This window comes from Sphingobium psychrophilum, from assembly GCF_012927105.1.
GTDB lineage: Bacteria > Pseudomonadota > Alphaproteobacteria > Sphingomonadales > Sphingomonadaceae > Sphingobium > Sphingobium psychrophilum.
This window is the reverse complement of record NZ_JABBFV010000002.1, coordinates 171,753-287,095: the sequence shown is the minus strand read 5'-3', so window position 1 is coordinate 287,095 and position 115,343 is coordinate 171,753. Positions and strand designations below refer to the sequence as shown.

At 64.6% G+C, this 115,343-nt stretch carries 98 protein-coding genes (2 of these 98 cut by a window edge); 37 read left to right on the top strand and 61 right to left on the bottom strand.

The features are described from left to right. Positions 1–1,463, top strand: the 3' portion of a protein-coding gene (locus tag HHL08_RS04710; RefSeq protein WP_169571314.1) for a glycoside hydrolase family 97 protein. The gene continues 592 nt to the left of window position 1, outside the view; only the last 1,463 of its 2,055 coding nucleotides appear in the window; its start codon lies off the left edge, out of view; the stop codon is at positions 1,461–1,463. 70 nt (positions 1,464–1,533) lie between these two features. On the opposite strand, the gene HHL08_RS04705 is transcribed toward HHL08_RS04710, so the two are convergent. From HHL08_RS04705 to HHL08_RS04695, 3 genes are read right to left on the bottom strand one after another with little or no spacing between them, the layout of a single operon-like run. After that, positions 1,534–2,295, bottom strand: a complete 762-nt coding sequence (locus tag HHL08_RS04705; RefSeq protein ID WP_169571313.1) for an SDR family NAD(P)-dependent oxidoreductase — start codon at positions 2,293–2,295, stop codon at positions 1,534–1,536. A 13-nt stretch (positions 2,296–2,308) separates the two neighbouring features. Beyond that, positions 2,309–3,493 carry an acetyl-CoA C-acyltransferase gene (locus HHL08_RS04700; RefSeq protein WP_169571312.1) on the bottom strand — a complete coding sequence of 395 codons (1,185 nt, stop codon included), beginning with the start codon at positions 3,491–3,493 and terminating at the stop codon, positions 2,309–2,311. A 14-nt stretch (positions 3,494–3,507) separates the two neighbouring features. Next, the gene (locus HHL08_RS04695; protein ID WP_169571311.1) at positions 3,508–4,632 is read right to left on the bottom strand and encodes an acyl-CoA dehydrogenase family protein; all 1,125 of its coding nucleotides are present in this window, start codon (positions 4,630–4,632) and stop codon (positions 3,508–3,510) included. Between the two features lie 87 nt (positions 4,633–4,719). On the opposite strand from HHL08_RS04695, the gene HHL08_RS04690 reads away from it, so the two are divergent. Next, positions 4,720–5,367: a TetR/AcrR family transcriptional regulator gene (locus tag HHL08_RS04690; protein WP_235954834.1), complete on the top strand. Its 648-nt coding sequence runs from the start codon at positions 4,720–4,722 to the stop codon at positions 5,365–5,367. 4 nt (positions 5,368–5,371) lie between these two features. Here the strand turns inward: HHL08_RS04690 and ligD are convergent, their stop codons facing one another. Together ligD and ku are read right to left on the bottom strand one after the other, a co-directional pair. Continuing rightward, positions 5,372–7,873, bottom strand: coding sequence for a DNA ligase D (gene ligD, locus HHL08_RS04685; protein WP_169571309.1), 2,502 nt, complete (start codon positions 7,871–7,873; stop codon positions 5,372–5,374). A gap of 3 nt (positions 7,874–7,876) precedes the next feature. Continuing rightward, positions 7,877–8,749: a non-homologous end joining protein Ku gene (gene ku, locus HHL08_RS04680; RefSeq protein ID WP_169571308.1), complete on the bottom strand. Its 873-nt coding sequence runs from the start codon at positions 8,747–8,749 to the stop codon at positions 7,877–7,879. A gap of 177 nt (positions 8,750–8,926) precedes the next feature. Between ku and katG the strand changes: the two genes are divergently transcribed. Continuing rightward, on the top strand, positions 8,927–11,131 hold the full coding sequence (gene katG / locus HHL08_RS04675; RefSeq protein WP_169571307.1) for a catalase/peroxidase HPI: 2,205 nt from the start codon (positions 8,927–8,929) through the stop codon (positions 11,129–11,131). A 59-nt stretch (positions 11,132–11,190) separates the two neighbouring features. Here the strand turns inward: katG and HHL08_RS04670 are convergent, their stop codons facing one another. From HHL08_RS04670 to HHL08_RS04640, 7 genes are all read right to left on the bottom strand, one after another. Continuing rightward, positions 11,191–12,798, bottom strand: a complete 1,608-nt coding sequence (locus HHL08_RS04670; protein WP_169571306.1) for a DUF5597 domain-containing protein — start codon at positions 12,796–12,798, stop codon at positions 11,191–11,193. Between the two features lie 11 nt (positions 12,799–12,809). Beyond that, positions 12,810–13,154 carry an L-rhamnose mutarotase gene (locus tag HHL08_RS04665; RefSeq protein WP_169571305.1) on the bottom strand — a complete coding sequence of 115 codons (345 nt, stop codon included), beginning with the start codon at positions 13,152–13,154 and terminating at the stop codon, positions 12,810–12,812. Next, positions 13,154–13,885, bottom strand: a complete 732-nt coding sequence (locus HHL08_RS04660) for an SDR family oxidoreductase (protein ID WP_169571304.1) — start codon at positions 13,883–13,885, stop codon at positions 13,154–13,156. The genes HHL08_RS04665 and HHL08_RS04660 overlap by 1 nt, the downstream gene beginning before the upstream one ends. Next, positions 13,882–15,084: a UxaA family hydrolase gene (locus HHL08_RS04655; RefSeq protein WP_169571303.1), complete on the bottom strand. Its 1,203-nt coding sequence runs from the start codon at positions 15,082–15,084 to the stop codon at positions 13,882–13,884. Before HHL08_RS04655 ends, HHL08_RS04660 begins: the two co-directional genes overlap by 4 nt. Further along, positions 15,081–16,340: an aldo/keto reductase gene (locus HHL08_RS04650; RefSeq protein WP_169571302.1), complete on the bottom strand. Its 1,260-nt coding sequence runs from the start codon at positions 16,338–16,340 to the stop codon at positions 15,081–15,083. The genes HHL08_RS04655 and HHL08_RS04650 overlap by 4 nt, the downstream gene beginning before the upstream one ends. Then, on the bottom strand, positions 16,337–17,560 hold the full coding sequence (gene fucP, locus HHL08_RS04645; protein WP_169571301.1) for an L-fucose:H+ symporter permease: 1,224 nt from the start codon (positions 17,558–17,560) through the stop codon (positions 16,337–16,339). The genes HHL08_RS04650 and fucP overlap by 4 nt, the downstream gene beginning before the upstream one ends. A gap of 92 nt (positions 17,561–17,652) precedes the next feature. After that, the gene (locus tag HHL08_RS04640) at positions 17,653–20,346 is read right to left on the bottom strand and encodes a TonB-dependent receptor (protein ID WP_169571300.1); all 2,694 of its coding nucleotides are present in this window, start codon (positions 20,344–20,346) and stop codon (positions 17,653–17,655) included. Positions 20,347–20,589: 243 nt separating this feature from the next. Here HHL08_RS04640 and HHL08_RS04635 point away from each other — a divergent pair, with 243 nt between their 5' ends. The 6 genes from HHL08_RS04635 to HHL08_RS04610 are packed head-to-tail and all read left to right on the top strand — an operon-like array spanning position 20,590 to position 28,626. Then, a complete protein-coding gene (locus tag HHL08_RS04635; protein WP_169571299.1) occupies positions 20,590–21,375 on the top strand; it encodes an IclR family transcriptional regulator in 786 nt (261 codons plus the stop codon). Next, the gene (locus HHL08_RS04630; protein WP_169571298.1) at positions 21,372–22,352 is read left to right on the top strand and encodes an alpha/beta hydrolase; all 981 of its coding nucleotides are present in this window, start codon (positions 21,372–21,374) and stop codon (positions 22,350–22,352) included. The genes HHL08_RS04635 and HHL08_RS04630 overlap by 4 nt, the downstream gene beginning before the upstream one ends. A gap of 49 nt (positions 22,353–22,401) precedes the next feature. Continuing rightward, on the top strand, positions 22,402–23,199 hold the full coding sequence (locus HHL08_RS04625) for an SGNH/GDSL hydrolase family protein (protein ID WP_206377715.1): 798 nt from the start codon (positions 22,402–22,404) through the stop codon (positions 23,197–23,199). Continuing rightward, entirely contained in the window at positions 23,196–24,821 is a 1,626-nt protein-coding gene (locus tag HHL08_RS04620; protein WP_169571296.1) for an alpha-L-fucosidase, read from the top strand. The genes HHL08_RS04625 and HHL08_RS04620 overlap by 4 nt, the downstream gene beginning before the upstream one ends. Positions 24,822–24,839: 18 nt before the next feature. After that, a complete protein-coding gene (locus tag HHL08_RS04615; RefSeq protein WP_169571295.1) occupies positions 24,840–27,158 on the top strand; it encodes a glycoside hydrolase family 31 protein in 2,319 nt (772 codons plus the stop codon). Positions 27,159–27,171: 13 nt separating this feature from the next. Beyond that, positions 27,172–28,626, top strand: a complete 1,455-nt coding sequence (locus tag HHL08_RS04610) for a GH1 family beta-glucosidase (protein ID WP_169571294.1) — start codon at positions 27,172–27,174, stop codon at positions 28,624–28,626. Between the two features lie 35 nt (positions 28,627–28,661). Here the strand turns inward: HHL08_RS04610 and galB are convergent, their stop codons facing one another. The 7 genes from galB to HHL08_RS04575 all read right to left on the bottom strand — a co-directional run bounded on the left by galB (position 28,662) and on the right by HHL08_RS04575 (position 38,374). After that, positions 28,662–31,313 carry a beta-galactosidase GalB gene (gene galB / locus HHL08_RS04605; protein ID WP_169571293.1) on the bottom strand — a complete coding sequence of 884 codons (2,652 nt, stop codon included), beginning with the start codon at positions 31,311–31,313 and terminating at the stop codon, positions 28,662–28,664. Positions 31,314–31,561: 248 nt separating this feature from the next. Continuing rightward, a complete protein-coding gene (locus HHL08_RS04600) occupies positions 31,562–32,551 on the bottom strand; it encodes a UDP-glucuronic acid decarboxylase family protein (protein WP_169571292.1) in 990 nt (329 codons plus the stop codon). Further along, a complete protein-coding gene (locus tag HHL08_RS04595; RefSeq protein ID WP_169571291.1) occupies positions 32,548–33,528 on the bottom strand; it encodes a glycosyltransferase family 2 protein in 981 nt (326 codons plus the stop codon). Before HHL08_RS04595 ends, HHL08_RS04600 begins: the two co-directional genes overlap by 4 nt. After that, positions 33,525–34,628, bottom strand: a complete 1,104-nt coding sequence (locus HHL08_RS04590) for a glycosyltransferase family 4 protein (protein ID WP_169571290.1) — start codon at positions 34,626–34,628, stop codon at positions 33,525–33,527. The genes HHL08_RS04595 and HHL08_RS04590 overlap by 4 nt, the downstream gene beginning before the upstream one ends. Continuing rightward, positions 34,625–36,028, bottom strand: coding sequence for an oligosaccharide flippase family protein (locus HHL08_RS04585; protein ID WP_169571289.1), 1,404 nt, complete (start codon positions 36,026–36,028; stop codon positions 34,625–34,627). The genes HHL08_RS04590 and HHL08_RS04585 overlap by 4 nt, the downstream gene beginning before the upstream one ends. Then, on the bottom strand, positions 36,025–37,524 hold the full coding sequence (locus tag HHL08_RS04580) for an O-antigen ligase family protein (RefSeq protein WP_169571288.1): 1,500 nt from the start codon (positions 37,522–37,524) through the stop codon (positions 36,025–36,027). The genes HHL08_RS04585 and HHL08_RS04580 overlap by 4 nt, the downstream gene beginning before the upstream one ends. After that, positions 37,514–38,374 carry a P-loop NTPase family protein gene (locus tag HHL08_RS04575; protein WP_169571287.1) on the bottom strand — a complete coding sequence of 287 codons (861 nt, stop codon included), beginning with the start codon at positions 38,372–38,374 and terminating at the stop codon, positions 37,514–37,516. The genes HHL08_RS04580 and HHL08_RS04575 overlap by 11 nt, the downstream gene beginning before the upstream one ends. A 368-nt stretch (positions 38,375–38,742) precedes the next feature. On the opposite strand from HHL08_RS04575, the gene HHL08_RS04570 reads away from it, so the two are divergent. From HHL08_RS04570 to HHL08_RS04525, 10 genes are read left to right on the top strand one after another with little or no spacing between them, the layout of a single operon-like run. Beyond that, complete coding sequence (locus HHL08_RS04570) at positions 38,743–40,134, top strand: undecaprenyl-phosphate glucose phosphotransferase (RefSeq protein ID WP_169571286.1); 1,392 nt, start codon at positions 38,743–38,745, stop codon at positions 40,132–40,134. Positions 40,135–40,160: 26 nt separating this feature from the next. Further along, positions 40,161–41,228 (top strand): glycoside hydrolase family protein, encoded by a 1,068-nt coding sequence (locus HHL08_RS04565; RefSeq protein ID WP_169571285.1) that lies wholly within the window; start codon positions 40,161–40,163, stop codon positions 41,226–41,228. After that, entirely contained in the window at positions 41,225–41,947 is a 723-nt protein-coding gene (locus HHL08_RS04560; protein ID WP_169571284.1) for a nucleotidyltransferase family protein, read from the top strand. The genes HHL08_RS04565 and HHL08_RS04560 overlap by 4 nt, the downstream gene beginning before the upstream one ends. Further along, positions 41,944–42,921 (top strand): NAD-dependent epimerase/dehydratase family protein, encoded by a 978-nt coding sequence (locus tag HHL08_RS04555; protein ID WP_169571283.1) that lies wholly within the window; start codon positions 41,944–41,946, stop codon positions 42,919–42,921. The genes HHL08_RS04560 and HHL08_RS04555 overlap by 4 nt, the downstream gene beginning before the upstream one ends. Before the next feature lie 10 nt (positions 42,922–42,931). Next, positions 42,932–43,858 carry a glycosyltransferase family 2 protein gene (locus tag HHL08_RS04550; protein ID WP_169571282.1) on the top strand — a complete coding sequence of 309 codons (927 nt, stop codon included), beginning with the start codon at positions 42,932–42,934 and terminating at the stop codon, positions 43,856–43,858. Beyond that, a complete protein-coding gene (locus tag HHL08_RS04545) occupies positions 43,855–44,622 on the top strand; it encodes a polysaccharide biosynthesis/export family protein (RefSeq protein ID WP_169571281.1) in 768 nt (255 codons plus the stop codon). The genes HHL08_RS04550 and HHL08_RS04545 overlap by 4 nt, the downstream gene beginning before the upstream one ends. Then, positions 44,619–46,250, top strand: a complete 1,632-nt coding sequence (locus HHL08_RS04540; RefSeq protein ID WP_169571280.1) for a GumC family protein — start codon at positions 44,619–44,621, stop codon at positions 46,248–46,250. The genes HHL08_RS04545 and HHL08_RS04540 overlap by 4 nt, the downstream gene beginning before the upstream one ends. Beyond that, a complete protein-coding gene (locus HHL08_RS04535; protein WP_169571279.1) occupies positions 46,247–47,062 on the top strand; it encodes a class I SAM-dependent methyltransferase in 816 nt (271 codons plus the stop codon). The genes HHL08_RS04540 and HHL08_RS04535 overlap by 4 nt, the downstream gene beginning before the upstream one ends. Beyond that, a complete protein-coding gene (locus HHL08_RS04530) occupies positions 47,055–48,266 on the top strand; it encodes a DUF1972 domain-containing protein (protein WP_169571278.1) in 1,212 nt (403 codons plus the stop codon). Before HHL08_RS04535 ends, HHL08_RS04530 begins: the two co-directional genes overlap by 8 nt. Continuing rightward, entirely contained in the window at positions 48,263–49,456 is a 1,194-nt protein-coding gene (locus tag HHL08_RS04525) for a glycosyltransferase family 4 protein (protein ID WP_169571277.1), read from the top strand. The genes HHL08_RS04530 and HHL08_RS04525 overlap by 4 nt, the downstream gene beginning before the upstream one ends. Here the strand turns inward: HHL08_RS04525 and fahA are convergent. The 4 genes from fahA to phhA are packed head-to-tail and all read right to left on the bottom strand — an operon-like array spanning position 49,404 to position 53,926. Continuing rightward, positions 49,404–50,693 carry a fumarylacetoacetase gene (gene fahA, locus HHL08_RS04520; RefSeq protein ID WP_169571276.1) on the bottom strand — a complete coding sequence of 430 codons (1,290 nt, stop codon included), beginning with the start codon at positions 50,691–50,693 and terminating at the stop codon, positions 49,404–49,406. The genes HHL08_RS04525 and fahA overlap by 53 nt on opposite strands. 14 nt (positions 50,694–50,707) lie before the next feature. Next, positions 50,708–52,009, bottom strand: a complete 1,302-nt coding sequence (hmgA, locus tag HHL08_RS04515) for a homogentisate 1,2-dioxygenase (protein WP_169571275.1) — start codon at positions 52,007–52,009, stop codon at positions 50,708–50,710. A 7-nt stretch (positions 52,010–52,016) separates the two neighbouring features. After that, a complete protein-coding gene (gene hppD, locus HHL08_RS04510) occupies positions 52,017–53,057 on the bottom strand; it encodes a 4-hydroxyphenylpyruvate dioxygenase (protein WP_169571274.1) in 1,041 nt (346 codons plus the stop codon). Next, positions 53,054–53,926, bottom strand: a complete 873-nt coding sequence (gene phhA / locus HHL08_RS04505; protein WP_169571273.1) for a phenylalanine 4-monooxygenase — start codon at positions 53,924–53,926, stop codon at positions 53,054–53,056. The genes hppD and phhA overlap by 4 nt, the downstream gene beginning before the upstream one ends. Positions 53,927–54,020: 94 nt before the next feature. Between phhA and HHL08_RS04500 the strand changes: the two genes are divergently transcribed. Then, positions 54,021–54,491, top strand: a complete 471-nt coding sequence (locus HHL08_RS04500) for an Lrp/AsnC family transcriptional regulator (protein WP_169571272.1) — start codon at positions 54,021–54,023, stop codon at positions 54,489–54,491. Between the two features lie 213 nt (positions 54,492–54,704). On the opposite strand, the gene HHL08_RS04495 is transcribed toward HHL08_RS04500, so the two are convergent. From HHL08_RS04495 to HHL08_RS04485, 3 genes are read right to left on the bottom strand one after another with little or no spacing between them, the layout of a single operon-like run. Next, positions 54,705–55,544, bottom strand: coding sequence for an amidohydrolase family protein (locus HHL08_RS04495; RefSeq protein WP_169571271.1), 840 nt, complete (start codon positions 55,542–55,544; stop codon positions 54,705–54,707). A 40-nt stretch (positions 55,545–55,584) separates the two neighbouring features. Continuing rightward, positions 55,585–56,400, bottom strand: a complete 816-nt coding sequence (locus tag HHL08_RS04490; protein WP_169571270.1) for a kinase — start codon at positions 56,398–56,400, stop codon at positions 55,585–55,587. Further along, positions 56,384–57,343, bottom strand: coding sequence for a 2-hydroxyacid dehydrogenase (locus tag HHL08_RS04485; RefSeq protein WP_169571269.1), 960 nt, complete (start codon positions 57,341–57,343; stop codon positions 56,384–56,386). The genes HHL08_RS04490 and HHL08_RS04485 overlap by 17 nt, the downstream gene beginning before the upstream one ends. Before the next feature lie 418 nt (positions 57,344–57,761). Here HHL08_RS04485 and HHL08_RS04480 point away from each other — a divergent pair, with 418 nt between their 5' ends. Genes HHL08_RS04480 through HHL08_RS04465 form a run of 4 tightly spaced genes read left to right on the top strand, consistent with a single transcriptional unit; the run spans position 57,762 to position 60,723 of the window. Then, on the top strand, positions 57,762–58,625 hold the full coding sequence (locus tag HHL08_RS04480; protein WP_169571268.1) for a methylenetetrahydrofolate reductase: 864 nt from the start codon (positions 57,762–57,764) through the stop codon (positions 58,623–58,625). 27 nt (positions 58,626–58,652) lie between these two features. Next, on the top strand, positions 58,653–59,510 hold the full coding sequence (gene purU / locus HHL08_RS04475) for a formyltetrahydrofolate deformylase (RefSeq protein ID WP_169571267.1): 858 nt from the start codon (positions 58,653–58,655) through the stop codon (positions 59,508–59,510). Between the two features lie 3 nt (positions 59,511–59,513). After that, positions 59,514–60,371 (top strand): bifunctional 5,10-methylenetetrahydrofolate dehydrogenase/5,10-methenyltetrahydrofolate cyclohydrolase, encoded by an 858-nt coding sequence (locus HHL08_RS04470; RefSeq protein WP_169571266.1) that lies wholly within the window; start codon positions 59,514–59,516, stop codon positions 60,369–60,371. 1 nt (position 60,372) lies between these two features. Then, on the top strand, positions 60,373–60,723 hold the full coding sequence (locus tag HHL08_RS04465) for a dihydroneopterin aldolase (RefSeq protein ID WP_169571265.1): 351 nt from the start codon (positions 60,373–60,375) through the stop codon (positions 60,721–60,723). Here HHL08_RS04465 and HHL08_RS04460 read toward each other — a convergent pair. The 5 genes from HHL08_RS04460 to HHL08_RS04440 form a co-directional block, all read right to left on the bottom strand. Further along, positions 60,720–61,556 carry an HpcH/HpaI aldolase/citrate lyase family protein gene (locus HHL08_RS04460; RefSeq protein ID WP_169571264.1) on the bottom strand — a complete coding sequence of 279 codons (837 nt, stop codon included), beginning with the start codon at positions 61,554–61,556 and terminating at the stop codon, positions 60,720–60,722. The two genes, HHL08_RS04465 and HHL08_RS04460, sit on opposite strands and share 4 nt — an antisense overlap. Further along, positions 61,553–62,005, bottom strand: a complete 453-nt coding sequence (locus tag HHL08_RS04455; protein ID WP_169571263.1) for a MaoC family dehydratase — start codon at positions 62,003–62,005, stop codon at positions 61,553–61,555. Before HHL08_RS04455 ends, HHL08_RS04460 begins: the two co-directional genes overlap by 4 nt. 140 nt (positions 62,006–62,145) lie before the next feature. Beyond that, a complete protein-coding gene (locus HHL08_RS04450; protein ID WP_169571262.1) occupies positions 62,146–64,005 on the bottom strand; it encodes an acetyl/propionyl/methylcrotonyl-CoA carboxylase subunit alpha in 1,860 nt (619 codons plus the stop codon). A 5-nt stretch (positions 64,006–64,010) separates the two neighbouring features. Continuing rightward, entirely contained in the window at positions 64,011–65,612 is a 1,602-nt protein-coding gene (locus HHL08_RS04445; RefSeq protein ID WP_169571261.1) for a carboxyl transferase domain-containing protein, read from the bottom strand. Between the two features lie 78 nt (positions 65,613–65,690). Then, entirely contained in the window at positions 65,691–66,836 is a 1,146-nt protein-coding gene (locus HHL08_RS04440; protein WP_169571260.1) for an isovaleryl-CoA dehydrogenase, read from the bottom strand. A gap of 88 nt (positions 66,837–66,924) precedes the next feature. On the opposite strand from HHL08_RS04440, the gene HHL08_RS04435 reads away from it, so the two are divergent. Next, positions 66,925–67,869, top strand: coding sequence for a LysR family transcriptional regulator (locus tag HHL08_RS04435; RefSeq protein ID WP_169571396.1), 945 nt, complete (start codon positions 66,925–66,927; stop codon positions 67,867–67,869). Between the two features lie 117 nt (positions 67,870–67,986). Here HHL08_RS04435 and HHL08_RS04430 read toward each other — a convergent pair whose 3' ends face one another. After that, positions 67,987–68,928 carry a LysR substrate-binding domain-containing protein gene (locus HHL08_RS04430; protein WP_169571259.1) on the bottom strand — a complete coding sequence of 314 codons (942 nt, stop codon included), beginning with the start codon at positions 68,926–68,928 and terminating at the stop codon, positions 67,987–67,989. A 252-nt stretch (positions 68,929–69,180) separates the two neighbouring features. Here HHL08_RS04430 and HHL08_RS04425 point away from each other — a divergent pair, with 252 nt between their 5' ends. The 4 genes from HHL08_RS04425 (at position 69,181) to HHL08_RS04410 (ending at position 75,924) form a co-directional block, all read left to right on the top strand. Beyond that, the gene (locus tag HHL08_RS04425; protein WP_169571258.1) at positions 69,181–72,375 is read left to right on the top strand and encodes an efflux RND transporter permease subunit; all 3,195 of its coding nucleotides are present in this window, start codon (positions 69,181–69,183) and stop codon (positions 72,373–72,375) included. After that, on the top strand, positions 72,365–73,558 hold the full coding sequence (locus HHL08_RS04420) for an efflux RND transporter periplasmic adaptor subunit (RefSeq protein ID WP_235954828.1): 1,194 nt from the start codon (positions 72,365–72,367) through the stop codon (positions 73,556–73,558). The genes HHL08_RS04425 and HHL08_RS04420 overlap by 11 nt, the downstream gene beginning before the upstream one ends. A 4-nt stretch (positions 73,559–73,562) precedes the next feature. After that, entirely contained in the window at positions 73,563–74,975 is a 1,413-nt protein-coding gene (locus HHL08_RS04415) for an efflux transporter outer membrane subunit (RefSeq protein WP_235954826.1), read from the top strand. Positions 74,976–75,192: 217 nt separating this feature from the next. After that, on the top strand, positions 75,193–75,924 hold the full coding sequence (locus tag HHL08_RS04410) for a MucR family transcriptional regulator (protein WP_169571257.1): 732 nt from the start codon (positions 75,193–75,195) through the stop codon (positions 75,922–75,924). A 148-nt stretch (positions 75,925–76,072) separates the two neighbouring features. Here the strand turns inward: HHL08_RS04410 and HHL08_RS04405 are convergent, their stop codons facing one another. From HHL08_RS04405 to HHL08_RS04360, 10 genes are all read right to left on the bottom strand, one after another. Beyond that, positions 76,073–77,941 carry a bifunctional sugar phosphate isomerase/epimerase/4-hydroxyphenylpyruvate dioxygenase family protein gene (locus HHL08_RS04405; RefSeq protein ID WP_328804564.1) on the bottom strand — a complete coding sequence of 623 codons (1,869 nt, stop codon included), beginning with the start codon at positions 77,939–77,941 and terminating at the stop codon, positions 76,073–76,075. A gap of 22 nt (positions 77,942–77,963) precedes the next feature. Further along, entirely contained in the window at positions 77,964–78,833 is an 870-nt protein-coding gene (locus HHL08_RS04400; RefSeq protein WP_235954817.1) for a shikimate dehydrogenase, read from the bottom strand. 61 nt (positions 78,834–78,894) lie between these two features. Beyond that, on the bottom strand, positions 78,895–81,831 hold the full coding sequence (locus tag HHL08_RS04395; protein WP_169571255.1) for a TonB-dependent receptor domain-containing protein: 2,937 nt from the start codon (positions 81,829–81,831) through the stop codon (positions 78,895–78,897). Positions 81,832–81,944: 113 nt separating this feature from the next. Next, a complete protein-coding gene (locus tag HHL08_RS04390) occupies positions 81,945–83,246 on the bottom strand; it encodes an MFS transporter (protein WP_169571254.1) in 1,302 nt (433 codons plus the stop codon). Positions 83,247–83,459: 213 nt separating this feature from the next. Continuing rightward, positions 83,460–84,572, bottom strand: a complete 1,113-nt coding sequence (locus tag HHL08_RS04385; RefSeq protein WP_169571253.1) for a hypothetical protein — start codon at positions 84,570–84,572, stop codon at positions 83,460–83,462. Further along, positions 84,569–85,096, bottom strand: a complete 528-nt coding sequence (locus HHL08_RS04380) for a DUF3237 family protein (RefSeq protein ID WP_235954813.1) — start codon at positions 85,094–85,096, stop codon at positions 84,569–84,571. Before HHL08_RS04380 ends, HHL08_RS04385 begins: the two co-directional genes overlap by 4 nt. Then, positions 85,096–86,688 carry a carboxylesterase/lipase family protein gene (locus tag HHL08_RS04375; protein ID WP_169571252.1) on the bottom strand — a complete coding sequence of 531 codons (1,593 nt, stop codon included), beginning with the start codon at positions 86,686–86,688 and terminating at the stop codon, positions 85,096–85,098. The genes HHL08_RS04380 and HHL08_RS04375 overlap by 1 nt, the downstream gene beginning before the upstream one ends. Next, entirely contained in the window at positions 86,688–87,680 is a 993-nt protein-coding gene (locus tag HHL08_RS04370; RefSeq protein ID WP_169571251.1) for an alpha/beta hydrolase, read from the bottom strand. The genes HHL08_RS04375 and HHL08_RS04370 overlap by 1 nt, the downstream gene beginning before the upstream one ends. A 248-nt stretch (positions 87,681–87,928) precedes the next feature. Beyond that, complete coding sequence (locus HHL08_RS04365; RefSeq protein WP_169571250.1) at positions 87,929–88,747, bottom strand: CmcJ/NvfI family oxidoreductase; 819 nt, start codon at positions 88,745–88,747, stop codon at positions 87,929–87,931. A gap of 1 nt (position 88,748) precedes the next feature. Further along, positions 88,749–89,510 carry a glutathione S-transferase family protein gene (locus HHL08_RS04360; RefSeq protein ID WP_169571249.1) on the bottom strand — a complete coding sequence of 254 codons (762 nt, stop codon included), beginning with the start codon at positions 89,508–89,510 and terminating at the stop codon, positions 88,749–88,751. 124 nt (positions 89,511–89,634) lie between these two features. Here HHL08_RS04360 and HHL08_RS04355 point away from each other — a divergent pair, with 124 nt between their 5' ends. Continuing rightward, entirely contained in the window at positions 89,635–90,540 is a 906-nt protein-coding gene (locus HHL08_RS04355) for a LysR family transcriptional regulator (protein ID WP_169571248.1), read from the top strand. Positions 90,541–90,568: 28 nt separating this feature from the next. Here HHL08_RS04355 and cofC read toward each other — a convergent pair whose 3' ends face one another. The 4 genes from cofC to HHL08_RS04335 all read right to left on the bottom strand — a co-directional run bounded on the left by cofC (position 90,569) and on the right by HHL08_RS04335 (position 94,129). Continuing rightward, positions 90,569–91,156, bottom strand: a complete 588-nt coding sequence (cofC, locus tag HHL08_RS04350; protein ID WP_169571247.1) for a 2-phospho-L-lactate guanylyltransferase — start codon at positions 91,154–91,156, stop codon at positions 90,569–90,571. After that, positions 91,153–92,079, bottom strand: coding sequence for a 2-phospho-L-lactate transferase (gene cofD, locus HHL08_RS04345; protein WP_169571246.1), 927 nt, complete (start codon positions 92,077–92,079; stop codon positions 91,153–91,155). The genes cofC and cofD overlap by 4 nt, the downstream gene beginning before the upstream one ends. Beyond that, entirely contained in the window at positions 92,076–92,813 is a 738-nt protein-coding gene (gene cofE / locus HHL08_RS04340) for a coenzyme F420-0:L-glutamate ligase (RefSeq protein WP_169571245.1), read from the bottom strand. The genes cofD and cofE overlap by 4 nt, the downstream gene beginning before the upstream one ends. A 95-nt stretch (positions 92,814–92,908) precedes the next feature. Further along, positions 92,909–94,129, bottom strand: a complete 1,221-nt coding sequence (locus tag HHL08_RS04335; RefSeq protein ID WP_169571244.1) for a cytochrome P450 — start codon at positions 94,127–94,129, stop codon at positions 92,909–92,911. Between the two features lie 119 nt (positions 94,130–94,248). On the opposite strand from HHL08_RS04335, the gene HHL08_RS04330 reads away from it, so the two are divergent. Beyond that, entirely contained in the window at positions 94,249–94,614 is a 366-nt protein-coding gene (locus HHL08_RS04330; protein ID WP_169571243.1) for a nuclear transport factor 2 family protein, read from the top strand. Positions 94,615–94,636: 22 nt separating this feature from the next. Here the strand turns inward: HHL08_RS04330 and HHL08_RS04325 are convergent, their stop codons facing one another. The 3 genes from HHL08_RS04325 to HHL08_RS04315 all read right to left on the bottom strand — a co-directional run bounded on the left by HHL08_RS04325 (position 94,637) and on the right by HHL08_RS04315 (position 98,922). Further along, on the bottom strand, positions 94,637–95,437 hold the full coding sequence (locus tag HHL08_RS04325) for an SDR family NAD(P)-dependent oxidoreductase (protein WP_169571242.1): 801 nt from the start codon (positions 95,435–95,437) through the stop codon (positions 94,637–94,639). A 68-nt stretch (positions 95,438–95,505) separates the two neighbouring features. Next, positions 95,506–97,896, bottom strand: coding sequence for a TonB-dependent receptor (locus HHL08_RS04320; RefSeq protein ID WP_169571241.1), 2,391 nt, complete (start codon positions 97,894–97,896; stop codon positions 95,506–95,508). 147 nt (positions 97,897–98,043) lie between these two features. Further along, complete coding sequence (locus HHL08_RS04315) at positions 98,044–98,922, bottom strand: helix-turn-helix domain-containing protein (RefSeq protein ID WP_169571240.1); 879 nt, start codon at positions 98,920–98,922, stop codon at positions 98,044–98,046. 229 nt (positions 98,923–99,151) lie between these two features. Between HHL08_RS04315 and HHL08_RS04310 the strand changes: the two genes are divergently transcribed. Beyond that, positions 99,152–100,456, top strand: coding sequence for an MFS transporter (locus HHL08_RS04310; protein WP_169571239.1), 1,305 nt, complete (start codon positions 99,152–99,154; stop codon positions 100,454–100,456). A 59-nt stretch (positions 100,457–100,515) separates the two neighbouring features. Here HHL08_RS04310 and HHL08_RS04305 read toward each other — a convergent pair whose 3' ends face one another. The 3 genes from HHL08_RS04305 to HHL08_RS04295 form a co-directional block, all read right to left on the bottom strand. Then, on the bottom strand, positions 100,516–100,911 hold the full coding sequence (locus HHL08_RS04305; RefSeq protein WP_037479741.1) for a hypothetical protein: 396 nt from the start codon (positions 100,909–100,911) through the stop codon (positions 100,516–100,518). Beyond that, a complete protein-coding gene (locus tag HHL08_RS04300) occupies positions 100,908–101,756 on the bottom strand; it encodes an NAD(P)-dependent oxidoreductase (RefSeq protein WP_169571238.1) in 849 nt (282 codons plus the stop codon). The genes HHL08_RS04305 and HHL08_RS04300 overlap by 4 nt, the downstream gene beginning before the upstream one ends. A 127-nt stretch (positions 101,757–101,883) precedes the next feature. Next, the gene (locus tag HHL08_RS04295) at positions 101,884–103,209 is read right to left on the bottom strand and encodes a spinster family MFS transporter (RefSeq protein ID WP_169571237.1); all 1,326 of its coding nucleotides are present in this window, start codon (positions 103,207–103,209) and stop codon (positions 101,884–101,886) included. Positions 103,210–103,367: 158 nt separating this feature from the next. Here HHL08_RS04295 and HHL08_RS04290 point away from each other — a divergent pair, with 158 nt between their 5' ends. Further along, a complete protein-coding gene (locus tag HHL08_RS04290) occupies positions 103,368–103,640 on the top strand; it encodes a hypothetical protein (protein ID WP_169571236.1) in 273 nt (90 codons plus the stop codon). 85 nt (positions 103,641–103,725) lie between these two features. Here HHL08_RS04290 and HHL08_RS04285 read toward each other — a convergent pair whose 3' ends face one another. The 8 genes from HHL08_RS04285 to HHL08_RS04250 all read right to left on the bottom strand — a co-directional run bounded on the left by HHL08_RS04285 (position 103,726) and on the right by HHL08_RS04250 (position 110,766). Next, complete coding sequence (locus tag HHL08_RS04285; protein WP_169571235.1) at positions 103,726–104,856, bottom strand: phosphotransferase family protein; 1,131 nt, start codon at positions 104,854–104,856, stop codon at positions 103,726–103,728. A gap of 3 nt (positions 104,857–104,859) precedes the next feature. Then, entirely contained in the window at positions 104,860–105,942 is a 1,083-nt protein-coding gene (locus HHL08_RS04280) for a TIGR03857 family LLM class F420-dependent oxidoreductase (RefSeq protein WP_169571234.1), read from the bottom strand. 60 nt (positions 105,943–106,002) lie between these two features. Next, a complete protein-coding gene (locus HHL08_RS04275) occupies positions 106,003–106,458 on the bottom strand; it encodes a nuclear transport factor 2 family protein (protein ID WP_169571233.1) in 456 nt (151 codons plus the stop codon). Between the two features lie 14 nt (positions 106,459–106,472). Next, positions 106,473–107,666, bottom strand: a complete 1,194-nt coding sequence (locus HHL08_RS04270) for a DUF1214 domain-containing protein (RefSeq protein ID WP_169571232.1) — start codon at positions 107,664–107,666, stop codon at positions 106,473–106,475. Between the two features lies 1 nt (position 107,667). Next, positions 107,668–108,438 (bottom strand): tyrosine-protein phosphatase, encoded by a 771-nt coding sequence (locus HHL08_RS04265; RefSeq protein ID WP_169571231.1) that lies wholly within the window; start codon positions 108,436–108,438, stop codon positions 107,668–107,670. Beyond that, entirely contained in the window at positions 108,435–108,953 is a 519-nt protein-coding gene (locus tag HHL08_RS04260; protein ID WP_169571230.1) for a VOC family protein, read from the bottom strand. Before HHL08_RS04260 ends, HHL08_RS04265 begins: the two co-directional genes overlap by 4 nt. Positions 108,954–109,017: 64 nt before the next feature. Then, the gene (locus HHL08_RS04255) at positions 109,018–109,803 is read right to left on the bottom strand and encodes an SDR family NAD(P)-dependent oxidoreductase (RefSeq protein ID WP_169571229.1); all 786 of its coding nucleotides are present in this window, start codon (positions 109,801–109,803) and stop codon (positions 109,018–109,020) included. Positions 109,804–109,902: 99 nt separating this feature from the next. After that, positions 109,903–110,766 carry a helix-turn-helix transcriptional regulator gene (locus HHL08_RS04250; protein WP_169571228.1) on the bottom strand — a complete coding sequence of 288 codons (864 nt, stop codon included), beginning with the start codon at positions 110,764–110,766 and terminating at the stop codon, positions 109,903–109,905. 107 nt (positions 110,767–110,873) lie between these two features. Between HHL08_RS04250 and HHL08_RS04245 the strand changes: the two genes are divergently transcribed. After that, positions 110,874–112,190 (top strand): sulfotransferase family protein, encoded by a 1,317-nt coding sequence (locus HHL08_RS04245; RefSeq protein WP_235954811.1) that lies wholly within the window; start codon positions 110,874–110,876, stop codon positions 112,188–112,190. A gap of 90 nt (positions 112,191–112,280) precedes the next feature. Continuing rightward, positions 112,281–112,598, top strand: a complete 318-nt coding sequence (locus HHL08_RS04240; RefSeq protein WP_169571227.1) for a 2Fe-2S iron-sulfur cluster-binding protein — start codon at positions 112,281–112,283, stop codon at positions 112,596–112,598. A 12-nt stretch (positions 112,599–112,610) separates the two neighbouring features. Here HHL08_RS04240 and HHL08_RS04235 read toward each other — a convergent pair whose 3' ends face one another. Further along, entirely contained in the window at positions 112,611–113,264 is a 654-nt protein-coding gene (locus HHL08_RS04235) for a TetR/AcrR family transcriptional regulator (protein ID WP_235954809.1), read from the bottom strand. A 78-nt stretch (positions 113,265–113,342) separates the two neighbouring features. Between HHL08_RS04235 and HHL08_RS04230 the strand changes: the two genes are divergently transcribed. Together HHL08_RS04230 and HHL08_RS04225 are read left to right on the top strand one after the other, a co-directional pair. Beyond that, positions 113,343–114,281, top strand: a complete 939-nt coding sequence (locus HHL08_RS04230) for a Rieske 2Fe-2S domain-containing protein (RefSeq protein ID WP_169571225.1) — start codon at positions 113,343–113,345, stop codon at positions 114,279–114,281. Between the two features lie 14 nt (positions 114,282–114,295). Continuing rightward, positions 114,296–115,343, top strand: the 5' portion of a protein-coding gene (locus tag HHL08_RS04225; protein WP_169571224.1) for an oxygenase. The gene runs 26 nt beyond the window's last position; 1,048 of the gene's 1,074 nt are visible here — the first part of the coding sequence; it begins with the start codon at positions 114,296–114,298; the stop codon falls past the right edge of the window.

Here is a 115,343-nt window from a genome sequence, read left to right as displayed (position 1 = left end):
ATACGCCCATCACCATGCGGCTGGACGACGGCACGCATCTGAGCTTCCACGAAGCCGCGCTGGTCGATTATGCGGCCTATTGGCTGAAGCGCGCGTCCGGCCAGACCTTTCGCACAACCCTCTCCCCTTCCTCGCAGGGCGCGCGGGTGATCCGCGACTTGCCGTTCAACACGCCTTGGCGCGCCATCCGCATCGCCGACAACGCCGCCGGACTGGTCGAAAATGATCTGGAATTGAACCTCAACGAACCCAACCGACTAGGCGACGTCAGCTGGTTCAAGCCCGCCAAATATATCGGCATCTGGTGGGGCATGATCCGGGGCGACTGGACGTGGGCGGAAGGGCCGAAACACGGCGCGACCACCGCGCGGACGAAGCAATATATCGATTTTGCCGCCAAACACGGCTTTCGCGGCGTGCTGGTCGAAGGATGGGACAAGGGCTGGAACGGCGACTGGTTCGGCCATGGCGACGATTTCAGCTACACCCAGTCCACGCCCGATTTCGACCTACCGGGGCTGGCCGCCTATGCCAGGAAGAAAGGCGTCCACCTGATCGGCCATCATGAAACCGGCGGCAACATCGCCAATTATGAGGCGCAGTTGGACGACGCGATGAAGCTTTATGGCGGCCTCGGCATCGATGTCGTCAAGACCGGCTATGTCGCGGACGCAGGCGGGATCATCGCGCCGGGCGATCGGCCGGGCCAGACCCGCATGGAATATCATGACGGCCAGCGCATGGCGCAACATCATCTGCGCGTGGTGGAGACGGCAGCGAAATATCATGTCGCGGTCAACGCGCACGAACCGATCAAGGATACCGGCCTGCGCCGCACCTATCCCAACTGGGTCGGACGCGAAGGCGCGCGCGGCATGGAATATAATGCCTGGGGCACATTTGCGAACGGGCCGGACCATGAACCGACGCTGGTCTATACGCGGATGCTGTCCGGCCCGATGGACTTCACGCCGGGCGTGCTGAGCCTGGAGGGAGCGAGCCATGCACCGCTGGCGTCCACGCTGGCGAAACAGCTCGGCCTCTATCTCGCCCTCTATTCGCCGATCCAGATGGCGGCGGACTTTGTCGAGACGCTGGCCAAATATCCCAGGGAACTGGATTTCATATCCAAGGTGCCGGCCGACTGGAACGAAAGCCATCTGATCGCGGGCGAAGTGGGTGACTATGCGATCTTTGCGCGCAAGGACCGCAACAGCGCGAACTGGTATGTCGGCGGCGTCAACGATGCGACCGCGCGGACGGTGACGCTGGGCTTCGATTATCTGGAGCCGGGCAAGGCCTACACCGCCACCATCTACAAGGATGGCGAAGGCGCGACCTATCTGACCGACGCGCGGCACAAGATCGCCTATGAGACGAGGACCATCAGCAAGGGCGATCGCTACGATCTGTGGCTGGCGCCGGGCGGCGGCGCGGCGATGCGGCTGGTGCCCAGCCAATAAGGAATCCGGCCTTTCAGGCCGGTCTTCCCCACCCCCGGATCGGACTGCACGCCGGTCCGGGGGCTTTTTATCAGTGCGGCGCCATGCGGATCGCGCCGTCCAGGCGGATGACTTCGCCGTTCAGCATCGGATTGCGGACGATGCTTTCCACCAACTGCGCATATTCGGATGGTTTGCCCAGGCGGCTGGGGTGCGGCACCTGCGCGCCGAGCGCGTCCTGCACATTTTGCGGGAAGGCTTCCAGCATCGGCGTCAGGAAAATGCCCGGCGCAATGGTCATGACCCGGATCTTGTGCTGGGCCAGGTCGCGGGCGATCGGCAGGGTCATGCCGACGACGCCGCCCTTGGACGCGCTATACGCCGCCTGGCCGATCTGTCCGTCATAGGCCGCGACCGACGCGGTGTTGACGATGACGCCGCGTTCGCCGTCTATCTCCCCCGCAGCGGCAAGCCAGGCGGAAAATTTGGCGATCATGTTGAAACTGCCGATCAGATTGACCGTCACCGTCTTGGCGAAGGCATCAAGCGGATGGGGAACATTCTCCTTGCCCACCGTCTTGATCGCGGGCGCGATGCCGGCGCAATTGACCAGGATGCGGGCGACGCCGTGCGCCGCTTGGGCCGCGTCCAAGCCCGCCGAAACGCTGGCGTCATCGGCGACGTTGACAGCGACATAGACACCTCCCAGCGCTTGCGCGGTCGCCCGTCCGGCCTCCTCATTCAGGTCGAAGATCGCGACCTTCGCACCCTGCTGCGCCAGCATCGTGGCCGTCGCCCTGCCCAGGCCCGATGCGCCGCCGGTAACGATCGCTGCTACGCCGTTGATGTCCATTTCCCTGTCTCCTTCAGATCAGTTCGATCGCCATGGCGGTGGCTTCGCCGCCGCCGATGCACAGGCTCGCCACGCCGCGCTTCAGGCCGCGCGTTTCGAGCGCCGCAATCAGCGTCGCCAAAATGCGCGCGCCCGATGCGCCGATCGGATGGCCGAGCGCGGTCGCGCCGCCATTGACGTTGATCTTGTCGGCCGGGATGCCCAATTCCTTCGCAGCGATCATGGCGACGACGGCAAAGGCTTCATTGACTTCGAACAGATCGACATCGGCGATCGACCAGCCGACCTTGTCCAACGCCTTGCGCATCGCCGGCACCGGCGCGGTCGCGAATTTGGAGGGCTCATGCGCATGGCCGGCAGTGGCGACGACCTTCGCCACGGGCTTGAGGCCCAGCTTCGCTGCCACGCTGGCGCGCGTCATGACCAGCGCCGCCGCGCCGTCCGATATGGAGGAGGCGTTGGCGGCGGTGATGGTTCCGTCCTTGACGAAGGCGGGCTTCAACGACGGGATCTTCTCCGGCCTGGCCTTGCCCGGCTGCTCGTCGGTGTCGACGATCGTGTCGCCGCCGCGCCCCTTCACCGTGACCGGCGTGATCTCGCGCACGAACGCCCCGCTGCCGATCGCGGCATTGGCGCGTTCGAGCGAACGAATGGCGTATGCGTCCTGATCCTCGCGCGTGAACTGATAGTCGCGCACCGCTTCTTCCGCGAACACGCCCATCGCCTTGCCGGGTTCATAGGCGTCTTCCAGGCCGTCCATCATCATCGTGTCGATCACGCGGTCATGGCCGATGCGCGCGCCGGACCGATGCTTGGGCAGGGCATAGGGCGCGTTGCTCATGCTTTCCATGCCACCCGCGATCACGATGTCCGCTGCACCACTGGCGAGCGCCTCATGCGCCATGATCGCGGCCTGCATGCCGGAGCCGCACATCTTGTTGACGGTCGTAGCCTCCGTATTGAGGCCAAGCCCTGCGCCCAGCGCTGCTTGTCGCGCCGGCGCCTGGCCCAGGCCAGCGGGCAGGACGCAGCCCATATAGATGCGGTCGATCGCATCGGCCGCCACGCCTGCCCGCTCGACCGCGGCCTTGACCGCTGCGGCACCCAGATCGGTGGCCTTGACCGAGGACAATGCGCCCTGGAACCCGCCCATGGGGGTGCGGGCATAGCCTGCGATGACAATGGGATCGTCCTGCATCTTATGACTCCTGCTTAAAGGCTGCGCGCGATGACCATGCGCTGAATGTCCGACGTACCTTCATAAATTTGGCACACGCGCACATCGCGATAGATTTTGGCGACGCCATATTCTTCCAGATAGCCATAGCCGCCCAGCGTCTGGAGCGCGCCGGACACGATCGCCTCGGCCGCTTCGGACGCGAACAATTTGGCCATGGAGGCTTCGGCGAGGCAGGGCAGGCCAGCATCCTTGATCCGTGCGGCGTGCAGGACGAGTTGCCGCGCGGCCTCTAGTCGGGTGGCGAGGTCGGCGAGGCGAAAGCCCACCGCCTGATGCTCCATGATGGCTTTCCCGAAGCTCTTGCGATCCTTGGCATAGGCGACTGCGATGTCGAGCGCGGCCTGCGCCATGCCGACACATTGGGCGGCGATGCCGATGCGGCCAGTTTCCAGATTGGCGAGCGCGATGCGGTAACCCTGCCCTGGCTGACCGATCAGCAGGTCATCCTCCACGAACATGTCGTCGAAACGCAAGGCGCAGGTGTCGGACGCGCCTTGCCCCATCTTATGCTCGACCTTGTCCACGCCATAGCCGGGCCGGTCGGTCGGCACGATGAAGACGGACAGACCCTTCTTGCCCGCATCAGGATCAGTGACGGCGACGATCATGGTAAGGTCGGCGATCTTGCCCGATGTGATGAACTGCTTTGACCCGGTGATACGCCAGCCGCCATCGACCTTGATGGCGCGGGTGCGGACCGCCGAAGCGTCGGACCCCGCATCAGCTTCGGTCAGGGCGAAAGCGCCGATGGTGCGCCCGCCGATCAGGTCGGGCAGGAAGCGCGCCTTCTGCGCGTCGCTGCCATCCTTGAGCAGGCCGGACACGAGGATCGAGTTCTGGATAGAGACGATGGTCGAGAGCGCGCCGTCGGCTGCCGCGATCTCCATCAGCGCCAAGGCATAGGAAACGGCGTCGGCTTCCGCGCCGCCAAAGGCTTCGGGCGCGGTCATGCCCCATAGGCCAAGGCCCGCCATGTCGTGGAACAGTTCGGGCGGATAGCCGCCTTGCGCTTCGAACCGAGCGCTGTGCGGGCGGATCGTTTCCTGCGCGAAATCGCGCACGGTGTCGCGGATGGCGGCCTGAATCTCGGTCAGCATAAACTCACTCGTATTTTATTTACCCATGGGTATATTGATTATCTGAGGGTTTCTTGTCAATGCTCCAGATGCTCAAAGGAGATGTTCTTGCCCAAATCCGCCGTCCCTGTTTCTGCCACCGCCCTGCCCTCCCCCTTCCGTAACAAGGCGGAGCGGGAACAGGACCGGGCGGACAAGCGCGCAGCCGTACTGTTGGCCGCAGTGCGGATGTTCAATGCGCGCGGCTATCATGCCGCCTCGCTGGACGATGTCGCCGCCAGCCTGGGCGTCAGCAAGCCGACCATTTATCATTATCTGGGCAATAAGGAGCAGGTGCTGGTCGAATGCGTCAATCGCGGCCTGTCGATGCTGCGCGACGCCGCGGATGCGGCGGCGCGCGCGCCCGGCAGCGGCCATGACCGGCTGCGCGCTTTCCTGCTGCGCTATGCCTGCATCAACATGGACGATTTCGGCCGTTGCGTGATCCGCACCAATGAGGAGCTGTTGTCGATGGACAGCGCCATCCAGTTCCGCGCGCGCAAGCGGGAGATTGACGATGCGGTGCGCGGGATGATCGCGGAGGGGATCGCAGACGGATCGATTGCGCCGGTGGATATCCGCTTTGCCTCCTTCGCACTGGCGGGGGCGCTCAACTGGCCGGCGCGCTGGCATGATCCCGATGGGCCGATGAGTCCGGCAGAGGTCGCGGAAAAGCTGGTCGATATCGCGCTGGGTGGCCTTACGCCGCGGGGTTGACGGGTCAAATATCAGGCAACGCTTGCGCGGCGAAGCCCCAGCCTTTCAGACTTGTGGCACGATCGAGCAGCGTTTCCGTGTCGCCGATCGAGAAGGGATGCGCGTCCTTGATGCCGTCGAGTTCGTCCCAGTCGATCGGGATCGCCACCGGTGCCCCGGCGCGGGCGCGCGCCGAATAGGGCAGGACGGCGGTGCTGCCGCGCTGGTTGCGCAGCCAGTCGATGAAGATCTTGTCCTTGCGCTTGGCCTTGCTCATGGTCGCGACGAAGCGGTCGGGCTCGGCTGCGCTCAGCGCCTGGGCGAAGCGGGACGCGAAATCCTTGTGCGTCTCCCAGTCATGGCCCGGCGTCAGCGGCACGACGACATGCACGCCCTTCCCGCCCGACAGCATGGCGAAGGAGACGAGGCCGATATCGGACAACCGCGCGCGAATGTCCTGCGCCGCCGCTTTCACCCGGTCGAAATCCATGCCTTCGTCGGGATCGAGGTCGAATATCATGCGGTCGGGCCGTTCCACCGCGTCCGTGCGGCTGGCCCAGCCATGAAATTCGATCGTGCCCATCTGGACGCAGGCGAGCAATCCCTCGGCATCCTCGACATAGATATAATCCTCGCTGCCGCCGTCTTTCTCACGGATCGGCACTTGGCGCACCGCCTTGCCGAAGGCGCCGCTGTCATGCTTTTGGAAGAAGCATTTTTTCGCCCGGCCCTGTGGGCAGCGGACCAGGCTGATCGGGCGGCGGGCGGCGAAGGGTAGCATGAGGGGCGCGATCGCGGCATAATAGTCGGCCAGTTCGCCCTTGGTCTGGTCGCTTTCGGGGAAGATGACGCGGTCACGGTTGGTGATCGTCACGGTTGGGGCAGACTTGGGCGTGGGGGCAGGTTTTTCGGGCGCGACCGCCTTCGCCGGTTTATCAGCGCGCTGGCCCAGAAAGCTGGCGTGGCGCACCCGCCCGTCGGCGGTAAATTCGGCGAAGGCGATTTCGGCGACCAGCTTGGGTTTCAGCCAGGTCGCGCCGCGCGCTTCGGTCCGGGGTACTTCAAGCGGTGCCTTATCCGTTTCGAGCGGGGTCATCGCCTTGGCGAGCCTATCCATCATTTCCGCGTCGAAGCCGGTGCCGACCTTGCCCTTATAGACCAGCGCCTTGCCCTCATGCTGGGCGAGCAGCAGCGACGCGAAGGGGCGACCGCGCGCGGCACTCGCGCTGCGGCCGATGATAATAAACTCCTGTCGGCGCGTGCACTTGACCTTGACCCAGTTGCGCGTGCGGTCGCCGCGATAGGGGGCGTCGATCCGCTTCGAAATGATCCCCTCCTGCCCCGCGTCGCACAGCGAGCGGAAGAGCGCTTCGCCCGCGCCGATGACATGGTCAGCGACCTGAACCGGCGGAGTTGCGGCTTTCAGCAGGGCTTCCAGCCGCTCCTTCCGCTCGATCTGCGGCATCGCCTTCATATCCTGACCCTCCAGCGACAGCAGGTCGAAGGCGAAGAATTGAAAGGGCGTGTCGTCCCGCTGCGCGCCATGGCCACGCTTGAGGACCGATTGGAGCGCAGAGAAACTGGGATTGCCGTCCGCGCCGAAAGCGACGATCTCTCCGTCGATCAAGGCGGGCGGCAAGTCTAGTGCCGCGATCGCCGCGGCGAGCGGCTGGAACTTGTCCGTCCAGTCCAGCCCGCTGCGGGTGAAGATGCGCACCTGATCGCCCGCCACCGCGGCGAGCGCGCGATAGCCGTCGAACTTAATCTCGTGCAGCCAGTCATTACCCACTGGCACATCGTCCACCAGCGTCGCGAGTTGGGGCTTAGCGAAGGCAGGCGGCTTGGTCCCAACCTTGCACGGCTTGGCCGCGACCTTTTCATTATGATCGCGCGCCGCCTGCATCTTGCCGGCGAAGGCCTTGCCCTTCACCCCGGCGAGCGACTGGGCACCCGCCTTGTCCGCCGCGATTTCCGCCATCGAAAGCCCGGTCAGCACGCTGGTCAGCGCCCGTTCGACCAACTGGTCGCCTTCGCCCGCGTCGGCGTCCTCGATCTTGCGTAGCAGCCAGTTCTCGCGCTTTTCCTTTGGCCGCCCTTTCATGCGGACCAGCAGCCATTCGCCCTTCATCCGTTCGCCATCCAGGGTGAAGTGCAAATGGCCTTTTTCCAGATCCTTGGCGCTCTTGCCTTCCACCGGCTGCCAAGTGCCGCGATCCCACAGCATCACCGTGCCGCCGCCATATTCGCCTTCGGGTATCAATCCCTCGAAATCGCCATAGCTCAACGGATGATCCTCGGTCCGCACCGCAAGGCGCTTGTCGGCCGGGTCGATGCTCGGCCCCCTGGTCACGGCCCAGCTTTTCAGAACGCCGCCGATTTCGAGCCGGAAATCCCAGTGCAGCCGGGTCGCATCATGTTTTTGGACTACGAAGCGGTTGCCGTCCGTTCTTGCCACTTCGCCTTTCGGTTCGCGGGTGCGGGCGAAGTCGCGCTTCTGATTATAGGCGGCGAGCAGATCGCGGGCCATGGATCAGGCGCTTTTGCGCTTGGCTGGCGTGCGGGGCTTAGTCGCGGCCGCCTTGGCCGGCGCTTTTTTCGCCGGCGTCGCCTTGCCGCCATCCCCGACCGATTTCTTGAGCGCGGCCATCAGGTCGATGACGTTGCCGCTCTTGGCGGTGGCAGGCTCCTCGACATCCTCGATGATCCGCTTGCCCTTGGCCTTTTTCTTTTTCTCGATCAGCCGCTGGAGCGCATCGACATAGCGATCGTGAAATTCCTCCGGCTTGAAGGGCGCGGTCTTCTTTTCGATGATAGTGGTGGCAAGGTCTAGCAGATCGGCGTCGGCCTTGTCGTCGGGCAGGTTACGGAAATAGGTCTGCGCGCGCGTTACCTCGTCGGCATAGCGCAATATTTCCAGTACCAGCCCGCGACCGCAAGGCTTCAAGGATACGAGCTGTTCGCGGCCGCGCACCGACAATTGGCCAAGGCCCACCTTCTTCGTCTGGCGCAGCGCGTCGCGCAACACGGCATAGGCTTCCTCCGCCAGGTCGTCTGCCGGAACCACGAAATAGGGCTTTTCATAATAGAGGACGTCGATCGCATCGGATTCGACGAACTGGACCAGCTCCAACGTCTTGCGGCTCTCGATCTTTACCGCCTCGATTTCTTCCTCCTCCAACAGCACGTAATTGCCTTTGGAAATTTCAAAGCCCTTGAGGATTTCGTCGCGGTCCACCGGGCCGACGCCCTGCACGACCTTTTCATAGCTGATTGGCTTGCCGGTCGGCTCATGGATCTGGCGAAAGGATATTGCTGCGCCGGAGCGGGTGGCCGGATAGATTTCCACCGGGATAGATACAAGGGCCAGCCGAATTTGCCCCTGCCAATATGCGCGTGCTGCCATGTGACCACCTCCGCTCGCATCAGCGCCCGACCGACCCGGAAGTTCCTTACGATCATGAAACGTCATCACCCTGCCTTCCACTCATATTATCGATCAGACAAAGCGATATTCCCGGCTTTGTTCGGCTGGGCTATGCTCCTACAAAATGCAGCAGGGACTTGAAGCAGGAGAGAAGACATGGATGCCAAAACCTCTGATCCGCTGGGATGCCCGATGAAGGAGCCCGCGGCGCGGCGCACCTTGCTCGGCCGCACCAACCGCGACTGGTGGCCCAACCAGCTGTCGCTTGAAATCCTCCAGCAGAATGGCCTGTCGGGCGATCCGATGGGCGAAGATTTCGATTATGCCGCGGCGTTCCAATCGCTCGATTATGATGCGGTCAAGGCGGACCTGACGGCGCTCATGACCGACAGCCAGCCCTGGTGGCCGGCCGATTACGGCCATTATGGGCCCTTCTTCATCCGCATGGCCTGGCACAGCGCGGGCACCTATCGCACAGGCGACGGGCGCGGCGGCGCGTCTTCCGGGTCGCAGCGCTTCGCCCCGCTCAATAGCTGGCCGGACAATGGCAATCTGGACAAGGCGCGTCGGTTGCTGTGGCCGATCAAACAGAAATATGGCCAGAAGCTGAGTTGGGCCGACCTGATGATCCTGGCCGGCAATGTCGCGATCGAGTCGATGGGCGGACCCGTCTTCGGCTTCGGCGGCGGCCGCGCCGACGTGTTCGAACCGGAAAAGGACATCTACTGGGGCACCGAGGAACAATGGGTCGGCCAGGACGGCAATGAAACCCGCATTCAGCCGGACAAGGAAATGGCGCTGGAAAGCCCGCTGGCTGCGATCCAGATGGGCCTGATCTACGTCAATCCCGAAGGTCCGGGCGGCAATCCCGACGCGCTCCAGTCGGGCCGCGACATTCGCGAAACCTTCGCGCGGATGGGCATGAATGATGAGGAAACCGCGGCGCTGACGGCTGGCGGCCATACGTTCGGCAAGGCGCATGGCGCGGGCGACGCATCGCTGGTCGGCGCGGAACCCGAAGGGGCGGACATCGCGCAGCAGGGACTGGGCTGGCAGAGCGGTCATGAAAGCGGCATGGGCGACCATACTATCACCAGCGGGATCGAGGGCGCGTGGACGCCGACGCCGATCACGTGGGACATGACCTATTTCGACATGCTGCTGGACCATGACTATGAACTGGTGCGCAGTCCTGCGGGTGCGAAACAGTGGCAGCCGGTCGGCAACCCGGAGGAGACGCTGGCCCCCAAGGCGCATACGCCCGGCGTCAAGGTGCCGACGATGATGACCACCGCCGACATGGCGATGAAGTTTGACCCGGCCTATCGCGCGGTGATGGAGCGGTTCCGTGCCGATCCCGCCTATTTCGCCGACGCCTTCGCCCGCGCCTGGTTCAAGCTGTGTCATCGCGACATGGGGCCAAAGGTGCGCTACCTTGGCCCCGAAGTCCCGGCCGAAGACCTGATCTGGCAAGATCCGATCCCCGCCGCGACCGGACCGGCGCTAGGCGAGGCGGATGTCGCCGCGCTCAAGCAGAAGATCGCCGCGTCGGGCCTGTCGGTGCAGGATATGGTCAAGACCGCGTGGGCATCTGCCGTCACCTATCGCCGGTCGGACCATCGCGGCGGGGCGAATGGTGCTCGCATCCGCCTGGCCCCGCAAAAGGACTGGGACGTCAACGAACCGGCGCAGCTGGCGCGAGTGCTGGCGGTCTATGAAGGCATCGCCAGCGAGAGCGGCGCGTCGATCGCCGACCTGATCGTGCTGGGCGGCAGTGTGGGCATCGAACAGGCGGCGAAGGCGGCGGGCCATGACCTGACCGTCCCCTTCACGCCGGGCCGTACCGATGCGAGCGCCGAGCAGACCGATGCCGACGGTTTCGACGTGCTTGAGCCAAAGGCCGATGGTTTCCGCAACTATCTCCAGACGCGCTACAATGTGCCGACGGAGGAGCTGCTGGTCGACCGGGCGCAGCTGCTGGGCCTGTCCGCGCCGGAAATGACTGTGCTGGTCGGCGGGCTGCGGGTGCTGGGCGCCAATCATGGCGGCTCGAAGCATGGCGTCCTGACGAACCGGGTCGGGCAGTTGACCAACGACTATTTCGTCAATCTGCTCGACATGGGCACCGCCTGGAAACAGGTGGACGACACGAGCGACGAGACGTTCGTCGGCACCGACCGCGCCAGCCATGCGGAGAAGTGGACGGCGACGCGCACCGACCTGGCCTTCGGCGCTAATTCGCAGCTACGCGCGCTGGCGGAAGTCTATGCGTCGTCCGACGCGGGCAGCAAGTTCGTAAAGGACTTCGTGGCCGCCTGGACGAAGGTGATGAATGCCGACCGGTTTGATCTGAAGGCTTGATTAAGACAGGGAGTTAGACAGTTCGCAGCGCTTCTACGGCGCTGCGAACTGTTAAGGCGTTACCGATAGCGGCCCATCGTCACCTTGATCCACACCGGCTGGTCAATCAGGTTCAGGCCATAATCGGTCTGGTCGCCGTTCCAGATGCGGTCCATGATCCAGACGTCCTTGTCGAAATGGCCCTCCTCCACCTTGACGATCATGCCGCCCGGCGCGCTGCCCTGACTGGCGGCGAAGTTCAGGCGGACATGGTCGCCGGTGAAGAGAAATTCGTTGGCCGAAACTTGCGCGACCACCGCGCCGCCGGTCGGTTCGGTCGCCCAGGCCGGCAGGTCGGCCTTGGGGAACCAGTTGCGCTGGCCGAATTGCCATTGACCAAAGCTGGCGGTGATTGTCCAGTCGCCCATGGTCGTGCTGACGGGCGCGCCGTCGTCGGGCTTGGCTGCGCCCCAGACCGGATGATCGAAGGCGATTTTGGCCCAGGGCGCGGAGGCTAAGGCTCGATATTTCTGCGCGAAAGCATCCAGCGTGGCGTCGTCCAGGCGCTTGGCCCCCAATGGATAGTTGTAATAGCCAGTATCATCCATGCCGAACGGCGCGAAGCCGATCGCGCCGCGTCCCAGCGCCGCCCAGAAATAGCGGGCATATTCGGCGGCATTGCCGATTTCCGGCACCATCAGCGCGTTGTCGGGCCGCGTGTAGAGATCGAGATGCTTGAAGACGTTGCGGCTGGCCCGGTCGTAAATATCGGGTGCGGCGAAATCGATCGAGGGGGCCGCCGCCTTCCAGATGTCGATGACGTCGCCCTGCGGCCCGCCGCTCGATAACGCCTGCGGATCGGGCTTGCCGAACGGGTCACCGAGCGCCGCGTTCACATACATGGGCAGCGGCTTGATCGCCTTGCCGGCGCTGGCCAGAGCCTCGATATAGCGGGCGGTGTGCCAGGTGTTGAAGGCGCGGTCGGCCGTGTCGCCGAAAACGGTCGTCCAGGTGCCGCCGGGCTTTTGCAGCGCCTTCGTCAGGGTCGCCGGCACCGGGCCGTCGAACAGCTTCTGCGCGGCGGGGCTGTAGTCGCGGGGGTTTTTATAGCTGCCGACTTCATTTTCCGGCTGCACCAGAATGACCGTATTCTGGGCGTCATGGTCGCGAATATAGGTCATCAGCGCCAGATAGGCGCGCTTGTCCGCCGCCAGCGTCGCCGCGCCATGGGGCGAGAGTACGCCATGATCCTGCCCGTCCTTCGTCTTCATCCGCGGGAAACGGCGATTGTCGAGCTTCACCCAGTCGGGCGTATAGGACAGGCCGGTATTCTTCCAGGCGCCGAACCATAGCAGGACGATGCGCTTGTCATGCTTGCGCGCCTCATCGAGCAAAGTCTGGACAAAGCTGAAGTCGAACTTCCCCTCCTGTGGCTCCAGTTGCTCCCAGGCGATCGGCGCTTCGACCGTGTTCGCGCCGATCCGGTCCAGCACCGGCCAGACCTTTGCCAGCGGTGCGGCATAATTGCTGCTGTTATTGACCTGCCCGCCCAATATCAGGAAAGGCGCGCCATCGACAATCAGTGCGTGGCGGCCCGCTTTGGTTGCGATATGGGGCGTGTCGCCCTGCGCAAGAGCAGGGGTGGCGAGCAGCAGGGACGCGGCGATCAGGGTCCGGGTGAGGGTCATCAAGGTGCCTTTCAGGGCTGTTCATCAAGAGAGAAGATGCGGGCCGCCTGCATCCATTTGGCGTCGGGCTTGGCCCAGGGCAGCGGGCGCTGGACAGCATCCATCTGCGCTTCCCAGGCCTGCACCGCCGGGTCGGCGTCGTCGGCCGCCGCCTTGGTCGCGGGATCGTAACCGGGGCCGGTGTCCATCACCATGACCAGCCTGTTGCCGCTGCGGTAGATGTCCATGGCGGTAACATCGGCCGCGCGGATGCTGGCGGCGATTGCGGGCGGCAGCGCGCCGGATGCGTGCCACGCCTCATAGTGCGCGATGGCCGCCGCGTCGTCGGCCAGGTCGATCAGCAGGACGTGCCGCATCAATTGACCCAGCCGCCGTCGATCACATGGACCGCGCCGCTGGTGAAGGACGCTTCGTCGCTGGCGAGGTACAGCACCAGCGCGGCAATCTCCTCCGCCCGGCCAAGCCGGCCCATCGGCTGGCGCGCGGCGAAGGCCGCCTGTGCCGCCGCATAATCGCCAGTGTCATGGAGGCGCTGTTGCAGCGAGGGCGTGTCGATCGTGCCGGGGCAGATGCAGTTGCAGCGCACGCCCTGTTCGACGAAATCGGCGGCGACCGCCTTGGTCAGGCCGATGACGCCCGCCTTGCTCGCGCCATAGGCGAAGCGATTGGGGATGCCCTTCACCGAACTGGCGATGGAGGACATGTTGACGATCGATCCCGCGCCCCTCTCCACCATGCCGGGCAGGAACGCGCGGATCGTGTGATACATGGCGGTCATGTTGAGCGAAAGGGCGAAATCCCAATCTTTCTGAGGACATTCGAGGATGTTGCCGGCATGGACCACGCCCGCGATATTGGCGAGGATGTCGATCGCGCCCACCTCCTGCGCCAGCGCCCGCACCGCCGCACCGTCAGTCACGTCGAGCGCGCGCAGGTCGCAGCCTTCCAGCCCGTCGAGCGCGTCGCGGTCCCGGTCAGTCGCGATCACCTGCGCGCCTTCCGCCACGAAGCGCTGCGCCGTTGCCCGGCCGATGCCCCGCGCTGCTGCTGTGATGAGGGCCACCTTGCCCGCGAGCCGCGCGCTCATGCGCGGGTCCTTGTGGGCAGACAGTCGGGACCGATGGGATCGAACGCCTTGTAGGTCAAAATAAACTCCTGATGGCCCAATTGTTCGGAGATACTGCGTTCGCCCGCGGCAACGCTGAGCACCTTGTCGTAGATTTCCGTGCCGACCTGCTCCAGCGTGGCCTCGCCTTCCAATATGCGCCCAGCGTTGACGTCCATGTCAGCGGCCAGGCGGCGGCCAGTGTCGGGATTGGCGCAGATCTTGATGACCGGCGATATGGCCGATCCGACCACCGACCCGCGCCCGGTAGTGAAGAGCGTCAGATGAGCGCCGCAGGCGATCAGTTCGACGATTTCCGCATTGTCGGAGATATTGGGGAAACCGAAGCGCGGTTCGCCATCGGGCACCACGTCGAGCAGATAGAGACCGCCGGTGGGCGGCAGGTCGCCCGGCTTCAATATTCCGTCGATGGTCGAGGAGCCGGATTTGCTATAGGCGCCCATCGACTTTTCCTCCTGCGTCGTCAGGCCACCTTCGGCATTGCCCGGCGCGAAGCTGCCAAAGCCCATGATCGTGTAATAGCGTTCCGCCTTCTGCACGCATTCCTCTATCGCGACGGCGAGTTCCGGCGTGCGGGCGCGGTCGGCCATGATCGTCTCACAGCCGACCAATTCGCCCGTTTCTTCGAAAATGCAGGCCGCGCCTTCCGCGACCAGCCGGTCGAAGGCGCGGCCGACTGCCGGGTTGGCGGTGATGCCGCTGGTCCCGTCCGACCCGCCGCAGATGGTGCCGACGATCAGTTCCTCCACGCCCATCGGCCCGCGCGGCACATCGGCGATGGCCGCGCGCACCCGCGCCACCGCTTCCACGCCCGCTGCGATCGTCGCGGCGGTGCCGCCCGTTTCCTGAATCACCAGCAATTCGGCGGGCCGCCCGCTCGCCCGCGCCACCGCCAGCAGCCGCTCTCGATTGAAACTCTCGCACCCCAGCGACACGATCACGAGGCCGCCGACATTGGGATGGGTGGCGATCGCCTCCATCACCTTGGCCGCATAGGCATTGGGATAGCAGCCGGGGAAGCCGATCAGCTGGACGTCGGGATCGTCCGCCTTGTCCACGATCCGCCGTGCGACATGATGCGCGCATTCGACCAGATAGGCGACCGCAACGACATTGCGGATGCCCTTGCGCCCATCCTGCCGGAGCCAGGCCTCTATCATGCGCCTTCCTCCAGCGCGGTGCGCGTGTGGCTGCTAATATAGTCGCTTTTCATATTATGCATGTGCACCCAGTCGCCGCTGACGGCATTGGCGGTCATCGACCCGATCGGCGCGCCATATTTGATGACCTTGTCCCCGGCACTCAGCGGCGCGCGGGCGATCTTGTGGCCGATGGCGATGCCCTCGCGCGCGGGGATCGTCCCGCCCGATACCGGAAGGATATCGCCCGCTTCGATTGCGCGAACGCAGATCAGGACATTATCGTCCGGATGCAGCAGGATCAGGCGTGCGTCGTCCTGCAACATGGGAAGCTCTTTCAGTGAGGCGTCTAGCGCGGGCCAGAGCGGATCAGGCATCGGGGTGGACAAGCGCGCGATCGTGTCGGCGACCTGACCCACGCCGACCAAGCCGGGAATGACGCTGACGACGGTGGGATGGCGGAGCGGGAATTGCAACGCTGCGGCGGGCAGCGAAGCATGGAAGGCGGCACAGGCGTCCGACAGGCGCTGCGCCTTGGCCATTATGTCCGCGCTGGGGGCGGCATAGTCGAAATGCAGCGGGCCGGTTAGGTCGCGCGCCAATATGCCGCTATTATAGGGGCCGCCGATAATGACCTGCACGCCCAACGCCGCGCAGCGCGCCAGCAACCGCTCCGCGCTGCGATCGAGCAGCGTATAGCGCCCGGCAAGCAGGATCATGTCCAGTGCGACATGGTCGAGTATCTCGTCGCAGATCGCGACTTCATTGACGCCGATGCCGATCGCGCCGATCGCGCCCGCATCGCGCAGGTCGCGCATTGCGCGGTAGCCGCCGTTCAGGAAGGCGCGCAGGTGGCGGTCGTGATCGTCGCCATGGGTCGCCCGGCCGAGATCATGGGCGAGCAGCAGGTCGATCCGGTCGCGGCCAAGCCGCGCGCAGCTGCCCTCGAAAGATCGTAGCACCGCGTCATGGCCATAGTCGAAGACCGGATCATAGGGATCGGCATCGACGAAACCGTGCCGTTCGCCCTGCGCATCGGTCGGTGCCAGCAGACGGCCGACCTTGGTCGACAGGACCGCTTCGCGCTTGGGATCGCGTTCCGCCAGCATCGCGCCCAGCCGCCGTTCTGCCAGGCCGAAGCCATAATGGGGCGCGGTGTCATAATAGCGGATGCCCGCGTCCCAGGCGGCGTCCAGCGTAACGCGCGCCTCCGCGTCACTGACGGCGCGATAGAGGTTGCCGATGGGCGCGGTGCCCATACCCAAATTGGGGATCATGTCGCCCCCTCCCGCCGCGCGGCGCGAGCGTACAGCGCCACGACCGCGAAGCAGAGCGCTGGCACGATCATCGCCGCGCGGATCGTACCGGCCAGGTCGGACAGCAGGCCCATCGCCATGGTCAGCACCGCGCCGCCGATGATAGCCATCACGATCATCGATGCACCCGCTTTGGTCAGTGGTCCCAAGCCGCGCAGCGACAGGACAAAGATGGTCGGGTACATGATCGACATGAAGAAGCTGGTCGCCACCAGCGCGACAAGGCCGACGAGGCCGCCCGCCACCGCCACCAGCGACAGGATGATATTGATCGCCGCGAAAAGCACCATCAGCCGCGCGCCGTCGAACCGGGATAGCAAGGCCGCGCCGATGAAACGGCCGATCATGAACAGCGCTAGCGACAGGGTGAGCAGCCAGGCCGCCTTTTGCGCGCCGATGCCGGGCATGACGCTTTGCGCATAGCGGATAAGGTAGCTCCAGATGCCGACCTGCGCGCCGACATAGAAAAATTGCGCGGCCACTCCCGCCATGTAGCGCGGCCGCCGAAGCAACGCGCCATAGCCCGCCAGCGCCGACCCGCCGCTGCCGTCTGCCTGGGTGGCGGCGCGAGGAAAGCGGGTGAAGGCCAGCACCGCGGCCCAGCCCAGCACGACCGCCGCGATACCGAGATAAGGGAGTTGCACCGCCGCCGCGCCCGCCGCGCCCTGTTGTGGCGCATCGGACAGGATCAGCGTCGCACCCAGCGCCACGCCGGCGATCGACCCCAGCGGGTTGAACGCCTGCGCCAGGTTGAGGCGCTGCGCCGCCCCCTCAACCGGTCCCATCGCCGCGACCATCGGATTGGCGGCCGTTTCCAGAAAGGCCAGGCCGCTGGCGATTACGAACAGGGCGAACAGGAAAAAGCCATAGCTCAGTTGCGTCGAGGCCGGCAGGAACAGCAGCGCGCCGCCGCCGAACAGCAGCAGGCCAAGGATGACCGTCGCCTTATAGCCCAGCCGCTCGGCCGCCAGCGCGGCGGGAATGGCGAAACAGAAATAGCCGAGATAGAAGGCCGACTGGACCAGGCCCGACTGGAAATCCGACAGCGAAAAGACGTGCCGGAAATGGGCGATCAGCACGTCGTTGAGGTTGTTCGCCACTCCCCACAGGAAGAAGAGGCCGGTGGTCAGGACCATCGCCGCCCGGCTGCGCCGTTCGACGCCGGCTTGCTGGATGTGCATCAGTTCATCCTCTGTCTTCCTAAAAAGATAGACCGGTCCTTTAAGGGGCCGGTCTACCAGGGGAGGGACGGTAGAAACGCCCGCATGGCGGATCAATAGGTGATGCGGGCGGTCAAGCTGATGCGACGGTCGTTGACGACGACGTCGCGCGGACGGCTGTCGATCCCGAAATAGGTGGACCGGCGCGTATTGGTCAGGTTCACGCCATCTACCGCCAGGGCGAATTGCGGCGTGACATTATAGCTGACTGATGCGTCCAGCTGACCGAAGGGTTTGTTAAAGATTGGCAGGTTGCCGGTTCCGTTGCCCGCCGTCGTGACGACATATTTGCTGCGCCAGTTATAGGCGACGCGCGCGGACAGGCCGCCCAGCTCGTAGATGCCGACGATATTATAATTATATTTCGACAGCAATTCCAGCGGCACGTTGACGACCGGGCCGATCGTCGCCGGAGACGGTGCCTTTGAATCTACATAAGTGAAGTTCGCCTGCATGCCCAGGCCACTGAGCGGTCCAGGCAGGAAGTCGAAGAACTGCTGGTAGGCCAGTTCAAACCCCTTCACCTTGCCCTTGGCGACATTGTTGAACGACGTGACCTGATATTCATATGTGTTGCCATTGTTGAAGGTTACGTCGCGGGCCGCGACCGCCGTCTGAATATAGTTTTTGATGTTTTTGTAGAATCCGGCGGCTGTCAGCGACCCGGTCCGGGAGAAATACCATTCCAGCGACAGGTCGAGATTGTCCGACTTCATCGGCTTTAGATAGGGGTTCCCACCGCTGGTCAGGTGCAACTGATCCTGCTGCGCCTGGCCTGGTTCGGTGATGTTGAGGCTGGGGTTCAACTGGCCAAAGCTGGGCCGCGAAATATTCTTCGCCGCCGCCAGGCGCAGTTGCAGGTCATCGGCCAGGTGAACGCGCAGGTTCAGGCTGGGCAGCACCGAGGTATAGCTGCGCGACGCATTGATGGGATTGAACTCGGCCGGGCCGTTGCTTTCGGTGCCGTCGGGATTCTGGATGATCGCGATCTGCTGGTAGAAGCCCGATACGTCGAGATCGGTGCGCACGACGCGCACGCCGATATTGCCATCGACAGGATCGGTCTTGAAGAAGGCGGTGGCATAGCCGGTCCAGGTCTTCTGGCGCTGCGCGTTGGTGCCGCTCTGGACATAGGCCGGCGGGCCGGCGATACCCAGCGTGTCTAGCGTATCCTGATAGTTGCGGATAATGCCACGGTTGAAGGCGATGATGTTGCCGAACAGGTCGGCGTCGCCGCGGAAAAAATTACTCAGATCGACATTTTCCAACTGGCTGGGAATGCCTGCCAGGCCGGTATAGCGATAGCCGGTGTCGATCGTCCGGTTTTTGCGGTCAGCAAAGCGGATGCCCGCCTTGATCGACGAGAGGATGCCCCCGTCGAAGCGATATTCGGCGTCCAGCCTTGCCGTCCTGTCCGACGCCTTCGATTCGTTGAGATTGTCGAGGTAGAAGGCGCTGTTGTAGGTCGCCGGATTGGCAAGGCCAGTGGCCGAACCGATATTCACGACCGGCACCGATCCCGAAATATCCTGATACAGCGTATCGGCGGTGCCGTTCAGGCCGAAGATCGAACGCAGATTTTTCGTTTTTGCGTCCACATATTGGCCGTCGGCCGTAACAGTCAGGTTGGCGCTCGGCTTCCATTTCAGGTTCAGCGAATAATCGGTCGTCTTCGACCGGCGCGTTTCCGCACTGGTGTTGTTGCCGACGGGCAGGTTGATGAATGTGCCGCTCTGAAAATCGCCATTATCGGCATAGGTGAACGGCGCGCCTGGCAGCGGCTGGATCGCGCTGTTCGACGTATAGGCGAAGAAGCTATAGTCGTCGTAGCGGAACTTATAATCCGAACGGAAGACTTCGGCGGTCAACTCCAACGTGTCGCTGGGGCGCCACTGGACCGATACGTCGGTGCCCAGGCGGCGGCGGTCGCCATAGACTTCGCCAATGCCGGTGCCGTGGGGCAGCGTGGTCACCTGACCGGTGCGGCCCAAGGTCGCCAGCACGGCGGCATCGCCGGGCACAGAGGGATCGAGCGTATAGAAAGGCTCGGTCGAAATAGTATCCTGACGGAAGGCGGTCTTCTGGAAGGAGACACTGGCAAGGATGCCGATCTCACCGATGCCCGTGTCCCAACGATTGCTCAGCAGGAGCGAGGCCGACGGCTTGTAACGGTCGACCAGGTCGAAATGACTCTGGGTCAGGGATGCCGCCGCCTTGAAACCGTCAAAGTCGAACGCCTTGCGGGTGCGGAAATTGATCGTGCCCGACAACTGATCTTCGATCAGGTCGGCCGACGGATTTTTATAGACGTCGATGCCGGACAGCAGTTCAGAAGGAATATCCTCCAGGTTAAGCTGGTTGGCGCCGCTGGCGGTGAAGATGTCGCGACCGTTCAGTTCGGTCCGCACCTGAGTAAGGCCGCGGATCGCGACTGAACTGCCTTCGCCAAAACGGCGCTGGACCTGGATGCCGGGAATGCGCTGGAGCGCCTCTGCGACGTTGCGGTCAGGCAGCTTGCCGATGTCTTCCGCGACGATCGAATCGACGATGACGTCGCTGTTGCGTTTGATCGCCTGGGCGCTCGACAGGCTGGCGCGGACGCCGGTGACGACGATGTCGCCTTCGGTCGCGGCGGGCTGCGGCGGCGTGGCTTCCTGCGCGTGGACGTCGCTCCCCAGCGCGATGCTGGCGATCGAAATGCCGGCCAGCAACGCAGCGCGACGCGGCATAGGCGTGATCTTGGTCATGAAATCCCTTCCTCTCCCTGACGCCCCGATCGGAGCGTTCGATTCGCGACCGCTTCGGGCCGCCGAAAACCTTCCCTTATGCGCCTAGTCCCGCTTTGGGAGCGGTAACAAGACGACCTCCCATTACTCCCACATTTTGAATTATGAAATATAAAAATTGATTTCATATGTGGACAGTGGTTAGAAAGGGGCACCGGCAAGGCGGCTCCGATACCCAGGAGCATCGGTTCGGGGAGGAGCAGAATGACCGGCAAGTCGCGCTATCAGGCACCCGCCCTGACCAAAGGGCTTGAGATATTGGAATTGCTCGCCGCCGCAAGCGATCCGTTGATAATGTCTGACATATCCATCGCTCTGGGCCGGTCGGTCAGCGAAATTTTCCGCATGTTGCAGGTGCTGGAAGAGCATGGTTATATTGCCCGTGCCGAGGAAGGCTATCGCCTGACCAACCGGCTGTTTGCGCTTGGCATGAGCCAGCCGCCGATTCGTGACCTCGCCTCCACCGCCCTGCCGGTGATGCAGGATCTGGCGCGCAGGACCGGGCAGAGCTGTCACCTCGCCGTCGCGTCAGGCGCGGAAATGGTCGTTATCATCGCCATTGAAGCACCGGGCCTGTCGGGCTTTGCCGTGCGCGTAGGCTATCGCCGGCCGCTGCACCGGTCCAATTCCGGGCGCATCCTGCTCGCCTTCCAGCCGCCAGACGCGCGGACGGCGATGCTGGACGACATCCGCGCCACCGGCGAGACGCTGGACGAGGCCGAATTGACCGAACGGCTCGACGCGGCGGTGGCCAATGGCGGCGCGATCGCGCCCAGCCCGATGTTGACCGGCATTACCGACCTGTCCGCGCCGATCCTGGCCGGCGGGGTCGCGCGTGCGGCGCTGACCATGCCGTTCGTCGATGGCGCGGCGAACCGGGCGACGGTGGAGGCGTGCAGCCTGCTGGTGCGCAATGCGGCCGCCACGATCGGCGGCGCGATGTCGCCGATCATGCTGGTGCCTCCTCGCGAGGTGGAGGGCGGACAATGAGCGACATGGACCGGCGTGCCGCCTTGTTGGTGGCATCGGGGCTGACGGCGGCGGAATTGGTCGCGCCAGGCCTGGCCCTCGCGCAGACGAGCGCCGCCGACGAACTGATCGACCTGTGGCCGGGCACGCCGCCGGGCGGGACGGGCGCGCGGATCGTCCGCAAGATCGCCGACCAGTCGAAAGACCCGGCCACGCCCGATCGCTGGGTCACCGGCATCGCGCGGCCGGTGCTGGTGGTGCGCCGTCCTGCCCGCCCCAATGGCGCGGCGATGCTGGTGGTGCCGGGCGGCGGCTATGGCTTTCTGTCCTACGACAATGAAGGAACCAGCCAGGCCGCCTGGCTGAATGCGCGCGGCATCACCGCCTTCATCCTGCTCTATCGTCTGCCGGGCGAAGGCTGGGCGCGGCGTCAGGATGTGCCGTTGCAGGATGCGCAGCGGGCGATGCGAATAATTCGCACTAATGCTGTCCAACTCGGTGTCGCACAGGACCGGATCGGCGCGCTCGGCTTCTCCGCCGGTGGGCATCTGGCCGGGTCGCTGGCGGCGCGCCATGCCGAAGTGGTCTATGATCCCGTCGACGCCGCCGACCGGCAGGACGCCCGGCCCGATATCGCGGGGCTGGTATATCCGGTCGTCAGTCTCGACGCGCCCTTCACCCATCGTGGATCGCGCGACATGTTGCTGGGGCCGGACGCATCGACCGACATGCGCCGGGCGCGATCGATTGAGTTGCGGGTCGATGCCGCGACCCCGCCTGTCTTCCTGGTCCATGCGACCGACGACGGACTGGTCCCGCCCGCCAACAGCATCGCCCTGTTCCAGGCGATGGAAGCGGCGAGGCGCCCGGTCGCGCTCCATATTTTCGAAGATGGCGGCCATGGCTTTGGCGTGCGCCTGCCCAGGACGATGCAGGCGTCGGCCTGGCCCGATCTGTTCGCGACATTCGCTGCGCGGCATGGGCTGATCCCGGCATGACGATACGCGCCACCTGGAAGAAGAAGACCGATCAGAAATGAGGAATTGGATGCGGCATCTTATCGCTTTATGTGGCGCATTGGCGCTGACCACCCCGGCTTTCGCCGTCAGCAAGGTGCCGGGCGACCCCCATGGCGATGACCCGGTCGGCATCGTTGCAGACCCCTGCCCGGGCCATCCCAAGCCGACGGATGAAGCGGGCTGGAAGATGTGGAACCTCCATATGCTGACCCGCGATTTCGGGCAGTTATGCCGCTATGCCGCCGATAACAAAGCGCTGGCGGGGCAAAAGGTCCGAGCCGTATTCATGGGCGATTCGATCACCGACAACTGGATCAACGCCGATCCGTCGATGTTCACCGACGGCCTGGTCGATCGCGGCATCAGCGGGCAGACCACGGCGCAGATGCTGGTGCGCTTCCGCAGCGACGTGATCGCGCTCAAACCGCAGGTCGTCCACATCATGGCGATGACCAATGACATCGCCGGAAACACCGGCGCGGCGACGATGAACACGGTGCTGGGCAATATCCAGACTATGGCCGAGCTGGCCGATGCGCATGGGATCAAGGTCGTCCTCGCCTCCGTGCCGCCCGCGGGTGCCTTCCCCTGGAGTCCGGGGCTGCAACCCGCGCCGCAGATCGCGGCGATCAACAGGTGGCTGTCCGATTATGCACAGAGCCGGGGCTTCACCTATGTCGATTATCATAGCGCCATGGCGCAGGCGGATGGCGCGATGAAGCCGGGCCTGTCCAGCGATGGCGTGCATCCCACCGCGGAGGGCTATGCCATCATGCGACCGCTGGCGCGGCAGGCGATCGACAAGGCGTTGAGGGCCATTCAATGACGATGCTGGGACGCCGATCCTTCCTGGCGGGCACGGCCGCGCTTGGCCTGGCCCGTGCTGCCTGCGCAGCAAGCCCCATGGGTACGATGCGCGGCCCGGTGCAGCCAAGCTGGTCCTCGCTGGTCGCCAACTACCGCTATCCCGACTGGTTCCGCGACGCGAAGCTGGGGATGTGGTCGCATTGGGGGCCGCAGTCGGTGCCGGCGCAGGGCGACTGGTATGGCCGCTTCATGTATATGCAGGGCCATCCGATGTACGAGCATCATCGCAAAACCTACGGCCATCCGTCGGTTTCGGGGATGAAGGACATCCAGAATCTGTGGACCGCCGACAAGTGGGAGCCGGACGCGCTGATCGCCCGATACCAGAAAGCGGGGGCCAAATATTTCATGGCGCTCGCCTGCCATCACGACAATCTGGATTGCTACAACAGCCGCTATCATGCCTGGAACAGCCTGCGCGTCGGGCCGAAGAAGGATGTGGTCGGCATCTGGGAACAGGCGGCGCGGCGCGCGGGGATGAAATTCGGCGTGTCCAACCATGCCGCCCATGCCTGGCACTGGTATCAACCCGCCTATGGCTATGATCCGACGGGGCCCAAAAAAGGCGAGCGCTACGACGCCTTCCTCCTGCGCAAGGCGGACGGTAAGGGGCAATGGTGGGAGGGCCTTGACCCGCAGGAGCTTTATACCGGCGGCCATGCCGTGCTGCCCGATGGCATCGACACGATCGAGGCGATGGACACATGGCACGACGCGAATAACGGCCAGTGGATCGAAACCGGGCCGAAGGACGACCCGGCCTATGTCACCCGCTGGTTGCTGCGCCAGACCGACCTTGTCGCCAAATATAAGCCCGACATGGTCTATATGGACGATCATGAACTGCCCTTCGGCCCCGTAGGGCTGGAGGCGGCGGCGGACTATTATAACCGATCGATCGACTGGCACGGAAAGATCGATGTAGTGCTGACGGGCAAGCAGCTCAAACCCTATGCCCGCTTCGGCATGGTGCAGGATGTCGAGCGCGGCTTTACCGACCATCTGTGGGACGAGCCGTGGCAGACCGACACCTGCATCGGCGACTGGTTCTACAATGCAATGCGGCTGCACGACAAAAGCTACAAGAGCGCGGAGGAAGTCATCCAGCGGCTTGCCGATGTCGTTTCGAAGAACGGCAATCTCATGCTCTCCATCCCGCAGCCGGGCGATGGGTCGATCGACAGCGAGACGGAGAAGGTGCTGGACGGCATGGCGGCGTGGATGGTCCATGGCGGTGAGGCGATTTTCGGGTCGCGGCCGTGGCGCATCTATGGCGAAGGGCCGACCCAGTTGATCGCAGGGATGCAGAATGAGGAGAAGGCCAAACCCTTCACCGGCCAGGACATCCGCTTCACGACGAACAAAGGCGCGCTCTATGCGCTGTTCCTGGGCCGGGCGAGCGAACCTACGACTATCCGCTCACTGGCGCGTGGCCGCGTGGACGGCCAGATCGAACGGGTGACGCTGCTCGGCGGCGGTCCGATCGCCTTTCGTCAGGATGGCGCGGGCCTCCATGTCGACATGCCGCAGGGCAGGGATTTCGTTCCGGTTGTCCGCATCGACGGCCGGGGCCTCGTCTAATTACAGGGATTTACAGGGATGATCGCAAAGAGCTTCAAATGGATCGCATTGGGCGCATCCTGTCTTACCGCGCCGGCGCTTGCCGATCCGATGGCGCTGCTTGATCGCCATGGCAGCCGTGTCGCGGTCGAACCCTATGCGCCCAATATCGTGCGGGTGACGATTGCGCTCGATCCTGACCTCGCTTCGGCCGCGCCGGGCGAAGGGCCGAATGCGAAGGCGGACGCGACCGGATGGACCCATCGCAGCGATGCCAGCGGCGAAATATTCTCTTCTGCGGCGCTGACGCTGACGGTCGACGCCCAGCCTTGGCCCAAGGCGCCGACCCAGATGGAGCGCTATTTCGCGCCGTCGCTGCCGCCGGTCAGTCTGTCGGTGCAGGACGCCAGCGGCAATGTCCTCGCCAAGATGACCGGCTGGGAAATGGCGCCCGTGACGGTCAACGGCGAAAAGACCTTCAAGGTCGGCGCCAGCTTCGATTCCCCGGCGGACGAACATTATTATGGTCTGGGCCAAAACCAGGAAGGCCATATGGACCTGCGCGGCCAGCAGATCGATTGCCAGCATCATTATGACGCTCCGGCTGGGGAAACGGTCTGCGTCCCCTTCATGGTCACGAACAAAGGCTATGGTATCGTGTGGGATAATCCCGCCCGCACGCTGATCCAGCCCGGCCTGCACAGCAGCACCCATTGGCAGAGCCAGGTGGGCGAGCGCGTCTCCTTCTTCGTCATTACCGGCAAGACGATCGACGAACTTTATGCCGGTTACGCCAAGTTGACAGGCGAAACGCCGCTGCCGCCCAAGGCAGGCTTCGGCCTGATCCAGAGCAAGGCGCGCTATGAGAGCCAGCAGGAACTGCTCGATATCGCCAACGGCTATCGCCAGCGTAACCTGCCGCTGGACGTGATGGTGCTCGACTGGTTTTACTGGACCCGCATGGGGCAGATGGACATCGACCGCAGCTATTTCCCCGATCCCAAGGGAATGAACGACCAGTTGAACGCCATGGGGATGCGATCCATCATCAGCGTCTGGCCGCGCTACGAGCGGGAATCGCGCTATTTCGAGTTTCTCAAGGCCAAGGGCTGGTTCCTGCACGACAAGGACGGCTTGCCCGTAGATGGCCTGCCGATGCGTTTCGACCGGGCAGGTGCGCTGATCGACAGCACCAACCCGGAAGCGCGCGAATGGTTCTGGGGCAAGATACGGGACAATATCGCGAGCCAGGGCTTCGACTGGTTCTGGCTGGACGAGACCGAACCGGATCTGGTGCCCGACGGCTATTTCTACGCCAAGGGGTCAGGCGACCGCTATCACAATCTCTTCCCGCTCGTTCATACCACCGGCGTTGCCGAAGGGTCCGAGCGCGACCGGCCCGGTTTCCGTAACATGATCCTGGCCCGCGCCGCCTATCTGGGGTCGCAGCGCAATGGCGGCCTGTTCTGGTCGTCGGACGTCAAATCGACCTGGGAAGCGTTGCATCGGCAAATCCCCGCCGGCCTCAACTTCACCGCGTCGGGCCTGGCCTATTGGGGCAGCGACATAGGCGGCTGGCAATGGCCCAAGGGGCCGAAGGCAGAAAACCCGATCCTGGTCGATCCGGCCGGCGCGACGGCGATGGGCGCGGATTATCCCGACTATCCCGAACTGTTCGTGCGCTGGTTTCAATATAGCGTCTTTACGCCGACGCTGCGCATCCACGGCCAGCGGCCCGGCACCGCGCTGTGGGAATATGGCAAGGCGGCCGAGCCGATCCTGGCCGACTGGTTGCGCCTGCGCTACACTCTGATGCCCTATATCTATGCGTTGGGCCGTCACACCTATGATACGGGCGCGCCGTTCATGCGCGGCCTGTTCATGGATTTCCCGAACGATCCCAAAGTGTCGGACATCGGCGACCAATATATGTTCGGCCCCGCCTTCCTGGTCGCCCCGGTGACGGTGCAAGGTCAGACGAAGCGCCCGGTCTATCTGCCCGCCGGGGCCGCCTGGTATGATTATTGGACCGACCAGCGGTTCGAAGGCGGCCAGACGATCGAGGTCGACACGCCGATCAACCGCATCCCGCTTTTCGTCAAGGCCGGGTCGATCGTGCCGATGGGCGTTCAGGTGAAAAGCACGGCGGAAAAACAGGCGCTGGAAAGCATCCGTGTCTATCCCGGTGCCAACGCCCGTTTCACCCTTTATGACGATGACGGCACCACTAACGCCTATCGCAAGGGCGGCGTGAAGGCGGACCTCGTCTGGAACGACGCCGCCAAATCGCTGACGAGCAAGACGAAGCTGCCCACCGGCCAGGCGATCGCCGGGTTGGTGCAGGTCGTCGGTCAATAAGGAGTTTCGCAATATGACGGGTATCAATCGCCGCGAATTGGGCATGGGATTGGGTGCGGCCGCTCTGGGTGCTGGCCTTGCTGGCGGCACAGCAGTCGCGCAGACTGCGCCGGCCGCCTCGCCGCAGGGCGACCGCGCCTTCCCCGCCGACTTCCTGTGGGGCTGCGCCACCGCGGCCTATCAGATCGAGGGCGCGGCGAAGGCGGATGGGCGCGGCCAGACCAATTGGGACGTATTTTCGCACACGCCGGGCAAGGTCGCCAATGGCGATACCGGCGATGTCGCCTGTGACAGCTATCATCGCTATGGCGACGATATCGCGCTGCTCAAGGCGCTGGGCGTCAAGGCCTATCGCTTCTCGATCGCCTGGTCGCGCATCTTCCCCGATGGCAGGGGCAAGCCCAATGCCAAGGGGCTGGATTATTATAACCGGCTGGTCGACGGACTGCTGGCAGCCGACATCACGCCCCATGTCACGATGTTCCACTGGGACTTGCCCCATGCCCTGCCCGGCGGTTGGCAGAATCGCGACACGGCATACGCCTTTGCCGATTATGCCGGTTACACCGCCGGCAAGCTGGACGATCGCGTCCAGCATTTCATGACGGTCAACGAACTGCGCTGCTTCACGGACCTGAGCTACATGACCGGTGGCAAGGCGCCGGGCCTGAAGCTGCCGATGGGCGAGGTGAACCAGATCCGCCATCATGGCGTGCTGGCCCATGGGCTGGGCGTGCAGGCGATCCGGGCCGCGACCAAGGCGGGGACGCAGGTCGGCATCGCCGACAATCCCAGCGTCTATGTGCCCGCGATCGAGACGCCGGAGCATATCGAGGCAGTGAAGAAGGCGGTGCGTGAGGAGAACGCGATGTTCCTGACCGCAATTCTGGAGGGCCGCTATATCGACAGCTACCTGACCGCGCAGGGCAAGGACGCGCCCAACGTCAAAGACGGCGACATGAAGCTGATCGGTGCGCCCCTCGATTTCCTATCGGTCAATGTCTACACTGGCAACACCGTGCGCGCCGATCCGTCTTCGCCCGCCGGGTACAAGATATTGCCGCATCCGGGCCAGGCGCCCCGTATGCCCTCCCCCTGGCTCTATGTGACGCCGGAGGTCATCTATTGGGGGATGCGGGCGATCAGCGAAAACTGGAAGCCCAACGGGCTATACATCTCGGAAAATGGCTGTTCCGCGGACGACAAGGTCGCCGAGGACGGCAAGGTCTATGACACCGACCGGGTCATGTATCTGCGCAATTACCTGACCCACCTGCAACGCGCCACGCGCGAGGGGATTCCGGTAAAGGGCTATTTCGTGTGGAGCCTGATGGACAATTTCGAGTGGGAAGATGGCTATACCAAGCTGTTTGGCATCCACCATGTCGATTTCAAGACCCAGAAGCGGACGCCCAAGCTCTCCGCCGACTGGTATCGCGAACTGGTGCGCACCAACAAGCTGGTGTGACGGATGAGGGGGCGGAATGACCCGCCCCCTTTGCCCTAGCGCTTCGCACCGATCTCCACCTGCGTTTCGCCCAATCCTGCGGCGTGGGCGCGCAGGATGATCCGGCCGGGCCGGTCCGCCTTCACGATCGCCAGCGCCAGACCGTTGAAGGCGGCGCGGCTGTGCGAGGGGAAGGCGGTGAGATCGGTGGGATCGCCATTGTCCGTGGCGACGATCTGGCCCGGCCCTTCGATCGTGAAGCTGATATTCTGCTTGGCGGCAGGGACGATCTGGCCGTCCTTGTCCAAGACCTCGAGCGTCACGAAGCTGAGGTCGCGGCCATCGCTGGCGATGGCGGAACGGTCGGCGGTCAGGGACATTTTCGCGGCCTCGCCCACGGTGCGGATCGTCTGCGTCGCCCAGGGCTTGCCGGTCTTCCAGGTGACGACCTTCACCTCGCCCGGCGCATAGACGACATAGTCCCAGCGGAAGCGATATTCATAGTCGCGCTTCTTGATCTTTCCCTGCGACTTTCCGTTGACGAACAGTTCGGCCTCATCCGCCGAGGAGAAGACATGGACCGGCGTGATTTGGCCGACGCGATCGGGCCAGGTCCAGTGCGGCAGGATATGCGCGAATTGCAGATCCGGCCGCCAGCGCGCCTGATAGAGCCAGAAGCGATCCTTGGGGAAACCGGCGAGATCGACGATACCCGAATAGCTGCTGCGCGACGTGTAGTAAGGTGTGGGTTCGCCCAGATAGTCAAAGCCTGTCCAGACAAATTCACCCGCGACATAGGGGTTCTGGTCGTCCGCGGCCCAGACGCGGTCGGGCGAGGAGCCGAAGTCGGCGGCGTGCAGTTCATAAGCGGAAACCTGATGCGTGTCGGGATTGCCGCCCGACCAGGGTCGCACCGGGCCGCTGATCGCGCCGGCGACAGGGAACATATATTCGCCCCGGCTGGACAGCGCCGACGCGCTTTCGGTGGACAGGATCACCTTGTCAGGGAATTTCGCGCGGAAAGCCGGATATTGGCCGATGATGCCGCGAATGCCCGCGCCCTGATAGTTGAGGCTGATGGCATCGACCGTGGTGGGCAACAGCATGTCCGCCTTGGCGAAGTTCATGGCACCCGTCGCGAGGCGCGTGGGGTCTTCCTCATGGGCGATGGCGACGAGTTCGCGACCGATCTTCGCGCCTGCTTCGCCATCATATTGTTCGCCGACTTCATTGCCGACGCTCCACATGATGATGGAGGGGTGGTTGCGGTCGCGGCGCAGCATCGACCGCAAATCCGCTTCGTGCCAGTCGGGGAAGATTAGGTGGAAGTCGTGCGGCGTCTTCTTCTTTTCCCAACTGTCGAATATCTCGTCCATGACCAGGAAACCCATCTGGTCGGTGAGTTCCAGCAGTTCGGGTGCGGGTGGATTATGGCTCATGCGCACGGCGTTAGTGCCCATGTCGCGCAGGATTTCGAGCTGGCGCTGGGCCGCCCGGCGGTTGAAGGCCGCGCCGATCGCGCCGAGATCATGATGGTTGTTGACGCCGCGCAGCGGGATATGTTCGCCGTTGACGATCACGCCCTTGTCGGGATCAAACTGTATGTCGCGGACGCCGAAGCGGGTTTCGTAGGTGTCGATCGTCTTGCCGCCCTGGGTCACGGTGGACAGGGCGACATAGCGGTTGGGCTGTTGCGTCGGTGGCGGCCCCCAGAGGCGCGGGTTGTTGAGGATGGTGCTGCCGTTCAGCACCACCTTGGCACCTGGCGCGATGCTGGCGGACTGGCGCGCGATGCTGGCGACGGGGCGGCCGGCGCGCTTGCCGTTGGCGTCCAAGGCGTAGAGGGCGGTGGCGACTTCGACCTGCGCCGCCTTTTCGTCGTCATTGTCGATCGTCAGGCTGAGATCGATGGTGGCGCGATCCTTGGCGACCTGCGGCGTGCGGACGGTGCCGCCCCACTGGCCGACATGCACCTTGTTGGCGGTGGTGAGGCTGATATCGCGGTAGAGGCCGCCGCCCGGATACCAGCGCGCCGACGCGGCCGGGTTGTCGAGCCGGATGGCGAGCTGGTTCTTGCCCCCCGGCACCGCATAGGGCGTCAGGTCGAGGCGGAAGCTGTTATAGCCATAGGGCCAGCCGCCAACCAATTGGCCGTTGAGCCAGACGGTGGCGTAGGACATCGCCCCTTCGACATCGAGGAAGATCGACTTGCCTTTGTCGCGGGTGGGGATGTCGAGCGTCTTGCGATACCAGCCGATACCCCAGCTAGGCAGGCGGCCCATGCCGCCATAGGGGCCATCCTTGATGAACGGCCCGGCGATCGCCCAGTCGTGCGGCAGGTCGACATGGGTCCAGGCGCTGTCGTCGAAATCCCCCTGCACATAGGGCACATCCCCACCCGGATTGCCTGCGGGGCGGACATGATGTTTGGCCGCATCCTTGATGAAAGGATTGGCGCTGGGGAGTATCCACGGCTTGAGCAGCTGCGCGCCGCCGCCGTCTACCTTCACGGCTGCGTCGGCGGGCGTATCCGCCAGCTTGCCGTCGCCTGTATCCGCAATCGGCGGGCGGACGTCATAGCGCAGGTCGGTGGTGAGGCCGGCCGGGTCGCCCTTGGTAAAGCGCCAGTCGCGGCTGATCGACACGCTGTCGGCGGCAATGGCGGAGGGGGTGACGCTCGCCGCGACCAACGCGGTCAGGCCCGTCATGGCGACCGCCCGTCCCCGCATGAATCGCGATCGCGACAACGACATGGACAGTTGTATCATTATTTCCTCTCCCGGCCTTCCGCAATCTGGTAGCGTTATCATTACTCTGAGCGATAGCGTCCGGGTTGGCAAGAGTGGAAGTCGCGATCGGCAATCGGCCAGGCACATAGGCCGATCCCGATGGTGGAAAATGCATGGTGCCGGTCAGGCACCCAGACGGTTGATGGGCGGCGGCGCGACGGGAAGCACTATGTCACGGGCATGGCCGGGGGCAGGCTGCGGCCGCCCGCGCCGCTCAGCAGCGCGTCGAAATAGGCGATGGTGTGGACCAGCCCTTCGCGCAGCCGCACCGTTGGTTCCCAGTCCAGCGCGGCGCGGGCGCGGGCGATGTCCGGGCGGCGCTGGCGCGGATCGTCGGCGGGCAGCGGCCGCATGACGATGGGGGAGGACGATCCGGTCAGCGCCACGATCATGTCGGCCAGTTCGACCATGGTGAACTCGTCGGGATTGCCGATATTGATCGGCCCGGTGGTCCTGTCGTCGCTGGCCATCAGCCGCAACAGCCCCTCGATCAGATCGCCCACATAGCAGAAGGATCGAGTCTGCGTGCCGTCCCCATAGAGAGTGATGGGCTGGCCGAGCAGCGCCTGGCAGATGAAGTTGGACACGACGCGCCCATCCGCCGGGTCCATGCGCGGGCCATAGGTGTTGAAGATGCGCGCGACTTTGATCCGCACCCGGCCTTCGCGATGATAATCGAAGAAGAGGGTTTCGGCGCAGCGCTTCCCCTCGTCATAGCAGGCGCGCGGGCCGATGGGGTTCACATGGCCCCAATACTCCTCCTGCTGCGGATGGACTTCAGGGTCGCCATAGACTTCGCTGGTCGATGCCTGGAGGATTTTCGCGCCGGTGCGTTTCGCCAAGCCCAGCATGTTGATCGCGCCATGGACGCTGGTCTTGGTCGTCTGCACCGGATTGATGCGATATTGCAGCGGCGAGGCCGGACAGGCGAGATTATAGATCTCGTCTACCTCGACATAGAGGGGGAATGTCACGTCATGGCGCATATATTCGAAATTATGCCGCCCCAGCAACTGGACGAGATTGCTCTTCGACCCGGTGAAGAGATTATCGACGCACAGCACGTCATGCCCTTGCGCCACCAGCCGATCGCACAGATGCGATCCCAGAAATCCGGCCCCGCCGGTCACCAATATGCGTTTGACGCCCTTGTTCATGGCTGCTGCTCCCTTGCTGGACGGTGCGGATTTCGGCTGAAGATCGTCGCGGCCATGACGCCGAGATAGCGGCGGCTGAAGCGCGCCATGGCGCGATAGTCGCGGCCGGGCCGCACGAGGCCGAGCAGGCTGAAAAGCAGCCAGCGGGCTGCGTAGCCGGTGAAGAGGATCGCGTCATAGGCGGCCCGTGCGATCGGCCCGCGACCCTGGCGGAAGAAGACGCGCGGCCCTTTATAGACGCTGGCCAGCACCTCCATCGAGGATTGGCGCGCGAAGCTGGCTCCGTGATGATGGGTGATGCTCTGCAGCGCGGAATAGAGGACGCGCCAGCCGGCCTGCGCGACGCGGTGGCATAGCTCCATATCCTCGCCGAACATGAAATAGGCGGGGTGGAAGATGGCGGGGCCGACCGCCGCGCGGCGGAAGGTCAGCGATGCGCCCGATACCCAGTCGATCGGCCGGACGCCGGGCGGGTCGTCATCCAGATAGACGGCGGGTGGTGCCCAGCGGCTTGGAAGGATTGCGCCTAGAAACAGATAGTTCCAGGTGAGGTTGGTTAGCGTTGGAAACGCCCCGCCGGACGCGCGCTGGAAACTGCCGTCGCTATTGCGCAGCCGGGAGCCGAGGATGCCGATGCGGTCGTCGCCCTCGATCTGCGCGAGCATCGCGGCGATGGCGTCGGGATCGACCACCGTGTCGGGATTGAGCAGCATGACGAAGGGGGCTTGAGTCGATTCATAACCGATTTGGCATCCTTTAGCGAAACCGTGGTTCGCGCCGCTTTCGATCAGTCGCACCCAGGGGAAGTCCGAGCGCACCATCGCTGCGCTGCCATCGGTCGAGGCGTTGTCGACGACGATCGTTTCGACGCTTTCATTGGGCAGGCCGCTACTGGCGGCTATGGCCGCCAGGCAATCGCTTAGCAGGCCGCGGACATTCCAGTTGACGATTATGATGGCGAGCTTTGGCGGGATCATGGCGTCAGGCTCCGATAGAGGTCGGCATAGGAGAGGCGCAGCGCCGCCCAGTCATAGGTGGCGCGGGCATGGTCGCGCAGGACGCGGCGCGTCCGTTCGATCGGGTCGGCGGCCATGCGCGCCAGCAGCGCCGCAAGCGCGCCGGGCGCTTCCATGTCGATCCAGTTGTCGGGACTGGGCAGCAGCCAGCGAAAATGCGGCGCATCATGGGTGATGACGGGTAGGCCGGCCGCTGCCGCCTCCACGATGGCGAGGCCGAAGGCTTCGAAGGTGGCGGCATGAGGCATGACGTCGGCCAGCGCGAACAGGTCCGCGACGTCCTGCGTCGAGACATGGGTCACGCGCACCCGATCGGCCAGCCGGGCGCGGGCATAATCGGGAAGGTCCGGGTCCCCATGGTCCAGGCTGCCGTCCAGCCAGAGCAGCGGATCGCCGCCCAGGCGCGCGACTTCGTCGATCAGATGATGGGTGCGCTTGTGGCCGCGATTGAGCGCAGCGACCGAGAGGATGACGAAGCGGTCAGGCGCGATGCCGTGCCGGGCGCGCAGCGTGGCGCGGTCGGCGCTGGGGATGAAGCGATCCGGGCGGTAGCCGCAGGGGATGAGCGTCATATCGGCCGGGTCGTGACCCTGCGCGACGGCATCGGCCATCGTCGCCGCGGACATCTGGTGCAGCCGGTCGCAAGGCGGATAGTCGCGCGGCGGCATCGCCGTTCCTTCGGTATAGAGGAGACGGAATTTGAGGCGTAGCGTGCGGCGCAGATGGAACAGCAAGCGCGCCAGCGGCGGGTCGATCACATGGACGATGTCATAGCGCCCGCGGATCAGGTGCGGCAGCAGCGCCAGCGCGAAGGTCAGGCATTCGGCGTGCATCGGCGTGCGGCCCATCAGCCGGTGGAGCGGCAGATAGCGGAGGGTGCGACCGCCCCGTGCGAGGAAGGGCAGGACGATCTCGTCCGGGTGCCGCTCCCCGCCGCCCTTGAACAGGGTTATGGCGAAATCGCCGCGCATTTCATCGAACAGGTCTCGGAACAGCCGCTCGAACCCGCGCTGGACCAGGCCGATGCCTGGGCAGGCGATGGCGATTTTGGGGGCGTTCATGCAACGCCTCCCGCCAGTTGCCGCCAGAGCGGTGCGTCCCGGCGTCCGATGAGCATCAGCGCGCCGAGCAGGATCAGGCCTGCCGCCAGCCCACCTGCGAAGCTGCCGGCGATCGGGCTGGCGGCGATCAGCAGCGCTGTGGCGATGGCGCTGCCTATTGTCGTCGCGATCGGCCGCCAGTCGATCGCTACGCCCGTCGCCCGCTGGGCGATCGCGCTGACGGCTACCGTGCCGAGCAGCAGTTCGACCAGCAGGCAACCGAGCGCCGCGCCGGTTACGCCCATATGCGGGACCAACAGGAACAGCGCGGCGCACTGGCCCGCCAGCGACAACAGGGTGAGCAGCATTGCCCGCCCCTGCCACCCGGCGATGACGATCAGCGGCGCCATGGCGGTGGTGATCGCGCGCGCCAGCAGGGTCCAGGCCATGAGTTGCAGCAGCGGCGCGCCGGCTACGAAATCCGGCCCCATCAACCCGATCATGAACGCCGCGCCGCCATGGATGCCCGCGAACAACAGCGCCGCCAGCGCCACCGACAGCAGCAGCGTGGCTTGCTGCGTCCGGGCGAAGGCGGCGGGATCGCGTCGCCAGTCGCGCGCAATGACGGGGAAGGCGGCGCTGCCCACCGCCTGCACAGCGACCAACACCGGCATGATGAAGCGCGCCGCCGCAACGTAGAGCGCGACCGCCCGCATATCCATCAGCCGGGCGAGCAGCAACGGGGCGAGCGCGTCGTAGAGCAGCACTAGCAGACCGGCGCAGCCCAAGGGTAGCGCCTGTCCGGCAAGGCGGGTGGGTGTGAGGCGCGTGGCACTATGCATGTCGATCGGCCCGGCCCAATGGATCGTCAGCGCCGCCTGCACCAGACGGGCGACGGCGAAGCTCGCTACCAGCAGCGGCAGAGGCGCGCGATGGAGGCAGGCCAGCGCCAGCAGCGGCAGCATCACCGCCACCCCGGCCAGTTCCGCGCCGATATCCCGGTCCATCCGCAAGGCGAGCCGCAGCGTCGCGCGCGCCGGTTGCAGCCAGGCGGTCGCCAGCACCGCGACGCTCCCTGCGCAGCCCGCCAGCACCACATCCCGATCCTGCCCGGCGGCCAGCAACAGCAGTGGCAGCGCCACGGCGACCGCGGGTCCCTGCACTCGCTTGGTCCGCGCCAGCGCATCCAGCACCGCAGCCCGCCGCCGCGGTCGCCGCGCGGCATCGCGCACGCCGATGTCGGTCTGGCCGAAATCGACCAGCCATTCGGCCAGGCCGACGAGGCTAAGCAGGAGCGCATAGGCGCCGAACTGCTCCGCCCCCGCCAGGCACGCGACGATTAGCGCCGCCCCCATCCGCAGGCCCGACAGCCCGACCCGCCCGACCACAAGGCGCGCGCCGCTGTGCAGCAGGCCGCTCATGTCGGACGCTCCGCGCCGTTGCGTCGTTGCCAGACATTGATGGCGACGATGATCGCGGCGATGATCCAGAAGAGGCGCGCGCCGGGCATCTGGCGCAGGAAGAAGCTGCCGAGGCCGTCGAGCAGATTGGCGCACAGCCCGGCCACCGCCCCGACATTCAGGGCATGAAGCCAAGGATCGGCGCAGCGTGTCGCGTTGCGCCATGCGGTGCGCAGCAGGCCGATCAGCATCGCCAAGAAACAGACGAAGCCGATCGTCCCCTGCTCCGCCCAGATCAGCAGGTAGATGTCGTGCACCACCGGCCAGTTCGCGCCGAATGTGCGGGTCAGTGCCTCCGTCCCGCCATAGGCGGTGCGGCCGGGGAGATGCTGGACGAAGCTGTTGAGACCGACGCCCGGCAGCGGATGGTCGCGCACCATGTCCCAGGCGACACCCATCCATTCCCAGCGAAAATCGACCGCACCCGGATCGCTCTGGGTCAAGCGGCGCAGGATCGCGGGGGCAGCGGCCAGCGTCGCGATCAGGCCGACCGCCAGCGCGATGGCCGCGCCCGCCAGCGCACGCCGCCGCGAACGGCGATCGCGTAGCATGAGGCCGACGACGATCGGCGCGGCGAGCGCAAAGGCAAGCCAGCCCGATCGCGATAATGTGAGCAGCAGAGCCAGCAGCGCCGTCGCCAGCACTGCGCCGATCGCTAGCTTCCGGTCGATCGGCAGGCGAGTCATCAGCATCGCCAGCAGCATCGGCGCGACCATGGCGATGAAGCCGGCGAGGATATTGGGATGGCCCAAAAGCCCGCCGATGCGGAAGGTCGCGCCGCCATCCATATAGGTGGCGCGATTGGCATATTCGAGCGTGGTCATCGTCGCCTCGCCCAGAAATTGCAGGCCGATATCGCCCTTCTTCGCATATTGGGCGATGCCGACCGCCGCCTGGAGCAACAGCCCGCAGGTCAGCGCCGCGAACAGGTGCATGAAGCGGCGCACTCGCGTCAGTTCACCCAGCAGCAGCAGGAAAAGCGACAGCGACTTGGACATCTGAAACGCCTCCGCCGCCGCCAGCTGGCGATAGGGACCAAGGACGGCGTCGATCAGGCCGAGCAGGATCATCGCGATCCAATAATAAGCCAGGTCGGGGATGCGGGGGCGCGCGCAGCCCCGCGCGGCGTCGCGCCATTGGAAGAGGAGCAGCGCCAGCAGGAACAGATCGACGACCTCGATCGTGTAGGCCCCGGCCCCGCCCATATGGGGCATGGGATGGAACCGCTTGGCGATGCCCAAAGGTGCGGTCAGGCCCACGCCCCAGAGGCAGGCGAGCCGGGGATTGCCGCTGGCCCAGACGGCGGCGCCTAAGCCCAGCGCGGCGACTGCCGCCAGCGCCGCGCCGCGCCCGGACGAGAGGCCTGCCGCGACGATAAGCGCTGCGCCGCCCGATACGCCAGCCGCCAGTAACAGGCTACCGCTCGACGCGCGGAAGAGGACGGCTTCAGCCGCCATGGGCCGGCACGGTAAGGATCAGGCCGACGTCAGCGATGCCATTGGCGCGGAAAGCATCGCGCGCGGCGTGGAGGTTCGCCATCGGCGATCGCCCTTCCTCCGCAAGCGCCCATATCAGGTCGGCGCGCGTCGCCAGCGCCAGATTGCGGCTATCCGCCATGATGGCGCGCTGCTGAATCAGGATATGGTCGAACCGTTCCGTCAGGAAGGGCAGCAGGGCGGCGATATGGTCCGGCCGCCCTGCGGCGGGGCGTTGGCCCGCGCCCAGCAGGATCATGTCCGGCCGGGCCAGAATCCGCATGACCTCCACCACCGACCAGGGATCGTCGGGCCGCACCTCCGACAGGCCCGGCTTGCCGGCTGCGCCGAGCGGTACGCTCACGCCATCGCTGCCCAGCGTCGCGTCGATCAGCAACAGCCGCCCGCCCCGCTCTTCCCGAAGCATGGCGGCAAGCAGCAGCAGCGCGTCATTGGCCGCATCGGCATCGCACAGTGCGCTTAGCAGGACCGTTTGCGCGCTGCCGATCCGCTGCGCGAGGTAGCGATAATTGCGGGAGGCATGGTCAGGCGGGGCGTGGAAGCGGTCCAGCGTCCGGCCTGCGGCAGCGCCCAACCGTCTCGCGCCGTGCGTCAGCCGGGCTAGCGAGAAAGCTGTCGTTTTGGCCTGCGCGTGACCCGCAAGCGCGGGCCGGTCCGCCAGCGGCCTCCAGATCACGGCATAGCCGCGCGGCACCGGGGTCCAACCAGCGCCCGGCCGCTGCACCAACTCCACGCCACAGCCCAGGCAGCGAGAAAAGCCGATGCCGCCATTCCAGGCCGCCGCCGGATCGGCGCGATGATAGCCCAACATGCAGAACATCCGTTCGATCGCTCCTTTCCCGGCCGACATCTTACCGCCGCTCGATCCCATCGACCGAATCATAATAAAGATAACATATGAAATAATATCCACGACGACAGTCACGAAGGTCAGATCAAATGACTATGTCACAAACTGGCACATTAAATATTAACATGGTTAAACGCACTATGACTCATCTTGTTCTTTTGATTTCATTGAAAAGTGATTCGGCAATGATATCCAATCTATGCATGAAATGTGATTTTCATAACTTATATATTACATAATTTGCGAATTATTCAGGACGTTTTACTTAAAGCGGGAGCGCCGAGGCGATGCAGACCCCTCCATGGCATGCGGATTTCAGAACGAGCGGCATGTTCCAGCAATTCGGCGCGCTGTTCGTGCGCCTGTGCCGACTGGTCGATACCGCGCTGATCCTGTTGTGCATGGCGCTGGTCGCTGGCGCGCTGTCGCCCCGGTCGGCGATCATCGACACGCTGCTGTGCGTGGCGGTGCTGGAACTGGTGGCGTCCTTCTTCCACCTCAGCCGGTCTTGGCGGATCGTGCGGCTGCGGCATGAACTGGCGGACCTGACCGCCCATTGGACGATCAGTTTTGCCGGGATCATGACGCTGTTCTGGCTGCTGGGCGACCTGCCGCTGGCGCACGCTACGCTGTGGGCGCCGACCGCAGCGCTCTGGTATGGCGCGTCACTGGGCGCGATCATCCTGTTTCGCATCGTGGTGCGCCTGGCGCTGCGTTTCTGGCGCAGTTTCGGCTATGACCATCGCAGCGCCGCCTTCATCGGCGCGACCGAAACGGCGCAGCGATTGGGCGATGTGTTCGCGCGGCAGCGCTGGATGGGCATCCGGTCGATGGGCGTGTTCGACGATCGCCGCCCGTCGGACGATCGCACCGTCGCCCTGCCCGATCAGGCTTTTGGCGGGCCGGTCGACCGGCTATATGATCTGGCGCGATCTGGCGCCGTCAGCCGCATCTATGTGACGCTGCCGATGGCGGCGGAACAAAGGATCAAGGCGATCCTGGACCGGTTCGGCGACACCACCGCCTCGCTCTATTATTGCCCACCTTTGTTCCGGCTGGACCTGGTCGGTGCGCGCTGGGACGATGTCTACGGCCAGCCGGTCGTCAGCATCGTGGAATCCCCGTTCGAAGGCTATTCGCGTCTGGTCAAGCGAGCGGAGGATGTCGCCCTCACGCTCATCGCCTTGCCGGTCATCCTGCCGATCTGCCTGTTGGCGGGGGTCGCGATCAAGCTGGATACGCGCGGGCCAATTTTCTTTTCCCAGACCCGCTATGGGCTGGACGGTCGGCCGTTCCGCATCTGGAAATTCCGGTCGATGCGGGTGGCCGATGATAGCGGCTTCATCCAGGCGCGGCGTGGCGACAGCCGGGTAACGCGGGTCGGCGCGCTCTTGCGACGCACATCGATCGACGAACTGCCGCAATTCATCAACGTCGCGCTGGGCAGCATGTCGGTGGTCGGGCCGCGGCCCCATCCGGTCGCGCTGGACGATAATTTCCGGCCGCTGATCCATCGCTATGCCGTGCGGCACAAGATCAAGCCAGGCATCACCGGGCTGGCGCAGGTCAGCGGATGGCGCGGCGAAACGGATACGCGCGACAAGATGGAGCAGCGCGTCGTCCATGACATCGAGTATCTGCGCCGCTGGTCGATCTGGCTGGACCTACAGATCGTGGCGCGCACGCTGCTGGTGCCGTTCGTGCAGCGGAATGCGTTCTGATTCGGGGGTTAGCCTCCTCTCTTGCGTTGGTGCTGGCGGCGTGCTCCAACCCTGCACCACCGCCTGACCTGCCGCGTGCGATGACGGGCTGGCGGGTCAGCCGCACAGCGCCGGTGATCGCGGCGGGATGGCTGCGCCGCCAGGGGCTTTGGAACGACCCCAGCCCGCTGCGCACTGCGGATGGCTATATCCTCTATATGACGAGCAGCACCGACGCGCCGTTCAAGCCGCCGGTCCTGCCCTTCCGCGCGGTGTCGCGCGATGGCGAACAGTGGACATTGTCGCCAGCCACGCCGCTGCTGTCGCCAGCCGACGGTCCCTATGCCAGCATCGAGACGCCTAGCGTCGTGCGGTTCGCGGGGCGCTACTGGATGGCGTTCACCGGTGTCTATGCCAGTCCCGATCCGTCGCCCATGGCGATCGGCCTGGCCGTTTCGCCCGATGGCGTGGCGTGGAAAGTCGCCAATTGGACGCTGCTGAGGGCGACCGGCGGGGCGACCGACTGGAACGGCTATCTGGTTGGCGAGCCTGGCGCGGTGGTGCGCGGCGGTGAATTGCTGATCTACTTTTCCGCAGTGGGCGCGCGCATGGAAGGCGGCCCACCGCGCCAGTCGATCGGGCTGATCCGGTCGCGCGATGGCGTGACCTTCACACCGCCAGTGCAGGTGCTGGGTCAAGGGCCGCTCTATCCCGCGCGCGCAGGCTATGCCGGTTATTCCTCGCCTGCCGCGCTGGCCGATGGGGAAGCTGTCGATCTGTTCTATTCGGTCGCCCATGTGCAGGAGGGCGCAGACCCAGAGTGGCAGCAGGTGGCGATCCACCATGCCCGGTCCGCCGATGGCCTCCATTTCCGCGAGGATGACGCGCCGTTGCTGACACGCGCCAGCACGGACTGGACCGATGGCGAAATCCTGGCCCCCGGACCGCTGCGCGACGACGATCAGATCAAGCTCTGGTTCGGCGGGCATGTCAGCCACCCTCGTCTCGCCCCCCTGATCCAGCGCGGCATCGCCGGGCCGGAATTCGGCATTGGCCTCGCCACCATCTCTCTCGACCAGTTCACCAAGGCCAAGACGAAAGGAACCGACCGATGAAAGTCGTCATATTATGCGGCGGGCAGGGCATCCGCGCCTTTCCCTTCACCACCTATCTGCCAAAGCCCATGCTGCCGCTGGGCGGGACGCCGGTGCTGGTCCATGTCATCAAGAATTTCATTCGTCAGGGCTTTCGCGACTTCATTCTGGCGGCGGGATATCGGCAGGATGTCCTGCACGATTATTTCGAGGGGAAGGATATCGGCGCCAATGTCCATATCGTCGACACCGGCGAGGATGCCGATACCGGCCGCCGCATCTGGAATTGCCGCCACCTGATCGACGGTCCTTTCATAGCCACCTATGGTGATGGCCTGTCGGACGTGCCGCTGGACGCGGTCGTCGCGTTCCACCGCGGCCATGGCGCGCGGCTGACGATCACGTCCGTCCCTATGTATTCGCAATATGGCGTGCTGTCGGTGGAGGAGGATGGCGCTATCGCCCGCTTCGCCGAAAAGCCGCTGATCGCCGATTACTGGATAAACGCCGGCTTCATGGTGATGGACCCGGCCATCTTCACCGACTGGCAGGGCGAAAATCTGGAGCGCGACATCATCCCTCCGCTGATCGCGCGCGGCGATGCCTTCACCTACCGTCATGACGGCTTTTTCAAGTCGTTCGACTTCTACAAGGATGTGGTCGAAATGGACGAGACGCTCGCCGCCGGCGGGCCGCCGCCCTGGATCGCGCCCATATTGCCAGAGGAGCGCGCGGCATGAGCGGCGTGTGGAAGGGCAAGACCTGCCTCGTCACTGGCGCGACCGGCTTTCTGGGCGGCAGCTTGGTCGCGGCACTGTTGGCGCAGGACGCCGAGGTCGTGGCGCTGGTGCGTGACATGGTGCCGCAATCGCGCTTTCAGGCCGACGGCCTTGCCACCCGCGCCAAGGTGGTGCGCGGCGCGCTGGAGGATTATGACGTCATCGAACGCGCATTGAACGAATATGCGGTCGATACCGTGTTTCATCTGGGCGCGCAGGCGATCGTGGGCGTCGCCAACCGCAATCCGCTGTCCACCTTCGAAGCGAATATCAAGGGGACATGGGTGCTGCTGGAGGCGTGCCGGCGCGTCGCCACGGTCGAGCGGATCGTCATTGCGTCGTCCGACAAGGCCTATGGCGACCATGAAACCCTGCCCTATCAGGAGGATTTCGCGTTGCAGGGGCGGCACCCCTATGACGTGTCGAAAAGCTGCGCTGACCTGATCGCCTTGAGCTATGCCCAGACCTACCGCCTGCCGGTCGCCATCACGCGTTGCGGCAATCTGTTCGGGCCGGGCGACCTCAACAGCAACCGCATCGTGCCAGGCACCTGTCTGGCTGCGATCGACGGGGAGCGGCCGTTGATCCGGTCGGACGGGTCGCCGGTGCGCGACTATGTCTATGTCGAGGATATCGTGCGCGGCTATTTGCTGCTGGCCGAGCATATGGGCGACGCTGACGTCGTCGGCCGCGCGTTTAATTTCGGCACGGGAGAGCCGGTGAGCGTGCTGGACCTGACCCGCCGCACCCTGGCCGCGGCCGGCCGTGGCGATCTGCAACCGGATGTGCGCAACAACGCCCATGGCGAGATCCAGGCGCAATATCTGTCCTCCGCGCTGGCGTCGGACAAGCTGGGCTGGGCACCGGGCGCGGGGCTGGACGAGCGGCTGGGCCAGACCTTCCTCTGGTACAAGGCGCATCGCCATTTCTTCTGAGCGCATCTTCGTGGGTGTCCCCACCTATAATCGCCCCGATTTTGTGCGGGAGGCGGTGGCCAGCCTGCGCGCGCAAAGCTTCCGCGATTTCCGCGTGGTGGTGAGCGACAACGCCTCGCCGGGCGGCGTCGGCGATGTGGTGCGCGCCTATGTCGAGAGCCTGGGCGATCCGCGCATTCGCTTCGTCCAGCAGGCGGACAATGGCGGCGAATATGGGCAGGGCCGCTATTTCTTCGAACAGGCAGGGGATGCCGATTATTTTTGCATCCTGCATGACGACGACCTGCTGTCGCCCGCCTATCTCCAGCGCGCGGTCGCGGCGCTCGACGCCGCGCCGGACGCTGCTTTGTTCGTCGCTAATCCCTGGCTTTTCGATGCGGACGGACGGCCTTCCGACGCGCAAAGCCGCGCCTATCGGCGGGCACATCGACGGGGCTGTCGGCGGGGCCGTTTCCCCATACTCGATACGCATATGGCGAGCGGCTTCACGCCCATTTCCGGCACGGTCTTCCGCACCGCCGCGCTCCATCGGTCCGGCTTTGTCGATGCCGACTGCCATGGCAATTTCCCGTTCGAGCTGAACATCTTCACCCGGCTGGGCGATATCGGCGCGGTCGGATGGTTCGATCCTGATGTGCTGCTGGGCTTTCGCTATCATGCGGGGCAACTGCGCAACACGCTGGGCCTGATGGCCAACCCGCAGGTCGTCGCCACGATGCTGCGGATATTGGAGCGGCGACGTTACAGCGGCGCGCCCGAACGCCGTCGCCGCGCTATTGTCGCCCGGCTGCATTGCGCGCAGGCGGATATGGCGATGGCGCGGGGCGATCCGGTTGCCGCCCGCGTGGCGCTGGACCAGGCCTGCGCCGCCAATCCCTTATCGCCCCGCGCCTGGGCGATGCGCGCGCGCCTTACCCTGGCGGGAGCATCGGCATGATCGCGCCAAACTGCACTTCGGCCCGCACCAGCCTGCTCACCGCGCTGCTGCTGCTCATCCCGATCCTGCTCGGCGCCTGCTCCACCAGTTTGAAGGAACCGCTGAGCATCACGGCCGCGCCGGACGTCATCCGATCCGCCGCCCGCTATGAAAGCGCCTATGTCCTCGGCCCTGGTGACCAGTTGGAGATAGCGGTCGACCGGATGCCCGAGCTGTCGCGCAGCGCGACCGTTCGCCCCGACGGCATGGTGACGCTGCCCCGGTCGGGCGACATCGCCGTCGCTGGCCTCACCCCCATGGCAGCGGCGCAGGCTGTGCGGCAGCGCCTGCTTGCGCGGGTGCGCGATCCGCAGGTGAGCGTCGCCGTCGCCAACCCGCGCGACAACAAGGTCTTCGTCGCGGGTGAGGTGAACCGGCCCGGCGCGGTGCCGCTGCGCGATGCGCCCACCGCTGCGCAGGCGCTGATCCTGGCGGGCGATGCGGGCAAGTCCGCCGCCCTGTCCAATGTCGCGCTGATCCGGCTGGACGCGCAGGGCCATCTCACCGTCCACATATTGCGTAGCAGCGCGCGCGGCCATGCCGGGATGCTGCTGACGCTCCAGAATGTGCCGCTGCGCCCCGGCGACATCATCGTGGTGCAGGAAAGCGGCGGCGCGCGCTTCGCCCGCTTCCTGCAAAATTACGTCAATGCGCCGTTGGGCGGCCTCAGTGCGCTGATGGCCCCCTATGTCCAGCTGCGCCTGTTGCAGGAAATCGACCGATGAGCGAGGCGGTGCCCTATCGCCCGGAAGCGGACAGTTTCGATTTTCGCCGCGCGGGGCGGATCGTGGGCTTTGCGATCGCCGGGCATGGGCGGCTGATCCTGGCGGTGACGGTTCTGACGCTGGCGATTGTGGGCCTCTACATCCTCGTCTGGCCGCCGGTCTATTCGGCCAGCGTCACCCTGTCCGCCGTGTCGGACGACGATCGCCAGCGGGAGAATTTCTACAACGACTGGGCCGTGTTCCGCCGATCGGCGCTGAAGGACGAGATGATCCTGGCGACGTCCGGCCCGGTGTTGAAGCAGGTGATCGCCGATTTGAACCTGGGCTATCGCGACGTCTATCATCCGCCGCTGCGCTACCTGACCTGGCTATGGACGCAAAGCTGGCCGGGCCGCGCCTGGCGCGGAACGAAGGATGCGCTGTTTCCGCGTGCGCCATCGCCCTATGTGGCGACGGCCAGCCAGGTGGAGCGCGCCCGCACACTGGATGATTTCCGCACCGGGGTCGGCATGACCCAGTTGCCCGACAGCCATATCGCGCTGTTGACGGTGCGTGGCCCCAGCCCCCGCGTCGCGGAGATCGCCGATGCGGTCGCCGCCACCTATATCGCCCAGCGCCGCGCGCGCTTCGCCGCCGAAGCGCGGCAGGCCTATGCCTCGCTCCAGACCGAGGCGGATCGCGCCCGCACGGACCTGCGCGCGCTCGAAGCCCGGATGGAGCGCTATTATACCCAGAATGACATGCTGCTGATGTTCGAGAAGGACAAGGTCGAGATCGGCCAATATCTGGGCCAGCAGGCCGAAGTGGACGCCAAGCGCACCGCGATCGCCGCCGCGCAGAGCGAATTAGCCGCCGTCACCGCGCAACTGGCGCGCGAGCCGCGAGATGTCGTCGCCAGCCGGCTGGTGCAGGATAATCCGGTGGCGGCACAATTGAAGCAGGAACAGGCGAAGCTGGTCGCGGCGCGCGATGCTTTGCTGGTCCGTTATCGCTCGGATTCGCCCGACGTGCGCGACATGGACGATCAGATCGCGGCGATCGGCCGCCAACTCGCCGCTCAGCCGCAGCGCGGAGTGCAGCAGAGCAGCATCGCCCGCAACGGGGGCTATGACGCGCTGCGCGCGCGCCGGGCGGCGCTGGAAGCGCAACTGGCGGGGAATCGCGCCGGGCTGGCCACGCTGTCGGCCGAAGTCGGTGCACGGCGCGCGACGATCGACCGCATCCCGCAGAAGATGAAGGACAGCCATGACCTGGGCCGCAGCCATGACATGTTGGAAAAGACCTATCTGGCGTTGCAGGACAAGTTGATGACCGCCGCGGTCACGGCCGCCACCGCCCAGTCGGCACCTTCCGCGATCCAACTGGTCGAAAGCGCGGCGCTGCCTGACAAGCCCGACGCGCCGCAGACCAAGCTGCTGCTGGTCGCCGCGCTGATCGGCGGCCTGTGCGCAGGCGTGGTCGCGGCTGTGTTGCTGGACATCATCCAGAACCGCGCCAACCGCTTCCGCCTGACCCAGCCGGACGCCCCCTTTCCCCTGATTGCCATCGTCGGACAGGACCGGGCCTATGCCCTGCGCCTGTTCGATCGCGCTCCGCCCAACGCTCCTGAAGAAAGGCACCGGCCATGAAATATCACATTCTCAGCGCCACGCGATCGCTCGGCCTATTGCCCATGTTCGATCGGATGGCCTTCCTGCGCAAGCGGGCGCGGACGGCGCGCAGCAACCGCGCCTTCATCGCCCGGCATCCCGGTTTCGCGGTGCCCCCGGAGGATCTGGCCTTCGACGCCTATAACAAGGTCGACTGGGTGGATTATCGTGAGGTCGGGCTGGCCCATGCGGCGCTGTTCGCGCGGTTGATCCGCACCCATTTGCCCGATGCGCAAGCGTTGCGGGTGCTGGAATGGGGATGCGGGCCGGGGCGGCTGATCCGCCATATGCCCGTTCTTCTGAGCGGCAGGTCGCCTGCGCTGACCGGCACCGATTATAACCCGGCGACGATCGACTGGTGCCGCGCGCACCTGCCGGGCATCGATTTTGCGCTGAACGGCCTAGCCCCGCCTTTGCCCTTCCCCGACAATAGTTTCGATGCGGTCTATAATTTCTCGGTCTTCACTCATTTATCCGCGGACATGCATCGCGACTGGACCGCCGAACTGCACCGGATATTGCGCCCCGGCGGGCTGATGATCGCGACCACCCATGGCGATCACTATCGCTATCTGCTGACCCAGAAGCGCGAAATGGGCGCCTATGATCGCGGCGAACTGGTGACGCAGGCCCGGTTCACGGAGGGGAAGAAATGGTATTTCGCGGTCCATCCGCCCGTCTGGGTGCGCGGCCATCTGCTCGCGGCGTTCGAACGGGTGGAGCAGGTTGCGCCCGGCCCTGATGCGGGCATGATGCAGGATGTCTGGATCGGGTTCAAACCCCATGGCTGATGCGACCAACCCGTTGCGCCCCATGCGTGTTGCCATCATCGGCGATCGCGGCATCCCCGCCCGCTATAGCGGCTTTTCGACGCTGGTGGAGGAACTGGCGGTCGGGCTGGTGCGCGACCATGGCATGGAGGTCACCGTCTACTGCCGCACCCAATATTATCAGGAGCGGCCGCAGGCGTGGCAGGGGGTGCGGTGCCGCTACCTGCCTGCGCCCGGCGGCAAGAGTTTCGAGAGCATCGTCCATAGCAACCTGGCCGTGCTGGACGCGGCCTTTCGCCGTTTCGACCTCGTCTTCGTCGTCGATCCGGGCAATGGTCCCTTCATCCTGCCGTTGCTGGCGCTGGGCGTGCCGGTGGTGATCCACACCGACGGGCTGGGCTGGCAAAGGCGCAAATGGAACGGGTTACAGCGCACCTATTATAAATGGTCTGAATGGGTCAGCGCGCGCCTGGCCAATTGGCTGGTCACGGATTCGCGGGCGATTCAGGATTATTATGCCCGCGAATATGGCGCGGCCTCCACCTATATTCCCTATGGCGGCGCGGTCGGTGATACGCCCGATGACGGTGCGCTGGCGCGCTATGGCGTCACGCCGGGCGATTATTATCTTGTCGTCGCGCGGATGGAGCCGGAAAATAATGTCGATCACATCATCCGCGAATATCGCGCGTCGGGCGTCGCAAAGCCGCTGATCGTGGTCGGATCGGTCCCCTATGAGAGCGCTTACGCCCGCGCCGTCGCGGCGCAGCATGACGGGCAGGTACGCTGCGTCGGCGGCGTGTTCGAGTCAGCCGCGCTGAACGCCCTCTACCGCCATTGCGCGGCCTATCTGCACGGGCATGAAGTCGGCGGCACCAATCCCAGCCTGCTGCGCGCCATGCATTGGGGGGCGCCTTGCGTGCCGATCAACGTGATCTTCCACCGAGAGAATGTCGGCCCGGACAATCCATATTTCAGCAAGGATGATGGCGATCTGGCGGCGATCCTGCGCGATCTCGACGCCGATCCTGCGCGCCGCGCTACGCTGGGCCGCGCGGCGCAGGCGCACGCCGCCGCTACCTTCCGCTGGGACGCCGTGATCGACGGCTATGCCGACCTGTTCCGGCGGCTGATCGCGCTCAAAGCCGCGGGAAAGCGCCCGACCGCGGCGCTTATCGGCGAAACCTACCGCCCGGATCGTCTAACGCCCGCGCAGGTCGCGTGAAGATCCTGCATGTCTTCAACCGCCATCGTGGCGGCGGCGGGGCCGACAACGCCTGGGACGCGACCATCGCCCTGTCGCAACGGCGGGGCCTGGATGTCGATAGTTTCGAACGGGATAGCCGTGACCTTTCAACTAATATGGCAGGCAAGTTCAGCGCTTTCGCCAACGGATTATACCCTTCCGCTGCACTCCGGGCTTTTGCGGCCAGGTTAGAGCAGGATCGACCCGATATCGTTCACACGCATGAACTATACCCTCTACTCACGCCCTGGCTGTTCGAAATCTGCACCCGCGTCGGCATCCCGATCATCCAAAGCTGCTATGACTTCCGCATCACCTGTCCGATCGCCACCCATCATGATGGCGCGGGCGTCTGCACCCGTTGCGCAGACCATGGCGCGCATCACGCCCTGCTGCGCAACTGCCGCGACAGCCTGCCCGAAAGCGCCGCCTTCGCCTTGCGCCATGCGGTGGCGGGCTGGCTCGATTTCTACCGTCGCCATGTGACGCGCTTCATCGCCCTGACCGACTTCAGCCGCGACTGGCTTCATGCTCAGGCAGGCATTCCGATCGACCGGATCAGTGTCAATGAATGCGCCATCCCCGCCGCGCCCGATCCGGTCGATCCGGCCAATGGCACCTATTTCGCCTTCGCCGGGCGTTTCGTCCCGGAAAAGGGGCTGGACTTGCTGGTCGACGCCAGCCGCATGACGGGCCTGCCCATTCATGTCGCGGGGCCCGCCGGCAGCGATCCCGCGCCGCTGGTGGCGCAGGGCGTGCCGGTGACGATCACCGATGGACCGCAATCGCTCGCGGCCGTCTATCGCGGCGCGCGGGCGCTGGTTGTCCCGAGCCTCTGGTTCGAAACCTTCGCCATCGTCGCGGCAGAGGCGATGGCGCATGGCGTCCCGGTTATCGCATCGCGTATCGGCGCGCTGAACGACACGGTGCGCGAAGGGCGAACGGGCCTGCATTTCGCGCCGGGCGATGCGGCAGACCTCGCCCGGCAGATGCGGCGGCTGTGGGACGATCCGGCGCTGTGCCGCACGCTGGGCGCGGCGGCTCATGCCGATGTCGTCGCGCGCTTCAGTGAGGATGCGCATTTCGACCGGCTGGTCGCCGCCTATGACGCGGCGCTTACTGCGCCGGCAATATCATCGCCCGACACTCGCCGAAGCCGATGGACGTAAAGCCCGCCGCCGAAGCACTCGCCCGCAGGATGATCTCGTCGCCATCTGCCACGAAGGTACGGCTTTCGCCACCAGGCAAGGCGACGGGTTCCTTCCCACCCGCCGACAATTCCATCAGGCTGCCATAGCCCGATCGATCCGCCGCCGAAATCGTGCCGGTGCCCAGCAGGTCGCCGGGGTTGAGGTTGCAGCCGTTGGAGGCGTGATGGGCGACGATCTGCTGCACGGTCCAATACATGTTGCTGGCGGGGCCTTGGCTCAGCCGGACCGGCGCATCGCCCCGCACCCGCATCGCTGCGGTCAGGATCGACACCTCCAGCGTCAACGCCAGCGCGCCATGCTGCCGATCGGCCTCATCCTGAAGATAGAGCAAAGGGTCGGGATCGCCCTGCGGCCGGGGCGGCTGGGCCAGGCGGAAGGGCGCCATCGCTTCGGCCGTCACCACCCAGGGCGAGATGGTCGACTGGAAATTCTTGGCCAGGAAGGGTCCGAGCGGCTGATATTCCCAAGCCTGGACATCGCGCGCCGACCAGTCGTTGAGCAGGCAGAAGCCCGCGACATGATCGGCAGCTTGGCCGATCGGGATCGGCGTGCCAAGCGCATTGCCGCTGCCGATCCAAACGCCGAGTTCCAGTTCATAGTCCAGCCGGGTCGACGGGCCGAAGATAGGCGCGTCCGCTTCGGGCGGCTTGCGCTGCCCCAGCGGTCGCCGTACCGGCACGCCCGACGGCTGGATTGACGACGCCCGACCATGATAGCCGATCGGCACATATTTGTAATTGGGCAGTAACGGGTTGTCCGGCCGGAATTGCCGCCCGATATTATTGGCGTGGTGGATGCCGACATAGAAGTCGGTATAATCGCCGATGCGGGCGGGCAGGTGCAGCGTGCAATCGGCCGCGGCATGGAGGTGAGGGATCACGCGATCCGCTATCGCCCGATCGCTCAGCATCCCGCTAATGGCATGGCGCAGCAGGCGACGCTGTTCAGTGGGCAGGGCGAACAGCGCGTTCAACCGCCTGTGCCGTAAGGCTTCCGATGCGGGAAGTTGACTGGCAAGGGCCGAAAGATCCAATATGCTGTCACCGATAGCAACCCCGATCCGTGCGTCTCCGGCCGGCGGCGAGAAGACGCCGAAGGGCAGGTTCTGGATCGGGAAATCGGCATGGCCATTCGCGCCATCGACCCAGCTCGTCCGCACCGGGTCATGCGTCTCGTCGGTCATCCACCAGGTCATGCGTCGCTTCCTTCCTATGGCAATTGCGCCTTGGCAAAGCCTGTCCAGCACGCATCATAATCGCCTTGTAACAAAGGCGTTTCCATCGCCCAGCGCGTCGGCGTGAAGGGTAGGCGACTTTCGAACATGAAGGCCATTGTATCCTCGATCTTGTGCGGCGTCAGCGTTGCCGCAACCGCCCGATCATGGCTCGCCACATCGGGACCATGCGCCGACATCATATTGTGCAGGCTCGCCCCGCCGGGTGCGAAGCCGCCTGCCTTGGCGTCATACTCTCCGGTGATAAGCCCCATGAACTCGCTCATGATATTGCGGTGGAACCAGGGTGGGCGGAACGTGTTCTCCGCCACCATCCAGCGCGGCGGGAAAATGACGAAGTCCAGGTTTGCGGTCCCTGCGGTGTTGCTTGGCGACGTCAGCACGGTAAAGATCGATGGGTCTGGATGATCGTAACTGACCGTGCCCATGACATTGAACCGTGTCAGATCATAGCGATAGGGCGTGATATTGCCATGCCATGCCACGACATCGAAGGGGCTGTGGCCCGGCATGGTGGACCAGAGCCGTCCCTGATATTTCTGCACCAGTTCGCAGGGTCGGTCGCTGTCCTCATAGGCGGCGACGGGTGCCTCGAAATCGCGGACATTGGCGAGGCCATTGGAACCGATCGGCCCCAGATCGGGCAATCTGAGAAGAGCGCCATGATTTTCGCAGGCATAGCCGCGCGCCGCTTCATCCAACAGATCGACGCGGAAGCGCACCCCGCGCGGGATCAGGGCGATCTGCAACGGTGCGACGATCATGACGCCCATTTCCGTGACGATCCGCAACCGGCCCTGCTGCGGCACGATCAGCCATTCGCCATCGGCGGAGAAGAAGGCGCGATCCACCATCGAGCGGTTCGCGGCATAGAGATGGATGCTGCACCCCACCCCCGCCGCGACATCGCCATTGCCGGCATAGGTGACGAGGCCGTCGATAAAGTCGGCCGGCTCCACCGGCAGCGGCAACGGGTTCCAGCGCAACCGGTTGGGCGTCGGCGCACCCGCTTCAAAAGCAAGGTTGCCCAGCAGTGCTTGCCCGTCATAGGGCATGAAAGGCGGGTGCATGGCGCTCGGCCGTATCCGGTAGAGCCAGCTGCGCCGATTTTCGTGCCGCGGCGCGGTGAAGGCGGTCGCGGACAGTTGCTCGGCATAGAGACCAAAGGACACATGCTGGGGCGAATTGCGCCCGACGGGTAGCGCGCCTGCTACCGCCTGCGTCGCGTGATGATTGCCGAAGCCAGTCAGCATCGGCGGATCGATCGCATCGCTCATCCTCACCTCATGCGTCAACGCTGACCACGCCGCGCTTTATCTGATCCAGTTCTATGCTTTCGAACAGCGCCTGGAAATTGCCGTTGCCAAAGCCTTCATTGCCCTTGCGCTGGATGATCTCGAAGAAGATCGGGCCGAACATATTCTCGGTGAAGATTTGCAGCAATATGCCTTCGCTTTCGACATCGCCGTCGATCAGGATGCGGTTCCTGCGCAGCCGCTCCAGATCCTCGCCATGGCCGGGCACGCGCTTGTTGACCAGTTCATAATAGGTTTCGATCGTGTCCTGCAACCGCACGCCCCGCGCACGCAATCTCTCCACTGTGTCGTAGATATTGTCGGTGGTCAGCGCGAGATGCTGGATACCCTCGCCATGATAATCGCGGATGAATTCCTCGATCTGGCTCTTGTCGTCCTGGCTTTCGTTCAGCGGAATGCGGATCGCCCGGTCCGGCGCGATCATCGCCTGGCTGGTCAGGCCCGTCGCCTTGCCCTTGATATCAAAGAATTTCTGTTCCTCGAAGCCGAAGAGGGTTCGGTAAAATTCGCTCCAAACCCGCATCTGGCCGCGGCGGACATTATGGGTCAGATGGTCAAGCAGGTCGAGTCCGACGCTATTGGCTGCGGCCTTCTCCTGCCAGCCGGGAAATTCGGCCCAGTCGGCATAGGGATCGCCGTCTGCTGGCATGAAATAGAGATAGGCGCCGCCAATCCCCTCGATCACGGTATCGTCTTCCGCCGTCGCCTTGCCGCCATTGGCTAGCGCCCAGTCCAGTGCGGCCTTGGGATCGGCCACGCGGAAGGCCATGGCGCTGGCCGACGGGCCATGGACGCCGCGAAATTCGGCGACGCGACCGGCATCGTCGCGGTTGAGCATCAGGTTGATGCGCCCCTGGCGATAGCGGGTGATGTTCTTGCGCGGGTGGCGGTGGCTGGCGACAAAGCCCAGTTGCTCGAACTGCGCCGCCATCGCTTCGGGATCGGGCGAGGTGAACTCGACAAATTCGAAGCCGTTGAGGCCCAAGGGGTTATCGGTGGTGGCAGTCATAGGGCGTCCTCTTCCTTTTTCCTGGTCGCATGATCCTGGGTGCCGCGATGGAAGACGCGGTCGGTGGGCAGGATGGTATCGGTTTCGATATCGGGCAGGCCCTCCAACTGTGCATAGAGTGGCGCGAAATCGGTTTCGGCGGTCATGCGCAACAGTTGTTCGAAACTGTCGATGACGAAATAGCTCTGCTGATAATCGTCGATGCGATAGCGGGTCCGCATCAGCCGCTGGAGGTCAAAGCCGAGGCGATTGGGCGACGGATCGTCCAGCGCAAATTCGGATTCGCCATGCGAGGACACGATTCCCGCGCCATAGAGTTTGAGGCCGTCATCCTGCCGGATCAGGCCGAATTCGACGGTGTACCAATAAAGCCGCGCCAGTTGCTCGATCGATCCTAGCGCATCGGCGCGCAGCCCGCCCTGGCCATAGGCCTGCATATAATCGGCGAAGACCGGATTGGCGAGCAGCGGCACATGGCCGAAGACGTCATGAAAGACGTCCGGTTCCTGCAGATAGTCCATCTGGTCGGGCTGGCGGATGAAGCGCCCCGCGACGAAGCGGCGGTTGGCGAGATGGTCGAAAAACACCTTGTCCGGCACCAATCCCGGCACGGCGATGACCTGCCACCCGGTACGCTGCATCAGCCGGTCGGACAGTTCGGCAAAGTCGGGGATGCCCGGCTTCGTCATCCGCAAGATATCCAGCCCCTCCAGAAATTCCGGCACGGCGCGGCCAGGCAGCATCTGCGTCTGGCGCGCGAACAGCCGGTCCCACATCGCATGGTCCTGAGTTGTATAGGACGCCCAATCCTGCGCTATGGTCCAGTCCGCGGCCGTGCCTTGCGGGGCAATGATGTCTGTCTGCGCCATAAGCGCATCATGCCACGAGTGGATGGAAATCAGGTTTCATTCTTGGCGGGAAACGGCCTATGGGTGACGATCAATCATCACATATGGGCGATATATGAAACAGGATGGTCAGATCGACGCAGTCGATCGCAAAATCCTCTCCGCATTGCAGGACGACGCGGGGATCAGCCACCAGGACCTGGCCGAACGGGTCGGTGCGTCCAGCGCTTCGTGCTGGCGACGGATCAAAGCGCTGGAGGTAGCCGGCGTCCTGACCCGCACGGTCCGGCTGGTGGACCCGGCGCAGGTCGGGCGCGGGGTCAATGTCCTGTGTAATATCCGCATGCGCAGCCATGCACGCGAAGCCCGCGCCGCCTTCGAACATTTCGTCGATGGGCGGCCGGAGATCGTTGAATGTTTTTCTATGTCGGGGGAATGGGACTATCTGATCCGCGTGGTCGTTGCGGATGTGGAGGATTATAACCGCTTCCTGATGCAGACCCTGCTTGGCCACGCGTCGGTCGCGGGCGCGGCGTCGCATTTCGCGCTTTCGATGACGAAATATACGACGGCCATCCCGTTATAGCGCCATCAACCGGACATTCAGAAAGCGCGCCTTGCCCGAACCTGCCATAGCGTTGCCCAATTTCTATTCCAACCCTTTTGCTCGATTTCGCGGCCAGCATGATGATCGCCCACCTGCGCCTTCGCGCGCCGATGGACACTGCCGCTCGGCTTCCTTCTGCTGGGCCAATGACCGTTCGCAAACCTGTGTATCGTTAACGCCCAGGCAGGTCGCCTATACTGTAAGGCCGTAAAAGGCGCGGGCGGCACCTTCGAACAGGCGTGCGCTTGCTGTCGCGTCCAGACCGCCCGCGAGCCGCGCCGCATCATCGATCCAGTCGCGATACGCATCGCCCATGTGCAGCAGCACCGGCCAGTCGCTGCCCCACATCGTCCGATCGCCGAAGCAGGCGAGGATATGCGCGACATAGGGGGTAAGCGCGTCCGCCGCCTGACCCGGCACCTGTTCGGTGCGCAGGCCCGATAGTTTGCACCAGATATTGGGATAGCGGGCGAGCGCGGCCAGATCGCCCCGCCAGGGATCGAGGATATGGTCCGCCGCGGGCGGTTTGGCGCCATGGTCGATCACGATCGGCAGGTCGGGCCAGCGTTCGGCGAAGCGGGCGAGGACCGGCAAGTGACGCGGCTGGACCAGTGCGTCGAAACGCAGGCCGTGCGTCAGCATCGCCTCGATCGCGGGGGCAAGATCGGCCCGCAAGATCCAGTCGCTATCCTCGATGCTCTGGAGCATGGGGCGCAGCCCGACGCATTTGGGCCGGTCGGCAAGCTGAGCGATTCGCAGCGGTGCGGCGTCCGTTTCCAGCGCAACCCAGCCGACCACGCCCAGCACCAACGGATCATCCGCCACCAGATCGAGCATCCAGTCGGTATCCCGATCGTCCGGCTGCGACTGGACCAATATGGTGCCCGCCAAATCCAGTCCCGCGGTCGCCGCCCGCAAATCGTCCGGCAGGAAATCGCGATGCAGCAAGGGCCAGCCTGCATCGGGCCACGCCTGTCCCGGTCCACCGATCCGCCAGAAATGCTGGTGCGAATCCACTATGCGCGGTCGCATCACGCCTTGACCTCATGCATGTTGATTGTCGTCGCTCCCATCATTGCCGCACCTTGTCTTTCATATAGGCATACATATCGGCCCTTGGCTGGCGATTATGGTCGAGTGGCAGGGTGAGATCAGCGCGGTCTGGCATCTCCGCCAATATATGCCGGGTCAGCCGCTCATAATGCTGCACGAAACGGTCGAGTTGCACAGCGTCCATCGCGCCACTCGCCTTGCTGGTCCATAGCGCCTCTTCCTGCTGGCCGCGCCAGTCGCGCACCACGCCGAAGTCCGGCGCGGCGAGCAGGACCAGCCGGTCGATGCGCGCGAAGAGTTCAGCATAGATGCCCCAAAGCTGGCGGTTGACATAGCGGCGCCAGATAGCGTCAGGGTCTTCGCGCCGCTCCAGCGCATTGACCGGAGCAGCGAGCGCGGATTCCGCCTGCGGGCGCGCGCCAACGCACCAACCTTCGAAGATCAGAAGGTCGACTTTTCCAACCGCCTCCTCCTCGCCAAAGGGCTCGTCCCGCCCCTTGTCAAAACGCGGCAGCGATAACGGCGCGCCGACCTTCGCCGCATCCAAAATGGCGATGCCGCGTACCGCATCATGGGTGCCCGGCACCCCACGGGTGCGAAATAACGGATGCACCGCATCCGCCAATTGCTGCCGCGCGATGCCGTTCAGATAGAGATCGTCGAGCGACAGGATCGCGGTTCGCCGCCCCTCTGCCTCCATCGCCGCTTGCAGGCTGGCGGCCAGCGTCGATTTGCCCGATCCCTGCGCGCCGCACAGGCCCAGGATCAGCGGCCGGTCTGCCCCCGCCAGCCATGTCCGCGTCTCCGCCGCGATCCGGTCAAGCGACGGGGTCAAGCAGCGGCTCACCGGCAAAGAAACGGTCGAGATTGTCGGCGACCTTCATCCCCATGGCGGTGCGCGCTTCGATCGTGGCGCTGCCCAAATGGGGCAGCAACACGACATTGGGCAGGGCGATCAGGGTAGGATGCACCTGCGGTTCGCCTTCATAAACGTCCAGCCCCGCCGCCGCGATCCGCCGTGCCGCCAGGGCCTGCGCCAGCGCGGCTTCATCGACCAGCGACCCGCGCCCTGTATTCACCAGCACCGCATGGGTCGGCATCCGCCCAAGCAGTGCCGCATCGACCATATGTCGGGTTTCCGCGCCGCCCGGCGCGTGGAGCGACAGGACGTCCGCCTGCTGCGCCAGGGCACCCAAATCGGCAAAATAGGCATCGGCCGGCATATCCGCCGCCGGGTGCCGGCTATGATAGGCGATCCGCATCCCGAAGGCCTGCGCCCGCTGCGCCACCGCGCGGGCGATCCGGCCGAAGCCGACCAGCCCCAACAGCTTTCCGTCGAGCGAGTGGCCGATCATATGGGTCGGCCGCCAGCCGCTCCAGTTGCCGGCGCGCAATTCCCGTTCGCCCTCCCCCGCCCGGCGCATCGCCATCAGCATCAGGGTCATGGCGATGTCGGCGGTGGCCTCCGTCAGCACGTCGGGCGTGTTGGTGACGGCCAGCCCTGCTTCGCGCGCGGCGGGAAGGTCGATATGGTCGTAACCCGCGCCATAGTTGGCGACGATCCTTACCCGGCGATCTTCAGTCAGCAGCACGTCGCGCGTCACCCGGTCGGTGACGGTCGGGCACAGTGCATCATGATCGCGCATCGCCTGGGCCAGCGCCACCGCCTCCATCGGCCGGTCGTCTTCGTTGACAGTCACATCATAGGATGCGGCCAGCCGCTGTTCGACTATGTCCGGCCAGCGGCGGGTGAGAAGGATGCGGGGGCGTGCGCTCACGACAGACCTTGCCGGACCAAGTGGCGCATCGGTGCGCCGACGACGAAAGTCCTTAGTTCGAACCGGTGGGCCGCCATCACTCGTTTCACCACAGTCTTCGACACATCGCCGCCAATCCGCACCTCGTCTCCTTCCGCATAGTGAATCCCGCCCCGGCTCGCTGCGACGAGCGTACCTCAATAAAGGATGATGGGCGTTCATCGCCTGCGCGGCAAGCTGTGCGCGAGGGAAAGCAGCAAGGCCGCGGCCTTCGTGCCGTTCTGCGCGTGCGCTGGGACAGCCGTCGGCATCCATAACTACGAAAACGACATGAGGAACGATTTTCATGGAATTTCGTATCTATGAATATTTCATCTATGCGAATTTATCCCGATGCTCTAGGAAGACTCGCGAGAGGCAAGGTTGAAGGGGATAGGATATGCCGGTCATTCATCCGAATTGGGAACGGCCACCCGTCAACATGGTCGATGGCTATTCGCTGGAAATGACGGCGAAGGACGTGGAATCGCTGCGCGAAGCAGCGCCGTCCATCGCGCCGGAAACGCCCGTCGCAGTCACTTTCCTGCCCGGCGAGGATTTCGCTGCCCGGATCGCCGCGACCAAGCTGGTCCGCAGCCTGGGCTTTGAACCCATGCCGCATTTTTCGGCGCGGCGGATCACGTCGGCCAGCGAGTTCGATGCGTATCTGGCGGCTGCCGTCGCGGAAGCAAACGTCCGGCGCTGCTTCGTGATTGCGGGCGACCCGTCGGAACCCGAAGGCCCCTATGCCGACAGCAGCGCCCTGATCGCCAGCGGCGCGTTCGAACGCGCGGGCATCCAAGCCATCGGCATCGGCGGCCATCCCGAAGGCCATCCCAACATGACGCCGGACCAATGCTGGTCGGTCCTGCTCGACAAATGCAGCGAGATCGAGCAGCGCGGCATGGCGCCGTTGATCGTGACGCAATTCGTCTTCGATGCCGAGGCGGTTCTGGCCTGGCTGACGGAATTGCGTGCGCGCGGCATCGACGCGCCGGTGCGTATCGGGGTGCCGGGACCGGCAGGCATCAAGACGCTGATGCGCTTTGCCGCGCGATGCGGTGTCGGCGCATCCGCTTCCGTGCTCGCAAAATATGGGATTTCCATTACGAAGCTGCTCGGCTCCGCTGGTCCCGACAGGCTGGTCGAGACATTCGAACGGTCGCTGGGCGAGGAACATGGGCGCGTGAGACTGCATTTTTACCCCTTTGGCGGACTGGAGAAGACGGTCGCCTGGATCAACGACTATGCCCGCGCGCATTGACGCAGACGGACAAGTAGGAGGATTGACGTGACGACTATCTACACTCTGCGATTGCAATGCGACGACAAGCCCGGCCTAGTGGCGAAGGTCGCCGGCTATCTGGCCGCCCATGGCTGCAATATCGTCGATGCGCAGCAGTTCGACGATGCGATGAACAACACCTTCTTCATGCGCGTCGCGTTCAAGCCCGTCGTGGGTGGGACGCTGGACGCGCTGCGCGAGGGCTTCGCCCCGATCGCCGCGGAAGCGGGCATGGACTGGTCGATGGCCGACCAGGCCACGCCCAAGAAGGTCGTGCTGATGGTGTCCAAATGGGACCATTGCCTGGGCGACCTGCTCTATCGCCAGCGGATCGGCGAACTGCCGATGGATGTGGTGGGGATCATATCCAACCACCCGCGCGAAGTGCTCCACACCTCGCTGATCGGCGACATGCCCTTTTTCCATTTTCCGGTGACCAAGGACACGAAATCCGCCCAGGAAGCGCAGATCAAGCAGGTGGTGACCGGCACCGGCGCGGACCTGGTGGTGCTGGCGCGCTATATGCAGATTTTGAGCGACGATCTGGCCGGGTTCCTATCGGGCCGCTGCATCAACATCCATCACAGCTTCCTGCCGGGCTTCAAGGGGGCCAAGCCATACCACCAGGCCTATGAGCGCGGCGTCAAGATGATCGGCGCGACCGCCCATTATGTGACCGCCGACCTGGACGAAGGTCCGATCATCCATCAGGATGTCGAGATGATCGGCCATGCCGACGTCCCCGACGAACTCATCCGCCGGGGCCGCGACATCGAACGGCGGGTGCTGGCGGAAGCGGTACGGCTGCATTTGCAGGACCGGGTGTTCATGAACAAGGCACGCACCGTCGTCTTCCGGGGCTGATCGGTGAGCGACATCATCGACGGGCGCGCGATGGCGCGCGCGCTATCGGAACGGACGGCGCAAGCGGTCGCGATGTTGAAAGCGGAAGGGATCGACCCGACGCTGGCGGTCGTTCTGGTCGGGGGCGATCCGGCCAGCGACATCTATGTCCGGCGCAAGATCAGCGAATGTCGCAAGGTCGGCATGGGATCGATCGAGCGGCGCATGGCCGCAGATTGCGGCGAACAGGCGCTGCTCGACATGATCGACACGCTGAACGCTGATCCGGCGGTGCATGGGATATTGGTGCAGTTGCCGCTGCCGCCGGGCATCGATGCCGGGCGGGTGCTGGATCGCATTGCACCGGCCAAGGATGTCGATGGCTTCCACCCCGTCAATGTCGGCCGGTTGTCGACCGGGTCGCAAGGGCTGGTGCCCTGCACGCCGCTCGGCATCATGATGCTGCTCGACAGCGTGATCGACGATTATCGCGGATTGAACGTCGTGGTGATCGGCAAGTCCAATATCGTCGGCAAGCCTGTCGCCATGCTGCTGTTGGAACGCGAGGCGACGGTGACGGTCACCCATATCGAGACGCGCAACCTGCCCGATATCGCCCGCGCGGCCGATGTAATCGTGGCGGCGGCGGGCGCGCCGCATCTGGTGCGCGGATACTGGGTGAAGCCCGGCGCGGTCATCATCGATGTAGGCATCACGCGGGTCGTAGACCATGACGGCGCGAGCCGGATCGTGGGCGATTGCGCCACTCATGAACTGGATCACGCAAAAGCCGTGACGCCGGTGCCGGGCGGGGTCGGGCCGATGACCATCGCCTGCCTGCTGAGCAATACGGTGCTGGCCGCACAGAGGAGTATGGCCTGATATGGCGTCCGTCACCACCAAGGTCCGGGTCAAGGACCTGCCGCTGCTGGCCGATATCGGCATCAACCCCGACGAGATCGGCCGCCGCCAGCCGCTGGTCATCACCGTCCAGTTGCTGCTGTCGGGCGGTGCGGTCGAAGGGATAAGCGGGACGATCGACTATCGGCGGATCGTGCGCGCGGCTGAGGCTTTGTCCGAAGTGCATATCCCGCTGATCGAGACATTCGCCCATCGGCTGGGCGAAGACTGTCTGAGTTGGCCCGGCGTGGTCGAGGCGTGCGTCAATGTCGACAAGCCCTTTGCCCTGACGCGGGGGCTGGCCGGGGTCGAGGTCATCGTCCGCCGGGATTAATCCCCGGCGCGATCGAGGATGTAGCGGGCCTGCACCAGATGGGGGCGGTCGATCATCTTACCGTCCAGACGCAGCGCGCCTGCACCCGGATGGGCGTCGAAGGCGGCGACGATCGCGCGTGCATGGGCCAGTTCGTCGGTCGTCGGGGTGAAGCCCGCGTTGATCGTGGCGACCTGCGCCGGATGGATCGCCATCATGCCGGTGAAACCATCGCGGCGGGCGCGGGCGACATAATCGGCGAGCGCGTCCGGCGCGTCGATGCGGGGGAAGACCGTCTCAATCGCGGGGACATGGGCGGCATGGGCGGCGAACAGGGTGAGCGAGCGGACCATCTCATAGGGCGGCGTGTATCGGCCGTCGGTTTCGCGCGAGGTCGCCGCGCCGATCGCGGCGGGCAGGTCTTCCGCCCCCCAAGTCAGGCCTGCGAGATGATCCGCCATGGTGGCATAGCTGCCCAGTTGGAAGATCGCGGCGGGGGTTTCGGTGGCGATCGGGAGGATCGGCGGCGCGTTTTCGCCAATCAAGGCGAGCAACGCCGCGACACTGGCCGCGCCTTCCGCCTTGGGCAGGACGAGGCCGTCGGGGCGACCGGGTAGGACCGCGGCGAGGTCAGCGAGGGTCTGGTCACTGCCGAGCGGATTGACGCGCACGAAGCTGGGGATCGTCCGGTCTTCCGTTAGCCAGTCGGCCACGGCGGCGCGCGCGGCGGCCTTACGTTCCGGGGCGACCGAATCCTCCAGATCGAGGATCAGCGCATCGGCACCGCTGACGGCGGCCTTGGCGAAGCGATCGGGCCGGTCGCCCGGCACGAAGAGCAGCGACCGCAACCTCATGCGTCGGACTTTTTGAGCAGCGCCATGCGCAGGCATTGGCAGACGATCTCGTCCCGCTGATTACGCAGGCGGTGGGTGAAGGTAACGATGCCAGCGCCGGGGCGCGACTGGCTGGGCTTGAGGTCGGTGACTTCGGTTTCGCAGCGCATCGTGTCGCCGATGAAGACCGGGTGCGGCATGACCAGCTTGTCATAGCCGAGGTTGGCGACCAGCGTGCCGAGCGTCGTGTCGCCCACCGACAGGCCGATCATCAGCGCGAAGGTGAAGGTGCCGTTGACGAGGATCTGGCCGAACTCGCTGGCTTTGGCCGCTTCGACGTCGAGGTGCAGCGGCTGGGGATTGTGGGTCATCGTCGTGAAGAGAAGATTGTCCGTCTCCGTCACGGTGCGGCGGATGTCGTGGGCGATAATGTCGCCGATGGTCCATTGATCGAAATATCTGCCTGCCACGCTATCGTCCCTTAACTTCGCACATTTCCCGCTGATTCCGACATTGTATTTCAAGAGTAGGAAATAATCGTAGAAACATCTCCAGCAGACTCATCCCTGGTCAGATGATCTAACCCGGATGCCCCCTTGTAGGACAGGCGCTATTCTGCTTGTTCGATCCGGGCGAGCAGCGCGCCTTCGCTGACCTGGCCGCCTTCGGCCGCGTTGAGTTCTGCGACAACGCCGTCAAAGGGCGCGACAAGACTATGCTCCATCTTCATCGCCTCCAATGTCAGCAGCTTCTGCCCCTTGGTCACGGCGTCCCCCGCCGCGACTGCGACTGCGATGATGCGGCCGGGCATGGGGGACAGGATCGCGCCGTCGGAGGCCGCGCCGGTCGCGTTGCCCGACACACGCATCGGCCCGATCTGCCAGGTTTGGCCCTCATCCGTCGTGAAGGAAATAATGGGCGGTTCCATCGGACCAGCGAGTGGCAGCTGATCCACATAATCGAGGATCGGCATATGCGCTGGCAACAGTTGGCCGTTGACCGCCAGCACGACCTGCTGCTGCCGCGGTGCATTCAGCCGGAACCCGGCCAAGGATTGACGCCCATAATGCCGCGCGGCGTCGGACAGGGCATCGTCGCAGGGCATGGCGGGCGGGATCAGACTGTCGCCTGCCCGCTCGATGAGGCCAGTATCCATCGTTCCGGCGATGAAGTCTGGATGATCCAGTGCCTTGATAATAAACGCCGCGTTCGTGCGTAGCGGCCATATGATGCTGCGGTTCAGTGCATAGGCAAGCGTTTCCCGCGCCTCCTCCCGATCCAGCCCATGGGCAATCATTTTGGCAATCATCGGATCGTAAAAGGGCGAAATATGCGCGCCCTGATAGACGCCTTTGTCGATGCGCACATGGGCGTCGAGTTCAAATTGCTCCAATGTCCCGGTGGAGGGCAGGAAGCCCTTGGCCGGGTCTTCCGCGTAAAGGCGCGCCTCTATGGCATGGCCGTTGATGGACAGTTCATGCTGTTTCTTCGGCAGCGGTTCGCCCGATGCGACGCGGAGCTGCCATTCGACCAGATCCACGCCGGTGATTTCCTCGGTTACCGGATGTTCGACCTGCAATCGCGTGTTCATTTCCATGAACCATATCCGGTCGGCGCGCAGGCCCGGCGATCCATCGGCGATGAACTCGATCGTGCCGGCGCCGACATAGTCGACCGCCCTGGCGGCGCGGACGGCGGCGTCGCAGATGGCGGCGCGGGTGACGTCCGTCATGCCCGGCGCGGGGGCTTCCTCGATCACCTTCTGGTGGCGGCGCTGGAGCGAGCAGTCGCGTTCGAACAAATGCACGACATTGCCGTGGGTGTCGCCAAAGACCTGCACCTCGATATGGCGCGGGTTGGTGATCCATTTTTCGAGGAGGACGGAGTCGTTGCCGAAGCTGGAGGCGGCTTCGCGCCGGCAGGAGGCGAGCGCGTCGGCGAAGTCGGCGGGATTATCGACCTTGCGCATCCCCTTGCCGCCGCCGCCGGCGACCGCCTTGATCAGGACCGGGTAGCCGATGGCGTCGGCTTCGGCGGTGAGGCGTTCGAGGCTCTGGTCTTCGCCCAGATAACCGGGCGTGGTCGGGACGCCGGCGGCCTGCATCAGCGTCTTGGCGGCGTCCTTAAGACCCATGGCGGTGATGCTGGACGGGTTGGGGCCGACCCAGATGAGGCCCGCGTCGATCACGGATTGGGCGAAGGCGGCGTTTTCGGACAGGAAGCCATAGCCCGGATGGATCGCCTGCGCGCCGGTGGCATGGGCTGCGGCGATGATCTTTTCACCGACGATGTAGCTTTCGCGTGCCGGGGATGGGCCGATATGGACGGCTTCGTCGGCATCGCGGACATGGAGGGCGTTCGCGTCCGCGTCCGAATAGACCGCGACGGTGCGGATGCCCATCGCCCGCGCGGTGCGGATAATGCGGCAGGCGATTTCGCCGCGATTGGCGATGAGGAGGGATTGGATCATGGGCATCACATCCTGAACAAGCCGAACTGCGCGCGGTCGGGGACCGGGGCGTTCAGCGTGGCGGCGAAGGCTAACCCCAACACGTCGCGGGTCTGGGCGGGGTCGATGACGCCGTCGTCCCACAGGCGGGCGGTGGCGTAATAGGGGTTGCCTTCATCCTCATATTTCTGGCGGATGGGGGCTTTGAAGGCTTCGGCTTCCTCCGCGCTCCACTGGGCCGCATCGCGGTGGACGGTCGCCAAGACGCTGGCCGCCTGTTCGCCGCCCATCACGCTGATGCGGGCATTGGGCCATGTGAAGAGGAAGCGGGGGCCATAGGCTCTGCCGCACATGCCGTAATTGCCTGCGCCGAAGCTGCCGCCGATCAGCACGGTGATCTTGGGCACCTGCGCGGTGGCGACGGCGGTGACGAGTTTCGCGCCGTTCTTGGCGATCCCCTCCGCCTCATATTTGCCGCCGACCATGAAGCCGGAGATATTCTGGAGGAAGAGCAGCGGAATGCGGCGCTGGCAGGCGAGTTCGATGAAGTGCGCGCCCTTCAACGCGCTTTCGCTGAAGAGGACGCCGTTGTTCGCCAGGATCGCGACCGGCATCCCCCAGATATGGGCGAAGCCGCAGACGAGCGTGGTGCCGTAGAGGGCTTTGAACTCATGAAATTCGCTGCCATCGACGAGGCGGGCGATGATTTCGCGCACGTCATAGGGCGCGCGAACGTCGTCGGGGATGATGCCGTAGAGGTCGGTCGCGTCGAATTTCGGCGGGCGGGGATCGCGCAGGTTGAGGTCGGGCTGGCGGTCGGGCTGAAGGGTCGAGACGATGTCGCGGACGATTGTGAGCGCATGGTCGTCATTCTCCGCGACATGATCGACCACGCCGGACTTGCGGCCGTGCAGGTCGCCGCCGCCAAGCTCTTCGGCGCTGATGACTTCGCCCGTCGCGGCCTGCACCAGCGGCGGGCCGGCGAGGAAGATGGTGCCCTGATTGCGGACGATGACGGTTTCGTCGGACATGGCGGGGACATAGGCGCCGCCGGCTGTGCAGCTGCCCATGACGCAGGCGATCTGGGGGATGCCGCGGGCGGACAGGTTCGCCTGATTATAGAAGATGCGGCCGAAATGATCGCGGTCGGGAAAGACCTCGGCCTGGTTGGGCAGGTTCGCGCCGCCGCTGTCGACCAGATAGATGCAGGGGAGATTGTTTTCGAGCGCGATTTCCTGGGCGCGCAGATGCTTCTTCACGGTGAGGGGGTAGTAGGTGCCGCCCTTCACCGTGGCGTCGTTGCAGCCGATCATGACCTGACGGCCCGACACGCGGCCGATGCCGGCGATGAGGCCTGCGCCGGGGACTTCGTCGCCATAAAGTCCATTGGCGGCGAGCTGGCCGATTTCGAGGAAGGGCGAGCCGGGGTCGAGCAGCCGCTCGACGCGGTCGCGGGGGAGCAGCTTGCCGCGGGCGACATGTTTGTCGCGTGCGGTGGCGGAGCCGCCTTGGGCGGCGCTGGCAACTTTGGCGCGCAGTTCTTCGGCGAGCACGCGGTTGTGGGCGGCATTGGCGCGGAAGGCTTCGCTGTCGGCGGCGAGTTTGGTGTCTAAAATCGGTGCGGTCATTTTAGCCTTCTACCTTGCGTCGGGGCACCCGCCCCTCCCCCAGCCTTCGGCTGGTCCCCCTCCCCGTGCCGGGGAGGATTATGCGCCGATCAACTCGCGGCCGATCAGCATCCGGCGGATTTCGTTGGTGCCGGCGCCAATGTCGAGCAGCTTGGCATCGCGCATATAGCGTTCGACCGGCCAGTCTTTCGTATAGCCAGCGCCGCCCAGCGCCTGCACGGCTTCCAGCGCGACCTTCATCGCATTTTCCGACGCCAGCAGGATCGCGCCGGCGGCGTCGAAGCGGGTCGTCTTGCCGGAATCGCAGGCTCTGGCGACGGCATAGACATAGGCGCGGGCGCTGTTTAGGGCGACATACATGTCGGCGACCTTGGCCTGCATCAGTTGGAATGCACCGATGGGACGCCCGAACTGCTGGCGTTCGCGGACATAGGGGATGACGGTGTCGAGGCATGCCTGCATGATGCCAAGCTGGATGCCGGCGAGCACGGTGCGTTCATAGTCGAGGCCTGACATCAATATGCCGACGCCGCCATGGAGCGGCCCCATGATATTCTCCTCCGGCACTTCGCAATCGTCGAACACCAGTTCGGCGGTGGGGGAACCGCGCATCCCCATCTTGTCGATCTTCTGCCCGATGGAAAAGCCCTTCATGTCCTTTTCGATCAGGAAGGTGGTGATGCCTTTGGAACCCTCCCCGGTCTTGGCATAGACGACGAGCGTATCGGCATAGGTCGCGTTGGTGATCCAATATTTCGTGCCGTTGAGGACGTAGCGGTCGCCCTTCTTTTCGGCCTTCAGCTTCATCGAGACGACGTCGGACCCGGCGCCCGCTTCCGACATGGCGAGCGAACCGACATGTTCGCCGGAAATCAGCTTGGGGAGATATTTTGCCTTTTGCGCGTCATTGCCCCAGCGGCGGATCTGATTGACGCAGAGATTGGAGTGGGCGCCATAGCTGAGACCTATGGAGGCGGAGGCGCGGGCGACCTCCTCCTGTGCGATGACATGTTCGAGATAGCCCAGGCCCAGGCCGCCCCATTGTTCCTCCACGGTGATGCCGTGCAGGCCGAGCGCGCCCATGGCGGGCCATAATTCGCGGGGAAACCAGTCCTTCGCGTCGATTTCGGCAGCGAGCGGCGCGATGCGGTCGGCAGAGAAACGCGCCGCGCTGTCGCGGATCATGTCGGCATTGTCGCCCAGCGCAAAATCGAAATCGGTCATTGGCGTTTCTCTCCTATTGGCCCGATCATAGCGCGGTCCGGGGCGGCTGGAAAATTGACAGTGGCATATCAGTGTATAGATGGAAGCTATGATCGAACGCTATCTTCTCCGCTATTTCCTGGCGGTAGTGGACCAGGGCAATTTTTCCCGCGCGGCGGTCCATTGCAACGTGTCGCAACCCACTTTGTCGGCGGGGATCGCCAAGCTGGAGAACGCGCTGCAACGACAACTGTTCAGCCGGACCAACCAGCGGGTGCAATTGACCGAGGCGGGGACGCGCTTCCTGACCCATGCCCGGCGCATCGAGCGGGAGTTCAATGTCGCGCTGGGGGCGATGGCCGATACCGCGCAGGCGCGGCCGGTGCGGATCGGGGTGCTGAGCAGCATTGCCGGCGCATTGGTGGCGCGGGCGGCGCGGGCCTATCGCGCGGGCGGCGGCGGGCCGGTGGAGATCGCCTTCGCCAGCGAGCGGGAATTGACCGCGATGCTGGCGCGGGATCGGCTGGACGCGGCGCTCACCATTTTGCGGCCGGGCGCGCAGCCGCTGGCGCAGCAGGTGGTGGGGGAAGAAGGCTATGCGATGGTGATGGCGACCGATCATCCGTTGGCGGGGCGGTCGATGATCGACGCGGACGATCTGCGAGACGAGACGATGATCGTGCGGCGACATTGCGAATTACTGTCGCAGACCAGCCGGCACTTTCTGGAGCGCGGGGTGCGGCCGCATTTTTCGCTGCGCACGACCAATGACGAGCGGGCGTTGCAGATGGTGGGCGCGGGCATGGGGGTGACGGTGATGCCCGATTGTTACCGCAGCGCCGATGTCGCGCATGTGCCGCTGGGGGGGTTCGACCATCGGCGGACTGTGGGCTTCGTGCTGGCGGACGAGGGGGTGGCGGCGCATGGGCTGTTGCAGGCGCTGGCGGCGGCGTTCGGGGGGGGGGAAGGTGGAACGGGATTGAGCGGCTATGCCGGGCCCCAAGGCGCGGTGGCGCAGGCGATGGATGCGCTGGCGGAGGCCGTTCGGCACTGACGAGACACCGAGTGCGACAGCTGTGGGGCGATTTCACATTGGATGTTCTGTTTAAGTTATTGAATATAAATGATATATTTTCAGCCGATCAAGGCGCGTTGATCGCGAAATATCCTATTATTCTTTATTTTCAGTAGCTTGCACGATCTCATCATTGCCGTTTTTTTGTCCGTTTCCGGCGCGCAGGATGGCGTCCTGAAATGCGCGGGCGGTGGGTGGCAGGTCGTCGCGGTGGATCATCCACAGGCGCGTGCGGACAGGCGGAAAGAGCGGGCGCAGGATCACCTTGTCGACGTGCAGGCGCGAGAGCGAGCGGGATAAAATGGTCGCGCCGAAACCCGCGGCGATCAGCCCGAGCAGGGTGGCGAAACTGCCGACTTCCAGCGCGATGCTGGGTTTGAACCCCGCCTGATCGCAGAGCGCGAAGAAATGATCGTTGAAATCGGCGCTGCTGGTGGTGGCGTAGAGGACGAAGGGCACGCCGGCGAGGTCGGCGATGGACGGATCAGCGTCGCGCCGGGCCAGCGCATGATCCTGCCGCAGCGCGAGGAGCATATCCTCCTCCAGCAACCAGGTGGCGCTGAGGCCCGGCGGCAGGGAGGGCGGCACCACGCCGCGGATGATGCCGATGTCGAGATCGCCGCGCTCTATCAGCGCGACCTGATCGTCCCGCCCCTGTTCCTGCACGCGCAGATCGACCTGCGGGAAGCTCTGCCGGAAATCATAGAGCGCGTCGGCGATCTGGGGGACGAAGGGGGCCGAGGCAGTGAAGCCCAGAGCGAGCCGGCCGAGATGGCCGCTTTGGGTGCGGCGGGCGACCTGCGCCGCATGATCCGCCTGCGCCAGCGTCTTGCGCGCTTCGGGCAGGAACAGGCGGCCCGCTTCAGTGAGGGCGACACGGCGGCTGGTACGGTCGAACAGGCGGACGCCCAGTTCCTGCTCCAGCGCGCGGATCTGCTGGCTCAAAGGCGGTTGCGACATGCCCAGGCGCTGGGCGGCGCGGCCGAAATGCATCTCTTCGGCGACACACAGGAAATAGCGTAAATGTCTCAGGTCCATCGGATCAGGTCTTTATATATATCGATCATGCCTGTTTAGATATTGGACACGACAGAAACAACTGCCCATAGGCGCGGCCAAGGGTGGCGTTTCGAAACTAAAAAATCCGACCCTTTCGCAGAGCAAGACGGGGACGGCATGGCGGTTTGGCTGCCGCTTCCCGTTATGCCTTACGGGCGATTTTATGACGGAGGGGCACGGCATCGAGCATCCGGCGGCGGGCGTCGGCGCGATGAAGGCGGGAGTGACGGGTTGATTGGTATCGTCAAGGTTGCGCTGCATCGGCCGCTGACCTTCATCGTCATGGCGATAGTGATCGCGATCGTCGGCCTGCTGGCGGCGTTCCGCACCCCGGTCGACATCTTTCCCAATATCCGCATCCCGGTGATCGCCGTGGCGTGGCAATATGCCGGCCTGCCGCCCGAAGAGATGGGCAACCGGATCATCAGCCCCTATGAGCGGGTGCTGACGACGACGGTCAACGATATCGAGCATATCGAGAGCCAGTCGATGCAGGGTATCGGCATCGTGAAAATCTATTTCCAGCCCGATGCCGATATCCGCACCGCGACCGCACAGGTGACGTCGATATCGCAGACGGTGTTGCGCCAGATGCCGCCGGGCATCACGCCGCCGCTGATCCTGAATTACAGCGCGTCGACCGTGCCGATCCTGCAACTGGCGCTGTCGGGCAAGGGATTGTCCGAACAGCAATTGTTCGATTTGGGCCAGAACCAGATCCGCCCGCCGCTGATCACTATCCCCGGCCTGGCCATGCCCTTTCCATCGGGGGGCAAGCAGCGGCAGATCCAGATCGACCTCAATCCCGTCGCGCTCCAGTCCAAGGGGTTGACGGCGCAGGATGTCGGCACGGCGATCGCGGCGCAGAACCAGATCAATCCGGCCGGCTTCGTGAAGATCGGCGCGACCCAATATAGCGTGCGGCTGAACAATGCGCCGGGCACGATCGAGGCGCTGAATGACCTGCCGGTGAAGGTCGTGAACGGCGCGACCATTTATATGCGCGACATCGCTTATGTCCGCGACGGCAATGGGCCGCAGACCAATGTCGTGCATGTCGAGGGGCGGCGGTCGGTGCTGCTGACCGCGCTGAAAAACGGCGCGACGTCGACGCTGGCGATCGTGGATGGCGTCAAGGAAGCGCTGCCCAAGATCAGCGCGACGCTGCCCGACAGCCTGAAGATATTGGTGATCGGCGACCAGTCGATCTTCGTAAAGGCGGCGGTCGAGGGCGTGATCCATGAAGGTGCGCTGGCCGCGGCGCTGACGTCGCTGATGATCCTGCTGTTCCTGGGTAGCTGGCGATCGACGGTCATTATCGCGCTGTCGATCCCGTTGGCCATTCTGGCGGCGGTGGCGGCGTTGGCCCTGTTCGGGCAGACGTTGAACGTCATGACGCTGGGCGGGCTGGCGCTGGCGGTCGGCATTTTGGTGGACGACGCCACGGTGACGATCGAGAATATCAACTGGCATCTGGAACAGGGCAAGGGGGTCGTGGAGTCCATATTGGACGGCGCGGCGCAGATCGTGACGCCGGCCTTCGTATCTTTGCTGTGCATTTGTATCGTGTTCGTGCCGATGTTCTTCCTGCCGGGCGTTGCGGGATTCCTGTTCGTGCCGATGGCGCTGGCGGTGGTGTTCGCGATGATCGCGTCCTTCATCCTGTCGCGGACATTGGTGCCGACCATGGCGATGTATCTGCTCAAACCCCATGTGGCACATGGTCATATGGCGGGCGACGCCAAGTCGCGGAACGTCTTCGTGCGGTTCCAGCGCGGGTTCGAGACGCGGTTCGAGGCGATACGCCATAGCTATCTGGGTTTGCTGCGTCGGGCGTTGAATGCGCGGAGGCCCTTCCTGCTGGGCTTTATGGGCATCGTCCTCCTCTCCTTCGGGTTGCTTCCCATGCTAGGCAGCAATTTCTTTCCAGCGGTGGATTCGGGGCAGATTGCCATGCATATCCGCGTGCCGGTGGGAAGCCGGATCGAGGATACGGCTGCGCGGTTCGAGCGGATCGCCGCCGCCGTGAAGGAGATGGTGCCGGCGAGCGAGCTGGACGCGATCACCGACAATATCGGCCTGCCGGTCAGTTCCATCAACACCGTCTATAATAATAGCGGCACGATCGGCCCGCAGGATGGCGACATGATGATCGCGCTGAAACATGGCCATCGCCCGACCGACCTGATCGTGGGCCAGTTGCGCGAGGAATTGCCGCGCCGCTTCCCCGGCACCAGCTTTTCCTTCCTGCCGGCCGACATCACCAGCCAGATCCTGAATTTCGGCGCGCCCGCGCCGATCGACATCCAGATTGCGGGCAAGAATGCGGCGGCCAACCGCGCCTATGCGCAAAAACTGCTGGCCAAGGTCGCGGTCATTCCCGGCCTCGCCGATGCCCGCATCCAGCAGCCGGGGCGTTCGCCGCAGCTGAATGTCGATGTCGACCGGTCGCGTGCGGGCCAATATGGCCTGACCGAGCGGGATGTGACCACCAGCCTGGCCAGTTCGCTGGCCGGGACGGCGCAGACCGCGCCGGTCTTCTTCGTCGATCCCAAGAGCGGGGTGTCCTATCCGGTCGTGGCGCAGGCGCCCGAATACCTGATGGGGTCGATCAGCGACCTGTCCAACGTGCCCGTATCGGCCGCCGCCGGCAGCAACGGTGCGGTGCAGCCGCTGGGTGGCCTTGCCACGATCGCACGGTCGAACACGGTGCCGGTGGTCTCGCATTATAATATCGCGCCGGTGCTGGACATTTATGCGACGGTGCAGGGCCGCGACCTGGGCGCGGTGGCGGGCGACATCAATGCCGCGATCAAGTCTCTTGAGGCAGAAGTGCCCAAGGGCGCGACCGTCACCATGCGCGGCCAATATGCGACCATGAACACCGCCTTTTCGGGGCTGGGATGGGGCCTGGCGGGCGCGATCGTGCTGATCTACCTGCTGATCGTCGTCAATTTCCAGAGCTGGGTCGATCCGTTCGTCATCATCACCGCCCTGCCCGCGGCGCTGGCCGGGATCGTGTGGATGCTGTTCATCACCGGCACGACCCTGTCGGTCCCGGCGCTGACCGGCGCGATCATGTGCATGGGCGTCGCCACCGCCAACTCCATTCTGGTCGTTAGTTTCGCGCGCGAGAAGCTGGCCGAGTTGGGCGATGCGACCAAGGCGGCGATGGAGGCGGGGCTGGTGCGGTTCCGCCCGGTGCTGATGACCGCGCTGGCCATGATCATCGGCATGGGGCCGATGGCGCTGGGCCTGGGCGATGGGGGCGAGCAGAATGCGCCGCTGGGCCGGGCCGTGATCGGCGGGCTGGTCTGCGCCACCATCGCTACGCTCTTCTTCGTGCCCGTGATCTTCGCCTTCGTCCACCGCCGCCACAAGGCCACCGACCCCCAGATGGAAATGCAGCCCAGCCATGCAGGATGATCAGCCCTCCCCAGACATGACCGCGACCGGTCCCGACAGCCGGATGCTGAAGCGCGTAGGAATCGGCGCGGGCGTCATCGCTTTGGCGGTCGTGGCGATCGGCGCGGCGACCCGGATCAGCGCGACCAATGATCTGCGCGGTACGGCGCAGAAGGCGGCGATTCCATCGGTGGCGACCGTATCGCCGCAGAGCGACGCCAAGGGCGGGGCGCTGGTGCTGCCGGGCAATGTGCAGGCCTATAATAGTGCGGCCATCTATGCGCGGACCAATGGCTATGTCAGCCGCTGGCTGGCCGATATCGGCGACAATGTGCGGGCGGGCCAGTCGCTCGCCGTGCTGGACGCGCCGGAGATCGATCAGCAACTGGCGCAGGCGCAGGCCGATTATCAGACCGCGATGGCGAACCAGCGACTGGCGGGGACGACGGCGAAGCGGTGGAGCGTGATGCTGGCCAAGGACGCCGTGTCGCAACAGGAATCGGACGAAAAGGCCGGCGACCTGGCGGCCAAGTCAGCGCTGTCCAATGCGGCTATGGCCAATGTGAAGCGGTTACGTGCGATGCAGGGCTTTACCCGGCTCGCCGCGCCCTTCGACGGGGTGGTGACGAGCCGGGCGGCACAGATCGGCGCGCTGGTGGTGGCGGGCAATGCCGCGTCGCAGCCTTTGTTCACCGTGTCCGACATCCACCGGATGCGCATCTATGTGCGCGTGCCGCAGGGCTATTCGGCGCAGGTGAAGGTCGGGATGCCGGCCACGCTGACGCTGCCGGAATATCCCGGCCGCGCCTTTACCGCGACGATGACGCGCAGCGCCGGCGCTGTCGATGCGCAATCAGGCGCGGTGCTGGTGGAGTTGCAGGCGGCCAATCCCGACCGGGCGTTGAAGCCCGGCGCGTTTGCGCAGGTGCGCTTCGATGTCGGCCAGGGTGGCGGATCTGCTGGTTCTGGGGGATTGAGCCTGCCGGGCAGCGCGATCCTCTATGGCAATGACGGGCCGACCGTGGCGGTGGTCGGACGCGACAGTCGCGTGACCGTGCGGCCGATCACCATCGCCCGCGACGAGGGTGCGACGGTGCTGGTCGCGAGCGGGATCAAGGCTGGCGAGCGGGTGATCGATTCCCCGCCGGATTCGATCCAGTCGGGCGACAAGGTGAGCGTGCAGAGCGGTGGCAAGGGTGCGTAGGTCCATGCCGGCTAAGTCCATGCGGCGGGCGGGTGCCTGTCTGGGGCTAGCGCTGCTGGGCGGCTGTTCGATGGCGCCCGACTATCAGCCGCCGCAGATCGCTGCGCCCCAAGCCTACAAGGAGATGGCCGGTTGGACCGAGGCCACGCCGATGGACACCGCCCCGCGCGGACCGTGGTGGGAAGCGTTCGGCGATCCGGTGCTGAACGAGCTGGAGACGCGCGCACAGGCGGCCAGCCCGACGCTGGCGGCGGCGCTGGCGCGTTATGACCAGGCGCGTGCGGTGGCGCGGGTCGAGGGGTCGGACCTGATCCCGACTATCAGCGTGGGCGGCGATGGCGCGCGCCAGCGCGTGTCGGGTAATCGGTTCCAGGGCAATGGTAACGCGCAGACCTATAATGATTTTTCGATCGGCGCGGCGATCGACTATGAGCTGGACCTGTGGGGCCGCATCCGCAACAGCGTGAAGGCCGCGCGGGCGGACGCGCAGGCGAGCGAGGCCGATCTGGCGGCGGCGCGGCTGAGTTTGCAGGCGGCGGTGGCGGACGCCTATGCGCGGTTGCGCGGGCTGGATGCGCAGGCGGATCTGTTGCACCGGTCGGTCGAGGCGTTCGAGCGCGCCTATCAATTGACCGATACGCGGCATGAGGGCGGGATCGCGTCTGGCATCGACGTCAATCGCGCGCGCACGACATTGAGCAACGCCAAGGCGCGGATTTCGGCGGTGGCGAGCGATCGCGCCGCGACCGAGCATGAACTGGCGGCGCTGACCGGGGCGGTGGCGTCCGATTTTGCGATTCCCGCGCGGGTGCAGGCGCTGGGCGCGCCCACCATTCCGATGGGGGCACCTTCGACGCTGTTGCAGCGGCGGCCCGATGTGGCCGCGGCCGAGCGGCGGATGTTCGCCAACAACGCCCGGATCGGCGTGGCGCGCGCGGCTTTCTTCCCGTCGATCACGCTGGGGCTGAGCGGTGGTTGGCAGGCGACGCATGGCCAGTTGCTGACGACGCCTAACAGCGTGTGGGGCTTGGGACCGCTGGCCGCGGCGCTGACCCTGTTCGACGGCGGCAAGCGGCGGGCGCAGATCGCATTGTCGCGCGCCGACTATGAGGAGCAGGCGGCGCTGTATCGCGACACCGTGCTGGGCGCGTTCCGGCAGGTGGAGGACGGCATCGCCGCGCTGCGATACCTGTCGGTGCAACTGGTCGACCAGCGCGACGCGGCGCAGGCGGCGCAGCGTACCAGCGACCTGGCCTTCACCCGCTATCGCGACGGCGCGTCCGACTATCTGGAGGTCGTCACTGCGCAGACCGACGCGCTGGATGCACAGAGCGCGTTGCTGAGCGCCGAGATCGAACGGATGCGCGCCAGCATCGCATTGGTCAAGGCGCTGGGCGGATCGCCGGGCGCGGCCTGATGGCCGGACATGTTAGCGACCAAGTCTGATCGGGTCGACAATGTCGCGTTGGGGACTGTACCAAAAATGATGTGGATCAGTCTTCATCCGTGACTTGATGCTCGATATACTATGCCAGCCCCTGTATTTTGACAAAAGCGCCGGACGGGGGCACAAGGTCCATCGGGCCAGCCGACCTTATGCCTGCGACCCGACCTTATCTGGATAGGAAGTTTCCATGGCCGACACCGAACAGCCCGACTATACGAGCCTGACCGTCCAGTTGTTGAGCGCCTATGTCGCCAACAATACAGTCTCCAGCGAAGATCTGGCCGGGCTGATCCAGTCGACGCGGGCCGCGTTGATCGCGGAGACTGCGCCCGAGCCAGTCGAAACGGTCGAGCATGTGCCGGCGGTGAGCGTGCGCAAGAGCATCGCGTCGCGTGACCATATTTTGAGCCTGATCGACGGGCGTCCGTACAAGACTTTGAAGCGGCATCTGGCCACGCACGGCCTGACCCCGGCCGAGTATCGCGAACGCTATGGCCTGCCCGCGGCCTATCCGATGGTGGCGCAGGCCTATTCCGAACAGCGCCGGGAGGTGGCGCAGAAGCTGGGCCTCGGCCAGCGGGGCACGCAGGCGCGCGCGGCGGCGGCCGCTGCGGAAGCGGCGGCGGTTGCGCCTGCTCCGAAGGTCGAGGCGGCAGCGCCCAAGCCCAAGGCGAGCCGCAAGCAGCCGACCGTTGCGGCAGCGGCCAAGAGCAAGGCTGCCAGCGTTCCAGCCGTTGAGGCGGTGAAGGCGGAGGTCGCGCCGAAGGCCGCGGCCAAGAAGCCCGGTCGCAAGCCCAAGGCGGCGGCACCGGCTCCCGCTGTCGAAACGCCCGTAGCGGCGCCGGTCAAGGCGAAAAGCCCGCGCAAGAAGCTGGGCATCAAGGCGGTTCAGACCGAGACTGCAGACGCGACTTCCTGAATAATGCGCAACGCGCCGCCCCGGTGGGTGGCGCGTTGCGATCAGCGTGTGTCTAACGCCTTATGACTTCACGCTGACCTGCCTCGTGATTGTGAGCGTAGCGAAGCAATGACTATTGGAAGGGGCATCCTCTCAGCATGATCCGCCATTATCCTGCATCGTTAGCAGCTTTTTTATAGCGTTCCTGCGAGGCGAGGCGGATGCTGGCGTTGGGCGCGCCATAGCCTTGATAATTTTCGCGTTCGACAAATTCGAAGAAGAAGCGCTTGCGGAAGGCGCGGCTGTAGAGTTGCAAATATTCGCCAGTGCCGTCCGCGTCGTACAATATGTTCGCCTGCGCCAGGGCGACCATACGCTGGTCGTCCAGACCGAAGCGGGCGGCGATGTCGTCATGATAATTGGGCGGGATCGGCAGGATGTCTGCCCCTTTGCCGGCCATGCGATCGGCGGTCGCCAGCAGGTCTGGCGTGGACAGGGCGATATGCTGGTAACCGCCGCCCAGATTATGGTCGACGAAGCGCGACGACAAGGTGCCGAGTGCTTCGGAGGCGTTGAGGGTGACGCGCAGGGCGCCATCGGCGGACTGGAGCGGCTGGCTCAAGACCAGGCCGGAGGGGTCGATGACGTCGGCCTGGAAACTTTGTTGCAGCCCGAAAAGCGAGCGCCAATAGAGTTGCCAGGACAGATATTCCTCAATGCGGACGACGGCGGCGAGATGGTCGATGGCGAGTGGCGCGTCGTCAGGACACGCACCGGTGGGCATGAACTCGCCGTTCCACATCGCGGCTGCCTCCCCTTCCCCGATCAGATAGACGAGGCTGCCGCCGATGCCGCGCAATGCGGGGAAAGCGAGATTGCCGGGTGCGTCGCTATCGTCCACCGCGCGGATGCCCAGATGCGCGGCGCGCGCGGCGATCGCATCGCGATCCGGCACCACCAGGCCGACGGCGCAGATGGACGGGCCGTGGGTCTGTTGGAAATCATGGCCGAAGCCGTGCGGTTCGGCGTTGATGACGAGGTTGACGGAGCCGGCCTGCCAGCGACTGACCGCTTTAGCCGGGTGGATGCCGGTGCGGGTGAAGCCGAGCGATCCGAACATCGCTTCTAGCGCCGGAACGTCCGCGTCGCTGACGGCAAATTCGACAAATTCGGGGCGGACATGGGGCGGCGGCGCGGGCGCGGCGGTGGGGCGGTCGAGCAGGCGCAGCGCGGCATCCTCGACATGGCGCAGCGAGCGCAGGCCGTCGGCGGCGATGAGGTCGGCGGACCAGCCGCGGAAACGGTCGTTGAAGATTTCAAGGCTGAGCGGCCCTGTATAGCCGGTCGCCAATATTTCGGCGACATAGGCTTCGACCGGCAGGCCGCCTTGCCCCGGAAAGTTGCGGAAGTGGCGGCTCCAATAGAGCAGGTCCATATCCAGTTTCGGCGCGTCGGCGAGTTGGACGAAGGCGATCTTGTCGCCCGGAATGGCGCGGATACTGTCGCTGGGGATGCCACGCGAGAGCGAATGGAAACTGTCGAGGATGAGGCCGATATTGGGATGATCGACGGCCTCCACGATCGCCCAAGCGTCGCGATGGTCGAAGACATGGCGGCCCCAGGCGAGGGCTTCATAGCCAACGATGATGTCGTGGCTGGCGGCGAGATCGCCGAGTTGCTGGAAATCGGCGACGATGCGATTGCGTTCGCCCAGCGCATGGGGCGAGCAGTTGGAGCAAAGGAGGATGCGGCTTGTGCCGAGTTCGCCCATCAGGTCGAATTTGGCCGCCGCGCGATCAAAGGCGCGTTGGCGCATCGCGCCGGGCATCCCTTCGAAATCGCGGAAGGGCTGGTAGAGCATGCAGGTGAGGCCAAGATCATCGAGCATCGCGCGGACTTCGCGCGGGCGCAGCGGGGAGGCGATCAGGTCGTTTTCGAAAATTTCGACGCCGTCGAACCCGGCAGCGGATGCGGCGCGCAGCTTTTCCTCCAGCGTGCCGCTGAGCGAGACGGTGGCGATGCCGAATGGCAGGGTCATGACGGCCTATGCTCCATGTGGTTCAGCCCTGTAGTGCGGCGCGGAAATTGGCGCCCATGCGAGTTGGGTCCGCTTCCCGCCCGGTGAAATGGTGAAAGGCACCGACGGCCTGGAAGATCGTCATGCCGCTGCCGTCGAGGGTGCTGCAACCCGCCGCGCGGGCTTCGCGCAGCAACTGGGTTTCGAGCGGGAAATAGACGATGTCGGTGACCCATAGCCGGGGTTCGAGCAAGGCTTGCGGGATCGCGGAACCGGGATGGACGGCCATACCCATGGGGGTCGCGTTGACGATGCCGTCGGCTTGGGCGACCGATGCGGCGAGATCGTCGCCCACGATGGCGCGGCCGACGTCGTGGACGGCGCAGAGCGCATCGCAGAGCGCGGTGGCGCGGGTGGAGTCGGAATCGAACAGGGTCAATTCCTGTACGCCCAGGTCCATGAGCGCGTGGGCAGTGGCGGCCCCTGCCCCGCCGGCACCCATTTGGACGACGCGGGTCATGGCGATGCCTTGCGGCAGGCCGGAGCGGAGATTTTCGGCAAAGCCGGTGACGTCGGTGTTGTAGCCGATGCGCCGGCCATCGCGGAAGACGACGGTGTTGACCGACCCGATCTGCGCGGCTTGCGGTGACAGTTCATCGAGATGGGCGATGACCGCCTGCTTATAGGGATGGGTGACGTTGACCCCCGCGAAACCGGCCAGTTGCAGCGCGTCCAGCAGGCGCGGCAGGTCGGACCCGTCCATGCCATCGGCGGCGAAATCGAACAGGCGATAGATGAGGCGGATGCCCTGCGCATCCGCTTCGCTTTCATGCAGGCGCGGGGTAATCGAGGCCTGAATATCGCGGCCGATCAGGCCGGTGAGATAGCGCGGGACGGAGCGGGATTGGGTCAAGAGTAGCGATCCAATGAGAAAAGATGGTCCCCGTCGTGATAGGACGGGGACCAGGGAAAGATCAGAATTTGAACTTCGCGCCGACATAGAAGGACCGGCCGACCATGTCGTAGGTGCCCGCGTCCGTGCCGTTTTGCGAACTGGCGACGAAGGGGATGGCCTTGTCGAACAGGTTGGTGACGCCGCCACGCAGTTGCAGATTGTCGTTGATATCGACGGTCGAGAAGATATCGAACAGATTATAGGGCTTTACCCCCACCTGTTCCGACGCGGGCGAGGTGATGGCGCTGATGTCCCGCAGCTTGCCCTGATAGCGCCAGCGTACACCGAAGCCAAAGACATCGGAGCTGTAGCCGAGCGTGGTCAGCGCCTTCCATTTGGGCAGCGGACGGCCCGGGGTGCTGGTGCCCACGAAATCCTGCGCCGCTGAACCCGGCAGGGTCTGGACCTTATAATGGTTCAGCCAGCCGATGGCGGACGAGGCGTAGATCTTGCCCGATCCGTCGCCGATGCCGGCTTCCGACAGGCGCAGCGACCAGTTGACCTGCACATCGACGCCGTCGGTGTCGAGCGCACCGAGGTTGAGATAGGGCTGGGCGATGGCGACGAGCTGGCCGGTCGGGTCACGTTCGACCAGTTGGCAAAATTCGTTGCTGTTCGAATAGCTGCTGTTCGATCCGTCGAGATTATAGCATTTGGCGAGAACCGTCAGACCATTGATGGTGGAGATGACGTTGCGGATCTTGATATTATAATAGTCGACCGAGAAGGAGAAGCCCGACAGCCAGGGCGACGAGAATTTGGGATTATAGACGAAGCCGACGTTGAAGGTGTTCGCCTTTTCAGGGGTCAGGGCGCTGTTGCCCTGGATATTGCCGCCGGTCGCGGTGGTGGCGAACTGATAGGCGTCGATCGCCGCGGCCGGGATGCCCTGCGCCAGGCAGAGGTCACGCACTTGCGCGCCATTGGCGCCGGTACGGGCCGCCGAGCGGACGTCGCAGGGATCGCCGACCGCGAGCGGCGGGGTGCCGATGGCGAGTTGCGAGCCGGTAATGGGCGAGAAGAGTTCGCCGATATTGGGGGCGCGGACGGCCCGCTGGTAGCTGCCGCGGATCAGCAGCGACTGGACCGGCTGCCAGCGGGCGTCCAATTCGTAGCTTTTGACGCTGCCGCTGGGTTTATAGTCAGAATAGCGGAAGGCCGCACCGACGCCCAGTTCGTGAAAGAAGGGGGTTTCGGACAACAGCGGTATGTCGATCTGCGCCGCAAATTCCTTGACGCTGATTTCGCCACGGGCCGCGTTGGAGCCAACGACGCCCTCGACATTGTTGGTCACCAGATCGGAGCTGGGATCATATTTATAGGTATTTTTGCGATAGCCGCCAAGCAGCGCCAGCTGGACCGGCCCTGCCGGCAGATCGAACAGCGGACCGTTGACCTGACCCTGGATCTGGGTCTGGGTCAGCCGTTCGCTGCTGTTGATCGTCGCGGTCATATATTGCTGACATTCGCGCGACAGGCTGGTCGCGTTGGTGATGCCGAAGGGGTTGAAACCGCCCGCACAGAGCGACGCGCCGCCATCAGAGGCGTTGAGCAGGGTCTGGACCCGCGATTTCAGCACGGCATTGAACATCGACTGGGTGTGGACGGTTTCGTCATAGGCGGCGAAGGCGTCGAATTTCCATGATCCGCCGATCGTGCCCTTCAGCCCGCCCAGATATTGCTGGACCCGGTAATTTTCGTCCCAGCCCTTGTCGCCGATGCCGACATAGCGGGCGCTCCAGCGGAAGGGTGCGGCCGGATTGGCGCGCGAGGCCAGCAGGGCGGACAGGTCGGTGGGAATGAAGGGATTGGTGACCGGGATGGTGGTGAAGGGCGCGAACTGCGTCAGGCTGCCGCCGCTTTCGGTGGTAACGGTGGAATCGACATAGAGGAACTGGCCATAGGCGGTCAGCGATTCGGTCAGGTCATATTCGCCCTTGGCGAAGGCGGATTTGCGTTCGAAGGCGTTGAGGATCTGCAACTGCGGGCCGACCGGCATACGCACATTGCCGCCGACCACGGCATAGGCGCCGGTCGTTGGCCCCTTATAATTGATCGCGCCCGTCTGCGCGAACAGCGAGCCATCATTGTTGAAGCCGAGGTTGAGCGTCGGATTGACCGGCGTGGTGACGCCATAGCTGGCGAACAGGCCGTTGAGCGCCGCCTGATTGGGCAGGTTCAAGGCATTGGGCACATAGGCGCCGGTGCCGATGAAGGAGGATGGCACCTTGTCGGAGAAGAAGTTACGCTGCGACCCGGACAGCGGATCGCGTTGGCCGTAGCTCAAGGCCAGCATCAGGCGGCCACGATCGTCGGCGAATTTAGTGCCCAGCGCGAGCGAGGCGTTGAATTTGCCATAGTCGCCGCGGAAGCTGTTGCCGTTCTGAATGTCGCCACGGATGCCGTCAAAATATTTGTCGGTCTTGAAATTGACGACGCCGGACATGGCGTCCGAGCCATAGATGGCCGACGCGCCGCCGGTGATGACGTCCACCGACCCGATAATCGATTCCGGCAGGATGTTGATATCGACATTGCCGTTAATGTCCGACAGCGGCAGGCGACGGCCGTCGAGCAGGATGAGGTTGCGGTTGGAACCGAGCGCGCGCAGGTTGAGCGTGGCGCGGCCGCCCGATCCCTGGCCGCCGGTGCCGGCATTGCCCGATGGCGTGAAGCCAGGCAGCTGGTTCAGCGAATCTTCGAGCGTGATCTGGCCGCTTTGCTGGACCAGTTCATCCGAGACGGTGACGATCGGGCTGACCGCGACATTGTTCGGGCGGGCGATCAGCGATCCGGTGACGACGATGTCGGCGGTGGCCGGTTCGGCAGCAGCGTCACTGGCCTGCTCGGCCGGTGCGGCCTGATCCTGCGCCCAAAGCGGCGACACGCAGGCGCACAGCGCCATGGCGGCCAGCGATCCGCCGAGGCGAAGCTGCGTGTTGAAACCTGATGTCATGCTATCCTCCCTTTTTTATTACTAACTAGTTCGTACATAAACTGGTGCGGCCCAAGGCTGTAATTGGCCCTTTTGGCTATTCTATATGGCCACGTAAGATGACCCTGTGTTGGTCAGTCCATTTCCACCCGGCGCACATCCCCCACGATGAAGACATAAGCGGCGGCCCCGACCAGCGCGAGCACCCCGATGAAGGCGAGCGCGAAGTAGAAGGAGCCGGTCTGGCCCACGATGACGCCGACGACGATCGGCGTGACGATGCCCGCCAGATTGGCGCAGAGATTGAAGACGCCGCCGGTGAGGCCGATATATTGGCGCGGGGCGACATCGGAAATCAGGGTCCAGCCCAGATTGACCATGCCCTGCCCGAAGAAGGCGATCGACATGATGGCGATGACCAGCGTGTTGCTCTGAACGAAATTGGCCGCGACGATGGTGGAGGCCAGCAGCAGGCCCGCGACGATCGGCAGTTTCCGTCCGATATTGGCGGAGCCGGTGCGGCGGATCAGCATGTCGGACACCTGCCCGCCCAGCAAGACGCCGGCCGAGGCGGCGATATAGGGCAGCACGGCGAAGGTGCCGGATTTGAGCCAGTCCATGCCGCGTTCGGTCGCCAGATAGGTGGGGAACCAGGTGAGAAAGAAGACCAAGGTGGAGTTGCCGCAAAACTGGCCGATCGACGCGCCCAATATCTGGCGCTTGCCCATCAGCTTGCGCACATTGGCCCAGGAGAAGGGGATTTTCTCATCCTTGCCGGCGATGGCGACGCCCCCGCCCGCTTCGATATAGGCGAGTTCGGCGGCGTTGACGCGGTGGCTGTCGCCCGGATCGCGATAGCGGGCGTACATGAGCAGGCCAAAGGCCATGCCGAGCACGCCGGCGATCACGAAAAGCGCGCGCCAGCCAAAGCTGCCCACCACCCAGAACAGGACCGGGCTGAAAAAGGCCAGGCCCGCATATTGCCCCACGGCATAGACGGAATTGGCCCGCGCCCGTTCATCCTGCGGGAACCAACTGCTGAGGATGCGGCTGTTGCACGGGTAGCAAGGTGCCTCCGCCATGCCCAGCGCAAGACGGAAGCCGAACAACATCGCCACATTACCGGCCAGACCGTGGAGCAACGTGAAGAAGGACCAGAGGATCAGCGATCCGGCATAGGTGATGCGCGTGCCCAGGCGGTCGAGGAGCAGGCCGCCGGGGATTTGCGAGGCGGCATAGGTCCACGAGAAGGCCGAGAAGATGAAGCCCATCATTTCCGGCGAAATTTTGAGTTCCGCGGTCAAGGAGGGGGCGGCGACGCCCATGACGGCGCGGTCCATATAGTTGAGCAGGGTGGCGACGCTGATGAGCGCCAGCACGCCGATGCGCGCGCGGGTGGGGCGAAGCAGCCCGGCCGAGGCGACGGGCGCGCTCATGCCGCCGTCAGCCGCAAGCGGTGGGGGTGCGACACAGGGCGACCCATGCCCGAAAGGTCGGGATGACGGGCGTTCGGACGATAGATGCTGCACTGGGCCGTCAATGGCCGATCCTCCCCATCAGTCGAGATATGTTTCCCGATCTTGCAGATTCGCTTCTATGCCAAGTCGGATATGTCGGCAAGAGAAATGTACGAACTAGTTCATACAAATTTATGGCAGCGTGTAAGGGAGTTGCCGGACCGCAATCCAGTCCGCCTGATAGGAGCCGAGCCATAGATCGTCATCCACCATCACCGCCGCCGATACGCCGTTGAAGACCGGATCGGGCGGACCATAAGCGACGAGCGAAAAGCGCCGGGTTTCCGGGTCGAGCTGCGCCACGGCATAGCCGCGATGGCATAGCATGCCATCAGCGACGCCGTTGACGATTTTGCGAACACCGCCGCAGGCCGGTTCGTCGCGCACCATGCCAGCGAGCAGCAGACGGTCGCCGTCCCAATGGATATTGTCGGGCATAAATTCGGGCGCTTGTGCGCGCCAGAGCCGCCGGCGCGTGTCGTGGCGGGCATAGGCGACCACGTCGCGCAAGCCGAAAGCGATGACGTAGAAGCCGCTATCGTCGCGCGCGGTTTCCAGGCCGTTATTGCCGGGCAGTTCGGTGCCCGGCAGCAGGCGGAAGGCGCTGTCCTGCGGGCTGCGTTCATAGACACCGCCAGTGATGCGGCCGAGGACGAAATCGGTGATGCTGGTGCCGGGGCGGGTCAGCACCGTGGCAATGACCGTCCCGTCTGTGTAGGAAGCGACGGCATTGGCCACATGGCCCGGCGGCATGGCGAGGCAGCCTTGCCAGCGCAGGGTCGGTGCGCCCTCCCCGCGCGCGTCGATCGCGAAGACCTCGATCGCTTCGCGACCGCCATGGTTGACGACCAGCAGCCGCCCCTGCCCCTGTTTCTGGCGTGGCCCGGTCATGCGCAGGCTGAGGCCGCGGGCGGTGAACAGCGTCGGATCGGGCGGCGTGGCGCAATCGGGATAGCGCGGGTCGGGCGCGACTTGGTCGGACGCGGCGGTGAACCAGAGGCTGGCGCGGCGGGTGCGGCTGTCGACCAGTTTCAGGCCTGATCCGATGGCAAAACCGCTGGCGATGATCCAGGGGGTGGCGGGGATATGGGCGAGGTCTTCGGGCTTGTTCGCGCCGCAGACGAAGGCGAACTGGGCGGTGGGCGCGCAATTATCCGCGCTTGCGGTCGGCGCGTGCGCGATGGGTGTCGTCGTGCAGCCGCTGAGCAACGCCGCAACGCCGAGTAGGCGCAGCGCGCGTTTCATGTGACGCGATAGACGTGGATGCGCACCGACGGCTTGGGCGCGTCTTGCGGCGGCGGGCCGAGGGTGCCGATGAAGATCGCCTGATTGAGCCAATCGTGCGGGCCGGTGGGCGCTTCGAAACTGGGGACGGTGCGCAGATAGCGGCTGGGCGCGCCGGGGACGCGGCTGTTGGTCAGGCCGACATTGCGGACATGGATCGGCGTGCCGTCGTCGGTGCGCATCATATAATCGGCCTCGATCACGGTCCAGTTGTCGGCGCGCTGCAACTGCCAGTCCGCGCCGCCCGCCAGCACGGTGCCGCGGATGCGGGGACCGGCGAAGCTGCCGCCGGTGATGGGGATACGCCGGCGCGTGCCGAGCGGGGTCGGGCCGAACTCCTGCGTGGGTTCGAGCGTGACGATCGCTTCATAAACGAAGTCGAGGCCCGGCGCGTCGGCCGTAGCCCAGGATCGGGTCGGCAGGGCCGATGCCGCGACCGCTCCGCTAATGGCGGTCAGGACATGGCGTCGATCGATCATCGCCATCAGTCTCTGATCCGCGGACGATCGGTCGGTGGCGCGGCGTCGCCGAACAGCGGCCAATCGGCGAAATGCGGCCAGGGGATGACGCTGCGCGTCTCGCCCAGTTGCCGCAACTGCGGTTTCGCGCGCGTGAAGGCGGGCCAGTTCGGGCCGGGATCGCCGGTGCGGGCGAAGGCGATCAGGCGATCCATCATCTCGGTCGAGAGGCTCTGGTCCACCGCGGTCCAGTCGCGGGTGATGCGGAAGCGGTTGAGGCTGTCGAGGGTGCCCAGCCAATAGGGGATATCGGCCGAATGATAGGCGCCCACGGTCGCGGGATCATGGTCGGCGAAGGGGACGCCGGGGCGATAGGGATGGACTCGGGTGAAAAAATAGGCGTGGACGGGCGCCTTGCCGGTTGCGGCCTGCCCCAGCGCCCATTGCGCCATCTGGGCGTTCAGGGTGGAGTCGCGTTCGATATCGCGGGCCTGCCGCTGCGCCTCCTGCGGCGTGCGGGCGGGGTAGCGTTGCAGGATGGTCGCGGCGTTCGCGGGAAAGGCGCGGCGGACGGCGGCTTCATAGTCCGCCACGGTGGCAATGGGTCCCAGCGAGCGGAAGCTTTCGTCGCGGGTGAAGCCGAGCAGCAACGGCACGTCATTCTGGCGTCCGGCGGCAAAGGCGCTGGCGGGCGGTTCCGCCACCACATCGCCGTCGATCACGATCGGGCGGCGGCGCACCGGCGCAGCGCGGGCGATCAATTGGTCGGCGGGCAGATCGCGCATCTGTTCGATCGACTGGGCGCCCAGCGCCTGTTGCAGCGCCAGCCCTTCGGCTTCCGCCTCCTTGAGCGGAGCGGCCTGGCCGACGCCGCCGAACGCACCGCCGCTTATGCCGACGGCGCGGTGGAACAGGCCCTTCGTCATGGGGCTGGCTTGCAGCAGCGATACCGCCATCGATCCGGCGGACTGGCCCGCGATCGTGACCTGGCCCGGATTGCCGCCGAAGCCGGCGATGTTGGCCTTGATCCATTGCAGCGCCGCGACCTGATCCTTCAGGCCGTAATTGCCCGACTTGCCGCCATTTTCGGCGCTGAGTTGCGGGTGCGCGAGGAAGCCCAGCGGGCCGACGCGATAGGCGATCGCGACATAGACCACGCCCTTGGCGGCAAGCGAGTCGCCGGCATAATTGGCCATCGACGCCGAACCGATGTTGAAGCCGCCTCCATAGATCCAGGCGACCACCGGATAGCCGCCAGCGGGCGCGGGACCGGGCGGCGCCCAGATGTTGAGGTAGAGGCAATCCTCGCTGGTCGCTTCTTCCCCGAAATAATGGTTGATATTGCGGGCGCGCAGCGGCTGGATACATTCCGGCGCAAAGCGATCGGCGTTCCAGACGCCGTCCCAGCGGGTATGGGGTTGCGGATCGCGCCAGCGCAGGTCGCGCACCGGCGGCGCGGCGAAGGGGACGCCGAGCCAGGCGCGCACGCCCGATGTGAGCGTCTTGCCCGCGACCAGGCCGTCGGTCGTGCGGACGGGGTCGCCAGCGGGGCGTTCCACGATTTGCGCCGGAGCGGCGGACGACAGCAGCAGTCCCAGCGCCAACAGGAGCCGGCGCATTATTTGCGGCCCTTCAGATGCGTGTCGAAGAAGCGGAAGGTGAGATCGAGCGCGCGCAGCGAGGCGGCGCGGGTGGCCGCCGCATCCGCGCCGATCCAGCTATGGCCGACGCCGGGAATGATATCCAGCGTGACGGGGACATGGGCGGCCTTGAGCGTGGCGGCGAGTTGCTGCGACTGGGTGACGGGCACGACCCTGTCGTCCGTGCCGTGGATCAGCAGCATCGGCGGGTCTTTGGCGTCGACATGGGCGGCGGGGCTGGCGGCCTTTACGCGGTCGGCCGGGCAATCGGGCTTCACGCAGTCGAGATAGGCGTTTTCCGCGCCCGCGATCGCCCCTGGCATGGTGGCGAAATCATAGACGCCGTACCAGCCGACGCCGGCCTGCACGCAGTCGCTTTGGGTTGGGTTGCTCTTGTCCTCGCCGGTCGGCGCGCCGCCGCACTGGAGCGCGGCGAGCGCGGCCAGTTGCCCGCCGGCCGATCCGCCCCAGGCGGCGACATGGGCGGGGTCCAGCCCGAAGCGCGCGGCATTGGCGCGCAGGAAGCGGATGGCGGCGCGGACATCATCGATCGCGGCGGGGAACGGCGCTTCCTTCGACAGGCGATATTCGAGCGAGGCGACGATATAGCCGCGCGCCGACAGGTCGGCCAGCACTGCGGGGAAATCGCTGAATGCGCCGGATTGGCGGGTATGGCCATTCGCCCAGCCGCCGCCGTGGATGTATAGGATGAGCGGAAGCGGGCCGGTCTGAGCCGCGGGGCGGTACAGGTCGAGGATGATCGGGCGGTAGCCGGGGATGACGGAATAGGCGATATCCGCATTGACCGTGACGCCATTGGCGAGGGTCAGGATGCGATCGGGCATCGGATCGCCCAGCGCCGGTTCGGGCGCGGTGGCCGGCGTTGGCGCCTGCGCATGGACCTGTCCATGTGCCGCCAGCAGCGCCAGACCCAATGCCAAGCCCAATGATAGCGCGATACGCTTGTGCATTTTCCTCTCCCATCCACGATTCTTGTGCTAACTATTTCGTACATAGATATCACCGGCTATCGCGAAGGCAAGCCCGGTGATGACGCGCATCATAGCGCGACGGGATAGGACGATGATCCGTAAGCACGCATGATTAAATGGTTATGTTTGCTACTTGTTCGAAGGACCGGGCGGCAGAAGGCCCGGCTGGTGGGCTTGGCTTTTGGGGCGTCGAATGGGCGTGTCGCGACAATCCTACGCCTCCTGCGTCAGGCGTACCAATAGGCCACGCCGCGCATTTCGACGCTGCTGCGCGGCACCACCTTTTCGGGACATGTGGGATCGTCGAAGGCACCGTGCGGGACATGGCTGGGATGGTTCGGGTCGGTGTCATGCGTCTTGAAGATCAGCGCTTCGTCTGGCGTCATGTCGGCGAAATAGGCCCAGCGTTGCGAGGGATTATAGCGCAGCACCCAGGCCTCGAACGAGAAGACCACCTCGCCGTCGCGGTCGAACATCGCCCAGGCGGGGAGCAGGTCATCGCGGGCGACGGACGCGGATTCGCAGACCGCCAGCGGGACATCCTGCGGCGGCGGCGTGATCGCGCGCCATACATTGTAGCGGGCGATGCGCCGGATCGTGCGTCCCTGTGGCGCCTGGCTTTGTGCATTGAAGAGCGCGCCGGTCGCGTCGCTGATATCGACATGCACGTAACGCGCGGGCCGCGAATTATCGAGCGCGCCGGAATCCCCCGACCGCTCGCCAAAGCGCAAAATGGCGCGGCCGGTCACTTCGACATGGTCAGCGCCCGATATATGGCGCAGCAGGTCAACGATCTCCGTAGGGTGGACCCGCTCGACTTCGGATTCGTCCCGAAAATCGGTGATCGCGCTCTTGTGCGGCACCAGCGCAAAGCCTTCCCTTTCCAGGGAGGGCGGGGTCGCCCGGTGGCGCATATTTTCGATTTGCACGGCACGCTGCGTGACGTTCATGCGGTCGCGCCGATTATCGTTGGCGAAAAATTCCATGCGCTGATCCAGCAATTCGCTGAAGCCCAGGGTGCTGGTGACGGTGTGGCGGTCGGCCATCCTAATGGACCTCGCCGGTAAAGGTGCGCAGCGCCGGGTTGGTGTGATCGGGCATGGCGAGCGCGTCCCCGACGGCAGGGCGATCAGCGATGCGATCGCGCCACGCCGCCAGCCGCGGATGCCGGGTGGTATCGGTGAGGTCGGGGAACATGCGCGCGGCATACATGCCGCAATGTGCGTAGAAATTGATGTCGGCCAGCGTGTAGCTATCACCCGCCAGCCAGGATGTTTCACCCAGTTGCGCCTCGACCTTGTCCAGCGCCACCGCCACCTTGCGCTTGGCGTTGGCGAGGTCCGCTTCGCTGAAGCCCGATCGCGCGGTTCTCCATTTCTCGCGCTGTTCATGGAGCGGAATACGTTCGACCATGCGATCGAAGTCGCCGCTTTCGATCCCGCGGGCCAACACACCCACGAAGCGGTGCCAGCCCCACATCGAGACAGAGTTCATCACATGTTCGTCAACGAACTTGTTCCAGTAGCGCATGCGCGCGACGCCCAGCGGATCGGCGGGGCGCAGCGCCGGCGCGTCGGGGAAGGCGTCTTCGAGATATTCGTTGATGACAGTAGTCTGCGTGATGATTTGCCCGTCATGGTCGAGCACGGGCACCTGACCTTCGGGATTGATCGCGACGAACCAGGCCTCATGCTGTTCGAACTTGTGCAAGTCGACATAGCTGCTTTCGAACGGCAGCGCTTTTTCGAAGAGGGGGATGAGGCATTTGAGCGAATTGGCGCCGGGTTCGGCATGATAGAGCGTCAGCACAGTCTCTCTCCAGACGCGCAGCCTGATGACCGCGTCGTTATTGGACAGTCTATACGCCGACCTGCTTGCCCGGTAGCAGGCTAAGCCCTATGACACCCTTAGGCTTCAGGCTATCGGTATCGGGATGATCGGTCTTACTTTTCGGCAATTGCAGGTCTTTGTCGAGGTGGTCGACCTTGGCAGCTTTCGCGCCTGTGCCGAGCGGCTGGCCATTACCCAGGTTTCGGTGTCCGGCCATGTTCGCGCCATGGAGCGGATGATCGGGCATAGCCTGTTCCAGCGCCGCCAGGGCGCAACGTCGCAACTGACCGAAAACGGGCATCGGCTCTATCGCTATGCCGTGCCGATGCTCGAACAGGCGCAGAATCTGATGCGGGAATTGGGGTCTGACGCGGCGGGGCGGAGCCGTCGGCGGCTGATCGTCACCGGGCCAGGCTATGTGACATTTCGTCTGGCGGAAGCGCTCGCCGAATTTGGCCAGCGCTATCCCCAATATCAGATCGAGATCGACCCCAATGACAGTCATCCCGCGGCCGAGGCCGTGATGCGGGGCGAGGCCGATATCGGCTTTCATATCGGATTGGAGGGCAGTCTGCCCCCGGCCTGCGAGATTTTCGGCAGGGAGGAGATCGCCTTCTATGTCGGGCGCGATCATCCTTTGGCGCGGCGCAGGAGCGTATCGGTTGCAGAGCTGTCCGCCTGCCCCCTGATACCCCTGCCGCGCAAGGATCGGTTGCGCGACGTCATCGATGCGGCGATGGCGCGGCTGGGCATAGCGGGCAATCCCGTCGCCTTGCAAACCGCCAATCCCCGGTTGGCCCGGCAGACGTTGTTCCAGGGCGAGGCGATGGCGTGTCTGTTCGCGCAGATGGCGCGGGAGGACGTGGAGGCCGGCAAGCTGGTGGCGCTTTCGCTGCCCGAACAGCTTCCGCTGGTTGAAGTCGGCATCGTTTTTTCAAAGCGACTTGCGGCGCGGCCGGTAGCGCATGCGTTGTTGGCATTGTCGCGAGAGGGGTGGATGGTCCGTTAGAGGGTCAGTCCCCACATGTGATCGCGCATCATTCGAAATGTTTCAAACTCTTGTCGATCGCAAACCGGGTCTGATATTCATCGAGATCGGAAGGCGTATCGACATCGAACCCCAGTCCCGGTCGCGCGATGATGGCGGCATCCGATCGTTGGTGTCGATGATGGGCCAGACTGTCTGGTCCGAACCCGAATTGGAAAGGGCGACTGTCCCAAAGCGCGACTGCGTTCGTGCCGTGCCCATGTCGGTCTGGCGCGAAAGCCGCGCCGGTGGATGTGGCGGCGGTCAAAAGACAGGCCATGTCGTCGGCGGTCAGGCGAGGCAGGTCGGCATGAACGATAACGACCGGCGATGCGCGCATATGGTCACGCGCCGCCGCCAGTTCTTCATTCAGTCCCCGCCCTTCATCCCGCACCCAATGGCAGGACCATTGCGGGACAGCGGCGGGCGCGAGCAGATGCACCGATGCGATGGACTGGACCTGGGACAAGCAGGTCATGACCGACTGCGCCATGGCGAAGGCCAGCGCCTGCCGTTCGGCCAGGTCGAGCGTCGCGCTCAACCGCGATTTGGTATCTGGCCCCTGTTTCCAGGGGACGATGGCCGCCCATTGCGTCACCCGCGCAATCCGGCGGCCAGGTCGATCGCGGCTTGCGCCACCCTCATTCTATCCGACAGCGTCGTCATCAATGTCGCGCAATGGGCAATGGCGATGTCCGGCGCGTCGCACCGATCGCCGCTGTCGATCAGCATGGCATCGATCAGCCCGGCATAGTGGTGCGCGATGCTGTCATTATCGACCGCCATGTTGAGGTCGCCCATCAGCTTCGCAGTCGGCCCCTTGACCGCTTTGCCGCCGATCAACGGCGATACCGCGACGATCGGGGCGGCGGTCTGTTCCAGCGCCGATCGCAGGGCGGGCACGGCCAGCAGGGGATCGACACTGAGGAAGGGATTGGATGGCGCGATGAGGATCATGTCGGCGGACAGGATCGCATCCACGACGCCGGGGGCCGGTTCCGCTTGCGCCGCGCCGTCGAACTGGACCGCCCGCACGGCGGGTTCGCAGCGCTGTTCGACGAAATAGCGCTGAAATTCCAGGCGGCCGCGATCGGTATCCAGCATCGTCGCGACCGGCTGATCGCTCATCGGCAGGATGCTGACGGGGATGTTCCATCGGGCGGCGAAGCGGGCCGTGACCTGCGACAGGCTTTCACCCTGCATCAGGGCATGGGTGCGCAGGACATGGAGCGCCATATCGCCATCGCCCAGGGCAAACCAGTCCGGCCCGCCCAGTTCGCGCAATGCCGCCATGAAGGCCCAGCTTTCGCCTTCGCGGCCCCAACCCTGCGCGGCATTGGCCTTGTCCGCCAGCGTGTAGAGCAAGGTGTCGATATCGGGCGAGACATGGAGGCCCAGATGCCGGAAATCGTCGCCGGTATTGACGATCGCGGTCAGTGCGCCTTGCGGCAGGATGTGCGAGAGGCCGAGGACAAGCTTGGCCCCGCCCACCCCGCCGGTCAGGACGACGACGCGCTTCATGCGAACAGATCCTCGTTCGACGGGCGGACCAGGTCCGCGGCGGGGCGCGACGCGCCCGCCACGGCGTAGCCGCGCAGCAGGGCGGCGGGAATACCCTCCGCCCCCTCCCCCGTGGCCAGGCAGGCGGCGGTTGCGATGATATCCCCAAGGGCGATCTGGGTGACTTCCAGCGTCCGGCCATCCCGGTCGATCTCGCCGCGCCGGTCGTCCAGCGCGGGCAGGCCCGCCGCCCCGATGGCGACCGCCACGACGCCCATGCGCCAGGGCCGCCCGAAACTGTCGGATATGATGACGGGCATGGCGAGTTGCCGGTGCAGCGACGCGGCGGTCGCATCCGGGTCGACCGGCAGGAGCAGCGCGCGATCGCCGGTCCCCGCGCCGATGTTCGAGCGGTCGATGCCCGCATTGGCCATGACATGGCCCAGCCGGTGCCGGGCGATCAGCACATGGGGCACGGCGCGGATGATGGCGCTCGATTCGTCGAGCACCAGTTGCACCAGCCGGGCATCCTTGCGGGTGATGTCCGCCAGCCTGATCGCTTCGTCGCCGGGCACGACATCGTCCAGGGCGACGAAGCGCCCCTGCGCCTTCGACACGATCTTTTGCGTCACGACCAATATGTCGTCGGGGCGGGTTTCGATGCCGCACCGATCCAGCGCGCCGCGCAGGATGTCCGCCAGATCGTCGCCCGGCTGGACCTCCCCAATCCCTGTCAGGGGGATGATTTCTATCATTGCGTTACGTCTTCTCCCGGCGGCATCGCCTGTCCTGCGATGCCGCCGCCCCCTGCGTCAACCCTGGCGGTCTGGACGGACGCTTTTGGCCGCGCTCAGCCCCATTGCAGGTGCAGGTCGGGGACGTGCAGAATGTTGCCGGCGAAATAGGGAATCTGGAACCCGTCCTTGACCCGGAATTCGGGCAGGGTGGTGACGAATTCCTCCACAGCGATCTGCAATTCCAGACGCGCCAGATGCATCCCCAGGCATTTGTGGATGCCGCTGCCCAGCGACATATGGGGCGCCTTGCGGTCGAAGCGAATCGCCTGCGGGTCTTCGTAAAAGGCCGGGTCGCGGCCGATGACGGGCGTGCTGAAGGCGACATAATCGCCCGGCATGATCGTCTGCCCCTGAATCTCGATCACCTTGGTCGCGATGCGGAAAGCGGTGACGGGGGCGAAGGCGCGCAGAAATTCCTCCACCGCCAGCACGATCAGCGACGGGTTGGCGCGCAGTTCATTCTGCTTGTCGGGATGGGTGGCGAGATAGGCGAAGATATTGCCCAGCAGCGACGTCACCGTGTCCAGCCCGCCAATATAGAGGTTGAAACAATGGCCCAGCACTTCGTCGTCATTCCACGGCCGCCCGTCGACCTCGAACGTCAGGATCTTGCTGATATAATCGTCGCGCGGTGCGACGCGGCGGGCCTCTATCTCCTCCATCAGATAGTTTTTGACGCAGCGCACGGCATTGCCGCGCACTTCCCAGTCATTGCTGTGGAGCAGTTCCTTTTCCCATTTCAGAAATTCGGCCATCCGATCCTGCGGCAGGCCGAGCAGGTCCAGCACGATGAAGACCGGGAATTTTTCGGAGAAGTCGGCGATGAAATCGCACGCGCCCTTGTCCTTGAACTCATCGATCAGGGTGCGGGCGCGTTCGCGCACCTGGTCCTTCATCGCAAACATCTTTTGCGGGGCGAAATGGCTGTTGAGCGCCTTGCGATAGGCGGTGTGGACTGGCGGATCGGCCTCGGTCGGGATCACCAGCCAGTTTTCGCCGATATTCTGCGCCCATTTGCCCATGCCGTTCTTGGTGAAATTATCGGCGTCGCGCAGCATCGCCTGCACGTCTTCGGCATTTTTGAGCAGCCAGCCGGGCTGGTCGCCGGGAAAGATGTTGGTGACATAGGTGACCGCCGGCAGGTCCGCATGCATTTGCGGGATCAGCACTTCATACGGATTGTCATAGGTCACCTTGCGCGCGAACAGCGGCAGGGCCATCGCCAGTTCGGGCGGCACATGGGCTGGCAGGGGCTTTTGCGCGAGTGCGGTCATGAGTATCTCCGAGGGATGAAAGGGCAAGGGTTCCCCTTGCCAAAGACAGGTGCGGCCAGCGCCGCCCGCCACATGATGGCGGCGACGCGGATCAACCGCGAGACAAGGAGGCGATGGATATGAGCGAGGCAGCTACGCTGGATCTGGAACAGGCGATCCGCGACAATTACCGGTTGTGGAATGAGGGCAAGCGCGAGGAGCTGGACCGGCTGTTCGCGGCGATGGGGCCGGACGGCTTCACCATCGAATATGTCGGCGCGCCGGCGATCGACGGTCCCACCGCGATGGCCGACATGTGGACGCAATATGGCGGCCAGTGCATCACTGAACCGGTCGAGGTGATCGTCAACGGTAGCGAAGGCGCGGCCTATGTCGCCAATCGGCTCCAGACCCCGGACGGCGTCGTGACGCTGCCCAGCCTGGAAACCTACAAGGTCGAGGAAGGGCGGCTGACCATCCGCTATTTCCACCGGGCCGCGCATTAAGGATCGGCAGGCGGCGGACATGTCAGTCCGCCGCCTGCATGAAGGCCAGCAGATCGGCATAATGGGGCTGATGGATCAGCCCGCCGCCGGAGATGGAGATATTTTCGCCGGTGATGTAGCGCGATTCGTCAGACGCGAGGAAGGCGACCAGCGCGGCGATATCGTCGGGCGTCCCAAATTCGGGGGTCAATATGTGCCGCTGGATGATTTCCTTGAGGCCCGGCACCGTTTTTTCCAGCGCTTCGGTCAGCACCACGCCCGGCGCGATGCTGTTGCAGCGGATATTCTGGCGCCCATGCTGGGTGGCGACATATTTGGTGAGGCCGATGATCGCGGCCTTGGACGACCCATAGGCGATGCGGGCCAGGTCGCCCGCGCTGCCCGAATTGGACGCAGTATTGATGATCGACCCGCCGCCGCCCGCGACCATGTGGGGAATCGCATATTTGCACCCCAGCAGATAGCCGGTCAGGTTGACGTCCAATATCTCGCGCCAGATGGCGATGGGAATGTCGACGGCGGTGGTGTCCTGCGGGCTTTTGGCCGGGTCGGTCATCGCCGCATTATTGTGCAAGATGTGCAGGCCACCGAAATGATCGACGCAGCGTTCGACCAGCGCCTTGACCGAGGCGGGATCGGCCGCGTCGAACTGGACCGCGAGCGCCTTGTCGCCGAGCGGCTGCGCGGCACGGATGGCCGCATCCTCGAACAGGTCGGCGATCACGACGCGCGCGCCTTCGGCAACGAAGCGCCGGGCCACGGCAGACCCGATGCCCCCGCCGCCGCCGGTGATGATCGCAACCCTGTTTTCCAACCGCATCATGCCAGTCTATTCTCCATATTCAGCGGTGGGGAGAAAGCCGATCGGCCTTCCCCCCAAGCCCCGTTCGGTCAGAATTTGAACGTCGTTTCCACGCCATAGGTGGCGGGTTGCCCGACATAAGCCACCGCGATCCCCAGCGTCCGGTAGAGGTCGGGGAAGCGACGCAGCAGATATTTCTTGTTGGTGATGTTGCGGCCGTACAGCGCGACTTCGACGTTGGGGTTGTCGAGCTTGAAGGCGATGCGGCCGTTGAAGATGCCATAGCCCGGCACCTTGCCCAGCGCGTTTTCGACATCATAGGCAGCCTTGGTCGCGGCCGAAGCCTGATCCGCCGCCTTGACCGCGTCGAAATGCTGCGACCCGACATAGGCATAGGCACCGGTCAGGGCCAGCGTGCCGCCGCCCACATCCAGCTTCTGCGTGGCGCTGATGTTGAGCTGCCGCTTGGGCAATTGCAGCAGCGGCAGGCCGCTTAAATCGACGACGCAGCCATTGACGACGCCGGCGGGGTTAGTGCAGCCGCTGCCCGCGATCACCTGCGTTTCGCTGAAACTGCCCTTGACATATTTGCCGTTCTGCAAGCTGCCATTGGCGCTGAAAGTCATCCCTTCCCACGGGATCACGGTGATTTCATTTTCGATGCCCCAGATGCGGACCTTGCCGTTATTCTGGATATATTGGGTGACGCCGATGCCGGGCACGAAGCTGTTGACGATCGCCTGATTGTCATCCTTCCAGGTGTGGAAGATCGCGGTGTTGAAGCGCACGCGCCGGTCGAACAGATCGACCTTCAGGCCCGCTTCGACATCCTTGACCTTTTCCGGCGAGAAGGCGGGAAGACCGCCGGCGCGCAGGTTCCAACCGCCGGCCTTCGCCGCGCCGCGGGTGGCGAGATAGAGGAAGATATTGTCGGCGGCCTGCCAGTCGACGCCCAGGTTCCAGGCGGGATAGTTGAACTTGGCGTTCTGGACCTGGTTGCAGGTCGTGGGGGTTACTGGTTCGGACGGCGTGACGGTGCAGTTGATGCCGGTGGGCGTGCCTGCGACCGCGACATCATAGGGGCGGCCCAGCACCTGCGCATTGTGCAGCACGCTGTTGCGCGTATCCCAGGTATAACGGAAGCCACCGACCGCGCGGATCGTAGGCGTGATCTCATAATAGGCCTGGGCGAACAGGCCGAACGTTTTGTTGGTGACGTCCGCGTTGGAATCGCGGATCAGCCCGCCGAAAATCTGCGAACGGCTAAATTCATAGCCGCTTTCCTTGCCGGCATAGGCGCCGGTGATGAAGCTCAAACTATCGGTGATGTCGCCCGATAGCTGGAGTTCTTGCGACACATAATAGGAGCCGGACCCGGCGAAAGTGCCCAGCAGCGGGACGGCAGTGCCGTCGGTGTCGCTGAGGCCATAGTTCATCGAGTGGCGATAGCCGGTGATCGATTTGAGGTTCAGGCCGCCCAGTTCGACATTGAGCGTGCCGGAAAAGCCATAGACTTCGAGCGTGTTGAACGGCTGTACGCCGTACAGCGCCTGCGCTTCGGGCGTCAGCGTGCCGATGCCCGCCGCGAGCGACGTGCCGGTCGCCATATTGTCCCACCAGTTCGCCTTCTTGAGCAAGCCTGCGGTTAGGCCGGGCTGGAAGGGGGCAGGGACGATAGCGGGGTTGAACGCCCAGAGCGCGGTCTGCTGGCCATGGTTGGACTGGCGGTTCCAGTCGCCCGACAGGGTGAAATCCCAGCCTTCGCCATCATATTTCAGCTTGCCGCGCAGGAATTTCGACCTGTTGTCGGCGAAATCGCGATTGTTGAGCGGGTTGGTGCCATAGCCTTCACGTTCGTTGATCGCGCCGCTCATGCGGATCGCCAGACCCTGCGCCAGGGGCACGTTGATGCTCGCCGACACGCCCAGATTGTCGTAATTGCCATATTCGGCCTTGAACGCGCCGCTCAGCTGATCGTCGGGGTCGCTGGTTATGATGTTGATCGCGCCGCCGGTGGTGTTGCGGCCGAACAGCGTGCCCTGTGGCCCGCGCAGCACTTCCAGGCGCTGGATGTCCTGAAGGTCGGTCATGCCGGTGGAGGGGCGCGGAATATAGATGCCGTCGATATAGGTGGCGACGGCGGGGTCATTGGCCAGGATCGGCTGAAGATTGCCCTGGCCGCGAATGGCGACGAAGACGATGCCGTCGCCGCCGGCCGAGCCACGGCCGATCACCAGTCCCGGTGCGGTGCGTTGCAGATCGACGACATTTTCGACCTTGGCCGTGGCCAGCGCTTCGGGGCTGAGCGCGGTGACGGCGATCGGCGTGGTCTGAAGGCTTTCCTCGGTACGGCGGGCGGTGACGACGATGTCCTGAATGCCTTCCGCGCCGGACTGCGGCTGTTGCGCATAAGCAGGCTGCGCCATGGCGGCGATCAGCGCGCCTGTGGCGATGGTTCCCAGAGTGACGGCCTTGGTCATAAATCCTCCCAGTTTATTTTTATATTGGTGCCTGGTTCGGCACGTCATTGCGGGGCGATCTTAACGGAGCGGTGATGGCCCCTAAAGAGAGCGCCCCCTGATTGACTGTGTTGCGACAGGTTTTGGCCGCTGTCCGATAGTTTGCCGTCAATGAAGCTGGATCGGCAGGACACGATATTCCTTGGGCGTCTGGCCGGTCGCCGCGCGGAAGGCCGCGGAAAAGGCCGATGTGCTGCTGAACCCGCAGCGCCAGCTGACTTCCTTGATCCGGGCGGTGTCGCCGCGCAGCAATTCCTTGGCCAGGGCGATGCGGCTGGTCGCGACAAATTCGCCCAGGCTGACGCCGGTGCCATCCTTGAACACGCGCGCAACGTGCCGCACGCTCATGTTGCAGCCGCGCGCGATGTCCGCGACGCCCAGCGCGCCGGACAGATTGTCCATCACATAATCAACGATATGGCGCACCTGCCGCCCGCAGCGTGTCATCCCGCCGCCAAGATCCTGCGGCCCCAAATGGCGAACGAGTTCGACCGCCAGGCCCATCATCATGGACTGGATCATCGTCTGGCTGGCGAAGCCGGGAGTGCGCAGTTCGGCCGCCAGCCCTTCGAACATGCGGCGCATGGCGATATTCTGGACGTCGGCGCACGGCTCCATCGCCTGGAGCGGGCGTTCGCCGTCGAACAGTTCGTCCAGAAACATGTCGCCCAGCACGACGCAGACCAGATGGCGTTCCTGCAAGGCGGGTTCGCCGACATAGTGGCGGTGCGGCGGCATGTAGAGGATATCGCCCGCCGCCGCGCGCCGGTTCGGCCCGCCCATGCTGACGATGCTGCGACGCGGCTGGCTGTCGAGCGAATAGTCGAGATAATGTTTTTCCGGGCTGAAGACGCCGGTGGACGGCAACACCCAGTTGAAGTGGCGCACGTCGACCCGCGCGTCGCACATGGTCGCCTGCGCCTCTATGTAGAAGTCGTTTACCCCGAACCTTTCCTGGCCGGTCCAATCGCTCTCCGGTCGAAACATCCTGTCCTCCGCCCGTTTCTATTTTTGGGTATGCGCCTGCATAGCCTGACAGACGCCGCCTGGCACTATCTTCGGGTAGGTATTCGCGTGGCCTTATCGCGACAGTATCTGGCCGAGTGGCGGCATAGCCCGGCGATGGTGCGTGCGCGCCCGGCGGCTAGGCTGCGCCATCCCAATAATCGGAGAGGCCCAGCATGTATCATCCCCCCGTGGCTAGACGGTCCGCGCCATGAGAGCGCCCGGCGATGTCCGCCCCGATGCCCGCCCAGATACAGGTCGCTACCCCTGGTATGTGCTGGGGATATTGACGCTGGCGCAGACCTGCCACGGCATCGATCGCGCCGTCATCGGCCTGGTGCTGGCGCCGGTGGGGCGGGAATTCGCGCTGTCGGACGGGCAGTTGGGGATATTGGCGGGCTTTGCCTATGGCATCTTCTTCGCGCTGGCCGCCCTGCCCTTCGGCATTGCGGTCGATAGCTGGAACCGGCGCAACCTGATGGCCGCCGCGCTGACATTGTGGAGCGGCGCGACCGCGCTGTGCGGGCTGGCGACGGGCTTCTGGACGCTGGTGATAGGCCGGGCGGCGGTGGGCACGGCGGAGGCGGGCGGCTCCCCCACCGGCATGTCGTTGCTGAGCGATTATTTCGGCGAGGATCGGCGCGCGACCGCGATCGGCATCTGGTATCTGAGTTCGGGCATTGGCCTCGCCATCGCCTTCCTGGTGGGCGGCGCGATCGTCCAGAGCGCGGGCTGGCGCTGGGCCTTCGTCGCGGCGGGGGTGCCGGGACTGCTGCTGGCCCCGATCCTGTTGCTGACGGTGCGCGAACCGCGGCGCGGCGGGCTGGACGGGGTGGCTAAGCCGCAGCAAGGCGAGCGCGCTGGTTTGACCCAGCGTATCGCCCTGCTCGCGGCGCGGCCGGGGCTGCTCTACTGCATCGGCGCGATCGTGCTGATCGCGGCGGGGATTTACGGGATGAGCACATGGCTCACAACCTTCCTGATCCGCGTCCATGCCATGCCGATCGGCCGGGCGGGGATGATCATCGCCATCGCCTATGGCGGGCTGGGGTCGCTGGGCGGTTTCCTGGCGGGCTGGGTGATCGATGCGATCAATCGGCGGCGCGGCGGGTTCGACCCTGCGCGGACCGCATTGTTCGGGGCGATCATCCCGCTGCTGACCGCCATCACCGGGATCGGCACGATGCTGGTCCACGACCTGCAACCGATGCTGGTGCTGCTGATGGCCTGCGGCTTCCTGAGCGCATCCTATAACGGGCCGATCTATGCCGTGATCGTCACGATCGCGGGGCCGCGCCTGCGCGGTCTGGCGGTGTCGATGGTGCAATTGGGCGCGAACCTGATCGGCGTGGGGGCCGGCACCTATCTGATCGGTGCGGTCAGCGATTATGTGGGCGGCAATGAGGGCATCGCCTGGGGCATCGGCATCGCGATGCTGTTCACCTTTGCCGGCGGGTTGATGCTGTTGATGGCGTCGCGCGCGATCCGGCGGGCGCAGGTGCCGGACGTGGCATGAAAAAGGGGCGGCCCGGTCGATGATGACCGGGCCGCCCCTCTTGCTTCAGGATCGTTCGTTCATTCCGCGGCGGCGGCGCGTTCCTTGCGGCGGGCCTTGGCCGCTTCTATTCCCCGGAACACGGCGGTCGTATTGCCAGCACCGGCGTAGAAGAGGAGGAACAGGGGCAGGAAATCCAGTTCCTCGTCGGTAAATTCATCGTTGGTCAGCGCGCCATTCATCTGGATTTCGACCAGGTCTGGCCGCCCCAGCATGGCTGTCGCCCCCAACACCAGCAGGCGTTTTTCGCGCATCGAGAAGATGTCGCTACCCCACAGATTAGCAAATTGATTGCCGACGATTTCCTGGTTGAAGGACGAGTCGCGGAACGGCAGCGTCATCGCCGACGTGCCCGGCCCGTAGACCTTGTCGAAAACCTCCAGACCCTTTTGCCACTGGGCTTCGTCGATGCTCATGCCTTCTCTCCCATCACATCAGCCAGGCCGACGACGGCCTGGTCCGTCCGGCGCGCCAGTTCGACCAGCGGCAGCGTAATGCCGTAGCTGCGCGCAAGATCGATCGCGGCGTCCAGATCCTTTATCATCAGCGCGCGGGTATATTCGCGGATCGCCGCCTCCTGGTCGCTCGATGCCGGATCGTCGCGTATAGCCAGCATCAACGGGCCGCCCACGCTGTCGGAGCTTGCCTCGATCACCTCGCTCAACTGGCGCACGTCGACACCGGCGTTGCGACACAGAACCGCCGCCTCATAACCCGCGCGCAGGCCGCCGAACACGATGACGTTGCGCGCGATCTTCGCCGCCATGCCAGCGCCGGGGCCGCCCATATGCGCGACCAGCTTGGCAAAGCCGTCCAGCACGGGGCGCACCCGCGCGACGCCCTCGTCCGAGCCGCCGACTAGACAGACCAGACCGTTTTCGCGCGACTTGGGACCGCCGGTCACGCCGCTGTCGATCAGGTCGACGCCCGCCGCGTCGGTCAGCGCGCGGATTTCGTTCAGATCTTCGATCGATACGGTGGCGACCAGCACGATGCTCATGCCCGGTCGCGCCTGCGACAGCACGCCGTCAGGTCCGGACAGGACGTCCACGGTCTGCTTGGCATTGACCACGGCGATGATGACGACATCGGCCTGCCGCGCCAGTTCGGCCGGGCTGGCCACCACTGGCGGCACGCCGTCCAATGTATCGGCCGCGTCCGGGCGGACATCATAGACCGCCGCCAGTTGGCCGCTGCGCGCGAGGCAGATGGCCACCCCCGCTCCGATCTGCCCCAATCCAATTACGCCTGCGATTCCCATCCTCAACATCCTTTCCGCCGCCTGTTCGCGGTCCTGTGGTCACTATGGCGGCAGCGTGGCATAGCCATGGCCCCCGCGTCATCCCGATCGTCGCGGCGTGGCCGAACATCGACAGTTTTGCGGCCCGTCACGACGCATTTGCCTCCCGCGGCAGGCTTTTCGCGGCGAGCATATAGTGGACCACCGCCAGCAGCAGGACCGATGCGGCGACCTGCATACTCAGTTGCAGGCCGTCCGCCGACGCCGCCAGGCAGGCCGCCGCCGGGCGCGCGGTCGCCGGTCCAAGGCAGTCAGTGGTATAATCGCCCGCATAGAGGAAAGCGGCGAGTCGGTCGCTGAGATAACCCAGCACCACCGAACCCAGGCCCAGGCCCGCGACGGTCTGGCCAAAGCTGTGCAGCGCGGCCGCCGAGGCGCGCATCCGCGGTTCGACCAGCGACTGGGTGATCGTCATGATCGCGGGAATGAAGGCGTAGAGCAATGTGGTGGCCAGGAACAGGAAGCCGACCAGCCAGCGCCAGTCGCTCTGATGAATGGCCAGCAGATAGAGCGGCAGCGCCAGCCCCACGGCGATGGCGGGCGCCCGTCCGCCCCAGCGCATGTCGCGCCGGATCAGGCCGCCGATCAGATAGCCGCCGCTGACCTGCCCCACCATCGTCGCCAGGCTGAAGGACAGCGCGAACACCATGCCCGCCTGCGCCAGGGGCAGGTCGTAGCGGCGCACCAGCAGAGGGATGAGGAAAAGGTTGGTGCCGAACCCGACCATGCCGACAAAGCCGCTGCCAAAGGTCAGGTGCAGGAAGGCGGGCGACCGGCCCAAGCGGCGCAGCACCGCGCCGAAAGGTGGCGTGTCCGCCCGGTCGCCCGCATCGGTGCGGACCGGTTCGGGGATGGTGAGGAACAGCAAGAGCGCCAGTAGCAACCCCGGCGCGCCGACCGCCAGCAAGGCCAGACGCCAACCGAAATGCTGGGCAATGGCGCCGCCGCCGATCGCGGCGATAGCGCCGCCCAAAGGCACGCCAAGCGCGATCAGGGAGAAGACGACAGCGCGGCGCGCCGGATCGAAACGGTCCGAGATCATCGACACCAGCGCGGGGGTGAAGCCGGCCTCCCCCACGCCCACGCCCATGCGGCAGAGCAGCAGTTGAAGATAGCTGCCCGCCGCGCCCGACAGCGCGGTCATAAAGGACCAGAGCACGGTCACGGCGGCGATGATGCGGACCCGGCTGTAGCGTTCGGCCAGCCGCGCGAGCGGGATGCCGAGCGCGGCGTAGAATAGCGAGAAGGCGAGGCCGCCGAGCATCCCCAATTGCAGGTCGCTGAGTTGCAGGTCGTGGCGAATCGCTTCGCCCACCACCGCGATGATGGTGCGATCGATGAAGTTGAACATGTAGATCGCGCCCAGCAGCAGCAGGAACCAGCGGTCGCGCGCGCCAAAACCGGTCTTCCCCATCCTCATTCCCTTTCAGCCTCTTCCCGGCTTTGCACCGCTGTCACGATCTAGCACGATACAGATAGAACAGATTCTTTTCCATGTGTATCAGTTTCCTCTTGAAACCATCTGGCCGCTGCGGCAACAGATCGGCATTATCGACAGGAGGATTTTTGCATATGAAGACGATCATCATCGCGATCGCGGCGCTGAGCCTGGCAACGCCTGCACTGGCGCAGGCCCCCGCGATCGACCGTAACGAAGCGATCTTTTCCGCCGAGGGGACCAAGATCGGCAAGATCGAAAAGGTGGTGACGGGCGATGACGGCGCAGTGGCCGCCGTGCGCCTCATCTATCGCGGCAAGTTCATCACCATTCCCGCCGCGACGCTGAGCGCGAGCGACAAGGGCGTCACCACTAGCCTGTCGAACGCCGACCTCAAGAAGCTCTAAATCGCTATGGCGGGAGCGGCGGCGGGGCGTGGCCCCCGCCCCGCCCCCGCTTATGGGCAGGCATGGCGGTCACGCGGAACCCGCATCAGGCCGCCTTGTCTTCGAGCGGCACGAGATTTTGCATGAAGGCGGCGAAGTCCGGGCCAAGTTCTGGAATGGGCAGGCCCAGCTTTTCCGCCAGATAGAGCGTCATGAAATTATCCTGCAACGACCGGTTGGTGGCAGGGATATTGCCGATGCCCACTTGCCGGTCGAACGCGCCGACCGCGACCAGCGCCATGCGCAGCGCGGCGACGATGTCATAATAGTCCAGATGCTGCGCCTTTTGCCCGGACGCGGCTTCCCAGATGGCGATCGTCTCGTCCCGGCCAGGCAAGCCTTCCAGCCGGGTGACGCCGAAACGGCGGCCGAACAGGTCGTCGAAATAGAGCCACCAGGCCAGGTCCAGCTCCGCCGGTCCCAGGGCAGCGAGTTCCCAGTCGATCAGCGCGTTGACGCTGCCGTCGGGCGCGAACATGACATTGGACGGCGTTGGGTCGCCCCACAGCACGTTGACGCCCGCGTCCGCAGGCATGTTCGCGCGGACATAGGTCATGGCGGTATCGACGATCGGCATCGGCCGACCCTGTCCCGCCGCCCGGTGCCAGGCTTCAAGCGCGCCGACATATTGGTCGAGGCCGGGCGCGCCATTGTCGGGCTGGGCGAGAAATTCGAACCCGTCGCGCCAATCGATCGTCGCCAGGGTGGCAAAGGCGGTGATGGCGTTGGTGAAGCTGGCGCGGCGCTGGTCGGGGGTCATGTCGACCAGCCAGCCGTCGAGATTGTAATTGGGTTTCTGCTTGGCGCATTCGCCCTCCACCTTGCCCATGACCAGGAACGGCAGGCCCAATATGTCGGGATCAAGGTGCATGCCGATCCAGGGCGGCACGGGCAGGTCGCCGCGCGCGTACAGCGCCGCCATCATCTTGCCCTGTAGCGCCAGGCTGCTGCCGAACACGACTTCCAGGTCCATCGGCTGGCGGCGAACCACCAAAGTCTGGTTCTGCGGCCCCGCCGGATCGACATAATCGACATCGACGAAGAAGATGTCGGCCGAAAAACCCGCGCCCAGCGTCACGTCGAGCGGACGGACGACGATGTCGCGCCAGTCGGGCTTTTCGCTTGCCAGCCAAAGTTGCAGCTGGGTGGTGATGCGGTCGGGCGTCAGATAGTCCATCGCTTACAGCCCCTTTGCCGCCAGCGCGCGCTTCAGTTCGGTGGTCAGCGGTCCCATATCCTTGGGCGAGGCGCCGTGGAGCAGGATTTCGTCCGCCCCCGCATCCAGAAAGTCCATCAACTGATCGGCGCATTGTGCCGCGGTGCCGACGGCGGCGCCCTCGTCCAGCCAATGTTGCGGGATCAGCTTGCTGACATCGACCAGTTCCTGCCGCGTATAGGCCTGGTCGGCGGGCTTGCCGTTCAGGCTGGCGATCTTGGGATGGGCGCGGATCTGGTCCAGCACGCCCTTGTCCCAGCCGTTGATGTCCACGATCAGGTCGCCGAAACCGGGCAGCTCGAAATAGGTGATGGCGCGGCCGCCGACGACGGCTTCCTCCTCATCCTTAGGCAGGTCGGGGGCGACGATGATATTATGGTAGATGCGGACAGCCATGGGATCACGCCCCGCCTTTTCGGCGGCATCGCGCACGATCTTCGTGCTGTTCTTCACCCCCTGCGCCGACACGAAGGGGTGCAGCAGCACGCCGTCGCAATGTTCGCCGGCAAATTCCAGGCTTTTTGGGCCGATCGCGGTGAAGATGATCGGCGGCGGGGTGCCGCCATGGCGATCGGTCAGGCTAATCGCGGGGAATTTGCCCAGCACGCCTTCATAATCGACCTTCTCGCCTGCCCAGAGACGACGACAGATCGAAATGAGATCGGCCAGTCGCTCCATCGTGATCGGCGGCGATCCGAGCATCTTCATGTAAGCCGGGACGGCGCGCGCGAACATCAGGCGGAAACGGTCGCCACTCAATGCCTGCATCAGGTCCGCGACGCTGGCGGTGACGAGCGGGTGGCGCATCGTCGCGTACATGGTGCCGGTGATGCGGATCTTCGACGTCGCCTGCGACACCGCGCCCGCGAGGACTGCGGGTTCCTTCAGCGCATAGCGTTCGGAAATCCAGACGCAGCCAAGGCCGATACGCTCGGCCTCCTGCGCTTCCTCTATCCCCCGGCGCGGATCGGTGACTCGGCCGGGCAGGATATAGGTGCCGAACTTGTCGAACAGCGCCTGCGCGCCGGGTTCCATTGCTGCCGTCATATCCTGTCCTCTCAAATCTATAGGGACAGGATTGCCGCGCACGGGACGCTTCGCAACCTGTCAAAGGACAGGCGCGGGATGCACTTCGACGGTGAGGCGGGTGAGTTTGAGAAAAGCGATCTTCCACCCGCCCTCCACGCGCACATAGCGTTCGGTATAGTGGCCAAAGCCGGTGATCGATGCGCCGCCGGGGATCGGGCACTTGCCCGGCGCCCACACCACCCGGTCCTGCATGGCGGTGACGACATCGGCACTGTCGCCTTGCAGGGTGATTTCGGACGAATGGACCTGATGCGCGGTCTGCGCATCGATGACGGCGGAGCGGACCTGCTCCAGAATCGCGGCATGGCCGGTGATCGGCGGGTTTCCGGTATCTTCCTGCACGTCCATGACGGCGTCGGGCGTGAACAGGGCGATGAAGCCGTCCCAATCCTTGGTATCGAGCAGGCGGCAATAGCGCGCCTTCACCTGGCGGATCGCCTCATAATCCAGCAGCATGGCCAGTGCGTCGCTCATGATCGCTTACTCCCTTACCAGATGACGCGCATGTGCGCGCGTAATGTCCGTTCGCGGATCGCGGCGTCGCGCGCTTCCGGCGTCACCAGCGCCGTGTCGGCGGGCAGATGGCTGCGGACGTCGGCCAGCTTGACCTTACGCATCGTCGGCGTCGGGCGCGCGTCGCTGTTGAACCAGCGCCCCTGTATCGCGCCGCTGGCATAGCCGGCCGTGTCGAGCCAGTTGTGGACGCCGGGATCGCGCGCGGCAATGACCGCGCGGAACACGCCGTCGCCATCGACCACCGCCTGCGCATCGTTCAGGCTCGACTGATTATGATACCAGTCGGTCGTTTCATAAAGGTCATTGGTCAGGATCAGCGACCAATAGGCGACATCGGCCGGGATCGGTACTTCGGTAATCAGCGCTTCATCGTCGGCCAGATCATAGGCGCCCTCATAATAGGATTGGCGGGCAAGGCCGGTCATCTGCGAGAAGTCCACGACTTTGAGCGTGTTGATGAGCCCTTCGTCGCGCAGTTTCTGCACCTTGTCGGGGAAGGCCAGGGCGCAGACCGCCGCTGTTTTCGGTATTTCGGCGAAGCGATGCGCCAGTTGCGCCAGCGTCGGGCGGCCCTTGGCGGCCTTGTCCGCGTCCAGCCGGACGATGCCCAGGCGCGGTTCGCGCTCCACGCCCCAGTCGCAGCCGACGATACGGATCATCAGCTTTTCGCTGTCGGGCTTGAGTTCCCACCAGTCGCCGCTGTGGCCCTCCGGCCGGGTCGGCGAGAGGATGACGTCGAACGCGCCATCCGGACCGATCGCCAGATCGTCGAAATCATTGGCGTCCTGCGCGGGGTGATGTTGGCCGGTGCGCAGCGTGTCGGGGCCAAGCTGCGCCAGGATCAGCATCCGCACGGTGCCGCGATCGCCCCGGATGCGGTAGGTGCCGCCCTTCTCGATCAATGCCGCCTTGTAGATGGTGTCGGCATTGGGCTGAAAGATATTCTGGCAGATATTGAGTTCGGGTACGAAGATCGGATGGCTGCGGTCATGCATGATCGCGTCGTTGGTGGTGCGCAGGACGCCCGACAGCAGCAGGCGCATGGCCTCCTGCATCACTTGCGGGTCATCATGCAGCCGCGCCGGGATGCGATCACGCATCTGCTGGCCCAGCGGGCGCAACTGGTCGAGCAACTGTTCCCATTCGTAGATCGCTGTGTCCGTCATCTCATTCTCCGCCAGTAACGAGAGTCTGCCGCAGTGCGTCGCGCCGATCGGCATCCACACCCGCGGCCTGGAAATAGCCGTCGATATCGCCCCATTGCGACGCCACGACATCGAGCGCGCGATTCAGGAAATCGGCGTGGACGCCGATCAGCACCGCGACCATGTCATCAGGGGGCACGAAGCCGAACGTCTTTTCCAGATCAGCCTTCAGATGGCCCGACATCGCCAGATTCTGGCCGAAGACGTCGGACTTTCGATAATCTTCCGCGATCACGTCGCGCGGGACGCCGAGCAGGTCGAGGATCAGGGCGATGACGACGCCAGTGCGGTCTTTGCCCGCGGTACAATGGACCAGCATTGGCGTGTCGCCCGCCAGCAGCGCGTCGACCATCGGCGCGACATGGGGCAGGAACGCCTGGGGCATAAGGCCGTAATTATGGGTCATCACGGCGATGGCGCGGGCCTGTGTCGGGTCGCGACCCAGCGTCATCCACATATCTTCGCCCTGCGCGCGCAGGTCGGTGTTCATGTCGAGATCGAGGATACGGCAATCGGCCCCGCACCAGTCATGGGGCGCCTTTTCGCGCTCCATGTCCGAGCGGAGGTCGGCGACGGTGCGAAAGCCCAGTTCGGTCAGTTCGGCATGATGGTCCGCGAGAAAACTGGCCGGGCCTTCGGACCGGTACAGGATGCCGGGTCGCACCTGCCGGCCATCGCGGGTCGGCAGTCCGCCGATGTCGCGGAAGTTGAGGCGGGACAGGGCAAGGGTCATGACGGGCTTTCCAATGGAGGGTAGGCAGGCACGATGCCACGCATCTGGGCCAGCAGGTCCGGCGACATCCAGACATGTTCGACATAATGGCCCAGCGTCGCGCGCTCGTCAGTATAGATGTAGCGCAGCATGTCGCCGATGGTGCCTTCGAACACGACCGGATGCGTGGTCAGGTCGAGCGAGGCGACATGCGCGTCCCAGTTGGAGAGCGGCCCGTCGATGCGGGCAGCGATATGGTGGAAGCGGATGGCCAGGCCATCGCCGCCGGGCAGGACATCGCTGAACAGCGGCGCGGTGTCGCCGATCGGTTCGATCAGTTCGACCTCGACCCCGCCGACCAGCGCCAGCGCGATCTTGAGCACCGGCTTGCCCGCCGGGTCTTCGCCCGGCTGGATGTTCGACATTTCGAAAAAGCCCGGCGTACCATAGTCAGCGGTCAGCCGCGCCATGGCGGCGGCCAGATCGTTGGTGACATAGGCGATCTGGCTATGGTGGCTGTTGGGCCGGGCGAACATGCGCTTCTCCTGTAGGATGTGCCCGATCAGCCGCATCGCGGCTGGCCCGGCACCTGCCGGACGGTCAGTTGGCGAACAGCTTGCCGCCGTCGATGACCAGCGTGTCGCCAGTGTGATAGGCGGCCATGTCGCTAGCGAGATAGACGACGGCCCCTTCCAGGTCGGCGGGCTTGCCGGCGCGGCCCAGTGGCGCTTTGGCCGCGACCATGTCAGCGAGCATCTGGCCGATGGCGGGGTCTGCGAAGGTCATTTCGGTTTCGATGAAGCCGGGCGCAATGACGTTGCAGCGCACGCCGATCGGCCCCAGTTCGGCGGCCAGCGCCTTGGCCAGCGAATTGAGCGCGCCCTTGGCGATGCCATAATGGGCCATGGTCGGCACGCCCTGAAAGATCGATCCGCTGCCGCAGAGGATGAGCGATCCGCCCGGATCGCCCGCCTCTGCGCGCGCCTTCATATGGCGGGCGGCTTCGCGCAGGGTGAAGACGGCGCCGTCCAGATTGACGTCGATCAGCGCGCGATAGGTGGCTACGTCCATGTCGGTGAAGGCGACCTGGCTGGCGATGCCGGCATTGGCGACCAGCGTATCGACTCGGCCCATCGCGTCGAGCGCGCGGGCGAAACCGGCGACGATCGCCGGTTCGCTGGCGACGTCCACGCTGTCGGCGAAGACCCGGACGCCATGGTGGCGCAGCGCCTGCGCGGCCTCTTCATTCTTGTCGGCGCGGCGGCCCCACAGGATGATGTCGCTGCCCGCGCGGGCGAGGCCCCGGGCAAAGCCGAAGCCCAATCCCGAATTGGCGCCCGTGACCAGAGCCACCTTGCCGCTGAGGTCGAACAGGTTTTCGGGCACGGTGCGTCTCCTATTAGCCGTTGGCTCGGCGCTTTGGCCACATAGAGCGCGGGACGGCGCATCGGGACAAGCTGCCCGGCTTTCGCGACACCGCCAATGTCATCGCGAAACCGCCTCCCGATAGTGGCGCGGGGTCGATCCGGTCGCCTTGCGGAAGGCGGCGGAGAAGGCGGCGGCGCTGTCGAAGCCGCATTCCCAGGCGATTACCTTGATCGCCGGTTCCGCCTGGCGCAGCAACTGCCTGGCCCGATCGATCTTGCGATCGGTGACATAATGGGTGAGCGTCTGGCCGGTGGCGGCGCGGAACTGGCGGAAGAAATGGCGGGTGGAGAGGCCGCACTCCGTTGCCAGATCGGCGACGGAGGGGGGCTTGCCGGGCTGTTCGATGCGATCGGCGATCCGCCGCAGTTGCGCGCGGGACAGGCCGGTGCGCGAGTTGTCGTCCTTCACCGACAGGCGCAGATAGCGTTGCAGGTCGACCCAGGCCTGCACCCATATCGCCTGCGCCAGCATATCGCTGCAAAAGCCGGGAGCCGCGATTTCGCCCGCGATGCGCCGCAGCGCGTCGCGTACGAGCGGACTGCGGACGTCGAGCGACGCCTGCAACGCCGCGTCCGACAAGGGGAAGTCGTCGCCGTCGAACGCCGCGCCGTCGAAGCCGCAGCAGATCGACGTCTGTTCCCCCGCCCCCCAGGCGGTGTGCAGCGGGGTGCCCGCCGGGATGTAGAGGATGTCGCCCAGGGCGCTGCTGGGCGCGTCATAGCCGCCGCAGGGCTGGCCGGGACGGGGCGACAACGCCAGATCGAGAAAGCTGCGGGGCGAGGAGAAGACGCCCGCCTGCGCCCCGCGAAAGCGATAATGATGCAGTTCCATCACGACGCCGGGCAAGGCGATCCGTCCGTTGACCGTGCAATCCATGGCCGACGTGACGGGCAGGTCATAGACTTGGGAAGCAGCGTCCATCCATCCTCTCCGCTTGAGCCTGGCCCGACCCTTTGGCGCGATGGCGTAGCAATTGGCGCAGCGGCGATGGCCCCGCACCTTGCCGACGACAGGGTCGGCGCGATTAGATGCGCCATCAAACACAGGAGAGCGACATGGGCAGTCCCGCGCAAGACGTGGCCGCACGCCGGAACATCATCGATATCACCGACCTGCATCACCCGGTGCTGACCGAGGTTCAGAAACAGGTGATGGCCGGGGCCGAAGCGGCGGCGGACCAGATCGTCTTCCAGCCCGCGGTCATATTGGGCGCGGCGCAGGCGCAGACCGGGCTGACCGATTTCGGCGCGGCGGATTTTCGCGAACGGTTGGCGGTGTGGTGCCAGGCGATCGACGAGGACGCCAATGCGTCCGCCGTCACCCGCGCCAACCTGTTCCAGATGATGATCCGCTATGCCGCGACCCGGTTGCGGATCGAGGATATCGTCAAGCGCCACCCGGAGATAGTGGACATCCCGATCGAACGGCCGATCATCGTCGCGGGCCTGCCGCGATCGGGCACGACGCACCTGCTGGGGCTGTTGTCGGCCGATCGCCGTTTCCGATCGCTGCCCTGGTGGGAGGCGATCGCGCCGGTGCCTGCGCCCGACGAGGTGCCGACGAGCGACGACGCCAATCCCCGCTGGACCAAGGCGGAACAGGGGTGGCGGATGATGGAGTCTATCCTGCCGCACATGGCGATCATGCATGAATTTTCGCCCGACCATATCAGCGAGGATATCGAGTTGCAGGCGCCCGATTTCTCCTCCTACCTAATCGAATGGCTGGCAATGGTGCCGCGCTGGCGCGACTATTATCTGAGCCACGACCAGTCGGGCACCTATGCCTATCTGAAGAAGGCTTTGCAGGTGCTGACATTCCTGAACGGCCCCAATCGCTGGGTCATCAAATGTCCGCAACATATGGAGCAATTGCCCGCGCTATATAAGATTTTCCCCGACGCCACTTTCGTCATCACCCATCGCGATCCGGTGGGGTCGATCCGGTCGCAACTGACCATGTATACTTATGCGGCGAGGATGTTTCGCAAGTCGGTCGATATACAGGAGCCGCTGGGCTATTGGCCCGACCGCTATGAGAGGCTGCTGCGCGCCTGCGTGCGGGACCGCGACATATTGCCGCCCGATCAGACGATCGACGTCTATTTCCATGACTGGATCAAAAATCCCGATCCGATCCTGAAGGAGATTTACCGCATCGCCGACATTCCCCTGACCGACGAGGCGCTGGCCGACCTGCATGTCTATCTGGCCGAGCATGGTGAGCAGACGAAGGGCAAGATCGTCTATGACCTGGAGCGTGATTTCCATGTCACCGCCGAAGAATTGCGGCGGCCCTTCGGCTTCTATTTCGATCGGTTTCCAGTCGCGGTCGAAGTGAAATAGAGCGCGGCGCGCCCTGTCTTTCGGCAGGCAGGGCGGCGCGTCCGTGCGCATAGGGCTGGTCGATCATTCCGATTCCAGACGAGGAATATCATGCCCGAACTGAACGTCATCACCCGCGACGGCACCAGCAAGACGATCGATGCGCCCGCCGACATTTCGGTGATGGAAGCTATCCGCGATGCCGGATTCGACGAATTGCTGGCGCTGTGTGGCGGTTGCTGTTCGTGCGCGACCTGCCATGTCTATGTCGATCCCGCGATCGCCGCCAGCCTGCCGCCGGTCACGGAGGACGAAAGCGACCTGCTCGACGGATCGTCGCATCGCAACGACCTTTCGCGCCTGTCGTGCCAGATAATGTTGACGCAGGCCCTGTCGGGCATGACCGTCACCATCGCACCCGAAGATTGAGGGCGGCGCGGGTCATCCGGCCGGCGGCAGCAGCGCGGCGAGCAGGAAGCCGGCGAGACGATCGGCCTGCGCGGCGGCATGGGCGTCATCGACTTCGCCCCCTGCACCCAGCCGCTGTTGCATCGGCACGGCGGAGAAGTAGAAGCCCACCCCCTGTACCAGCAGCGCCATCAGCGCCGGGGTCGACAGGTCATGCACCGGCCGCCGCCGCCGCACCGCGTCCAGCAGATCGTCCAGTCGCCGCTGGAACGGCAGCACGAAATGTTCGACGATATGGTCGAGCCGCCAGGTCGAGCGGCATCCTTCGACATTGGTGAGCGAAACGATGTCGCCATTACGGGTCGCCCACAGGCAGAAGCGCTGGATCAGGTGGCGTAACCGCACTTCCGCGTCGGCTGGTTCGTCGAACGCGGCTTCGACGAAGGGCGATGCCTGCGCCATGCGCCAGTCGACTGCGCGGACCCACAAATCCTCCTTCCGCCCGAAGCGGACGTTGAGCAGATTATGGCTGACGCCGAGCCGTTTCGACAGGTCGCGCAGCGTCGTCCCTTCATAGCCGCGTTCGGCGAAGGTCGCGAAGGCAAGCCCAAGCAACTGGTCCTCATCTAAGGCCTGGACGGCATTGAGGGCGGGGCGGCCACGGGCGCGCTGGGGTCGATCGAGCATCTGCTGATCCATAGTGAAAAGACGTTGACATATAAATTGTCATACGTCAATTTAATCGCAGGAGTAAGGATAACCGCTATGAGTCTCGATACCGATCTTTGGTGGGCCGTCGCCCGGTCTGAGGAAGTCACGTCCAAAAAGCCGCTGTCGGTGGACATTGGCGACCAGCCGGTGGTGCTGTGGCGCGACCATCACGGCATTGCCCGCGCGCTGGAGGACCGCTGTCCCCACCGCCGCGCGCCGCTGTCGCTGGGCTGTATCCGCGATAATGGATTGATCCAGTGTGGCTATCATGGCTGGAGCTATGATGGTGAGACGGGGCGGCTGAAAGAGATCCCCAACATGAAGGATCAGCAGAAATTTCCGCCGCTTTACAAGGCCAACGCCTTTGGCGTGAGCGAGCAGGCCGGTTTCGTGCGCGTCTGCCTGAACCCCAAGGCGGAAGCGCCGCTGAGCGCGGAACCCAAATATAGCTATATCGGCACGGTCAACGTCAGTTGCAGTCACCAGGAATATCTGGATGCGCTCTATGACGACCCCGCGCTGATCCTGGCGATCCGCGGTGTGCGGTTCAGCCCCTATATCATGTCCGAACTACATGAAGAGGGCGGGATGCTGGTGATGGAGCGCAGTTGCCAATGGCATCCGCTGCACTGGCCGTCGCATTTCGTCGCAGAATTTCCGCTGACGCTGCTGACCCGCACCCATCCGCTGACCGGCGAGACGCATCTGACGCTGCGCGACGACGCCTTCAACGACCTGCTCCATGCCGTCCTGTCCCCCGTCCCAGCAGCGCGCGGCGTGACCGCCGTGCGCTGGCGCGCGGAACTGGGCGTGCGTCGGCCGGGGTTGCGTGGCGCGATGCTGCGCGGGGTCAATCCGCTGACCGTCCTGTCGTCCATCGACGGATCGAAGCTGCGGACCACCAAGCCAACCGTATCGCTGCATGGCGAGGATTTGCGCAACGCCCTGCTCGACGCGCCGCAGGACACCCACGACCAGACCGTAGCGGCCTGAAGGAGGATTTGACCATGTTAGACATAGCCGATCGCCCCACATCCCATGACGACAACAGCGCGCCGCCAGCCGGTGGCAGCCCGATCGCCATGAATGTCGTCAACCGCTGGGTTCCGCACAATATCGTGATGCGCGACAGCTGGTTCCCGGTCGCCCATGATTATTCGGTGACGGGCAAGCCGGTGCGCCGCGCCGTCTATTCCAACCCTATCTTCCTGTGGCGCGACAATGGCGTGGTCGTGGCGAGCGAGTTCCACCCCAATGAGCGCGTGGTGCGTGACAAGAGCGACTATACCGACGCGCGTGGCCGCTATCCGGTGATGGAACATTATGGCGTGGTCTGGATCTGGCTGGGCAATCCGCTGGCCGCCGATCCGCGCCATTTGCCCAGCCTGCCCTTCCTGCCGCCCAAGGGTGGCCTGCCCCGGCACATGACGGCGACGGTACGTTTCGAAAGCTCCGCGCCGATCAGCCTGGAGAACCTCATCGACCTGACCCATGCCGATTTTCTGCATGCCGACGTGGTGGGCGACGAGCGGTCGGACAGCGAGACGATCGAGACATATTATGACAGCGAGACCGTCACCATGGTCCGCACCTGCGTCAACAAGTCGGTTGCCCCGGTGATGAAATTTTTCAGCGGCATCAAGCAGCCGACCCAGAATGTGCGGCAGGTGATCCGCATCTATCTGCGGTCGCATTGCGCGATCGCCTATGGCCGGTTCAGCCCCGGCGACGACGTGCCGCTGTTCCACCCCTGCACCCCTGAAACGCGCGATCGCACGCGGATGGAGATGGTGATGAACACCAGTAATGCCGGGCGCATGTTCAGCTATGTCATGCCAAAGGCCGGCTATAAGGTGTCGCGGCAGGACAGCTATATGACCTCCCCGCAAAGCCCCCGTTACATGCGCCATACCGACCGTAAGGATTTGCACAGCAAGTTCGACCAAGCCGGGCAGCGCTATCGCATGGCGATGATGGAATTGGCCGATCGTCAGGCGAAGGGCGATTTTGCCTATCGCGACAATGTGAGCGCCGATTGCAGCGACATCATCGGCC

Coding starts and splice junctions, on each gene's coding strand:
- HHL08_RS04705 (WP_169571313.1), bottom strand. CDS start 2,295: ATGGACATCAACGGCGTAGCAGCGATCGTTACCGGCGGCGCATCGGGC.
- HHL08_RS04700 (WP_169571312.1), bottom strand. CDS start 3,493: ATGCAGGACGATCCCATTGTCATCGCAGGCTATGCCCGCACCCCCATG.
- HHL08_RS04695 (WP_169571311.1), bottom strand. CDS start 4,632: ATGCTGACCGAGATTCAGGCCGCCATCCGCGACACCGTGCGCGATTTC.
- ligD (WP_169571309.1), bottom strand. CDS start 7,873: ATGGCCCGCGATCTGCTCGCCGCCTATAATCAGAAGCGCGACTTCGCC.
- ku (WP_169571308.1), bottom strand. CDS start 8,749: ATGGCAGCACGCGCATATTGGCAGGGGCAAATTCGGCTGGCCCTTGTA.
- katG (WP_169571307.1), top strand. CDS start 8,927: ATGGATGCCAAAACCTCTGATCCGCTGGGATGCCCGATGAAGGAGCCC.
- HHL08_RS04670 (WP_169571306.1), bottom strand. CDS start 12,798: ATGACCCTCACCCGGACCCTGATCGCCGCGTCCCTGCTGCTCGCCACC.
- HHL08_RS04665 (WP_169571305.1), bottom strand. CDS start 13,154: ATGCGGCACGTCCTGCTGATCGACCTGGCCGACGACGCGGCGGCCATC.
- HHL08_RS04660 (WP_169571304.1), bottom strand. CDS start 13,885: ATGAGCGCGCGGCTCGCGGGCAAGGTGGCCCTCATCACAGCAGCAGCG.
- HHL08_RS04655 (WP_169571303.1), bottom strand. CDS start 15,084: ATGATAGAGGCCTGGCTCCGGCAGGATGGGCGCAAGGGCATCCGCAAT.
- HHL08_RS04650 (WP_169571302.1), bottom strand. CDS start 16,340: ATGATCCCCAATTTGGGTATGGGCACCGCGCCCATCGGCAACCTCTAT.
- fucP (WP_169571301.1), bottom strand. CDS start 17,560: ATGCACATCCAGCAAGCCGGCGTCGAACGGCGCAGCCGGGCGGCGATG.
- HHL08_RS04640 (WP_169571300.1), bottom strand. CDS start 20,346: ATGACCAAGATCACGCCTATGCCGCGTCGCGCTGCGTTGCTGGCCGGC.
- HHL08_RS04635 (WP_169571299.1), top strand. CDS start 20,590: ATGACCGGCAAGTCGCGCTATCAGGCACCCGCCCTGACCAAAGGGCTT.
- HHL08_RS04630 (WP_169571298.1), top strand. CDS start 21,372: ATGAGCGACATGGACCGGCGTGCCGCCTTGTTGGTGGCATCGGGGCTG.
- HHL08_RS04625 (WP_206377715.1), top strand. CDS start 22,402: ATGCGGCATCTTATCGCTTTATGTGGCGCATTGGCGCTGACCACCCCG.
- HHL08_RS04620 (WP_169571296.1), top strand. CDS start 23,196: ATGACGATGCTGGGACGCCGATCCTTCCTGGCGGGCACGGCCGCGCTT.
- HHL08_RS04615 (WP_169571295.1), top strand. CDS start 24,840: ATGATCGCAAAGAGCTTCAAATGGATCGCATTGGGCGCATCCTGTCTT.
- HHL08_RS04610 (WP_169571294.1), top strand. CDS start 27,172: ATGACGGGTATCAATCGCCGCGAATTGGGCATGGGATTGGGTGCGGCC.
- galB (WP_169571293.1), bottom strand. CDS start 31,313: ATGACGGGCCTGACCGCGTTGGTCGCGGCGAGCGTCACCCCCTCCGCC.
- HHL08_RS04600 (WP_169571292.1), bottom strand. CDS start 32,551: ATGAACAAGGGCGTCAAACGCATATTGGTGACCGGCGGGGCCGGATTT.
- HHL08_RS04595 (WP_169571291.1), bottom strand. CDS start 33,528: ATGATCCCGCCAAAGCTCGCCATCATAATCGTCAACTGGAATGTCCGC.
- HHL08_RS04590 (WP_169571290.1), bottom strand. CDS start 34,628: ATGAACGCCCCCAAAATCGCCATCGCCTGCCCAGGCATCGGCCTGGTC.
- HHL08_RS04585 (WP_169571289.1), bottom strand. CDS start 36,028: ATGAGCGGCCTGCTGCACAGCGGCGCGCGCCTTGTGGTCGGGCGGGTC.
- HHL08_RS04580 (WP_169571288.1), bottom strand. CDS start 37,524: ATGGCGGCTGAAGCCGTCCTCTTCCGCGCGTCGAGCGGTAGCCTGTTA.
- HHL08_RS04575 (WP_169571287.1), bottom strand. CDS start 38,374: ATGTTGGGCTATCATCGCGCCGATCCGGCGGCGGCCTGGAATGGCGGC.
- HHL08_RS04570 (WP_169571286.1), top strand. CDS start 38,743: ATGTTCCAGCAATTCGGCGCGCTGTTCGTGCGCCTGTGCCGACTGGTC.
- HHL08_RS04560 (WP_169571284.1), top strand. CDS start 41,225: ATGAAAGTCGTCATATTATGCGGCGGGCAGGGCATCCGCGCCTTTCCC.
- HHL08_RS04555 (WP_169571283.1), top strand. CDS start 41,944: ATGAGCGGCGTGTGGAAGGGCAAGACCTGCCTCGTCACTGGCGCGACC.
- HHL08_RS04545 (WP_169571281.1), top strand. CDS start 43,855: ATGATCGCGCCAAACTGCACTTCGGCCCGCACCAGCCTGCTCACCGCG.
- HHL08_RS04540 (WP_169571280.1), top strand. CDS start 44,619: ATGAGCGAGGCGGTGCCCTATCGCCCGGAAGCGGACAGTTTCGATTTT.
- HHL08_RS04535 (WP_169571279.1), top strand. CDS start 46,247: ATGAAATATCACATTCTCAGCGCCACGCGATCGCTCGGCCTATTGCCC.
- HHL08_RS04530 (WP_169571278.1), top strand. CDS start 47,055: ATGGCTGATGCGACCAACCCGTTGCGCCCCATGCGTGTTGCCATCATC.
- fahA (WP_169571276.1), bottom strand. CDS start 50,693: ATGACCTGGTGGATGACCGACGAGACGCATGACCCGGTGCGGACGAGC.
- hmgA (WP_169571275.1), bottom strand. CDS start 52,009: ATGAGCGATGCGATCGATCCGCCGATGCTGACTGGCTTCGGCAATCAT.
- hppD (WP_169571274.1), bottom strand. CDS start 53,057: ATGACTGCCACCACCGATAACCCCTTGGGCCTCAACGGCTTCGAATTT.
- phhA (WP_169571273.1), bottom strand. CDS start 53,926: ATGGCGCAGACAGACATCATTGCCCCGCAAGGCACGGCCGCGGACTGG.
- HHL08_RS04500 (WP_169571272.1), top strand. CDS start 54,021: ATGAAACAGGATGGTCAGATCGACGCAGTCGATCGCAAAATCCTCTCC.
- HHL08_RS04495 (WP_169571271.1), bottom strand. CDS start 55,544: ATGCGACCGCGCATAGTGGATTCGCACCAGCATTTCTGGCGGATCGGT.
- HHL08_RS04480 (WP_169571268.1), top strand. CDS start 57,762: ATGCCGGTCATTCATCCGAATTGGGAACGGCCACCCGTCAACATGGTC.
- HHL08_RS04465 (WP_169571265.1), top strand. CDS start 60,373: ATGGCGTCCGTCACCACCAAGGTCCGGGTCAAGGACCTGCCGCTGCTG.
- HHL08_RS04460 (WP_169571264.1), bottom strand. CDS start 61,556: ATGAGGTTGCGGTCGCTGCTCTTCGTGCCGGGCGACCGGCCCGATCGC.
- HHL08_RS04450 (WP_169571262.1), bottom strand. CDS start 64,005: ATGATCCAATCCCTCCTCATCGCCAATCGCGGCGAAATCGCCTGCCGC.
- HHL08_RS04445 (WP_169571261.1), bottom strand. CDS start 65,612: ATGACCGCACCGATTTTAGACACCAAACTCGCCGCCGACAGCGAAGCC.
- HHL08_RS04440 (WP_169571260.1), bottom strand. CDS start 66,836: ATGACCGATTTCGATTTTGCGCTGGGCGACAATGCCGACATGATCCGC.
- HHL08_RS04435 (WP_169571396.1), top strand. CDS start 66,925: ATGATCGAACGCTATCTTCTCCGCTATTTCCTGGCGGTAGTGGACCAG.
- HHL08_RS04430 (WP_169571259.1), bottom strand. CDS start 68,928: ATGGACCTGAGACATTTACGCTATTTCCTGTGTGTCGCCGAAGAGATG.
- HHL08_RS04420 (WP_235954828.1), top strand. CDS start 72,365: ATGCAGGATGATCAGCCCTCCCCAGACATGACCGCGACCGGTCCCGAC.
- HHL08_RS04415 (WP_235954826.1), top strand. CDS start 73,563: ATGCCGGCTAAGTCCATGCGGCGGGCGGGTGCCTGTCTGGGGCTAGCG.
- HHL08_RS04410 (WP_169571257.1), top strand. CDS start 75,193: ATGGCCGACACCGAACAGCCCGACTATACGAGCCTGACCGTCCAGTTG.
- HHL08_RS04405 (WP_328804564.1), bottom strand. CDS start 77,941: ATGACCCTGCCATTCGGCATCGCCACCGTCTCGCTCAGCGGCACGCTG.
- HHL08_RS04395 (WP_169571255.1), bottom strand. CDS start 81,831: ATGACATCAGGTTTCAACACGCAGCTTCGCCTCGGCGGATCGCTGGCC.
- HHL08_RS04390 (WP_169571254.1), bottom strand. CDS start 83,246: ATGAGCGCGCCCGTCGCCTCGGCCGGGCTGCTTCGCCCCACCCGCGCG.
- HHL08_RS04385 (WP_169571253.1), bottom strand. CDS start 84,572: ATGAAACGCGCGCTGCGCCTACTCGGCGTTGCGGCGTTGCTCAGCGGC.
- HHL08_RS04380 (WP_235954813.1), bottom strand. CDS start 85,096: ATGGCGATGATCGATCGACGCCATGTCCTGACCGCCATTAGCGGAGCG.
- HHL08_RS04375 (WP_169571252.1), bottom strand. CDS start 86,688: ATGCGCCGGCTCCTGTTGGCGCTGGGACTGCTGCTGTCGTCCGCCGCT.
- HHL08_RS04370 (WP_169571251.1), bottom strand. CDS start 87,680: ATGCACAAGCGTATCGCGCTATCATTGGGCTTGGCATTGGGTCTGGCG.
- HHL08_RS04365 (WP_169571250.1), bottom strand. CDS start 88,747: ATGGCCGACCGCCACACCGTCACCAGCACCCTGGGCTTCAGCGAATTG.
- HHL08_RS04355 (WP_169571248.1), top strand. CDS start 89,635: ATGATCGGTCTTACTTTTCGGCAATTGCAGGTCTTTGTCGAGGTGGTC.
- cofD (WP_169571246.1), bottom strand. CDS start 92,079: ATGAAGCGCGTCGTCGTCCTGACCGGCGGGGTGGGCGGGGCCAAGCTT.
- cofE (WP_169571245.1), bottom strand. CDS start 92,813: ATGATAGAAATCATCCCCCTGACAGGGATTGGGGAGGTCCAGCCGGGC.
- HHL08_RS04335 (WP_169571244.1), bottom strand. CDS start 94,129: ATGACCGCACTCGCGCAAAAGCCCCTGCCAGCCCATGTGCCGCCCGAA.
- HHL08_RS04330 (WP_169571243.1), top strand. CDS start 94,249: ATGAGCGAGGCAGCTACGCTGGATCTGGAACAGGCGATCCGCGACAAT.
- HHL08_RS04325 (WP_169571242.1), bottom strand. CDS start 95,437: ATGATGCGGTTGGAAAACAGGGTTGCGATCATCACCGGCGGCGGCGGG.
- HHL08_RS04320 (WP_169571241.1), bottom strand. CDS start 97,896: ATGACCAAGGCCGTCACTCTGGGAACCATCGCCACAGGCGCGCTGATC.
- HHL08_RS04315 (WP_169571240.1), bottom strand. CDS start 98,922: ATGTTTCGACCGGAGAGCGATTGGACCGGCCAGGAAAGGTTCGGGGTA.
- HHL08_RS04310 (WP_169571239.1), top strand. CDS start 99,152: ATGAGAGCGCCCGGCGATGTCCGCCCCGATGCCCGCCCAGATACAGGT.
- HHL08_RS04305 (WP_037479741.1), bottom strand. CDS start 100,911: ATGAGCATCGACGAAGCCCAGTGGCAAAAGGGTCTGGAGGTTTTCGAC.
- HHL08_RS04300 (WP_169571238.1), bottom strand. CDS start 101,756: ATGGGAATCGCAGGCGTAATTGGATTGGGGCAGATCGGAGCGGGGGTG.
- HHL08_RS04295 (WP_169571237.1), bottom strand. CDS start 103,209: ATGGGGAAGACCGGTTTTGGCGCGCGCGACCGCTGGTTCCTGCTGCTG.
- HHL08_RS04290 (WP_169571236.1), top strand. CDS start 103,368: ATGAAGACGATCATCATCGCGATCGCGGCGCTGAGCCTGGCAACGCCT.
- HHL08_RS04285 (WP_169571235.1), bottom strand. CDS start 104,856: ATGGACTATCTGACGCCCGACCGCATCACCACCCAGCTGCAACTTTGG.
- HHL08_RS04280 (WP_169571234.1), bottom strand. CDS start 105,942: ATGACGGCAGCAATGGAACCCGGCGCGCAGGCGCTGTTCGACAAGTTC.
- HHL08_RS04275 (WP_169571233.1), bottom strand. CDS start 106,458: ATGAGCGACGCACTGGCCATGCTGCTGGATTATGAGGCGATCCGCCAG.
- HHL08_RS04270 (WP_169571232.1), bottom strand. CDS start 107,666: ATGACGGACACAGCGATCTACGAATGGGAACAGTTGCTCGACCAGTTG.
- HHL08_RS04265 (WP_169571231.1), bottom strand. CDS start 108,438: ATGACCCTTGCCCTGTCCCGCCTCAACTTCCGCGACATCGGCGGACTG.
- HHL08_RS04260 (WP_169571230.1), bottom strand. CDS start 108,953: ATGTTCGCCCGGCCCAACAGCCACCATAGCCAGATCGCCTATGTCACC.
- HHL08_RS04250 (WP_169571228.1), bottom strand. CDS start 110,766: ATGGACGCTGCTTCCCAAGTCTATGACCTGCCCGTCACGTCGGCCATG.
- HHL08_RS04245 (WP_235954811.1), top strand. CDS start 110,874: ATGCGCCATCAAACACAGGAGAGCGACATGGGCAGTCCCGCGCAAGAC.
- HHL08_RS04240 (WP_169571227.1), top strand. CDS start 112,281: ATGCCCGAACTGAACGTCATCACCCGCGACGGCACCAGCAAGACGATC.
- HHL08_RS04235 (WP_235954809.1), bottom strand. CDS start 113,264: ATGCTCGATCGACCCCAGCGCGCCCGTGGCCGCCCCGCCCTCAATGCC.
- HHL08_RS04230 (WP_169571225.1), top strand. CDS start 113,343: ATGAGTCTCGATACCGATCTTTGGTGGGCCGTCGCCCGGTCTGAGGAA.